The 115,343-nt window shown below is 63.9% G+C and carries 91 protein-coding genes and 4 pseudogenes (2 of these 95 only partly in view); 50 read left to right on the forward strand and 45 right to left on the reverse strand.

Annotated features, from left to right (window positions below; all coding sequences use genetic code 11):
- The 3 genes in view from H3H55_RS23980 to H3H55_RS23990 are tightly spaced (each overlapping or abutting the next) and all read left to right on the forward strand, a layout consistent with a single transcriptional unit that may run on beyond the window.
- Positions 1-2,025: the 3' portion of a xanthine dehydrogenase family protein molybdopterin-binding subunit gene (locus tag H3H55_RS23980; protein ID WP_193100487.1), read on the forward strand. Its footprint begins 855 nt before the window's first position; 2,025 of the gene's 2,880 nt are visible here — the last part of the coding sequence; the start codon falls outside the window, past its left edge; it ends in the stop codon at positions 2,023-2,025.
- Positions 2,022-2,708 carry a (2Fe-2S)-binding protein gene (locus H3H55_RS23985; protein ID WP_193100488.1) on the forward strand — a complete coding sequence of 229 codons (687 nt, stop codon included), beginning with the start codon at positions 2,022-2,024 and terminating at the stop codon, positions 2,706-2,708. Before H3H55_RS23980 ends, H3H55_RS23985 begins: the two co-directional genes overlap by 4 nt.
- Positions 2,705-3,964, forward strand: coding sequence for a cytochrome c (locus H3H55_RS23990; protein ID WP_193100489.1), 1,260 nt, complete (start codon positions 2,705-2,707; stop codon positions 3,962-3,964). Before H3H55_RS23985 ends, H3H55_RS23990 begins: the two co-directional genes overlap by 4 nt.
- A gap of 89 nt (positions 3,965-4,053) precedes the next feature.
- Here H3H55_RS23990 and H3H55_RS23995 read toward each other — a convergent pair whose 3' ends face one another.
- Positions 4,054-4,218 carry a hypothetical protein gene (locus H3H55_RS23995; protein WP_193100490.1) on the reverse strand — a complete coding sequence of 55 codons (165 nt, stop codon included), beginning with the start codon at positions 4,216-4,218 and terminating at the stop codon, positions 4,054-4,056.
- Positions 4,219-4,339: 121 nt separating this feature from the next.
- On the opposite strand from H3H55_RS23995, the gene H3H55_RS24000 reads away from it, so the two are divergent.
- On the forward strand, positions 4,340-4,924 hold the full coding sequence (locus tag H3H55_RS24000) for a hypothetical protein (RefSeq protein ID WP_319022321.1): 585 nt from the start codon (positions 4,340-4,342) through the stop codon (positions 4,922-4,924).
- 110 nt (positions 4,925-5,034) lie between these two features.
- On the opposite strand, the gene pal is transcribed toward H3H55_RS24000, so the two are convergent.
- The 3 genes from pal to H3H55_RS24015 form a co-directional block, all read right to left on the reverse strand.
- Positions 5,035-5,526, reverse strand: a complete 492-nt coding sequence (gene pal, locus H3H55_RS24005; RefSeq protein ID WP_193100491.1) for a peptidoglycan-associated lipoprotein Pal — start codon at positions 5,524-5,526, stop codon at positions 5,035-5,037.
- Between the two features lie 295 nt (positions 5,527-5,821).
- Entirely contained in the window at positions 5,822-7,033 is a 1,212-nt protein-coding gene (locus tag H3H55_RS24010) for a porin (RefSeq protein ID WP_193100492.1), read from the reverse strand.
- Positions 7,034-7,311: 278 nt separating this feature from the next.
- Complete coding sequence (locus H3H55_RS24015; RefSeq protein ID WP_193100493.1) at positions 7,312-7,890, reverse strand: hypothetical protein; 579 nt, start codon at positions 7,888-7,890, stop codon at positions 7,312-7,314.
- Between the two features lie 17 nt (positions 7,891-7,907).
- Here H3H55_RS24015 and H3H55_RS37370 point away from each other — a divergent pair, with 17 nt between their 5' ends.
- Positions 7,908-8,390: an alpha/beta fold hydrolase gene (locus tag H3H55_RS37370; protein ID WP_226800561.1), complete on the forward strand. Its 483-nt coding sequence runs from the start codon at positions 7,908-7,910 to the stop codon at positions 8,388-8,390.
- A gap of 154 nt (positions 8,391-8,544) precedes the next feature.
- Positions 8,545-9,420, forward strand: a complete 876-nt coding sequence (locus H3H55_RS24025) for a patatin-like phospholipase family protein (protein ID WP_193102119.1) — start codon at positions 8,545-8,547, stop codon at positions 9,418-9,420.
- 241 nt (positions 9,421-9,661) lie between these two features.
- Here H3H55_RS24025 and H3H55_RS24030 read toward each other — a convergent pair.
- Positions 9,662-10,903 (reverse strand): annotated as a pseudogene (locus H3H55_RS24030) (class II fumarate hydratase); the annotation flags it as partial.
- A gap of 70 nt (positions 10,904-10,973) precedes the next feature.
- On the opposite strand from H3H55_RS24030, the gene H3H55_RS37375 reads away from it, so the two are divergent.
- Positions 10,974-11,231 carry a hypothetical protein gene (locus H3H55_RS37375; RefSeq protein WP_226800353.1) on the forward strand — a complete coding sequence of 86 codons (258 nt, stop codon included), beginning with the start codon at positions 10,974-10,976 and terminating at the stop codon, positions 11,229-11,231.
- Positions 11,232-11,234: 3 nt separating this feature from the next.
- The gene (locus H3H55_RS37380; protein WP_413463990.1) at positions 11,235-11,414 is read left to right on the forward strand and encodes an LWXIA domain-containing protein; all 180 of its coding nucleotides are present in this window, start codon (positions 11,235-11,237) and stop codon (positions 11,412-11,414) included.
- A gap of 544 nt (positions 11,415-11,958) precedes the next feature.
- Here H3H55_RS37380 and H3H55_RS37765 read toward each other — a convergent pair.
- Positions 11,959-12,324, reverse strand: coding sequence for a response regulator (locus tag H3H55_RS37765; protein ID WP_193102120.1), 366 nt, complete (start codon positions 12,322-12,324; stop codon positions 11,959-11,961).
- Between the two features lie 387 nt (positions 12,325-12,711).
- Here H3H55_RS37765 and H3H55_RS24045 point away from each other — a divergent pair, with 387 nt between their 5' ends.
- The 26 genes from H3H55_RS24045 (at position 12,712) to H3H55_RS24170 (ending at position 43,431) form a co-directional block, all read left to right on the forward strand.
- On the forward strand, positions 12,712-13,260 hold the full coding sequence (locus H3H55_RS24045) for a recombinase family protein (protein ID WP_193100495.1): 549 nt from the start codon (positions 12,712-12,714) through the stop codon (positions 13,258-13,260).
- Between the two features lie 124 nt (positions 13,261-13,384).
- Positions 13,385-13,570, forward strand: a complete 186-nt coding sequence (locus tag H3H55_RS24050; RefSeq protein WP_193100496.1) for a hypothetical protein — start codon at positions 13,385-13,387, stop codon at positions 13,568-13,570.
- Positions 13,571-14,151: 581 nt separating this feature from the next.
- Complete coding sequence (locus H3H55_RS24055) at positions 14,152-14,547, forward strand: hypothetical protein (protein WP_193100497.1); 396 nt, start codon at positions 14,152-14,154, stop codon at positions 14,545-14,547.
- A 404-nt stretch (positions 14,548-14,951) separates the two neighbouring features.
- Complete coding sequence (locus H3H55_RS24060) at positions 14,952-15,263, forward strand: hypothetical protein (protein ID WP_193100498.1); 312 nt, start codon at positions 14,952-14,954, stop codon at positions 15,261-15,263.
- A complete protein-coding gene (locus H3H55_RS24065) occupies positions 15,260-15,736 on the forward strand; it encodes a DUF2827 family protein (protein ID WP_193100499.1) in 477 nt (158 codons plus the stop codon). Before H3H55_RS24060 ends, H3H55_RS24065 begins: the two co-directional genes overlap by 4 nt.
- A 697-nt stretch (positions 15,737-16,433) precedes the next feature.
- Entirely contained in the window at positions 16,434-17,330 is an 897-nt protein-coding gene (locus tag H3H55_RS24070) for a type VI secretion system ImpA family N-terminal domain-containing protein (protein ID WP_193100500.1), read from the forward strand.
- 29 nt (positions 17,331-17,359) lie between these two features.
- The gene (gene tssB, locus H3H55_RS24075; RefSeq protein ID WP_193100501.1) at positions 17,360-17,911 is read left to right on the forward strand and encodes a type VI secretion system contractile sheath small subunit; all 552 of its coding nucleotides are present in this window, start codon (positions 17,360-17,362) and stop codon (positions 17,909-17,911) included.
- Positions 17,908-19,416 carry a type VI secretion system contractile sheath large subunit gene (tssC, locus tag H3H55_RS24080; protein ID WP_193100502.1) on the forward strand — a complete coding sequence of 503 codons (1,509 nt, stop codon included), beginning with the start codon at positions 17,908-17,910 and terminating at the stop codon, positions 19,414-19,416. Before tssB (H3H55_RS24075) ends, tssC (H3H55_RS24080) begins: the two co-directional genes overlap by 4 nt.
- A gap of 151 nt (positions 19,417-19,567) precedes the next feature.
- Positions 19,568-20,095, forward strand: coding sequence for an Hcp family type VI secretion system effector (locus tag H3H55_RS24085; RefSeq protein WP_193100503.1), 528 nt, complete (start codon positions 19,568-19,570; stop codon positions 20,093-20,095).
- Between the two features lie 74 nt (positions 20,096-20,169).
- On the forward strand, positions 20,170-20,598 hold the full coding sequence (locus tag H3H55_RS24090) for a GPW/gp25 family protein (protein WP_193100504.1): 429 nt from the start codon (positions 20,170-20,172) through the stop codon (positions 20,596-20,598).
- A gap of 16 nt (positions 20,599-20,614) precedes the next feature.
- A complete protein-coding gene (tssF, locus tag H3H55_RS24095) occupies positions 20,615-22,477 on the forward strand; it encodes a type VI secretion system baseplate subunit TssF (protein ID WP_193100505.1) in 1,863 nt (620 codons plus the stop codon).
- A complete protein-coding gene (locus H3H55_RS24100; protein ID WP_319022323.1) occupies positions 22,474-23,445 on the forward strand; it encodes a type VI secretion system baseplate subunit TssG in 972 nt (323 codons plus the stop codon). Before tssF (H3H55_RS24095) ends, H3H55_RS24100 begins: the two co-directional genes overlap by 4 nt.
- A 2-nt stretch (positions 23,446-23,447) precedes the next feature.
- Positions 23,448-26,144 (forward strand): type VI secretion system ATPase TssH, encoded by a 2,697-nt coding sequence (gene tssH / locus H3H55_RS24105; protein WP_193100506.1) that lies wholly within the window; start codon positions 23,448-23,450, stop codon positions 26,142-26,144.
- Positions 26,135-28,426, forward strand: coding sequence for a type VI secretion system Vgr family protein (locus tag H3H55_RS24110; RefSeq protein ID WP_193100507.1), 2,292 nt, complete (start codon positions 26,135-26,137; stop codon positions 28,424-28,426). Before tssH (H3H55_RS24105) ends, H3H55_RS24110 begins: the two co-directional genes overlap by 10 nt.
- Before the next feature lie 13 nt (positions 28,427-28,439).
- On the forward strand, positions 28,440-30,761 hold the full coding sequence (locus H3H55_RS24115; RefSeq protein ID WP_193100508.1) for a type VI secretion system Vgr family protein: 2,322 nt from the start codon (positions 28,440-28,442) through the stop codon (positions 30,759-30,761).
- A gap of 5 nt (positions 30,762-30,766) precedes the next feature.
- On the forward strand, positions 30,767-32,986 hold the full coding sequence (locus tag H3H55_RS24120; RefSeq protein ID WP_193102127.1) for a pentapeptide repeat-containing protein: 2,220 nt from the start codon (positions 30,767-30,769) through the stop codon (positions 32,984-32,986).
- On the forward strand, positions 32,983-34,053 hold the full coding sequence (locus H3H55_RS24125) for a pentapeptide repeat-containing protein (protein WP_193100509.1): 1,071 nt from the start codon (positions 32,983-32,985) through the stop codon (positions 34,051-34,053). The genes H3H55_RS24120 and H3H55_RS24125 overlap by 4 nt, the downstream gene beginning before the upstream one ends.
- Before the next feature lie 8 nt (positions 34,054-34,061).
- Complete coding sequence (locus H3H55_RS37385) at positions 34,062-34,655, forward strand: DUF3540 domain-containing protein (RefSeq protein WP_264299678.1); 594 nt, start codon at positions 34,062-34,064, stop codon at positions 34,653-34,655.
- 15 nt (positions 34,656-34,670) lie between these two features.
- On the forward strand, positions 34,671-35,057 hold the full coding sequence (locus tag H3H55_RS24135; protein WP_193100511.1) for a DUF4150 domain-containing protein: 387 nt from the start codon (positions 34,671-34,673) through the stop codon (positions 35,055-35,057).
- Positions 35,057-35,626, forward strand: a complete 570-nt coding sequence (locus tag H3H55_RS24140) for a type VI secretion lipoprotein TssJ (RefSeq protein ID WP_193100512.1) — start codon at positions 35,057-35,059, stop codon at positions 35,624-35,626. The genes H3H55_RS24135 and H3H55_RS24140 overlap by 1 nt, the downstream gene beginning before the upstream one ends.
- The gene (gene tssK / locus H3H55_RS24145; protein WP_193100513.1) at positions 35,623-36,984 is read left to right on the forward strand and encodes a type VI secretion system baseplate subunit TssK; all 1,362 of its coding nucleotides are present in this window, start codon (positions 35,623-35,625) and stop codon (positions 36,982-36,984) included. The genes H3H55_RS24140 and tssK (H3H55_RS24145) overlap by 4 nt, the downstream gene beginning before the upstream one ends.
- Before the next feature lie 82 nt (positions 36,985-37,066).
- Positions 37,067-38,611: a type IVB secretion system protein IcmH/DotU gene (icmH, locus tag H3H55_RS24150; protein WP_193102128.1), complete on the forward strand. Its 1,545-nt coding sequence runs from the start codon at positions 37,067-37,069 to the stop codon at positions 38,609-38,611.
- A complete protein-coding gene (gene tssM, locus H3H55_RS24155) occupies positions 38,608-42,093 on the forward strand; it encodes a type VI secretion system membrane subunit TssM (RefSeq protein WP_193100514.1) in 3,486 nt (1,161 codons plus the stop codon). The genes icmH and tssM (H3H55_RS24155) overlap by 4 nt, the downstream gene beginning before the upstream one ends.
- A gap of 55 nt (positions 42,094-42,148) precedes the next feature.
- Entirely contained in the window at positions 42,149-42,508 is a 360-nt protein-coding gene (locus tag H3H55_RS24160; protein ID WP_193100515.1) for a DUF6277 family protein, read from the forward strand.
- Positions 42,509-42,675: 167 nt separating this feature from the next.
- On the forward strand, positions 42,676-42,885 hold the full coding sequence (locus tag H3H55_RS24165) for a hypothetical protein (RefSeq protein WP_319022324.1): 210 nt from the start codon (positions 42,676-42,678) through the stop codon (positions 42,883-42,885).
- A 174-nt stretch (positions 42,886-43,059) separates the two neighbouring features.
- Positions 43,060-43,431: a hypothetical protein gene (locus H3H55_RS24170; RefSeq protein WP_226800354.1), complete on the forward strand. Its 372-nt coding sequence runs from the start codon at positions 43,060-43,062 to the stop codon at positions 43,429-43,431.
- A 34-nt stretch (positions 43,432-43,465) separates the two neighbouring features.
- On the opposite strand, the pseudogene H3H55_RS24175 reads toward H3H55_RS24170, so the two are convergent.
- A pseudogene (locus H3H55_RS24175) lies at positions 43,466-44,283 on the reverse strand (transposase).
- 288 nt (positions 44,284-44,571) lie between these two features.
- On the opposite strand from H3H55_RS24175, the gene H3H55_RS24180 reads away from it, so the two are divergent.
- From H3H55_RS24180 to H3H55_RS24210, 7 genes are all read left to right on the forward strand, one after another.
- Positions 44,572-46,050, forward strand: a complete 1,479-nt coding sequence (locus tag H3H55_RS24180) for a TolC family protein (RefSeq protein ID WP_226800355.1) — start codon at positions 44,572-44,574, stop codon at positions 46,048-46,050.
- 389 nt (positions 46,051-46,439) lie between these two features.
- Positions 46,440-48,725, forward strand: coding sequence for a type VI secretion system tip protein TssI/VgrG (tssI, locus tag H3H55_RS24185; protein WP_193100516.1), 2,286 nt, complete (start codon positions 46,440-46,442; stop codon positions 48,723-48,725).
- Between the two features lie 107 nt (positions 48,726-48,832).
- A complete protein-coding gene (locus H3H55_RS24190) occupies positions 48,833-51,022 on the forward strand; it encodes a type I secretion system permease/ATPase (RefSeq protein ID WP_226800356.1) in 2,190 nt (729 codons plus the stop codon).
- Positions 51,019-52,527 (forward strand): HlyD family type I secretion periplasmic adaptor subunit, encoded by a 1,509-nt coding sequence (locus H3H55_RS24195; protein ID WP_193100517.1) that lies wholly within the window; start codon positions 51,019-51,021, stop codon positions 52,525-52,527. The genes H3H55_RS24190 and H3H55_RS24195 overlap by 4 nt, the downstream gene beginning before the upstream one ends.
- A 517-nt stretch (positions 52,528-53,044) precedes the next feature.
- Positions 53,045-54,466 (forward strand): hypothetical protein, encoded by a 1,422-nt coding sequence (locus H3H55_RS24200; protein WP_193100518.1) that lies wholly within the window; start codon positions 53,045-53,047, stop codon positions 54,464-54,466.
- 210 nt (positions 54,467-54,676) lie between these two features.
- Positions 54,677-55,327 (forward strand): carbonic anhydrase, encoded by a 651-nt coding sequence (locus H3H55_RS24205; RefSeq protein ID WP_193100519.1) that lies wholly within the window; start codon positions 54,677-54,679, stop codon positions 55,325-55,327.
- Between the two features lie 45 nt (positions 55,328-55,372).
- A complete protein-coding gene (locus H3H55_RS24210) occupies positions 55,373-56,923 on the forward strand; it encodes a SulP family inorganic anion transporter (RefSeq protein WP_193100520.1) in 1,551 nt (516 codons plus the stop codon).
- A 275-nt stretch (positions 56,924-57,198) separates the two neighbouring features.
- On the opposite strand, the pseudogene H3H55_RS24215 reads toward H3H55_RS24210, so the two are convergent.
- Positions 57,199-57,530 (reverse strand): annotated as a pseudogene (locus H3H55_RS24215) (transposase); the annotation flags it as partial.
- Between the two features lie 233 nt (positions 57,531-57,763).
- Here H3H55_RS24215 and H3H55_RS24220 point away from each other — a divergent pair.
- Positions 57,764-58,579: a DUF1835 domain-containing protein gene (locus H3H55_RS24220; protein WP_193100521.1), complete on the forward strand. Its 816-nt coding sequence runs from the start codon at positions 57,764-57,766 to the stop codon at positions 58,577-58,579.
- 89 nt (positions 58,580-58,668) lie between these two features.
- On the opposite strand, the gene H3H55_RS24225 is transcribed toward H3H55_RS24220, so the two are convergent.
- Positions 58,669-58,893 carry an IS66 family transposase gene (locus tag H3H55_RS24225; RefSeq protein ID WP_193100522.1) on the reverse strand — a complete coding sequence of 75 codons (225 nt, stop codon included), beginning with the start codon at positions 58,891-58,893 and terminating at the stop codon, positions 58,669-58,671.
- A gap of 2 nt (positions 58,894-58,895) precedes the next feature.
- On the opposite strand from H3H55_RS24225, the pseudogene H3H55_RS24230 reads away from it, so the two are divergent.
- Positions 58,896-59,195, forward strand: a pseudogene (locus tag H3H55_RS24230) (IS3 family transposase); the annotation flags it as partial.
- Between the two features lie 154 nt (positions 59,196-59,349).
- Here the strand turns inward: H3H55_RS24230 and H3H55_RS24235 are convergent.
- From H3H55_RS24235 to tssJ, 21 genes are all read right to left on the reverse strand, one after another.
- Positions 59,350-60,840, reverse strand: a complete 1,491-nt coding sequence (locus H3H55_RS24235; RefSeq protein WP_193098422.1) for an ISNCY family transposase — start codon at positions 60,838-60,840, stop codon at positions 59,350-59,352.
- 215 nt (positions 60,841-61,055) lie between these two features.
- Positions 61,056-61,808: a hypothetical protein gene (locus tag H3H55_RS24240; protein WP_193100523.1), complete on the reverse strand. Its 753-nt coding sequence runs from the start codon at positions 61,806-61,808 to the stop codon at positions 61,056-61,058.
- Positions 61,809-61,862: 54 nt separating this feature from the next.
- Positions 61,863-62,744 (reverse strand): DUF2491 family protein, encoded by an 882-nt coding sequence (locus tag H3H55_RS24245; protein ID WP_319022325.1) that lies wholly within the window; start codon positions 62,742-62,744, stop codon positions 61,863-61,865.
- A complete protein-coding gene (locus tag H3H55_RS24250; protein WP_193100524.1) occupies positions 62,693-63,727 on the reverse strand; it encodes a hypothetical protein in 1,035 nt (344 codons plus the stop codon). The genes H3H55_RS24245 and H3H55_RS24250 overlap by 52 nt, the downstream gene beginning before the upstream one ends.
- Positions 63,728-64,145: 418 nt before the next feature.
- Positions 64,146-68,780: an RHS repeat-associated core domain-containing protein gene (locus tag H3H55_RS24255; RefSeq protein ID WP_193100525.1), complete on the reverse strand. Its 4,635-nt coding sequence runs from the start codon at positions 68,778-68,780 to the stop codon at positions 64,146-64,148.
- A 15-nt stretch (positions 68,781-68,795) separates the two neighbouring features.
- On the reverse strand, positions 68,796-70,061 hold the full coding sequence (locus H3H55_RS24260) for a hypothetical protein (RefSeq protein ID WP_193100526.1): 1,266 nt from the start codon (positions 70,059-70,061) through the stop codon (positions 68,796-68,798).
- A gap of 15 nt (positions 70,062-70,076) precedes the next feature.
- A complete protein-coding gene (tssI, locus tag H3H55_RS24265) occupies positions 70,077-72,281 on the reverse strand; it encodes a type VI secretion system tip protein TssI/VgrG (protein ID WP_193100527.1) in 2,205 nt (734 codons plus the stop codon).
- Entirely contained in the window at positions 72,278-74,935 is a 2,658-nt protein-coding gene (gene tssH, locus H3H55_RS24270; RefSeq protein WP_193100528.1) for a type VI secretion system ATPase TssH, read from the reverse strand. The genes tssI (H3H55_RS24265) and tssH (H3H55_RS24270) overlap by 4 nt, the downstream gene beginning before the upstream one ends.
- A 12-nt stretch (positions 74,936-74,947) precedes the next feature.
- Positions 74,948-76,120, reverse strand: a complete 1,173-nt coding sequence (gene tssG / locus H3H55_RS24275; protein WP_413463971.1) for a type VI secretion system baseplate subunit TssG — start codon at positions 76,118-76,120, stop codon at positions 74,948-74,950.
- A complete protein-coding gene (tssF, locus tag H3H55_RS24280; RefSeq protein ID WP_193100530.1) occupies positions 76,045-77,916 on the reverse strand; it encodes a type VI secretion system baseplate subunit TssF in 1,872 nt (623 codons plus the stop codon). Before tssF (H3H55_RS24280) ends, tssG begins: the two co-directional genes overlap by 76 nt.
- A 4-nt stretch (positions 77,917-77,920) precedes the next feature.
- A complete protein-coding gene (gene tssE / locus H3H55_RS24285; protein WP_193100531.1) occupies positions 77,921-78,469 on the reverse strand; it encodes a type VI secretion system baseplate subunit TssE in 549 nt (182 codons plus the stop codon).
- A 26-nt stretch (positions 78,470-78,495) separates the two neighbouring features.
- The gene (locus H3H55_RS24290; RefSeq protein WP_027791618.1) at positions 78,496-78,987 is read right to left on the reverse strand and encodes an Hcp family type VI secretion system effector; all 492 of its coding nucleotides are present in this window, start codon (positions 78,985-78,987) and stop codon (positions 78,496-78,498) included.
- A 47-nt stretch (positions 78,988-79,034) separates the two neighbouring features.
- Entirely contained in the window at positions 79,035-80,543 is a 1,509-nt protein-coding gene (tssC, locus tag H3H55_RS24295) for a type VI secretion system contractile sheath large subunit (RefSeq protein ID WP_193100532.1), read from the reverse strand.
- Positions 80,536-81,090, reverse strand: coding sequence for a type VI secretion system contractile sheath small subunit (gene tssB / locus H3H55_RS24300; RefSeq protein ID WP_193100533.1), 555 nt, complete (start codon positions 81,088-81,090; stop codon positions 80,536-80,538). The genes tssC (H3H55_RS24295) and tssB (H3H55_RS24300) overlap by 8 nt, the downstream gene beginning before the upstream one ends.
- An 82-nt stretch (positions 81,091-81,172) precedes the next feature.
- The gene (tssA, locus tag H3H55_RS24305) at positions 81,173-82,303 is read right to left on the reverse strand and encodes a type VI secretion system protein TssA (protein WP_193100534.1); all 1,131 of its coding nucleotides are present in this window, start codon (positions 82,301-82,303) and stop codon (positions 81,173-81,175) included.
- On the reverse strand, positions 82,290-84,539 hold the full coding sequence (locus tag H3H55_RS24310; RefSeq protein ID WP_193100535.1) for a serine/threonine-protein kinase: 2,250 nt from the start codon (positions 84,537-84,539) through the stop codon (positions 82,290-82,292). Before H3H55_RS24310 ends, tssA begins: the two co-directional genes overlap by 14 nt.
- 62 nt (positions 84,540-84,601) lie before the next feature.
- Complete coding sequence (gene tagF / locus H3H55_RS24315) at positions 84,602-85,297, reverse strand: type VI secretion system-associated protein TagF (protein WP_193100536.1); 696 nt, start codon at positions 85,295-85,297, stop codon at positions 84,602-84,604.
- Positions 85,279-88,905 carry a type VI secretion system membrane subunit TssM gene (gene tssM / locus H3H55_RS24320; protein WP_193100537.1) on the reverse strand — a complete coding sequence of 1,209 codons (3,627 nt, stop codon included), beginning with the start codon at positions 88,903-88,905 and terminating at the stop codon, positions 85,279-85,281. The genes tagF and tssM (H3H55_RS24320) overlap by 19 nt, the downstream gene beginning before the upstream one ends.
- Position 88,906: 1 nt before the next feature.
- Positions 88,907-90,235 carry a DotU family type VI secretion system protein gene (locus H3H55_RS24325; RefSeq protein ID WP_193100538.1) on the reverse strand — a complete coding sequence of 443 codons (1,329 nt, stop codon included), beginning with the start codon at positions 90,233-90,235 and terminating at the stop codon, positions 88,907-88,909.
- Positions 90,236-90,249: 14 nt separating this feature from the next.
- Positions 90,250-91,665, reverse strand: coding sequence for a type VI secretion system baseplate subunit TssK (gene tssK / locus H3H55_RS24330; protein WP_193100539.1), 1,416 nt, complete (start codon positions 91,663-91,665; stop codon positions 90,250-90,252).
- Complete coding sequence (gene tssJ / locus H3H55_RS24335; RefSeq protein ID WP_129514904.1) at positions 91,662-92,177, reverse strand: type VI secretion system lipoprotein TssJ; 516 nt, start codon at positions 92,175-92,177, stop codon at positions 91,662-91,664. The genes tssK (H3H55_RS24330) and tssJ overlap by 4 nt, the downstream gene beginning before the upstream one ends.
- 629 nt (positions 92,178-92,806) lie before the next feature.
- Between tssJ and H3H55_RS24340 the strand changes: the two genes are divergently transcribed.
- Together H3H55_RS24340 and tagH are read left to right on the forward strand one after the other, a co-directional pair.
- Complete coding sequence (locus H3H55_RS24340) at positions 92,807-93,193, forward strand: TssQ family T6SS-associated lipoprotein (RefSeq protein ID WP_129517284.1); 387 nt, start codon at positions 92,807-92,809, stop codon at positions 93,191-93,193.
- Between the two features lie 48 nt (positions 93,194-93,241).
- Positions 93,242-94,702 carry a type VI secretion system-associated FHA domain protein TagH gene (gene tagH, locus H3H55_RS24345; RefSeq protein ID WP_193100540.1) on the forward strand — a complete coding sequence of 487 codons (1,461 nt, stop codon included), beginning with the start codon at positions 93,242-93,244 and terminating at the stop codon, positions 94,700-94,702.
- A 43-nt stretch (positions 94,703-94,745) separates the two neighbouring features.
- Here the strand turns inward: tagH and H3H55_RS24350 are convergent, their stop codons facing one another.
- Positions 94,746-95,117: a DUF4430 domain-containing protein gene (locus H3H55_RS24350; protein ID WP_193100541.1), complete on the reverse strand. Its 372-nt coding sequence runs from the start codon at positions 95,115-95,117 to the stop codon at positions 94,746-94,748.
- Between the two features lie 753 nt (positions 95,118-95,870).
- On the opposite strand from H3H55_RS24350, the gene H3H55_RS24355 reads away from it, so the two are divergent.
- Positions 95,871-96,920, forward strand: coding sequence for a hypothetical protein (locus H3H55_RS24355; protein WP_193100542.1), 1,050 nt, complete (start codon positions 95,871-95,873; stop codon positions 96,918-96,920).
- 81 nt (positions 96,921-97,001) lie between these two features.
- Here the strand turns inward: H3H55_RS24355 and H3H55_RS24360 are convergent, their stop codons facing one another.
- The 7 genes from H3H55_RS24360 to H3H55_RS24390 all read right to left on the reverse strand — a co-directional run bounded on the left by H3H55_RS24360 (position 97,002) and on the right by H3H55_RS24390 (position 105,038).
- A complete protein-coding gene (locus H3H55_RS24360) occupies positions 97,002-98,447 on the reverse strand; it encodes an NAD-dependent succinate-semialdehyde dehydrogenase (RefSeq protein WP_129514900.1) in 1,446 nt (481 codons plus the stop codon).
- 153 nt (positions 98,448-98,600) lie between these two features.
- Positions 98,601-99,899, reverse strand: a complete 1,299-nt coding sequence (locus H3H55_RS24365) for a c-type cytochrome (protein ID WP_193100543.1) — start codon at positions 99,897-99,899, stop codon at positions 98,601-98,603.
- Positions 99,900-99,913: 14 nt separating this feature from the next.
- Positions 99,914-102,133, reverse strand: a complete 2,220-nt coding sequence (locus H3H55_RS24370; RefSeq protein ID WP_193100544.1) for a xanthine dehydrogenase family protein molybdopterin-binding subunit — start codon at positions 102,131-102,133, stop codon at positions 99,914-99,916.
- A gap of 1 nt (position 102,134) precedes the next feature.
- Positions 102,135-102,590, reverse strand: coding sequence for a (2Fe-2S)-binding protein (locus H3H55_RS24375; protein ID WP_193100545.1), 456 nt, complete (start codon positions 102,588-102,590; stop codon positions 102,135-102,137).
- Between the two features lie 141 nt (positions 102,591-102,731).
- Positions 102,732-103,031, reverse strand: coding sequence for a putative quinol monooxygenase (locus H3H55_RS24380; RefSeq protein WP_193100546.1), 300 nt, complete (start codon positions 103,029-103,031; stop codon positions 102,732-102,734).
- A 93-nt stretch (positions 103,032-103,124) separates the two neighbouring features.
- Positions 103,125-104,183, reverse strand: coding sequence for an NADP-dependent oxidoreductase (locus H3H55_RS24385; RefSeq protein WP_193100547.1), 1,059 nt, complete (start codon positions 104,181-104,183; stop codon positions 103,125-103,127).
- Positions 104,184-104,417: 234 nt separating this feature from the next.
- Positions 104,418-105,038, reverse strand: a complete 621-nt coding sequence (locus H3H55_RS24390; protein ID WP_193100548.1) for a TetR/AcrR family transcriptional regulator — start codon at positions 105,036-105,038, stop codon at positions 104,418-104,420.
- A 307-nt stretch (positions 105,039-105,345) separates the two neighbouring features.
- On the opposite strand from H3H55_RS24390, the gene H3H55_RS24395 reads away from it, so the two are divergent.
- Complete coding sequence (locus H3H55_RS24395) at positions 105,346-106,917, forward strand: hypothetical protein (RefSeq protein WP_193100549.1); 1,572 nt, start codon at positions 105,346-105,348, stop codon at positions 106,915-106,917.
- 109 nt (positions 106,918-107,026) lie between these two features.
- Here H3H55_RS24395 and H3H55_RS24400 read toward each other — a convergent pair whose 3' ends face one another.
- From H3H55_RS24400 to H3H55_RS24425, 6 genes are all read right to left on the reverse strand, one after another.
- Positions 107,027-108,046, reverse strand: a complete 1,020-nt coding sequence (locus tag H3H55_RS24400; RefSeq protein WP_193102134.1) for a DNA-binding protein — start codon at positions 108,044-108,046, stop codon at positions 107,027-107,029.
- Positions 108,047-108,647: 601 nt separating this feature from the next.
- Positions 108,648-109,199 (reverse strand): methylated-DNA--[protein]-cysteine S-methyltransferase, encoded by a 552-nt coding sequence (locus tag H3H55_RS24405; protein ID WP_193100550.1) that lies wholly within the window; start codon positions 109,197-109,199, stop codon positions 108,648-108,650.
- 113 nt (positions 109,200-109,312) lie between these two features.
- Positions 109,313-110,086, reverse strand: a complete 774-nt coding sequence (locus H3H55_RS24410) for a 2OG-Fe(II) oxygenase (protein ID WP_193100551.1) — start codon at positions 110,084-110,086, stop codon at positions 109,313-109,315.
- Positions 110,083-110,388 carry an Ada metal-binding domain-containing protein gene (locus H3H55_RS24415; RefSeq protein ID WP_193100552.1) on the reverse strand — a complete coding sequence of 102 codons (306 nt, stop codon included), beginning with the start codon at positions 110,386-110,388 and terminating at the stop codon, positions 110,083-110,085. The genes H3H55_RS24410 and H3H55_RS24415 overlap by 4 nt, the downstream gene beginning before the upstream one ends.
- Before the next feature lie 20 nt (positions 110,389-110,408).
- The gene (locus H3H55_RS24420; RefSeq protein WP_226800358.1) at positions 110,409-111,128 is read right to left on the reverse strand and encodes a 2OG-Fe(II) oxygenase; all 720 of its coding nucleotides are present in this window, start codon (positions 111,126-111,128) and stop codon (positions 110,409-110,411) included.
- 190 nt (positions 111,129-111,318) lie between these two features.
- Complete coding sequence (locus H3H55_RS24425; RefSeq protein WP_193100553.1) at positions 111,319-111,894, reverse strand: hypothetical protein; 576 nt, start codon at positions 111,892-111,894, stop codon at positions 111,319-111,321.
- Positions 111,895-112,163: 269 nt separating this feature from the next.
- On the opposite strand from H3H55_RS24425, the gene H3H55_RS24430 reads away from it, so the two are divergent.
- Positions 112,164-112,613, forward strand: coding sequence for an ester cyclase (locus H3H55_RS24430; protein WP_193100554.1), 450 nt, complete (start codon positions 112,164-112,166; stop codon positions 112,611-112,613).
- 377 nt (positions 112,614-112,990) lie between these two features.
- Positions 112,991-113,656, forward strand: coding sequence for a cation diffusion facilitator family transporter (locus H3H55_RS24435; protein WP_193100555.1), 666 nt, complete (start codon positions 112,991-112,993; stop codon positions 113,654-113,656).
- Between the two features lie 196 nt (positions 113,657-113,852).
- Here H3H55_RS24435 and H3H55_RS24440 read toward each other — a convergent pair whose 3' ends face one another.
- On the reverse strand, positions 113,853-115,043 hold the full coding sequence (locus tag H3H55_RS24440) for a helix-turn-helix transcriptional regulator (RefSeq protein WP_129514887.1): 1,191 nt from the start codon (positions 115,041-115,043) through the stop codon (positions 113,853-113,855).
- A gap of 282 nt (positions 115,044-115,325) precedes the next feature.
- Here H3H55_RS24440 and H3H55_RS24445 point away from each other — a divergent pair, with 282 nt between their 5' ends.
- Positions 115,326-115,343, forward strand: partial view of an alpha/beta hydrolase gene (locus tag H3H55_RS24445; RefSeq protein WP_193100556.1) — the 5' end (the start) only. Its footprint extends 921 nt past the window's final position; 18 of the gene's 939 nt are visible here — the first part of the coding sequence; it begins with the start codon at positions 115,326-115,328; its stop codon lies beyond the right edge, outside the window.

Genomic DNA, 115,343 nt, shown 5'->3' on the forward strand with positions numbered 1-115,343 from the left:
TGCTGGTACGACGCCGCGACGCAGTCGCTGCACCTCGTCGTGCCGACCCAGTCGCCGCTCGAAGTGTCGGAGAACGCGGCCGCGATGGTCGCGAAATGCCGCTTCCCGGTGAAGAAGCTGTTCGTGCATCCGTGCTACACGGTCGGCTACGGTTCCAAGGATCACTTCAACGTGCCGTTCTACGGCCTCGTCTGCGCGCTGTACGCGGACGGCCGCCCGGTGCGTTTCGCGAACGACCGCTACGAGCAGTTCCAGACGTCGCTGAAGCGTCACGCGTTCAAGATGCACTACCGGATCGCGGTCGACCGCAACACGGGGCTGCTGCAGTCGTTCAAGGGCGACTTCGAGGCGAACGGCGGCGGGCGCATGAACTTCTCGCCGTCGGTCGCGATGGTCGGCGCGACGGCCGCGCAGTCGATCTACTACTTCCCGAAGAGCGACCTGGCCGCGGTCGCGATCGCGTCGCGCGCGATCGACGCCGGTTCCGCACGCGGCTACGGCACGCTGCAGAGCATGGCCGCGACCGAGATGGCGGTCGACGAGATCGCCGCGCAGCTGAACATCGACCCGATCGACTTCCGCCTGCGTAACGCGCTGCGCTCGGGGATGAAGAACACGCAGGGCGCGATTCCCGCCGGCGCGCTGCGCGTCGACGAAGTGCTGGAACGCGCGAAGCAGCATCCGCTGTGGACGCACCGCGTCGCGCGCAAGGCCGAATTCGAGGCCGCGAACCCGGGCAAGCGCTACGGCGTCGGCTTCGCCTGCGTGCAGAAGGATTTCGGCACGGGCGCGGAAGCATCGTTCGCGAAGGTCGAGTTCGACGAGCACGGCAAGGTGTCGCTGCAGCACACGGCTGCCGAGATCGGCACCGGGATGTCGACGTCGCAGGCCGTCGCGGTCGCCAAATGGCTCGGCCGTCCGGCGACGGACGTGCGCGTCGCCGTGACCGAGTGGCCGGACCTGCCGGTCGAGACGAGCGGCGATCCGTACCTCATGTCGCAGGCCGACCAGGATCGGCTGAGTGCGAACCCGCGCTGGTCGCCGAACTATGCGTCGCCGTCGAGCGCGACCAACTCGGCGTACTACTTCACGCACAGCACGCGCGAAGCCGCGCGCGCGGTGTTCCGCTACGGGCTGTGGCCGGCCGCGATGTCGATCTGGACGCGCGGCCTCGGCGGCGGCCAGGCGGCGCCGTACGCGATCCGCATCGAGGACGCGCGCTGGGTCGACGGCAAGCTGACCGCCGACGGCCTCGAGCCGCTGACGTTCGAACAGCTCGCGAAGCAGGCGCATGCGCTCGGCCTGCCGACCGGCGCCGTCGTGCACGTGTTCAACCGCTGGCAATGGACCGACGCCGAGTTCGAAGTGGGCGGCATGGTCGATCGCCTGCCGATCGACGGGCTGTCGCTGCGCGTCGGCGCGCCGAAGACGGGCGACGACAACGGCCCGGTGCCGGGTACCGCCGCGCCGGCCGGCGCGACGACGATGCGCGGCACGCTCGCGCCGACCGCGAACGGCTATCGCGTGCTGGACCGCAAGCGCGTGTTCATCCCGCCGACGAGCCGCAACAACGCGGCCGTCACGTACTACACGGCCGTCGGCACGCTCGTCGAGCTGGCCGTGCACGAAGCGACCGGCAAGGTCGAACTGATCACGCACCACTCGATCATGGAGTGCGGCAACCAGATCTCGCCGCAGCTCGTGTCGGGCCAGCTGCAGGGCGGCCTCGCGATGGGTATCGGCCATGCGCTGCATGAATACCTGCCGCTCTACGAGGACGGCCCCGGCAACGGTACGTGGAACTTCAACCGCTACCAGCTGCCGCGCGCATCCGACGTTGCCGTGTGGTCGCAGACGGGCGACATCCTGCCGCCGCTGTCCGAGACCGATCCGCCGAAGGGCGTCGCCGAAGTGGTGATGATCCCCGTCGTCGGCGCGATCGTGAACGGCATCGCGCACGCGATCGGCCATCGTTTCACCGACCTGCCGGTGACCCCGCAAAAGATTCAGGAGGTGCTCGCATGACGACCGCCCAAACCGCGGCTTCGGCCGCGAGCGCCAGCGCGGCTGCGACCGGCGCTTCCGCACCGGCGGCGGCTTCGGCCGCACCGGCATCCGCCCCGGCCGCTGCGCCGGCAGCCATCGAGCGTCCGCTCGTCCGGTTCCAGCAGAAGCCGCTGTCGATCAATATCAACGGCAAGTCCGTCGGCCCGATGCAGGTGCCCGAAGGGCTGATGATGATCGAGTTCCTGCACGAGTACGCAGGCCTCACCGGTTCGAGGCTCGGCTGCGGGCAGGGCATCTGCCATGCCTGCGTCGTGATCGTCGACAAGCCGGACGGCACGAGCGAGGAAATGCGCACCTGCATTACCGGCGCGCACTTCTTCCACGGCCGTTCGATCCGCACGATCGAGGGCCATGCGAAGCGTAACGACGCGGGCGAAGTGGTCGAACTGTCGCCGATCCAGCAGAAGTTCCTCGAGCACTTCAGCTTCCAGTGCGGCTACTGCACGCCGGGCTTCGTCAACGCGGCGACCGTGCTGATCGAGCGCCTGAAGCGCGAGCCGGTCGCGAAGGCCGACGTCGAACGCACGATTACCGAGGCGCTCGACGCGCACATCTGCCGCTGCACGGGCTATGTCCGCTACTACGAAGCCGTGAAGGACGTGGTGCTGACGACGCCGGGACTCGTGAAGGACGCCGCATGAAACGCACATTCGCCCATCGTGTCGCGCGGGCCGCGGGCCTGCCCGTGCTTGCGGCGGCCTGCGCGCTGCTGCTCGCCGCCTGCGGCGGCCATGACGCGCCTGCGTCGAACGCGGCGTCCGGCGCACCCGGTGCCGACCAAGTCGCGCGCGGTCGTTATCTCGTCAAGGCCGCCGACTGCGCGGCGTGCCACACCGCGAAGGACGGCGCGCCGTTCGCCGGCGGCGCGAAGCTCGATTCGCCGTACGGCACGTTCTACGGCTCGAACATCACGCCCGACAAGGATCACGGGATCGGCAGCTGGAGCGCGGACGATTTCTACGCCGCGCTGCACGACGGCAAGGCGCCGGCCAAGCGCCTGTATCCGTCGATGCCGTACACGTCGTATCGACAGCTCACGCGCGCCGACACCGACGCGATGTACGCGTACCTGATGACGGTCAAGCCGGTCGCGCAGGAAAACCGCGCGCACGACCTGAAGTTCCCGTACAACATGCGCTTCGGGATGGCCGTGTGGGATCTGTTCTTCCTGAAGGACAGCCTGCCGGACGCGTCGGCCGGGCAATCCGCCGACTGGCAGCGCGGCCGTTATCTGGCGAACGCGCTCGGCCACTGCGCGGAATGCCACACGCCGCGCACGTTCACGGGCCAGCTCGACAGTGCGAAGCCACTCGCGGGCGCCGCGCTCGGCCGCGTGGCCGCGCCGGACATCACACCGGCCGGCCTCGCCGCACGCGGCTGGACGGGCACCGACCTGCAGACGTTCTTCGGCGTCGGCATCGCGCCGCAAGGCTCGGCGTTCGGCGAGATGTATCCGGTCGTGCACCTGAGCACGCAATACATGACGAAGGACGACCTGCGCGCGTTGTCCGTGTATCTGCTCGGCGACACGCCGCCCGCGCCGCAACCGGTGAAGCCGGTGTCGGCCGACGCCGCGCAGCTCGCGGCCGGCCGCTCGGTGTATCTGGCGGTCTGCGCGGGTTGTCACGGCTTCAACGGCGAAGGCAAGCCGCACGTCGCGGTGCCGATGAACGGAAATTCGACGGTGCGCCAGGGCGACCCGCGCAACCTGCTGGTCGCGATGCTCGACGGCATCGACGAGCAGAAGTTTGCCGGCCTCGAAAACCTGCAGCCGATGCCGGGTTTCGCGCACACGCTGAGCGACGACGAACTCGCGCAGCTCGCGAACTACCTGCGCGCGACGTGGGGCGGCCAGCCCGCGAGCGTCACGCCGGCCGACGTGAAGGCCATGCGTTAAGTCGTGCCGCAGGGCGGGGCGTCGCGCGCGATGCGGCCGGTTTCCGGCGCTCGCGCGCGATGCGTCGCCCGACTTTTTGCGGCGGCGCTTCAGTAGCCGCTGCCGCCTCCGCCACCCCCTCCGCTGCCTCCCGACCCGCCGCCGTACCGGCTCATGCCGGGCCCTTGCGAAGTGCCGCTGCCCGACGTGCATCCCGCCGACAGCACAAGCACCAGCGCCGCGATCAGCGCCGCGGCCAACGTTGCCGATTTCATTGCAATCTCCTTGCAGCGCGCAGGCCGCAGGACAGGCCGGTTCGCGTGAACCGCGCGACTGCGCGATGACGAAACGTTTCGGACGGGCCGTTTATTCCATGCTTTTTGCGTATCGTCGCGCGTGAAAGTGCCGGATCGGACGCGCCGCGCGGTGCCTTGGTACACTCCGGCACGCCGCCATTCCGATTCCGATTACAAAAACATGAGTGCCACCATCGATCGTCCACCGCGCAAACCGCTGCGTGCGTCCAGTCCCGTTGTGTTCGGCTGCCTGTCGTTTGCCGTCGGCGGCCCGCTCGTTGCGGCGATTGTGTGGCCGTCCGTGATGCTGGTTGCGTGGTCCGTGATTCACGGTCCGCAGTGGGATACGCTGAAACTCTGCGCGGGCATGGTGCTGATGGTTTTTGTCGCGTCGTTCGTATTCGGCTATTTTCTGCCCGCAGCGGTTGCGGGCGGCATCATGGGCGCGATCGGCACGCGCATCCGGCGGCGCTGGTTCGTGCTGCTGGGGATCGTCGTGGGCACCGGTTCGATGATCGGATACGTGCTGCTGCAGACCTATCTGTTGAAGTTGGATGAAATCGGTGGCATCGACGGGATCGCCATACTCGATTCGTTCGTGACGTCGGGCGTGATGTCGCACTGGCTGCATCGGCGTCTCGAACGCTTGCGCGGCACGCAAAGCGGTACGTCATCGGGCGCCTGACCGATGCGCTCATGAACCCGGCCAACTGAACAGCGTCGCTCGGCCGCGACTGCGGCCAGCGGCCCGCCATGCGTTCCTTTACGCGATGCCGCCGTCGCGGCGGCGTCCGGTCAACGATAAACGAGATCGGCGCGGCGGTTCTGCGCCCACGAATCCTCGTCGTGCCCCAGCGCGACCGGCTTTTCCTTGCCGAGGCTGACGGCCTCGAGTTGCGTGGCCGGCACGCCGAGCGTTTCGAGCACGCTCATCACGGCCTGCGAACGGCGCTCGCCGAGCGCGAGGTTGTATTCGGACGTGCCGCGTTCGTCGGTATTGCCCTGGATCAGCACGTGCCGCGCCGGATGGCTGCGCAGGTAGTCGGCATGCGCCTGCAGCAGCGACTGGTATTCGGGTTTCACGGAGTACTGGTCGAAATCGAAATAGATGCTGCGCTTCGCGAGCGGGCCGTTCGGATTGTTGAGCTCGTCGGCCGTCACCGTTGCGACGGCTTCGCTCGACGGCGTCGGCGCCATGCCGGCATTCTCGGGTGTTTTCGCCGCGTGGTGGCAACCGGCCAGTAGTGCGAAGGCTGCCAGGACCGCAAATCGGTTCGTTTTGCTCATCGTTCGTCTCCAGCGGTTGACTGCGTTGAAAGCGTGGTGCGTGCGATTCGCAACGTCACGTATCCGGCCGCAACGGCGCGAAAGTGCCGGCTCCGTCACGCGATGCGTTTCGTAAGCCGGCGGGACGCCATATGAAAGAGTGTTGTGGCCGGAGCACCGAAACACGATGCCGCTGCAACTAGATTAGGAAAAATGTCACAGCGTGACCAGTTTCTCCGCATTTTTTGCGCAGACGCGACAGTCCGGGAGACGTTCCTGCTTCAGCAGGCGAGCAAGCGAGCAGGGCGCCGCGTCGTCAGAACTTGTGACGCAAACCCAGTGCGACGACGACCTGGTTGCTGTTCGCCGACGGCGTCAGTGTCCAGACGGTCGCGTTGAACGCGGGATTGCCCTTGCCGCCGCTCACGCTCTGGTAGGTGCCTTCGAGATACGCATCCGTGCGCTTCGACAGCGCATAGTCGGCCTGCGCGACGACCTGGTTCCATTTCGGGCGCGTCTGGCCGGTGCGCGTGTCGAAGCGGCCCATCGTGTAGGTGTATGCGGCGGCGAGGCTCAATGCGCGCGTGACGAAGAAGCGCCCGTCGACCGAGAAATTGTCGAACACCAATGATTCGCCCTTCAGCGGCGCGATGCTGGCGCCCTGGAGCACGCCCGTCACGCCGTCGGTGGTCGAGTGCGACCACGCGGCGCCGACCGAATGTGGCCCGAACGCATAGCGGCCTGCCGCGGCCCAGATCTGCTGGTTGCCGCCCGTGATCGTCGCGGAACCGTCGACCGTGCTCAGCGCGCCGTCCGGGTTCGGCGCATTGCGGTCGCGGCTGATCTTCAGGTAGCCGGCGCCGAGCTTCAGCGGCCCGTTCGCATACGACAGCCCCGCGCTCCACGCCGCGTTGTTGCTGAACTGGCCGGCGGTGTTCGAGAAGCCGAACATCGCGCCGAACGTCAGCCCGCGATACGTCGGGCTCGTGTACTTCACAGCATTGTTGATGCGCAGGTTGCGGTTCGAATCGTCGTTGTCGTACGGATGGACCGCGAGGTTGCCGCCCCAGCCGGGCCCAGACGCGCCGAGCGGCGTCACGAAATCGAGGATCAGGTCGTACTGGCGGCCGAACGTGAGCGTGCCGGCCGTCTTCGAGCTCACGCCGATCCAAGCCTGGCGGCCGAACAGGTCGACGCCTTTCTGCGACAGCTTGCCGGTGGTGCCCGAGAAGCCGTTTTCGAGCGTGAAGACCGCGGCCATCCCGCCGCCGAGATCCTCGCGGCCGCGCAGCCCCCAGCGCGCCGCGTTCAGTGCGCCGCTCGTCATCGCGACGGCACCGCTGCCGGGCGAGCCGGCGCCTTGCGTGCGCTGGTTCGTTGCGTACGTAATCGACGTATCGATCAGGCCGTACAACGTCACGCTGCTCTGTGCGTGCGCGACGCCCGGCACGAAGCCGGTGATGCATGCGGCAAAAACGGTCCCCGCGACGCGCGCGCCGGCGTGCTTGTTCATTTGGTAGGAATGCATAGGAGTTTTTATCGTTGGCCCGGCCCGGTGGCCGGCAGGTCGCGTCGGCGTGCGGGCCGACGGATCGAGCGGCCATTATTGGAGATCGAGCGACGGTCGATTAAGGCGCTGCACAGGAAAGGTCCTCTGCGAAACCGAGCGGAATCGCGGCGTGTCGGCGCCGGCGTCGGGTAGTGTGTGGCGCGGGAGGGGGCGTGTCGAGGTGTCGGCGGCGCGTTTCGGTTTCAGTGCGACATCAGGCCGGTCGAGCCGTCGGTACGGAATCGAATGTCGAACGGTTAACGGCGGGCAATCGGCAGCGCGGCGTCGACGCCACCGCTTCGATACGCGGCACGCACGGCGATCGCCCTGGCTTCGAACGCTTCCGGCGACGGGCACGGTCTCAGTCGAACGACGACGCGCGGCAACACGGCAAGCTGATTGCGCAGGCGCACGATCGACTGGCAACCACGAAACGCCGACGACGACGCATCCGGATGCGATGCGGCTTCGGCAAGCCCGACGGTCCACTCGACACCGCGATGGTGCCTGACGTCGTCGAGGTGCGGCAGGTAGCGTGCGTCGCCCGATAGCGCAATCAGCAGCGCGGCCCAGTGTGCGCCGCGCCATCCGTGATTCACGTCGCGCGTCAGGTCGGCCAGCAGCGCGTCGTCCAGCACGGACAGGCTTTGCTGGCAAAGGTAGTGGAAATCGAGCGGTTGATAGCGGACCTGCGGGTATTCGCGCAGGACATGCCCGAGTTCGACGCCGGTATCGACGGCGGCAGCGAGAAACCGTTCGGCCGGCGCAGGGCGGTTCAGCAGCAGCGTCGGGACGTTTGAATAAAGCCGGCTGATGTCGTCAGGGTGGTAGTGCATTGCGAAGGTCGTTGTCGATGGAGTTTTGCCGTCCGTCGTTCAAGCCGCCCGGAGCCGGCGATCAACGTCAAGGCAGTGCCGCGATCGTGATCACGAGTTTTCATCGAGTTCGACCGCTTCGATCGTATGCCCCATCAGCCGATCCTAACCGAACGGATCGCAAATCTTGCCGGTATCCGCCGGGACGGTGGCTGAGGGTCATGTGTTTGACCGTGTCGAAAACGGCGAACAGGCCGATTCTACAAACGAATCGCTTGGGTGCAACGCGGGCACCGACGAACGTGAAGTCGCTCAGCGGCGCTATCGGCCAGCCCGCCTGGCGAAACAAACCGTCCTGGTACATCGTTGCTGCCGACGATCGTGCCATTTCACCCAAGCTCGAAGCGACCATGGCGCAAACGATCCATGCCACAACGGAGACGATCAAAGCCAGTCATGTGGCCATGTTGTCCCATCCGAGGGAGGTTGCTGACGTGATTGAACGTGCGGCTGGACATTGAGCCATCGCAGACGAAGAAATGGTGTCCGGGCGGCTCCGCGTGCGGTTGACCGGAGCCGGCAAGATGTACATTGAGCGGCCTGCCAATTTGTGCGAATCTGTATCGCAGACTTCGGCGTTCATTCTTCTCTACTGGCCCGGTACGGGAGACAACCATGGCCCTCGATCGAAGCGCGAGTCCGGAACGGACCGCTTTCGTGTTTGCCGGCGGGGGCAGCCTCGGTGCGATCGAGGTGGGCATGCTGCGCGAACTGCTCAATCACGGTGAACGTCCTGACTTCGTGGTCGGCGCGTCCGCCGGTGCGATCAACGCCGCGTATTTCGCCGGGCAACCCGACGGCGACGGCGTCGCGAAGCTCGAAGCGCTGTGGTGCAGCATCCGCCGGCGCGACATCATGCCGTTTTCGATGCTCGGCCTGTTAAGGACGGTTCTGCAGAACCGCGCACACCTCGTCGAGGCGACCGCACTGCGCATGCTGCTGGAACGGCATCTGCGGTATCGATACGTGGAGCGCGCATCGCTGCCGTTGCACGTCGTCGCGACCGACATGCTCAGCGGCAACGAAATCGTGCTGTCGTCGGGCTCCGTCGTCGACGCCGTGCTCGCCAGCGCGGCGATCCCGGGCGTGTTTCCGCCGGTGCGGATCGACGATCGACTGATGGTCGATGGCGGCGTCGCGAACAATACGCCGATCTCGATCGCCGTCGCGCGGGGCGCGACGCGCATCGTCGTGCTGCCGGCCGGCTTTGCGTGCGCGTTGCGCAAGCCACCGGGAAGCGCAATCGCGCAGGCGATGCATGCGCTGACGCTCGTGATCGCGCGCCAGCTCGTGCGCGATCTGGAGTTCTACGAAAGTCGCGCCACGATCTGCGTCGTGCCGCCCCTATGTCCGCTCGACGTCTCGCCGTACGACTACACCCGGTGCAAGGCGTTGATCGAACTCGCGGCCGAGCGGACCCGCGCGTGGCTCGGCGATGGCGGCCTCGAACAGCGGTTCATTCCGGGGGCGTTGCACGAGCACACGCACTAGGCGGAGCGTCCGACCAATGATGTCGGTGCGTAGCGCCTGCTCAATGCGTTCCCTGGCACCGGCAGACGCGTTGCGCGCCGGTCGATAGAAATCCGGCGGCCTATGGAGCACGATCGCGATTGGTTCAGTGTGCGAGGTGGCCCACCATGAATGTCGGCGCGGATTTGGTGAGGGCTTGCGGACGGCGGGACTCGGCGCCAGTGCAGTGCGGTCAAAAAGTCTGCCTGCCCTCGACTCGGCGTCATTTCCCCGCCATGCGCCGGAGATCCACCAGCCTGTCGAATGCCTCTCCGTCCAGCAGGCCAAGCTCGATCGCTGCCTCGCGCGGAGCGATTCTGCGTCCGGCGGCATGGCGGGTAATGGAGGCTGCCTTGTCGTATCCCAGCACCGGATTCAGGGCGGTTACGGCGAGCAAGGGGCTCTGCAGATCGCGCGCGAGTCGTTCCGTGGCCGGCCGGAGGCCGGGAATGAGGCGAGTGGCCGCAACGGTGGCACAGTCCGCCAGCAGCCGGATCTACTGCAGGACGTTATAGATCAGCACCGGCTTTGCCACATTCAGCTCGAAGCTGCCGGACGCCGCGGCCATCGTCGCCGTCACATGGTTGCCTGCCACCTGCATGGCGGCCTGCACCATGACCTCGGCGATGGTCGGATTGCGTTTGCCGGGCATGATGGAGGAAGTGAGCCCATCGTCCGGCAGCAGCAATTCTCCAAGGCCGGCGTTCGGACCGGAACCCATCCAGCGCAGGTCATTGGCGATCTTGGTGAGCGACGCGGCGATCACGTTAAGCACACCGGACAGTTCGAGCAATGCGTCGTGTGCAGCCATGCCCTCGACTTTGCAAGGATTCGGACGGAACGCCAGGCCGCTCAGGCGGCTCGCTTCCTCACAGAACGCCTGGTCGAAGCCGGGCGGGGCGTTCAGGCCGGTTCCTGCCGCCGTACCGCCCTGCGGCAGGACGAGCAGGCGGGGCATCGTGCCGCTCAGACGCGCCAGCGCATTGTCGATCTGCGCGGTGAAGCCGTCGAAGGCGCGGCCGAGCGTGGTGGGGACCGCGTCCATCAGGTGGGTGCGGGCGATCTTCAGTACGTCGGCAAAGGCGCCGGCGCGTTCGTGCAGGCTATCGCGTAGCCGGCTGAGCGCCGGGACCAGTCGGTCTTCCAGTTCAATGGCAGCGGTGATGTGCATGACCGACGGAAAACTGTCGTTTGACGATTGCGACGCGTTCACGTGGTCGTTCGGGTGGACCGGCGACTTGGTGCCCAGAGGCTGCCCCAGCCGTTCGTTGGCGCGGTTCGCGATCACCTCGTTGGCGTTCATGTTGGTCTGCGTGCCCGAGCCGGTCTGCCAGATGGAAAGGGGGAAGTGCTCATCGAATCGGCCGCCGCGCAGTTCCGCCGCCGCCGCGATGATGGCTTCGCCGAGCGACGCGTCAAGCACACCGCACCGCATGTTGGCGTGGGCGGCGGGACGTCGCTGAAGCTGCTGCACCACGGCAGCCCGCGGCACTCGGTCGGCCGGATCGGCCGCGTCGGTGGCGATCTTCGGCATCATGCAAGGGATCAGCCTGATTACGTCGGTGACGGCGTCGGACGACAAGCACAAGGCGCCCGGTTCTTCGACGATTCATCTGGGCCCCAGCAACGGGATGCCGACGCCGGGCGCGTTGCTTGCGCCGTCGCCTGGCGCGACGACGGTGCCGGTTCAGCCGAGCGCATCCGCGACGCCGTCGCAACCGGCGCAGCCGCCGTCGAGTTCACCCAGCGCGACGCCGCTGACCGTGAATGTGGTCGCGGGCGATTCGTTGTGAACGATCGCCGAACGTCACGAAGGATCGCTGCTTGCCGCGGCCCACGTGCCGGCCGATCAACAGCAGCAGATGTCGGACGGCCAGCGGATCAACGTCGCGCTCAACGAAATCCTGCAGCTCAACCGGAATCTGGCGAGCAATCCGGGCGACATCGCTCCCGGGCAGCAGGTCGTGGTCGGGTGAGGGTGGGCGTGCGGGGCCCGCGGTTCGGCGGTGGCCGGGCGTGCGGGTCGTCGCCGTGCCGTGGCGCGCTCAGGCCTTGCGCGCGACGACGCCTTGCTGGTGGCGCCGCGCTCGCGCTGCAGCGCATGGATCGGGCGACCGAGCAGGTCGACCAGCTCGATCTGCTCGCAGCCGAGGTATGGCGTACGACTCGATCTGATCACGAGCAAGGGGGAATTCTGTCCCGTTCCGCATATGACAGGCGCGGATCCCATGGACGGGCTGGAGCGGGCATTCGACTTTGCCGAGCGGCAACTCGCCGGGACCGCGCCCACGGGAACCCGCGAGAACCCGCGCTGACACGTCCCGCGCATCGAGCGCGATTCACCATCGCCAGATGGGTATCGAATCGACGAAGGACGGATTGGAGCGGTGGTCATCGCGCGGTGTCCGGCAAATAGTCCGATTCAGTCTATGCGTGGTCCCGAGCAGGCGATTGACGCAGGTCGCGTATTCAAAAATGTTCACAAATAAACCGCCTAGAAATGCGATCCTATTACGCGAACTATGCCATTTCCATGATTCCAGAAGCCTTGTCTGATCGACCTGGCGTCAAGTTTTTAGCTCTTTCACGCGGACAGAGCGTCACGAGTGAAAACCGTCTCTCGAGAATTTGTGCAACACGAAGGAGAATGGTGTCCATGAAAACCCGGTCTCTCGACGGTGAGCCAGTACAGGCAGATCTTGCTCTTGCGATCAGTTCCCGGTGACGGACACGCTTGACCATATAGTCGTCGGCGCCTGCCTCAAGTGCTGCGACAAGTTGATCTTCGCCCACTCGGTTTGTCACAAACAATACGGGAAGTTCTCTACCGAATCGTGCGCGAATCCAGACGAGAACTTCCAGTCCGGAATGTCCGAAATCTTCCAGTCAAGCACAACCCGATCGACGACGTCGGCTTCGACGAAGCGTATAGCTTGGGCATCGGCCTATGGACATCGAATCCTTCGCTGCTCAGTATCGCGGATACGGCAAAGCGATGCTGAAACTGTGCGCTCGAACCGAATTTTGTCCTTGCAGGGCGATGTCGACAAGCGATCGATACGACCCGAAAGGGGCCGGAGGCAGGCGGTATTTCCCGCGCGTCGTCGAAGCTGTGCCGTTGAATCAAGGTCCTATGCCTCTCGCGAACCGAATGCAGGTCAGGGGCCAGCGACGAGGTGAAACCCGCGCCTGCGAATCGAGATTTCAGACCATCGAAAATCTCGAAGAAATCGAATGTGTTAATTAGTATGAACCCACTGCAGGAGCACACCGGTGATCATCGGGTACGCAAGAGTCTTTAAGGGCGATGAAAATCTCCAACTTCAGATCGACTCTCTGATCAGGGCTGGATGCGAAAGCGTATTCACCGATCAAGGTATATGCAATGCGAATCGTAGCCATCCGGGCCTTGACTCTGCGCTAGCGCTCCTTCAGTCGGGCGATACCCTTGTCGCCTGGAGGCTTGATCGTCTGGGAAAGTCGCCGATGAAATTAATCGATTTAATAATTAAAATCGATAAAATTGGCGCTACATTTTTATCGATAAATGAATCCATTAATACAGATTGTTCCGGCGGATTGCTGGTACCTCATTTGATGAATTCGTTGGCAAACTTCAAACATAGCTTCATCAGTGGGCGAACCCGGGCGGGCATAAGTGCCGCACGCGCTCAAGGTAAGAAAATTGGGCGAAAACCAGCGCTCGACGCAGCACAGCGAGCACAAGCGATTAAATTACTGAATAATCACACGGTCAACGAAGTAGCGGCTCGCTTTAAAGTACATCCGAGAACAGTTAAAAGATTGACAGAGCAAAAATAATCAACTCGGTTCGAGTGCCCTGCCGATCTACACGGCGCGTTCCTCAAACCTGGTTGCTGCCCGATGACGATGACGTTTGGCTCGGACACGACAACCGTATTGTCGACTATCGGAAGCGCAGACGATGGCCGAATCCCGCGACGTGCTTGCCGTACAGTTTCGGGAGCGACTACGTGTTTGCAACATCGAAATGATCAGATCCGGCCGCAACGACTGGTGGTCCAATTCGCGTCGCGTCCAGTTCGATGAGATCTGGACCACGCCGCAGCACGCCCGCGCTGCTTATTTTTTACTGACCATTACTTCGTAAGAACCCAATTGCGAAGGAACTGGGCAGACAGTAGCAGCTCGCCTTGAACGACGTGACCGGTCATTGCGGCACTGTCTGCGGCCGACAATGTGATCGGCGTCTATGTACCGTGACAGTCCTCAGCCCCGTATTGACGATTCGAACACGTTGAAATGGGTTGTCCAGTGCGGAATTTGAATCGCAATCGGTCAGACGTGTCAATCGTTCATAATTTGCCAAAAATAGCAAATTATCATATATGGAAATCTCTTGTTGGATACCATTAACGATGCAGAGCGTGGATTGATCAGAAAGGAATTTTTCTGATTTTTAAGCCGAAACTCAGAATCGAGGCGTGGTTATTGTCTGGCTTTGAATTTTTATTGCTCTGGCTTTGCGGTGACCAAATTGGCGGCTTGTTGTGTTTGCGCGCAGATCAAGGGGAATGGAGGAGGGTGACGAATATGGAAAGAGGTGTTGATGTGAGGTAGGGGGCAGCTGAATGTTCGGTGGGAACGTGGATGATTTGTTTGATAATGGTTTCGATGGCTTTGGCTTTAATGAAGGCGTCGCGCCCAGCGGGCAATTAAATTCAGGAATATATGGCGAATTTGAGTCACTATTGCCGCGCAACACTTTTCCGGTGTCAGTGTATTGTGTTTGGGCGAAAGTTTTTTGCATACGTTCACGCAAATTCGCGCGATGATGCCCGGGAAGTCTTGCTCGGTATTTTGGCTGGGATGGTTGATCGAAGCGCAGGGGAAGTTCGCATCTCCGATCCCGTTTCATATCAAGACATGGTGACGAGTGGGCAGCAATCAGATGTCGATTTTCGAATTTTTGAGATTTTTGATGATGAGACGAAGGCTTCGGGCTGGGTTGATAGCCCACTGTTTTTTAGTTTCGACAAGTCATTGATTGTCGAGTGGATGTTATTTTTGGTTGAAATGTCGTCAAATCTATTGATTTCCTGCCAGGATGATGGGGGTGATTTTTGAATATCCGGGATATTGGTTTGGTGGATTAGATTCTCTGGATCCGAAATATTTTAGATTTTCATCTTGAGTGGCAGCCCTGGAGCTGGTGCTCGATTGTCTCGGTGCGCTCGATAGTAATGTCGGTTTTTCTGGTGTGGTGCGATGTTATTGACGATACTTGTTGTGTTGTATGTCCTGCCGATTATTGCGTGCTTCGTGTTTTGCATGCTTGCACTTGTGCGATTAGGATTTTTTGATTAATTGTGATCTCACCACAAAACACATGGACGTCGATAATAATGGTTGGTAGTGTGAGGGCAATGTGCAAATGGCTATAAATCACTGAAATTAAGGGGTGGATTATTGTTGGCACATTGCCGGCTCAGTCAGCCCGAGAAGGCAATCAAATTACAAAAGAGCCAAACATGATTGCCGACCACTACTACAAGCTTCAATCGGCGTTGCTCAGTGGTCACATCGACGCATCCAGCACCTTCCTCGCGGCGCGTCATGAGTTGGACAAGAGAAGCGCCGAGCACTGGTATTGGCTGACCCGGATGTATTACCGGTCAGGTCGCCCCCTTGATGCGCTCGATATCCGCTTCAAACTAACGCGCGAGGCGGGCGCATTGGGCATGCACTTCCATTGCCTCGCAGGCATTTGCGCGCATTCGGGCATCAAAGACGTTGCCATCTCCGGTCAAAGACAGATGCGCAGCGCATCAAGGATCTCTTGAGAGCGTGGGAATCCTGCTTCTTCGAGGCGAGGCAAAATAGTCAACTGGCTCGACATTTTCTACTGGACCTCCTGCGCATCGTTATCACGATCCGACTGCGCGCTCACGACGAAAGCCAGTGGATCAACGGCATCAGGCGAAACGCGCTGTTTCTCGCGAAGCTGCGGATGGCGTCACCGCAGGGTACGCGTGACGCTTGTCAACACCACCGACGTGACGCTGACCAACGCGTTGCCGTGGATCTCGACGTGTGCCACACACGTTCGCTCGCGGAAGCGAAGGATTTGCTCGATATCCTGATCGAACTCGGTGAGCGGATCGGTGCAACGCAAACGGCCTACTTGAAGGCGCGCGGCGCGAAGTTCGTCAGCTGTCGCTGTCGCGTCGAATGCATTAACACAACGGAGTCGATTCCGTTCGGCCGCAGGCTGTGGGATTCGCTCTTCATCGATCGCGCCTATAACGACGGATGAGCGATTCCGCGGATCGCGTCGCTGCGCAGCATGTGATCAGTTTGCGCACGGCACCGCCGTGTCGAATTTTCCAACGTCGCCACCGCGCGCCTACACTTCGAGTTGCCTTGTGTCCGAAGGTTTCGACGACACCCAGGTGCTCAGTGCCCCTCGCTTTCGGCGCGAGCGCATTGTGCTGTCATCTGACGGATTGACAGCACGCCGTATGGCGGGCGATTCGACTATCGGCTCCGCATTCAAATCACCAGCTCAGATGCGACTGACTTTATAGACGCCCCTGCGGGACGTCAGCGAGTGCCGGCCGTGCGGAGTCGCGCTACCGTTCCCGCCGAGCGCTCGCGACCTATGCCGCAAAAATCAAATAAAGTCAATTGAAAAAATGCCTGTCAGATGGAGCGCTTGCCGCCATGCAGCGCCAAGGTTCAATTTGGATAAGTCAGTAATTTAATTAAGACAAAATAGATATTTGTGTCCATATTTGGCGAAATTTTCAAATGTCATGGAAATATATTCTCGGATTTAACAAAATATGAAGATTTTTGCTTGAGCCTGTAATGTGTTGAAATTATAGTTCTCCCGTGAGTGTGAATTTGGATGTCGGCATCGAGGATGTGCGGCTTCCTCATATGAGATTGGATTTCAAGGTGTTGTTGAAATTCAATTGAGACGATATGATTTCCAATCTGCGCGGGATGCCATGAGTTTGTCTGAAGGAGTGAGTTCAATTGAGCTGGACGATGACTATATTTTTGTCGATTCGACGGTTCATGAACTCGACTCGTATGGAGAGTATTCCAAGGACGACGGGGGGCATGGGTCCAGTTGGGGGGCAATCGAGAAGGCATGCATCCGGCTCTTGGAGAAACAGGGCGATGTCAGGGTTGCGGTCTGGTATATCAGAGCCGGTTTGGAGCGCAAGGAGTTTCATTCCTTTCGTTTGGGGATGGCGGCTTTGTCGAGGATTTTGGCAGATTTCCAGCGAGGAACTCAGGATTTTGCCCATTCCGATGAGCTCGAGTTGGAGATTTATTCGGCTCAGCTGGCCTGGCTTTCCACTCCTCAGTTTGCGCGTAAACTAAGTCTTCTGAATTTCTCTGAGATCGATGCATCGATTTTCGATATTCGCCAAAACAAGTTTAAGTCCTTGGTGTTCGGCGAATCGATAGACGCGTTGTGCAGTGAAATTGAGGAGGTTGTGGGTTTTTTTGAGAGCGTGAAGATTTGGGTTGAGAGTAATTTGGATCAAGGGCTGAATTTTGATGATTCGATTTTATTGTTGACCGATGTTACTGGAGCGTTGCGCAGGGCGACGGAGAAAAATACCAGAGAAGATGTGGGGATTGTTTCTCGTGACTCGAAGGAAGTTCGGAGCGGAAGTTTCTCGTCGATATCGAGTCGTGTTGATGTCGATATCGCCATCGACGAAATAATAAGATATTTTAAAGTTCATGAGCCAAGTCATCCTGCGCCGATTCTATTGATGCGCGTAAAGAAGATAGTCGGAGCTGATTTTTCGGATTTGATGCAAGAGCTTTACGCGGAAGGTGTGAATCTTGTGGCGCAACTAGGTCGGCCTGGCGGCGTCGATAAATAGTTCTGGGTTTTGGGTTTTGGGGATATTTCATGGCACGTCAGAAAGATGGGCAGAAGTTCATTGGTGAGAGTCGCGCCCCCCGGGTGCAGATCGAATACGACGTCGAGATCTACGGGTCGCAAAAAAAGGTTGAATTGCCGTTTGTGGCAGGCGTGATGGCGGATCTGTCCGGTGACAACGTGGAGCCGCTGGGTCCGGTCGAGGATCGCCGGTTCTTGGAAATCGACATCGAGAACTTCGACGAACGCATGGCGCAGATTGCGCCTTCGCTGAGTTATCACGTCCAGAACGTGCTGAGCGACGACGGGACGCTGATCCCAATTGACCTGGCCTTCATGTCGATGGATTCGTTTGAACCGGCCGAGGTCGTGAAGCGCATTCCGGAATTGTCAACGCTGCTTGAGGCGCGCAATCGCTTGAAGGAATTGCTGACCTACATGGACGGGAAGGTGGCGGCCGAGGATCTGATCCACGAACTGCTCAAGAATCCGGAATGGGCGAACGAACGGCCCGCCGTTTCCGAGCAACCGCCCGCCGCTGCGCCGTCTGGTGATCCGGCGTCGAGCCAGGAGGAGAAATGAGCATGCTCAGCCAGCGTGAGCCGTCGGCCGAACGCGTCGTCGAAGAGCGTGTCGACGACGACCTGAAGGACATTCTCCGCCGGTCGTTCCGGCCCCGGACAAATGAAGCCGCCGAGGCGGTCCAGAGCGCTGTCGGAACGCTGTTGGCGTATGCGCGCCGCGGCAGGGTCGTGGTACGGGAGGACGTCGCACAGACGATCGAGCAATTGGTCGCGGAACTGGACAAGAAGATTTCCAGCCAGTTGACGCTGGTTCTGCACAACAAGCGCTTCCAGGCGCTCGAGGGCGCATGGCGGGGCCTGCACTACCTGGTGTCGAACACCGACACCAGCGAGAACCTCAAGATTCGCTATCTGAACATCTCGAAGGCCGATCTCGGCAAGACGCTGCGGCGCTTCAAGGGCGTCGTGTGGGACCAGAGCCCGATCTTCAAGATGATCTACGAGCAGGAGTACGGGCAGTTCGGCGGCGAGCCGTTCGGTTGCCTGATCGGGGATTACCAGTTCGACCACAGCATGCAGGACGTGTCGATCCTGACCGAGATGTCGAAGATCGCGGCGGCTGCACACGCGCCGTTCATCGCTGCTGCGGCGCCCGGATTGTTGCAGATGGATGGCTGGAACGAGCTGTCGAACCCCCGCGACATCTCCAAGATCTTCACGTCCACCGAATACGCCTTCTGGCGTCGCCTGAGAGAAAGCAACGATTCCCGCTATCTGGCGCTGACCATGCCGCGCTTTCTGGCGCGCGTGCCCTATGGGCCGACGACGCAACCCGTCGAGGAATTCGGTTTCGAGGAGAAGGTCGATCCGAACACCTCGGAAGACTTCTGCTGGGCGAACTCTGCCTATGCAATGGGTGCGAACATCACCCGTGCGTTCAAGACTTACGGCTGGTGCACGAAGATTCGTGGCATCGAGTCGGGTGGGGCGGTCGAAGTGCTGCCGAAATATTCACTGCCGTCTCAGTACAGCGAGATCGAGTTGCATTGCCCGACGGAAATCGCGATCTCGGACCGTCGCGAGCACGAACTGTCGGAATCCGGCCTGATGCCGCTCGTGTATCGGAAAAATTCCGACACCGCCGCGTTTATCGGCGCGAAGACCGTACATCGTCCGGCGACCTACGAGGATGGCGATGCAACGGCGAATGCCAACCTGTCGTCGCGACTGCCGTACATCCTTGCTACCTGCCGGTTCGCGCACTACCTGAAGTGCATCGTCCGCGACAAGATCGGCTCGTTCAAGTCGCGCGAGGACACTCAGCGCTGGCTGAACGACTGGCTGATGAATTATGTCGACGGAGATCCGTCGATTTCGAGCGAAACCACCAAATCGCAGCGCCCGCTGTCTGCTGCCGAGGTCGTCGTCGACGAGATCCCGGACAACCCCGGGTACTATCGCGCGCAGTTTTTCCTGCGCCCTCATTTCCAACTGGAGGGATTGACCGTGTCCCTCCGGCTGGTTTCGAAGCTGCCGTCGGCCAAGCAGGAATCGGGAAGCTGACCGCCGAAAACCGGTTGGGCGTCCCGTTCGCGCGACGGACGACTGACTTCGAAAAGTCGCGGAGCGGCATCGTAACGGATGGCGTTGCCCGATAAGGTTGTATGCACGGTGGGTGAGTTGGATTTCTTAATATGATTTAGGAGTTCTTAGAATGGCAAATGCGTTGGTAGACTATTTTCTGGAGATCGACGGCGTTGCAGGCGAGTCGACCGATGAGCATTATCCGGGCCTGATCCAGATTCAGAGCTGGCAATGGGCGGAACAGAATTCGGGCCGATGGGGTTTCGGCAGCGGCGGTGGCGCGGGCAAGGTCGAGATGAAGGACTTCGAGTTCCGGATGGTGACGAACAAGGCCTCGCCCAAGTTGTTCCTGATGTGTGCAACCGGCGATCACATCGCCAAAGCCAAATTGATTTGCCGCAAGTCGGGCAAGGGGCAGAAGGAATTCCTCACGATCTCGTTCGCGAGCGGCCTGGTCTCGTCGTTCCGCACGCTTGGCAACATGCCGTTCGCGCAGCTCGGTCATGGTAGCGGCGAAGTCGATAACGTGCTGCCGACGGACGAGATCAAGATCAATTTTGCCCAGATCGAGTTCGAGTACCGGGAGCAGGGCAACGACGGCACGATGGGGGCGGTGATCAAGGCCGGCTACGACCTCAAGCTGAACGCGCCGATCTGATTCGGCACGCGTTCTCTTTTCGAGCAAACCGTGGGCGTGTTGCGGCCTAGGACGCAACACGCAGGAATACGCATGTGAGCGCGCAATCACTCTACAACAAGCTGTCGAGGCGGACTCGTTACGACTCTCTCCAGGAGGTCGTCGGGCTTCACCTGGTCGAATTGATGAACTGCGCATCACGCGGGGGGCGAGTTGGCGTGTCGGACAACAGTCCTGCCGCGTCTTCGGTGCTGAACTACGGCTGCCCGCCATTGCAAACTTCGGGTGCCACACGGATCGATCCGATACGTACGGCCTGGCACATCTGCGAAGTGATACGCCGTTTCGAGCCGCGCGTGGACAGCGCACGGACCCAGGTGCGCCCGAGAGGCCGCGGTGACCGGCATGCGCCCCATACGTTGTACTTTGACATCCTGACGACGGCTCGCTACGACGGAGCCGAAATCAGGGTGAGCCTCGCGCTCGACTATCTGAACGGCTTCTTCAGTTTGGTCGGTGAATGATCAACGGCAAACGATTATGAGCTTCCTGGACCACTACAACGACGAACTTCGTCAGTTGCGCGACGCGGGCGCCCGCTTTTCGAAGGAGCATCCGCAGGTTGCATCGGCGCTCGGCCTGCATCCGGATGCGGTTACCGATCCGTTCGTCGAGCGGTTGCTTGAAGGTGTTGCCTATCTGTCTGCACGGGTGCAGTCACGCCTTGACCGCGAATGCGCAGAGTTTGCGCAGCAGGCGCTCGGACGTGTTTGCCCATTGTTCATGGCGGTCACGCCAGCGATTACGAGTTTTGCGTTTCACCCGGATCTCACTTCGCCGGAATCGTTCCGGGGCAGCACTTTGCCGCGTGGTTCGTTGGTCTCAGCCCGCTTACCCGGCCGCAAGCTTCCCGTCACGTTCGCTACGGCACGAGACGTCACATTGCTGCCGTTGCGCATCGCGAAGGTCGAATGCAGCCGGAGTCTGAATGGACTGCCGTCGCAGCTCGCACAGCGGCTTGCGTCGTCGCAGGCAGTGCTGCGTTTTCGTTTCGAGCTGGAAGGCATGTCGACGATCGGTGAACTGCGGCGCGACAAAGGCGACTTTGTGCCGCTGCAGCTGAGCCTCGCCGGCGACCTGCCGCGGGCGTACGCGCTGCATCAGGCGCTGCTTGCATCAAGCAGCGCCTGGTATGCCGTCGTACCGACCCGGCGCGGCGACGAGGTTCTGACGCTACCGGCGTCGGGCGTCCGCCTGTCCGGCGTCGACGAAACTGAAGCGCTGCTGCCGCAGGAGCTCGGCGGGCTGCCCGGTTTGCGGCTGCTTCGCGAGTACTTCGCGCAGCCAACCCGACTGCTCGGCGTCGACCTTGATGCGCTCGCCCCGGTCGCCGCGGTCGATCCGTCCGCGCGGTCGTTCGAATTGTTCTTCGCACTGCGTCAGATACCAAACGGGCTCATCGGCGATGTCGACGTGAATCAGTTCCGCCTGTTCGCGACGCCGGCGATCAACCTGTACGAGAAGCGCTTCGACCCGGTACCGTACGACCCCAACCTCACGGAGCAATGGATTCCGGTCGACCGGATGGCGCCGGCGGCGCATCATCTGTGGGGGCTGACGGAAGTGCGCCTGTGCGAAAAGAACGGCAAGTCGCATGTGGCACGCTCGGTGCTGGAGACGAGTGGCTACGAGGGGCGCGACGAGGCGATTCGCTACAGCTTGCGGAGGGAGAGTGCATCGTTCGCAGACGGCGCGCGGCGCGACCGCTTCGATCCGCTTGAAAGCCACGACCTGATCGCCGTCTCGACGCTCGGCGACACAGTCGAACTGGACGACATCGCGTCGATTGCCGGCAAGGCGCTGGTGGTCGATCGCGACTGGCGGCCATCGGCGCTGCTCGACGCCGAGCTGAGCCTGCTCGATCCGGTCGCGGTACGGCGCATCGAATGCCTGTGGCCGGCCAGCACGCCGCGAGGCATCCCGCCTGTCGACGCATGCTGGGATGCGACGTCTTACCTTGGCCAGAATCCCCTCGCGCTGCACGCCGGAAAGGCACAGAACATCACTGCGCGCATCGTCGAGCAGTTGCTGCTCGCCGCCGACCGCGAGGACGCACTCGATCGGCAGAGGATCGACAGTCTGCGTTCGGTTCATCTCGGCGCAAAGTTCATCGCGGCTGGCCGGTCGACGCCGCTCGCGCTGGTGCGGGCGACTCGCGTCGAGATCGACGTCGCAGCGTCGGCACACTCGGACCGCGGTGGCTGGCTGTTCGGTCGCGTGCTGGCGCAAGCCCTTGCCGAGGCGGCGACGCTTAACGACGGCATCGAGGTTGTCGTGCAGCTCGACGGCGAAACGGTCAGCACCCACGTGAACACGGCCGCCGGCGAAGGGAGTTTGCAGTGAGGCTCGAGCGCATCCGGCGGGCGTTGACTCCACACCGCACCTTCTTCGAGCTGATGCGCCGCGTCGAGGTGCTGGAGCGCGAACAGGGCGGGCCGGCGCGGCGCGCGCGGCGCAGCCCGCCGTGGTTACGCATCGAACAACCGGCCGAAATGCAGTTTGCGAGCACGGAGGTCTCGATCGTGCGGGTCGAGCAAGCCAGTTTCATCGATGAGGGTGACCACCCGGAGGTCAACGTCGTCCAGCGGTATTTCGGCCTGTTCGCGCCGTATGGTCCGCTGCCGCTGCACGTAACCGAGCATGCGATGCAGGAAAAGCGCTTCGAGCGCAATGCCGCGTTCGAGCGGTTCGTCAACGTCGCCTGCGGTGATCTGGCGTGGCTGCATTACGTCGCCTGGTCGTCGATGCACCCGGTGCTCGGTTACGAACGCGCGCGCAATCCGTTTGTCGAGCGGGTCACCGCGCTGGCGAATGCCAACGCCCAGCCCGCCGGGGATCGGGATGTGCAGGCCTGCCGGCGCGCCTTTCCGGGCCTGTACTGCGCATCCCGCCGATCGCTCGCCGACCTGACGCGGATGATGGTCCGCTACTTTCGCGTGCCGCTCCGGATCGTGCCGCGCTACGGACGCTGGATTCCGGTGTCGCCTGAGCCCCGCGGCGGCCGGCGGCTCGGCGCTTGGCGGCTCGGCGCGCGCATCTGGGACGTCCAACATTCAATGGAGATCTTGATTGGTCCGATAGAGGCCGATGAGTTTCACCGTTGGCAACACCGTTCCGCGGCTGCGATGGCGGTATGCACAGTCGCGACGGATTTCGTCGACGGAAGGATTGACCCTGTCATCAAGGTTCAGGTTCGGACGCGCCCTGAACTCGCGGGGAAAGTCGGAAGTATGCGGGTCGGCGTCGATGCGTGGTGCCGGCCGAATTATGCGCTGCGCACCCTGACCATCTACGAATCTTTTCGGAACTAGACGTGAATCGCGAACGTATATTTAACTGTCTCGGCCGCACGACCTATGCGGCTCTTGTCGACGCCACGGCGCTGGGGCGGTCGCGGCGGCACACCTTCATCGACCTCGATCACTGGGCGCTCTGCCTGCTGCAGCGCGAGCAGAGCGATTTCTCGAAGCTGTTGGCCGAGTGGGGGCACGACATCGGCGATGTAAAACGCCGGTTGGAGAAGGCGCTCGATACGTTCGACGTCGGCGGCGATTCAGTGCGGGACATTTCCGCTTCGCTCGAGCGCAGCGTCGGTCGGGCCGTGATATGGAGCCAGGTCGTTGCTCCGTCGGGCAAGGTTCGCTCGGGCCATTTGCTGCTATCGTGGCTGGACGACGATCTCACGCGCCGATGGCTCCAGCAACGGATTTCGCACGGCATCGTGGCGATCGCGATCGACGAGATCGCGATGCGCTACGAGGCACTGGCCGCGAGTTGGCCTGAGGCGGTCGAGAGTCCTTCACAACGTGATGACGACCTGCCCGCCGATGGGGCGGCACCGGACAACGCGCTCGCGAAGTGGGCAACCTGCCTGACCGATCAGGCGGCGCGCGGCGAGCTGGATCCGGTGGTCGGCCGCGATGACGAACTGCGGACCGTGATCGACATTTTGTCGCGGCGTCGCCAGAACAACCCAATCCTGGTCGGTGAGGCCGGTGTGGGCAAGACGGCCGTGGTCGAGGCGCTCGCGCAGAAGATCCACGCGGGCGCGGTCCCGCCCGGGCTGCTGGGCGCACAGGTATGGGCGCTGGATCTGGCGCGGCTGCAGGCCGGCGCAGGCGTGCGCGGAGAGTTCGAGCAGCGCCTGAAGGCGGTGATGGATGCGGTGCTGGCTGCACCGAACCCCGTGATTCTCTTTTGCGACGAGACGCATACGCTCGTCGGTGCCGGCGGTGCCGCCGGCACGGGCGACGCCGCAAACCTCATCAAGCCGATGCTCGCCCGCGGCCAGTTGCGAATGGTCGCGGCGACCACCTGGTCCGAATACAAGCAGTACATCGAACCGGACGCCGCGCTTGTCCGGCGCTTTCAGGCGGTGCCGGTCGAGGAGCCGGGCGACGCCGCTGCCGTCGATATGTTGCGCACCATCGCGCCGCGCTTCGCCGAGCACCACGGAGTGCACATCGTCGATGCGGCGCTGTGCAGCGCGGTCGCGCTGTCGCGTCGCTACCTGCCGGCACGGCAACTGCCAGATAAAGCGATCAGTCTGCTGGATACGGCGTGCGCGCGGGTGGCGATGAGCCAGAGCTGCGCACCTGCTGAGCTGGAACGGCTCGGGCAGCAGGCATTGGCGATCGAACAGACCCTCAGTTGGCGAGCGAACGACCGCCGGATGGGCGTGTCGACACCGGGCGACGAAGCCGACCTGGAGGCGCAGCGGGCTGGTCTCGCGTTACAAGCGCGCTCGCTCACGAGCGTGGTCGAGACGCAGCGGCAGGAAGTAAACGACTGGCTTGCACGGATGCGCGCGACGCCCGACTCGTCGGCAGACAACAGCGATGCTGCGACAACGGCCCCATGCGTTGACGCCGACACCTGGGTGCGGCCGTGGGTCGACGAGCATGTGATCGCCGAGGTCCTCGCGGAATGGACCGGTGTACCGGTCGCACAGCTTGCGCAGGACGAAGCGCAACGGATCGTCGATCTGGAGTGCTCACTTGGCGCGTGCATCCATGGGCAGGCAGGTGGTGTGCGCTCGATCGCGCAGGCGCTGCACGTGTCGCACTCCGGTCTCGGCGATCCACAGCGGCCACTTGGCGTGATGTTGCTCGCCGGGCCGACCGGTACGGGCAAAAGCCAGGCGGCGGCGAAGCTCGCCGAACTGTTGTTCGGCGGCGAGCGCAATCTCGTGCAGTTCAACATGAATGAATTCCAGGAAGCGCATACGGCGTCGACGCTGAAGGGCGCACCGCCCGGCTACGTTGGGTACGGCAAGGGCGGGCGGCTGACCGAAGCGATTCGCAAGAAGCCATACAGCGTGCTTCTGCTCGACGAATTCGATCGCGCGCATCCGGACATCCATGAAGTGTTCTATCAGGTGTTCGACCAGGGCTGGATGGAAGATGGAGAGGGGCGACGGATCAGCTTCCGTAACAGCCTGATTCTGTTGACCACCAATCTCGGCGATGCGGAGATCGAAGCATCGTGCAAGGCTGATCCGCAGGTGTCGCAGGCGAAACTTGAGGCGCTGGTGCGCGAGCGACTGCAGGCGCGCTTTTCCGCAGCGCTGCTGGCGCGCATCCAGATCGTCGTGTTCCGGCCGCTCGATCTCGACGCGTTGACGGGCATCGCACGCCAGGCACTGGATGAGTTCGGCGAGCGGCTTGCGCAGAATGGACTCGGCTGGCGCGCCGACGACGATGTCGCAGGCTGGATCGCGCGGGCCGTTGCGCAGCATCCGGCCAACGGGCGTGCGGTGCGCGATCTGCTGCGACAGCACGTGATGCCCGCCGTGGCGCGCGGCGTACTCGCAGCGCGCGCGGAAAGCCGGACGCTGCGGACGGTGAGACTCTCGGCCGCCGACAAGTTGTCGCTCGCGTTCGACGACGAGCCGAACTCGGCCGACGCATGGCCGTCTGGCGATGCCGTCGCGGCAGACGACGAGGTGGCGTCACGTGAACAGGATGCGTCGAACAATGACGGGTCGAGAGGAGAGCCGGCATGCGTCTGATCGAATTGCGCAGTGACGTACTGGACCCGGGCACGGTGGCGCTCGCGTTGACGGTTCACGAGAACTTTTCGCGGGAGCCGTCATATCAGCTGGACCTGTTGAGCAGCGACCCGGGGTTGGACCTGGACGCCCTGCTGGGCACGCTGCTGTCAGCTGACATCGAACTGGGCAACGGTGCGGTACGGACTTTCAGTACCTACGTGTTCGGCGGCTACGACACCGGTCAGATGAGTGGCCAGTACACCTACACGCTGGAACTGGGGAGCTGGCTGTCGTTCCTGGAAGAGAACCAGAACAGCCGGATCTTCCAGAACCTGACGGTGCCGCAGATCGTCGAGCAGGTGTTCCAGGCGCATCGACGTACCGACTACCGCCTCGAGCTGGAAGGCGCGTATGACTTGCGCGAATACTGCGTGCAATTTCAGGAAACCGATCTGAGTTTCGTCAAACGTCTTCTGGAAGACGAAGGAATCTACTTCTGGGTCGAGCACGAGACAGACCGTCACGTGGTGGTGCTGTCCGACACACAGCGTTTTGCCGACCAGCCGTCTCCGTATGGGCAGCTCCAGTACTTGCCGGACGGCGAGGAAGCACGGGCAATCCAGGGTCGCGAAGGGGTGCAGCGCCTGCAACAGATTCGACGTGTGCGGCCGAACAACGTCGCGCTGCGTGACTTCAACTACCTGGCGCCGTCGAATCGTCTGGACAGCGATGCGCAGATGCCGCCGGAGCCGGCGCTGTCGGGCGTCCAGCTGGAGTACTACGACTATGCGGCGGGTTACCAGGACGAGCAGACCGGGGAGCGTCTGGCGCGCCTGAGGCTGGAGGCGTTCCAGGCGGAAGCGCATGTGTTGGTCGGCGAGGCCAACGCGAGCGGCCTCACGACGGGACAGGCATTCACTTTGATGGGCTATCCGGCCGCTGCGCGCAACCGGCGCTACTACGTGATCGGCAGCGAACTGTCGTTCATCCAGGACGGGCCGGACAGCACGTCCCAGGGGCGCAACGTGGCGGTGAAGTTTCGCGCGCTGGCCGATGACCAGCCGTATCGGCCGCTGCTCGTGACGAAGCGGCCGGAAGTGTCGGGCATCCAGAGTGCGACGGTGGTGGGGCCGCAGGTGTCGGAGGTGTATACCGACAGCCTCGGGCGGATCAAGGTGCATTTCCACTGGGACCGCTACAAGACGGTGGAGGCGGACGCGTCGTGCTGGATCCGCGTGTCGCAGGCGTGGGCGGGCAAGGGCTGGGGCGTGCTGGCGATGCCACGGGTCGGGCAGGAAGTGCTGGTGACGTATGTGGATGGCGACCTTGACCGTCCGGTGGTGACGGGGGTTGTCTACAACGGTGAGAACCCGACGCCCTACGACTTGCCGAAGGATGCCCGCTACACGGGGCTGGTGTCGCGCTCGATCAAACAGGCGGGACAGTATCCGAATGCAAGCCAACTCACGTTCGACGATCAGTGCGGCGCGGAGCGTCTGATGCTCCACGCCGAGCGGGACATGCAGCAGACCGTGGAGCGCAACAGCTCGACGGCGATTGGTCAGGACTCGAACGAGGTCGTGAAAGGTACGTCGACAAAGGTGACGGGGATCTCGGTCAGCTATACGGGTATCTCGGTGTCGTACACGGGATTGTCGGTGAGCTTCACCGGGGTATCGGCGTCGTTCACCGGGCTTAGCACGTCGTTCACCGGTGTCAGCACGAGTTTCACGGGCGTGTCGACATCGTTTACCGGCGTGTCGACCGGTTTCACCGGCGTCAGCACGTCGTTCACGGGTGTCAGTACGGGTTTCACCGGTGTGTCGACGTCGTTCACGGGAATGTCGACCGGCATCACCGGATTGAGCAATTCGGTGACGGGCGTTTCGAACAGCATGACGGGGATTTCATCGTCGATGACGGGCGTCAGCACGTCCGTGACCGGGCAGTCACAGAGCATGACGGGTGTCTCGCTGTCATTCACGGGCACGTCGACAAGCATGACCGGCGCGAGCACGTCGGTGACCGGCACGTCGACGAGCGTGACCGGTACATCGATTTCGAATACCGGTACTTCGACTAGCGTGACAGGAGCGTCGACGTCGATGACCGGGAGCTCGGTGAGCATGACCGGATCGAGCATGTCGTCGACCGGCACTTCGGTGAGTATGACAGGAACGAGCATTTCGGCGACGGGTATTGATATGTCGCTCACGGGTGTCAGTTTTTCGTACACGGATGCTGCCTGGTCGGATAAGGGTATTGACCTGAATAAGGTCCTCATGTCGAACACCAACTGAAGGGAGGGCCGGCATGCGTCTGATCGAATTGCGCAGTGACGTACTGGACCCGGGCACGGTGGCGCTCGCGTTGACGGTTCACGAGAACTTTTCGCGGGAGCCGTCATATCAGCTGGACCTGTTGAGCAGCGACCCGGGGTTGGACCTGGACGCCCTGCTGGGCACGCTGCTGTCAGCTGACATCGAACTGGGCAACGGTGCGGTACGGACTTTCAGTACCTACGTGTTCGGCGGCTACGACACCGGTCAGATGAGTGGCCAGTACACCTACACGCTGGAACTGGGGAGCTGGCTGTCGTTCCTGGAAGAGAACCAGAACAGCCGGATCTTCCAGAACCTGACGGTGCCGCAGATCGTCGAGCAGGTGTTCCAGGCGCATCGACGTACCGACTACCGCCTCGAGCTGGAAGGCGCGTATGACTTGCGCGAATACTGCGTGCAATTTCAGGAAACCGATCTGAGTTTCGTCAAACGTCTTCTGGAAGACGAAGGAATCTACTTCTGGGTCGAGCACGAGACAGACCGTCACGTGGTGGTGCTGTCCGACACACAGCGTTTTGCCGACCAGCCGTCTCCGTATGGGCAGCTCCAGTACTTGCCGGACGGCGAGGAAGCACGGGCAATCCAGGGTCGCGAAGGGGTGCAGCGCCTGCAACAGATTCGACGTGTGCGGCCGAACAACGTCGCGCTGCGTGACTTCAACTACCTGGCGCCGTCGAATCGTCTGGACAGCGATGCGCAGATGCCGCCGGAGCCGGCGCTGTCGGGCGTCCAGCTGGAGTACTACGACTATGCGGCGGGTTACCAGGACGAGCAGACCGGGGAGCGTCTGGCGCGCCTGAGGCTGGAGGCGTTCCAGGCGGAAGCGCATGTGTTGGTCGGCGAGGCCAACGCGAGCGGCCTCACGACGGGACAGGCATTCACTTTGATGGGCTATCCGGCCGCTGCGCGCAACCGGCGCTACTACGTGATCGGCAGCGAACTGTCGTTCATCCAGGACGGGCCGGACAGCACGTCCCAGGGGCGCAACGTGGCGGTGAAGTTTCGCGCGCTGGCCGATGACCAGCCGTATCGGCCGCTGCTCGTGACGAAGTGGCCGAAGGTGCCGGGCATCCAGAGTGCGACGGTGGTGGGGCCGCAGGTGTCGGAGGTGTATACCGACAGCCTCGGTCGGATCAAGGTGCATTTCCACTGGGATCGCTACAAGACGGTGGAGGCGGACGCGTCGTGCTGGATCCGTGTGTCGCAGGCGTGGGCAGGCAAGGGCTGGGGTGTGCTGGCGATGCCGCGGGTCGGGCAGGAAGTGCTGGTGACGTATGTGGATGGCGACCTTGACCGTCCGGTCGTGACGGGGATCGTCTACAACGGCGAGAACCCGACGCCCTACGACTTGCCGAAGGATGCCCGCTATACGGGGTTGGTATCGCGATCGATCAAGCAGGCGGGGCAGGCTCAGAACGGGAGCCAACTCACGTTCGACGATCAGTGCGGCGCGGAGCGTCTGATGCTCCACGCCGAGCGGGACATGCAGCAGACCGTGGAGCGCAATAGCTCGACGGCGATTGGTCAGGACTCGAACAAGGTCGTGAAAGGTACGTCGACAACGGTGACCGGGATTTCGGTCAGCTATAAGGGTGTGACCGGTATCCCGATCGGTAAGCCGGGTAACTCGGTGTCGTACACCGGACTGTCGGCGAAGTTCACCGGGGTGTCGACATCATTCACCGGGCTCAGTACGTCGTTCACCGGTGTCAGCACGAGTTTCACGGGCGTGTCGACATCGTTTACCGGCGTGTCGACCGGTTTCACCGGCGTCAGCACGTCGTTCACGGGTGTCAGCACGGGTTTCACCGGTGTGTCGACGTCGTTCACGGGAATGTCGACCAGCATCACCGGATTGAGCAATTCGGTGACGGGCGTATCGAACAGCATGAAAGGCATTTCATCGTCGATGACGGGCGTCAGCACGTCAGTGACCGGGCAGTCACAGAGCATGACGGGCGTCTCGCTGTCATTCAAGGGCACGTCGGCGAGCGTGACCGGTACGGATATGTCGGTGACCGGCACGTCCGTGAGCGTTACCGGTACGAAGGTGTCGGAAACCGGGGCGTCGACTGACATAAAGGGAGTATCGACGTCGCTGACCGGTTCCTCGGCGAGCGTGACCGCATCAAAAGTGTCAACGACCGGTACCGACATAAGCGTGACGGCCTCAAAGTCTTCGGTAACAGCCAGCAAGTTCTCAAGAAAGGCGTTGGGGTTCTCATACAACGGAATTGAATCTTCGAATAAACGGATTGACCTCAATAAGGTTGGTCAAAAGGTGTTCTACTGATGTCGATGCGCCATGTCAAACCTCAAGCGGCGCTCGTTGCGACGACGCGCACCCAGATCGGCCGAACACCGATGCTCGGCATCAGCATCGGTATCGGCTTCCGGCTTAGCGATCCGACGATCCTCGTGCACGAAACTGCAGTCTGGGTAGCGCTGAAGGCGGCGGCGCCGTCGGTGCCGCTGGCCGAAGCCGCAATGCCGAAACGCTGCGCGGAATGGCTGCTCGTCGGCCATTCCGTGCAGCGCGTGTCGACCGGCGAGCGCGGACGCGCGGTCGACTGGGCTGCCTGGGTCGAGCTGGACGGCGTGCGCAAGACGGTGTCATGCCGTGCGAAGGCGGACGAGCAGACGGAGCATGACGCGTTCGTGCGGCTCGCGATCGATCCCGCACAAGCTGTCGCGGGCGGCGCGCGCGAAAACCCGTTCGGCATCGCGTCGGGCGTCGCACCGCTGCAGGGCGTGGGTGCATTCGGCGTCGGACCGGAACCGCTGGCCGCGATGGGGGCGATCACGAGCGACTGGCCAGAGCGCCGCCAATGGATGCCGAGCCGCCCGGGCACGCTCGAGGCGATGGCGCGCGACGGCACGCACATGGGCTGGCCCGAGAGTGTCGATCTGCGCTACTTCCAGCAGGCCGCGCCCGATCAATGGGCGCGGCGCGCCAGCTGGACGCCGGGCGCCCGCTTCGAGCTCGGCGGGTTCGGCGCGCGAGGCGAAGGCTTTGTGGGCACGCTGCCGCGTGTCGCAGCCGTCGCGCTGGTCACGCGCACTGACCAGCCGGGGGGTGAGCAGGTGTTGCTCCGGCAGCAGACCGTCTGGCTGTTGCCCGACCACGACATCGGCGTGTTGTGGTGGAACGGCGCCATCGTAACCGACTACCTGCTCGACGACAGCCCGGCGATGCTCGTTACGGCCTTCAAGGATGCGGAGGAGCAGATCGACGTCGGTGCACTGATGGCGTTTGCCGCGCAGCGCACCGACATGACCTGCACCGATCCGACCCAGCACGCGGACGACGCGCTGATGCCGTCGGTCGAGCGTGGCTGGGCCTGGGAACTGATCCTCGCCACTGACGACCATCCTCGCTTTTCGCCTCCGCCGCGTAATCGTGCGGAGATCGGCGCACGTCTAAAGCGTCACCAGTCGAGTCTGGAGGAGGCGCGGGACGGACTCGTGCGTTTGCGCGAGTTTCAGGACACCGCGAAGGGGACCGCGTTGCCCGATGCACCATCCGACGAACGCGACTGGCGGAAGCATTTGAGCGAGACCGGCAATGCGGAACTGACGGAGATGACGATTCGTAATGCAGATCTGTCCGGGCTGAACTTCGATGGCTGGCGACTGGAGGCGGTGCGTTTCGAGCGTTGCCGATTCGATCGCAGCGCATGGAAGAACTGCCAGCTGAGCCACGTGCACGCGGTCGATTGTACGTTCGCCGGTGCGGTGTTCGACGACGTCGTGTGGAAAGGCGGTGCGATTGTCCGCGGTGAACTGACGCACAGCGTATGGCGCGGCACGGTGTTGGAGCGGCTCACGTTCGAGGATTGCGACCTCGACGATCTGTCGGTGTCGGGCGGGTCGTGGTCGATGGTGGTGGTGCAGGGGCGCGGCGGCGCACGCGGCACGGTGCAGGACGTCGCGTGGGACGGCGTGTTGTGGAACGGTGTCGACGCACGCCATTGGACCTGGCGCCGCGTACACGCCGACAACCTCGGCCTGATTGAATGCAAGCTGGCGAATCTGACGCTCACGCAATGTACGCTTCTGAAGCTGAGCGCGCTACAAAGTGACCTGTCAGATAGCGCATGGCAACACAGCACCTTGTCGTCTGCAGTCCTGTCGAATGGAACGTCGATCGATCGTGCTCGCCTCGGTGATTGCGTGTTTCGGTCGACGTGCTTCCAGGATCTGTGTGCGGAAGCGCTGCAGGTTGATCATTGCACGTTCGTGCAGCTCAATGCGCAGCATCTGAAGGCGGAGCGCTCAAACTGGACATGTGCTCTGCTCGATGGTGCGAATGCGATGTACGCCTGTCTGGCCGGTGCATCGTTCGATCGCTGTTCGCTGAAGGAAGCGGTGCTGTACGGCGCAGACATGCGCGAGACCCAGATGCGTGATTGCAATCTGATCCGCGCTCGCATGTCGTGGATCCACTTGCCTGAGTCGGGCGCGTGGCGCGGCAACCTGAACGCCGGCATGCTCGACGTTCCGAGGAGGGAAAAATGAGCGGACTCGAACTACCGGTGGACGCACCCGCGCTGCCGCAGGTGATCAAAGGGCGGCACTACACATCGTCGCATCGAGGGCTCGAGCTGGTCGATGCGATATACCAGGATTGCCATTTCGACCAGCTGACCTGGTCGGAATGCCGGCTGTCCAACCTGCGTTTCGTGAACTGTCGCTTCGACGCAAACCGGTTCGAATGCTGTGAGCTGACAAGCCTGATTTACGAGGACTGTCACCTTGCCTCGACGAAATGGACGGACTGCATGCTTCGAGGCCTATCGTTCATCGGTGGCGAGATCGGTGGCGCGATGTGGGCGGGCGGCCTGATCAAGGACACAACCTTTTCGAAAACGAATGCTTCTGACTGGAGATTCGACAGCGTGCGTACGGCACACCTGTCGGTCGTCACGAGCGAACTCACTGACATTGTGATTAGCGGCGGACGCTGGTCAGACGCGTCGTGGGTCGCCCTGCAACTCGTCGGCGTCAACATGCACTCGGTGGAACTCGAGAATTTCGTCGTTGGGCACAGCGGTTGCCACAGGTTCACGCTCGAGGCTTGTCAAGGTATCAACGTACGCTGGATCGATTCGAAAATCGATCGGATGACCGTGACTGACTGTGAGCTGCAGCAGGCCGCTTGGTCGCGCTGTACGTGGTCAGACGGTCAAATCAACTCCAGTCGCTTACCCATTGCGAGTTTTGATCAGTCGACCGTAAGTAACCTGTCAATACGGAATAGTGAGTTACCGCAGGCGATCTTCGATCACGCAAGCGTATTTGACAGCGATCTGCACGGATTGAAGGCGCCACGCGTCGGATTCCGCCATACGCGACTTGTGCGCGTGCAACTGGCAGGTGCGCAATTGCACGGGCTGGACGCGCGTGGCGCGACATTGGAGCAGGTCGGCCTGAACGGCTGCGACTGTCGCAACGGTTGTCTGATCGGACAGCCACGACGCGCGTGGCTTGCCGCGGATACACGACAGGCAACATTCGACGAAGCGGCCGCGGAGGACGATGGTCCATGGCGGCACCGTACTCAACCTGGAGCAAGAGGAGTTTGACAATGACGATGCTTCAATCGCCCGACGTGTGCGAGACGAGGTCTCGCGACAGTGAATTGCAGGAACCGATTCCCGCACCGCTCAAGCGGCAGGTTGCCGCGGGTTCGGTCGGATACGTGACGATCGGCCGAGTCCGCGAGGCGGCATTGGATCGCGCGTGGTGGGTTGTGACGGAGCCCGGTGGCGCTCCGCGGCTGGCGCGCGCGGCGATCAGTTGCGTTATCAAGCCGCAGCCGGACGACTTGGTCCAGCTGTACCAGGCGGCGGGCGGGTGCTGGGTGCTCGCGATCCTCGAGCGGCGCGGCGACGCGGCGTCCGTCGCGCTCGATTTCGGCGCGGCCAGCGTATCGCTGCACGCGCGTGACGTGCACGTGCAGGCGCGCGACCGCCTGGATCTCGAAGCGGCCCATCTCGCGAGTCGTGCGGAGGTGGTCACGCTGGCGGCCGCGGAGCGCCAGGCGCACGTTAGCGGCACCGACGCCACGCATGCCGGCAGCACGTTAGTCCATACCGAGCGTCACATGGGGCTTCACGCGCAAAGTGCGGCCGTGACGGCCGAGGCGCTGCTCAAGATGGACGCCGGCCAGATCCACATGGGTTGAAGCAAGGAGGTTGTCATGTTTGCCAATTGCTCCGCAGGCGGGATGGCGCAGTCCGGCACGGACGTCTGCAAGACGCCGCCGCTCGCGATCCCGATACCGTATCTGAACATTGCACTCCTGTTCTGTGCCGTGCCGAACATCCTGAACATCCTAATTTGCGGTGGGCCGGCCCATAACCTGTGCACGATAATTTCTTTCACGCTCGGCGATGAGCCGGGAGCGATGGGGGGCGTTGGGTCGGGCACGGTGAGCGGGCCGTCTTGCAACATAGAGGGTTCCGGAAAGGTGATGTTGCATGGCGCGCCGCAGACCCGGATGACCGATTGCACCATGCCCAACAACCACAACACGGTCGGAGTTGGCGTATGTCCGTCCCAAACCATCGTCTTGATACTCTGCTGATGCAGCTCATTCGAACACTGATCGCGTGGCTCGCGCTGGGCGTACTGTCGGGCTGCTCGTTTGGCTCGAAGAACGTCGAGCCGCGCCAGTTGCACGTCACGCTGGTGGGCGGCAGTCACCTGAACGTCAGCATGAGCGGCGAGCCGCGTCCGATCCAGACGTGCTTGTACATCGTGCGAGCAGCCGACTGGGTGCCCATGGCGAGCGGTGATTCGTCGTGCGCCGGCCGGGACCAGGACGGAACGGTGGTTACCGTGTCGCGCCACGTGATCGCACCGCACCAGGTTCTGCAGTTCTGGATCGACGTGCCGCGTAGCGGCGAGATCTGGCTCGTCGCGGACGCCGATTACGCGCAGCGTTCGGCCCAGTATGCGCCGTTGCGCGTACGCATCGAAGGCAGCGGCGAGATCCATCTCGCGGTGTGGCTCGATCGCAGCGGCATCTACAACGCGTCGCTGCCAGGGCCCGTCGCGCTCAACACGCCCTCCGCCGGCGCAGCAAGCGTTGACGGTGCGGCAGGAAAACCCGCCCGGCGTAGTGACTCGGGCACAAGGAGAATCAAGCAATGAGCAGTTTGCCGGTGGGACCAGTCGCGTGGAGCGACGGCATGCTGATCGAGACGCAGCATTTCCAGCAGCTGGAACGCCATCTTTCGCACCAGGTCGCATCGCGGCTCGGGCAGACCGTGAATCACGGCTGGGGCTTCACGCTGCTGGACGTCGATCAGGACGGGCTCGGGCTCGGCCGGCTCGGGCTGCGCGGTGCGCGCGGCGTGTTCCAGGACGGCACTGCATTCTCGGTGCCGTCCCACGACCCGCTGCCCGCGCCGCTCGAGACCGAGCAGGCGCAGGCGGGTGACGTCGCGTGCTTCGCGATTCAGGCAGCGCGAAGCGGTGGCCCCGAGATGGCGTTCGGCGAAGTGGCGTCCGCGTCGCGCTATCGCGCCGCGGCCACCGACGTCCCCGATCTGGCCGTTGGCCTCGATGCGCCTGGCACGCCACGTAACCTGACGATCGAGACTGGCCAATTGGTGACACGGCTGTGCTGGAAATCGCAGTTGCGCTCGGACGAGGTCGCGCTGCCGATCGCGCGCGTGTCGGGGCGTAGTGCGAGCCGCGCAGTGCTGCTTGACCCGCGCTTCATCCCGCCGCTGCTCGACACGCGGGCGCACGTGGTGCTGAATTCGCTGATCGAAGAACTGCAAAGCACGCTGCGGGTGCGTCTCGCGAATACGTCCGGGCAGCGGGTGCTGTCGACGGGCGGCGGTATCGCGGATCTGATCGAGCTGTTGCTGCGGCAGGCGATTGCCGAATACCGGATGCGGTTGGCCAACCTCGACGCGTTCGATCCGCTGCCGCCCGTGCTGCTGTATCGCGAGCTGATCGGCCTGCTCGGGCGTCTTAGCGTGTTGCCTGGCGTCGACGAGGAATTGGCCGACCGCGAGTTCGGCTACCGCCACGAGGATCTGCAAAGCAGCTTCGAGCCGCTCGCGGCAACGTTGCGGCATGCGCTCGCGCGGGTGATCGAGACTCCGGTGTTACCGCTTCGCTTCGAGGACCGCGGCGACCAGGTTTATATCTGTGTGGTCGACAAGCAGTGGAACCTCAAGAAGCTCGTATTCGCAATCTCGGCCGCGATGCCCGCCGACAAGCTGCGCCAGTTGCTGCCTCAGCAGACCAAGCTCGGCGCAGTCGAACAAATCCAGAAGCTGGTGGACCTGCAGTTGCCGGGGGCCCGCCTGATCCCGTTGCCCAACCCGCCGCGTCAAGTTCCTTACTACGCCCAAAGCACCTACTTCGAAGTCGAATCGACCGATCCATTCTGGGCGCAAACGCTGGCCGGTTCGGCGATGGCGCTGCGCATCGTCGGCGATTTTCCGGACCTGCGCTTCGAAGCATGGGGACTGAGAGACGGCAAGGTGGCGTAAGCCACGGCATGAACCGCTATCCACTATGAATCTGCTCAGAAATGTTTCCTCTGCCATCCGGCGCGCGTCATCGAGCCCCGATCTGCTCGATCGGGCGATGGCGAATCTTGATCTGGCGACCCGAATGCCGACGCTGTCGTCGCTGAACAATGCGGCATCGGCCGCCGACGCTGCACCGGGGAGCGAAGCCGGTCCTTCGGTGCCGCCGGCGCGGGACCACGCGGTGTTGCAGTTCCCGGCGCCGGCGGACAACGCCCGCGCGCCGCGCGACGGCGCGGACTTGTCGCCCGTGGTTTACAGCCAGAAAGGTGAACAGGTCGCGATCCTGAAGGCCGGCCAGCAGTCGGCGAGCTGGAGCAATCCGTTCGTGTCGCACGCGCTGCCTGCGGTCCTGCAATTGCGGCGCTATCTCGCGAGCGGGCCGCTCAATCAGTCGGCGGTACGCACGCAGCTCGGCCTCGAGGCGAGACTCTATCGGGAACGGCTCGCCAGTTCCGGTTGTGAATGGGAGCAGATCCGCGACGCGTCGTACCTGCTGTGCACGTATCTGGACGAGAGCGTCAGCGATGCTGCGCGCGCCGCGTCGCAGGTGTCTTACGACGGCGAGCGCAGTCTGCTGGTGGAGTTCCACGACGACGCGTGGGGCGGCGAGGACGCGTTCGCCGATCTCGGGCGCTGGATGAAGGCGGACGATCCGCCCGTCGGCTTGCTGGCGTTCTACGAGCTGATCCTGTCGCTAGGCTGGCAGGGCCGCTATCGTGTGCTGGACCGCGGTGACGTGCTGCTGCAGGACCTGCGCTCGCAGTTGCACGCGCTCATCTGGCGTCACGTGCCACCTGAGCCGCTCGGCACCGGGTTGATAACGCCGGCGCGCCCGCGTCGCCGGTGGTGGACGCCGGCGCGCGCAGGCGCGGTCGCGCTGGGCGTCGTGCTGCTGACCTACGGTATCGCGAGTGCGGTGCTCGACTCGCAGGGTCGACCGATGCGCAACGCGCTTGCCGCATGGATGCCGCCGACCCGCACGATCAATCTCGCGGAAACGCTGCCGCCGCCGCTGCCGCAACTGTTGTCCGAGGGCTGGCTCACGGCGTACAAGCATCCGCAGGGCTGGCTGCTTGTGTTCCGTAGCGACGGCGCGTTCGATGTGGGCAAGGCGCAGGTGCGCGCCGATTTCGAGCGCAACATCGAGCGGCTCGGATCGGCGTTCGCGCCGTGGCCCGGGGATCTGGAGGTGATCGGCCATACCGACCGACAGCCGATCCGCACGAGCGAGTTCGCGAACAACCTGACGCTGTCGGAAGCGCGGGCGCGCACCGTTGCCGACGAGCTGCACAAGACCGCGGTGCCGGGTGGCGCACAGGCGCCCGAGAACGCCGTGCAGCGGAACATCGAATATTCGGGGCGCGGCGACACGCAGCCGATCGATCCGGCGCAGACGCCGGCTGCCTACGAGCGAAACCGGCGGGTGGACGTGCTTTGGAAGGTGATCCCGGCAGGCGGCCGGCGCACGCCGAGCGCTTCCGACTCGCCGGGCGTCAGCCCGGCCGAGCGGCCCGCGATTCCGGACGGCGTAGTGATGGCACCCGACGGCCAGTCGCCGTATGAAACCGAGGACAAAAAGCGATGATACGAAACAGTCTGCGGGTCATTGTCGCGGTTCTGATCGCGCTCGTGATTTGGTGGGTGGGTCCCTTGTTCGCGCTGGGAATCTACCGTCCGTTCGCACCGGTCTGGGTGCGCGAAATCCTGGTCGCAGCCGTGCTCGTGTGGGGGCTGTGGCCGGCGCTTGCGAGGCTCTGGGCGCGGCTTGCGATGAGTCCGCGCCGGGTACGCACGTCACAGCCGGCGGTGCGGGCCGATTTCATCGACGAGCGGCTGCGTGACCTGGACCGCCAGTTGAAGGCCCGCTGGCAGCGCGAGCCGCGCAGTCGCTGGAAGCACTGGGTCGGCGTGCTGCGCCGGCAGCATCGGGCAACGCTGCCGTGGTACCTCGTCCTGGGCGCGGAAGGAAGCGGCAAGACGAGCTTGGTGGCGAGGGCGGTCAACGCGGCCGGCTCCGACATGGAGCGGAGCCTCGCGATCGAGTCGCTCAACAGCCGCGGAGACGATTTCAATTTCCGCATCGCCAGTGACGCGGTGTGGTTCGATATCGGCGGCCGCTGGAACTTGCGCGACGGCATCGACGACACGTCGCTCGACGCGTGGAAAAAGCTGCTGCACGGACTACGCCGTCTGCGCGGCGGCGCACCGGTCAGCGGCGTGGTGCTGTGCGTTGACAGCGAGTCGATGGTCGATGCGCCGCTGGACGTCCGCAAGCGTCTCGCCGACGTCGTGTATCGCCGGCTCACGGACATGCGTGAGGTATTCGGGCAGCAGGCGCAAGTCTATGTGGCGTTGAACGGGATTGACCGGCTCGATGGCGCGGTCTCCATGTTGTCGCTGCTGGACGCCAGCCGCTGGGCTAGCGGCGTGGGCTTTTGCCTGCCCGAGCAGGTGTGCGACGAAGGCGCGGAGGCTGCCGGCGCAAGCTGGCAAGGCGCGTTGCAGCACCTGCAGCAGCGCGTCCAGCAGCAGGTGCTGTTCTCTGCACCAGCGGCAACCGAGGTCGACGCGAATTACGCGCAATTGCGCTTCGTGGAGACGCTTAGCCAGCTGCACAAGGCGCTGCTCGTCTGGCTGCAGATCGCGATCGTGCCCGGCGAACTCCATGCGGCCGCGCGGTTGCGCGGCGTGTGGATGGGATCGATGGCGGAATTGGCCGTCGCGCAGTCGGGCGGCACGACGGCTGGGCTACCGGCGCAAACCCGGTCGATGGGCGAGCTATGGACGCCTCTTTTCCGGCAAGTCGCGCTCGAACGGGACGCCGTGCGGCCGAGCGGCACGCAATCGTGGCGCAACCGGGTTGGCCGCGCACTACGCTGGACGGCGCTACCGGTCCTCGCGATCGGTCTGGTGCTTTGGTTCGGCTGGAGCTATTTCGCCGAGCGCAACTATCTCGACGACGTGTGGGCGCAGTTCAGCGAAGCGAAGCGCGTTGCGCAGGCCCAGGTGTCGTACGGCCCTGACGGCGGCTCGCCGTTGCTCGATGTCGCGAGCCAGATGCACTACGCGCAGGCGCAGGCGCAAGACGCCGGGCGGCGGATGGCGACGCCGTACTTCGAGCACGGGCTCGTCGCCGACGCGACGCGCGACACCTACCACCGCCAGTTGCAGAAGATGTTGATGCCGGAGCTGTACAACGAGGTCCGGCGCGTGCTGGTCGCGCAGGCGGACGGCGCTCCCGGCGACGTGTACCAGACGCTCAAGGTTTACCTGATGCTGTGTCGGCCCGATCGGCGCAACGCGACCGATGTCGAGCGCTGGCTGAGCAGCCGCTGGGACAGCCTGTCCGGCGGGCAGTATGGCGATGACGACCGGCGCGCGCTGCTGGCGCACGTGCGCGCGCTGATCGAGTTGCCGAAGCTTGCAGGCACGCCGGAGGACGCGAACCTGGTGCGCTCGGCGCGCGCGCGGGCCGCCCAGATTCCGATCGTGACGCGTGTGCTGCAGGACATTCACGCGCAGGGGCTGCCGGCTCAGGTCAACGACATCTCGCTGTCGCGCGCGGCAGGCTTCGAATCGGCGATGAGCCTGCGGATGCGAAGCGGCATCCCGGCGACTGATGTAGCGGTGTCCGGCTGGTTCACGCGGGCCGGCTACACGGACGTGTTCCTGCCGCGTTTGGAGAAGAGTGCACGCGGGATGCTCGAGGAGGAGAGCTGGGTGCTGCGTGACGAGTCGCTGCGCGGCAACAGCTTCCAGATCGACGGGCTGGTGCAAAAGCTCGCGGATTCCACCCGTGCTCAGTATCTGCAGGACTATATCGCGGGCTGGCAGAACTTCCTCAACGACGTGACAGTGCGCAGCGTCACGGGCCTCGACGACGCGTCACAGCTGGCAGCGGCGATCATGGATTCGCAGTCGCCGCTCGCGAGCCTGCTGCGCTTCGCAGCGCGCGAGACGACGCTTACCGGCGCGAGTGACGAAGGTAATATCGACAGCTGGATCGATCGTCAGAAATATCGTCTCGAAAAGGGGCGGCGCCAGATCGTCGGCGAGCTGAGTGGCCAGCACTATCGCACCGTGCTGCTGCCGGAGTATGTCGTCGAGGATCACTTCCAGGCCATCCGGCAACTGGCCGCGCAGCTGAACAATCGCGGCGCGGAGACGAGCAACCCGCTCGCCAGGCTGTTCGAGCCGTTGTACCGCCAATTGGGGCTTGTCAATGGCGCGTTGCAGGCGGGGCAGGTGCTGCCCGCGCAATACGACGCGTTTTCGCGACTCAAGGAAACCGCCGCGCGTCAGCCTGAGCCGGTTCGGGGAATCATGCTTGACCTGATCGGTAACGGCAGCACGATGACGACCCGCGAGTCGGGCGCGCTGCTCAATCGCGGCGCGGCGGGGGCGACATCGACCGTGTGCAGCACCGGATTCACGAGTCGCTACCCGTTCCGCCGCGGTTCGCGGGTCGACGCGGGCGTGGAGGATTTTGAGCGCCTGTTCAGCGCCCAAGGGCTGATGGCGACGTACTTCCGCGATCACCTTTTGCCCTACGTTGATACTTCGAGCACGCCGTGGAAGGCACTGCGCTCGAACGGCGGGGATCTCGGCCTGGTCAGCCCGAGCGTGCTGTCGTCGTACGAGACGGCCGACCGCATCCGTGGCGCGACGCTCGACGAATCCGGGCGTCTACGAGTGTCTACCGTCCTGCGCTTCCTCGACATGGATTCTCAGATCTCGGAAGCGCAGCTGATCGTCGGCGGACAGACGCTGCGCTATGCGCACGGGATGACGTCGCCGCAGCGAATCGACTGGAACGGGCAGAACGCCAGGCTCGCGGTCCAGTTGCAACTGAAATCGGTCGACGGTCGGCTGAACACGCTTCAGTTCGACGGACCGTGGGCAATGTTCCGCTTCTTCGACGCGGGGCAGGCGGCGGGCGGGACGGCCGATCGCCGCGAAAGGCTGTATCAGACGAGCATCGGGAGGGTCCGTTTGGAGTGGCAGGCGCTGACGACGCCATCGCCAATCTGGTCGGGCATCCTTCAGTCGTTCAGATGTCCGTCGTGATATCCGCCATGTATCGGAATGCGCCAACCGGCGTGAACTTGAAAAGGAGCAGCAGATGATTGATCCAAAGGAAATCCTGTCCGCGTGCACCAATGCACATGAATATGGACAGAACGCCAGCAGCTCGATGGCACAGCCGTTCATGAGCGGGGTCCCGGATATGTCGGTGGCGTCGTCCCAGAACGCGAGCAACGTGATCGGCAACGTTCAGCAGATCGGTGGCAAGATGCTGGAGCACATGACGAACATCAAGGCGTCGGTCGACAAGCAGGTTGCCGCGCACCAGGACGCGCAGCAGCGACAGAAGACGTACGACTTCAACGTCAATATGAACGATCTGCGGTCCACCAACGCGGCCGGCTTTCCGCAGGAAATGCCGTCCAATTTCTTTGCGCCGTTCAAGACCGGCAAGTAACCGGCCGGACGGGGCCGCCCTGCAGTTCCCGGGAGCTGGCGGGGCAGCCCCTCCGTTCCATGTCTTCCAGGCGCGATTGGCGGAAATTGCCGGTGCGCCGCATCATTAGAAAGGATCATGTAATTGTGAAGAAGATTTTATTTGGATTCCTAATCGGAGCGTTGTCGGTGAGCGCATATGCACAATTCGGTGAGCTTATCCAGTCGGTCAAGGACCAGGTGACCAACGCTGCGCAGACACAGGTCAGCCAGGGTGTGCGCTCGGCGACAAACGACGTGGTGCAGTCGGCGACGACGCATACGCACAAGATGGTCGACTCGGTGCGCTCGTCCGACAGCAGCGCGCCCAAGGAAGGCCAGGACGCGAAGTCGCAGTAACGCGAACCGGGGTGGTGCCAATGCGAGCGCCGCCCCCGAGCGGACTGCGCCGGAGCGGATCGACAGACGGGGAATCAGAATGGATAAACCAAGCAGGCGGTCGCACGATCGCTCGGATGGATACTGTCCGGACGCACGCGCAAAGCGTGTCGGACCGTTGAACGGGGCGCGGGAATGATGGCGTTTTCGATAATGTCGGCCGTGGGTGTGTCTATCGCGATCGCGCTCATTTCACTGATCTTTTCAATATCGGTCGTGCTGCCCCGGATCATCTCGACAACACGGGCCGACACAACGATCGAGGACGGCTATCCGGCCATTGCCGATGTCGTCGAGATTGCACAGACGGGAGTGACGCTCAACCAGGTACCGCAGATGCGCATTGTCCTGCGTTTCTACGTCAACGGCGCGCCCAGGGAAATCGCGATCCGGCAATTCGTCGATCTGGGGAACATGCCGCGCGCGGGGGAGCGGGTGAGGGTCATCGTCAGCAAGACTGATCCGAATCGGGTGAAGTACCTGAACGTCGCGCTCGATGGGAATTGATTGCAGTTGACCTGCGGCGGAATTTTGAAGCCAATCAGGCAGTGAGTCTCGCATCGGTATTATCGGGATCCAACCAGGCTCGACGGACCGCGGCCAGAGGTTGATCGCGATGCGCGCTTGAGGCCGGCGCTCGTTGTAGAACCGCCGCGAGCGTTCGACGAGCACCTCGGCCTCAGCATGGCTGCGGAACCATTCCCGGTTCGGCAATTCGTCACGCAGTTTGCCGCATCAGTCGTGTTAGCGGCAGGATTACACCCTGCGACCGCAAGCTGGCGCCGATTTTGATCGCCAGGCACTCGCGAGTGTGTCCATTGATCGCGCAACGTATATTCAGCGCCGCTCCATCCACCAACCGGTCGTGCACAAAGTGGTAGCTCCAGCCAGCCAAGCCGACACACGGCGGCAGCCAAAGCGTGGCACTTCCTGAGCGGCCGCTATCAGCCGCTCGCCCAGGCTCCGATCCTTGTCCGGTTGCTTGAGCGTATAGATTGCCACCCGGCGACTCGGCCCCAGGTAGCAACATGCCTTGCGCTGCGAGAACCCCGCCGAGTCAGGACTTCCAGCGCTTCGTATCGGCCCGTTGGGGTGCCCATTTTTTCGGCTGAATTACTCCAGACCGTCGATGACCTGCAGTTGCTCCGCGCTCAAACGCTTGAGCCGCTCGTTCTCTGATTCCAGATCCTTGAGCCGGCGGGCGTCGGCCACATCCATGCCTCCGAACGTGTAGCGCCAACGATAGAACGTCTGCTTCGAGATGTTGCGGCGCTTGCAGAGATCCTTCACCGGCTCGCCACGGCTCCCGTCCTAGTGAAAAATCCGGATGACTTGCTCGTCGGCAAATCGCTTTTTCATCGAGATCTCCTTGCCCCAGGACGAGGGAAAGCTCACTTGCCAAATGGCTGCAAGAAACGTCTCAGGTCAATCCTTCACAACTTTATCCATTCAAATTTTTATGACACTAAAAAATATTAAGAGTGCTAAGGAATCAATTGGACAAATGGAAATTCAATTGATTCTTGCTGTGATGTAAGCGTCCAGTGATGTCTAATAAATTCTCAAAACGTGACAAAAGTTGACAAACGGGATATTTATTTAACGCATATAGTAGTTACCCTAATGGCTTGTAATTTTCTGCAACATATGAATATCCAGGTGGGTCCTGCTTTGTCGAACGTTGCCCGAGGTATAAGCCGTGTATGGCTGGTTGTGATGGCGTATGGTGCGTCGACCTCATCCTGGGCGCTCGATCCACTGTGGGCCGATCAGTCCGTGCGGACAACAACAGCGATAGGCATCTTCGGCGCAAACCACACAGCGGCGTGCGTGTTTGACGCGTTGCCGCGCCCACTGCGACTGCAAGACGCGATCGAGCGATCGCTATGCTTCAATCCGAGGACCCGCGAGGCGTGGGCGAATGTGAAGATACAAACATCAGCGGTCGGGGTTGCGCGCGCGGCGTTCCTGCCCATACTCTCGGCGAGCTGGCAAGGCACGCGCAACAACGACGCTAACCATGTCATCGGCTACTCCCAGTACGATTCGAGCTATCGGACCAACTTGCAGAACGCAAGCGTGTCGCTGAGCTGGGTTCTATACGACTTCGGCAGTCGCGCCGCGGCGCTCCGTAATGAAGCGAATCTGTTAGCTGCTGCGCAAGCGAACCAGAACGAAACGCTCGAAGCAGTCTTCGCGAAGGTCGCCAAGGACTATTACGCCGCGCAAGCGGCATGGGGCGCGCTCGTGGCAGCACGGGAAGTCGAGCAGACGGCACACAATAGCGTCGAGGTCGCCACGGCGCTGTTCAATGCCGGCCGAGCTGCGATAAGCGATCAATTGCAGGCAGAGACGACATACACGGACTCGATATTGAGTCGCGTCAAGTCTGAGGAAGAATGGCGGGTCGCGGAGGGAACGCTGGCAGTCGACATGAACTTGTCTCCCGGCGTCGAGATATTGCTACTTGAGGTTGGAGACGGTGTAGCACCGACCCATGAGTTCGCCGATTCTGTCGCTGAACTGATGGAAGAGGCGCAACGTGTGCATCCCAGCATCGCCGCGGCCCGGGCACGGGTTGCTGCCGCGCGCGCGAAGGCTGAGCAAACCCGCGCGGATGGTTTGCCAAAGCTCAATTTAGTCGCGCAATATTCCTATAACAATCAGCCGACAAGCTTGCAGCTCGGCTACCCCGTGTACCCAGCCAGACATAGTGCATGGTATCTGGGCCTCCAGGTGACGATCCCACTTTTCGAGGGTTTCAGGCGTACCTATCTGACGCGCCAGGCCGAGGCGCAGACTGATCTGCAGGCCGCGCTCCTTGATGAGACTCGTCAACAGGTTGGTCTGGATGTTTGGACCAGCTATCAGGCGGTACAGAGCGCAACGTCCAATCTCGGCAATAGCGCGACGCTGCTTTCGCTCGCGCAACGCTCATACGAAGCCGCGAAGCGACGCTACCAGATGGGTGCGGGCAACATCCAGGAGCTGCTCAACACGCAGTCATCGCTAGCCAACGCGAAACAGAGGCGGATTCGGGCGTTGACTGATTGGCGCTCAGGGCGGCTGCAATTGGCTGCAAAGCTCGGCAAGCTTGGCATGTGGAGTTTGGGTAGCGCCCAATAGTCCGCCAGGTCCTTATTGCAGGCGATGGCGCAATCATGATGCTGCCGACCGAAACTCGACGCGAACGCACTGGCATTTGAAAATTTTATAAAAATTGGCGCCGTTGAATTTTAACTGCGAATATATTTTCAGAAAATGTGGCCTGTATTTTTAATAAAGAAATGGTGAAATGAGATTTGTTTTGTAAAATATTTCGTCAATCTAATTAATTGAGTGTTGGATCGAGTTTCATTTATCGCGATTCAGAATATGACTTTATGTTATATCAAATGTTTAGGTATGAAATGACCTGCTTGGTTGCGTTCCTAGAGCGATGATTCCGCTCAATTTGGACCGGCGTTCAGGCGCAGTGCGTCTGAACGAAAATTTGCCGTGAACGAGGACTTCTGATGAGCCTGATTGAATTGCAAAGTAAGTTGCTGGACGAGGATTGTATTGCGCTGGGTTTCACGGTGAAGGAGCGTCTTTCGGTGGAGCCGGTCTACCAGCTCGAACTGGTATCGCCAAATCCGGCGCTGGATCTTGATGGGTTGCTAGGCACGCCGCTCTCGGTCGACATTGATCTCGGAGGGGACGTCGTACGCAAGTTCAGCACAAACGTGTTCGCTGGTTACGATACGGGACAACTTGGTGACCAGTACACGTACAGGCTGGAACTTGGCAGTTGGCTGTCCTTTCTGGCTCAGACCCGCAACTGCCGCATCTTCCAAGGCCTGACAGTACGGGAGATTGTGGAGCAGGTGTTTGACGCACATCAGTTCTCCGATTACAGCTTTGATTTGGAGAAAGATTATGAGGTGCGCGAGTACTGCGTTCAGTTTCAGGAAAGTGATCTGAACTTCGTCAAGCGGTTGCTGGAGGACGAGGGGCTTTATTTTTGGGTGGAACATTTTCGAGGATATCACGTGATCAATATCTCGGACACGCAACGTTTCTCGGACCTCGGTATGTCATATGGAGAGATGCTTTTTATGCCAGATGGTGAGGAGTCCAGATCAATTGCCGGTCGCGAGGGAATCCAGCGGCTGCAGCGCACGCGACGAGTTTCTCCGAACAATGTGGCGCTACGGGATTTCGACTATCTTGCGCCGAGCAAGCGGCTGGACAGCGATGCGCACGTGAAACAGGAAAATCCGTCCGGGAGGACACTGGAGTACTACGACTACGGGGCCGGCTACTACGATCTTGAGAGGGGCGAACGGCTAGCCCGCCTCAGGTTGCGGGCACTGCAAGCGAAGTCGCATCTTCTGGAAGGACGGAGCAATGCCCGGGGGCTGGCTGCGGGATATGCATTCACGCTTTACGGTCACCCAGACAAGCAGCGCAATAGGCGCTACGTTGTGGTCGACACTGAACTTTCGTTCGTGCAGGGCGAGCCCGACAGCGGGTCATTGGGTAGCAACGTCGAAGCGAAGTTTACGGTGCTGGCGGATGACCAGGCGTTCGTGCCGCTAAGGGTCACACCGCGCCCGGCGGTGCCGGGCATCCAAAGTGCGACGGTGGTGGGAATGGCGGGCCTCGATCCGTATACGGACGAATATGGTCGCATCCGAGTGCACTTTCATTGGGACCGCTACAAGACAGTGGAGGCGGATGCGTCGTGCTGGATTCGGGTGTCGCAGGCGTGGGCTGGCAAGGGCTGGGGGATGCTTGCGCTGCCGCGCGTGGGACAGGAGGTGCTGGTTACGTATGTGGACGGTGATCTTGACCGGCCGATGGTGACGGGTACGGTGTATAACGGCGAGAATCCGACGCCGTATGAGTTGCCCGAAGACACTCGCTATACGGGGCTGGTTTCGCGCTCACTTGGAGACGGCGGCTACCAGAACGCCAGCCAGATCACGCTCGATGACTTGAATGGCGCCGAACGGATGATTCTTCACGCGGAGCGCGACTTTCAACAGACAGTGGAGCGTAACAGCTCGAAGGCCGTCGGTCAGGATATGCACATCAAGGTGGAGGGCACCTCGACATCGGTGACGGGTAGCTCATGCGACTACAAGGGCGCTTCCGTGTCGTACACAGGGGTGAGTGCGGGCTTTACGGGTGTGTCCACAAACTTTACCGGCATATCAGCGAACTTCACCGGTGTTGACACGTCGTTCACGGGCGTGAGCACATCATTCACCGGTGTGAGCACCGGTTTCACCGGCGTGTCCACTAACGGTACGGGTGTATCCACGAGTTTCACCGGCAGGTCCACGGACTTCACCGGCGTATCCACCAGCCTGACAGGTTCGAGCACGTCTGTTACCGGGACATCGACCAATATGACGGGCACCAGTTCATCGATGACCGGTACCAGCACTGACGTGACGGGTGAGACGCAAAGCGTAACGGGCACATCGTTCTCTTACACCGGAGCCTCCACAAGTGTGACAGGCACGGAGATTTCGCTCGTTGGCGCGTCGAGCAGCGTGACAGGCAGCTCAGTTTCCGAGGTCGGCACGTCAATTTCAAGGACGGGTAGTTCGGTTAGCGTAACAGGTACCGATGTTTCAACGGTAGGTACGAGTACGTCAACCACGGCGAATTCGACAAGCTTCGTTGGCACGCAAATCTCCGTCACCGGTGTCGCCATCTCGAGTACGGGCCAGCAGATTAATGTTGGGGAAACTGAGACGTCTAATATCAGCTTCGACCTTATGACCCGGGGAATGCAAATCATAAACTAGTGCTATGGGTCGAAATTTTCCTATTTCCCCTTGACGGCATGCATTCTGTAGGCGCATCAACGGTATTTTCGGCGCCAGCGGTTCCTAATAGATAAGGTATCCGAATTTTGTCCCATATTGAATCCCTGTCAGCGCTATGCGCTCTGGCAAGACTCCATAACATCGCGGCCGATCCTGACATCCTGTTGCATGAACTCGGGCTGTCGCGTAATGCTCCTGTCTCGGATGAGCAGTTGTTGCTCGCATCCCGGCGACTGGGCTTAAAAGCGAAGATCAAGGTCACGCAGGCCCAGCGCTTGTCACTTGCACCGCTGCCTGCACTGGCCCGGATCGGAGATGCTGACCGTTCTATCGATGCCAGCGGCGACGAGGCGCAATATCGATGGGTGGTGCTATCTCAGTGTGATGACCAACGCGTCGTGTTCCTGGATCCTGACGCGGAAGGGCGTCCAGTCGCCGAACACCTTGGCATCTTCATTGAGCGGTGGGCGCCGTCAGGCTCGGGTGAATTGCTCCTTGCCACCAGCCCGGCCAGTCAGGCCACGACTTTGGGTCGGTTTGACTTTACCTGGTTCATCCCCAGCATCGTCAAATACCGCAGGTTTCTGGCCGAGGTGCTGACTGTGTCGGTTTTTTTGCAGCTTTTTGCGCTAGTCAGCCCCTTGTTTTTCCAGATGGTGACGGACAAGGTAATCGCGCACCACGGCCTCACTACGCTGGATGTGCTGGTGACAGGCCTTGTCATGGTGGTTGTGTTCGAGAGCCTGCTGAGCGGTTTGTGTGCTTACGTATTCAGTCACACGACCAGCCGCATTGATGTGGAATTAGGTGCTCGCCTGTTTCGCCACCTTTTGCAACTGCCATTGGCCTACTTCCAGGCTCGCCGGGTCGGCGATTCGGTTGCTCGTGTTCGCGAACTGGAGAACATCCGCAGCTTTTTGACGGGGCGGTCCCTTACGCTCGTACTGGATGTTGCCTTTTCGGTGCTTTTCATCGGCGTGATGCTGCTCTACAGCGTGCCGCTCACGCTTATCGTGCTCATCAGCCTGCCTCTGTATGCGGTCCTGGTCCTTGGTGTGGTGCCCGTGCTTCGCCGGCGCCTGGACGAGAAGTTTTCCCGTGGCGCGGAAAGCCAGTCCATGGTGGTCGAAACCATCACGGGAATACAGACCGTGAAAGCGAACGCCCTGGAGCCGGCCATCGCCCTGCGCTGGGAGAATCAACTGGCCGGTTACGTAGCGGCCAGCTTCAAAACCCAGAATCTCTCCGCGTGGGCTCACGAAGGTATCAACCTGATCGGCAAGCTCGTCAACGCTGCGACCATGTGGTTTGGGGCCCGGCTGGTCATGGAGCACGAACTCAGCATAGGTCAATTCGTGGCATTCAACATGTTTGCCGGTCATGTGGCTCAACCGATCATGAGGCTGTCGCAAGTGTGGACAGATTTCCAGCAAACCGGCATCTCGATGCAACGCCTGGGCGACATTCTCAATTCACCGACCGAAGTGCCGCCGAGCACGCCTGCTCCGTTGCCCCCGATCAAAGGGCATGTCACGCTGGACAACGTCACCTTCCGCTACCGGCGCGAAGCGGCTCCCGTTTTAAATGGCGTGAGTCTCGACATCAGCCCGGGCGCAGTCCTCGGCATTGTCGGCCGTTCGGGATCGGGCAAGAGCACACTGACCAAACTTGTGCAGCGTCTCTACCTTCCCGAGCAGGGGCGTGTATTGATTGACGGGATTGATATCAGCCTGGTCGATGCCGGCCAGCTGCGGCGCCAGATTGGCGTCGTGCTGCAAGACAATTTTCTGTTTAACCGGAGCGTTCGGGAAAACATCGCCATTGCCGATCCGGGCGCCCCTATCGAATGGGTAATACATGTGGCCCGGATGGCCGGCGCGCACGATTTCATTTGCGAATTGCCTGAAGGCTATAACACCGTGGTGGGCGAGCAGGGCATGTCGCTGAGCGGCGGACAGCGGCAGCGTCTGGCGATCGCGCGGGCCCTGTTCACCGACCCTCGCGTGTTGATTTTTGATGAGGCCACCAGCGCACTGGACTATGAAAGCGAGGCCGTCATCCAGCGCAATATGGCCGCTATTGCCCAGGACCGTACAGTCATCATCATCGCGCACCGATTGAGTGCGGTGCGCCATGCGGACTACATCATAGCCATGGAAAAAGGCCAGATTGTGGAAGGCGGTTCTCACGACGAACTGGTTCGGGTTCCCGATGGCCTGTATGCCTACCTGTGGAGCATGCAGCAAAATAGTCATCCGCTGGAGCTGCGGGCATGAGTGATACGGCAAACCGCACAGCTGCCCAACGCCATCCACTGTACGTGCTGCTCGTCCGCTACCGCTCCGCATTTCAGGCTGCGTGGGGACAACGGCACGAGTTGGCGGGTCCCGCCCGGATGACAGATGAGGCCGCTTTCCTGCCCGCTGCGTTGAGCTTGCAAGTCACGCCGCCGCATCCAGCCCCAAGGCGGGCCATGTGGGTTATCGTCACCCTGTTTGCGCTGGCCTTGCTATGGGCCTGTGTTGGTCAGGTTGACATCGTTGCCGAGGCCTCAGGGCGCATCGTGGTAATCGATGGCACCAAGCTTATCCAGCCACTGGAAACCAATGTGGTCAAAGCCATTAAGGTGAAAGATGGTGACCGGGTCAAAGCGGGCCAACCCCTGATCGAACTGGATCCCGTCAGCCCGCAGGCTGACCACAGCCGTATCAGCCAGGAGCGCGACAGTGCGTTGTCTGAGCTGTGGCGGACTCAAGCCTTGATACAAGCGGTGAGCGAGGGGCTGGCGCAGCCGGTTTTGCCCAGGCAAGACGAACTGACGGCGGGCGGTCAGGCGCAAAATCTGGCCACCACGCAGGCCCAACTCCAATCGGAATGGCAAGACCTGAGAGCCCAGCGAGCCAAGCTCGATGCCGACATGCGCGCCAGGCAAGCCGAGCTGGTCATCATGCGCGAACAGATTGCCAAAATCCGGGCCACCCTGCCGATCGTCAAACAACGCGAGGCGGACTTTAACAGTCTGGCCAAGCAAGGCTACGTCAGCCGGCATGACGATCAAGATCGCACCCAGGCCCGCATTGAAATGGAGCACGATCTGGCCACGTTGCGGGCCCGGCAGGACGAAGTCAAGGCCACGATTGAACAAAGCAGGCAGGCCGTTGCGGCTTGGCGGGCTGACACCCTCAAGACCCTGAACGAGCGCCACGCCAAGGCTGATCTGCAACAACGCCAACTGCAAGCCGAAGGTGTCAAAGCTGGCCAGCGCGTACGACTGACCACGCTCACGTCTCCGGTAGATGGCACCGTGCAGCAGTTGGCCGTCCATACATCCGGTGGCGTGGTGACCCCCGCTCAGGTGCTCCTGGTGGTCGTGCCGGAGAAAGGCCGGGTCATGGCCGACGTGACGCTGGAGAACAAGGATGTGGGTTTTGTGAACGTGGGGCAGCCCGCCGAGATCAAGCTGGAGACCTTTCCCGCCACCCGCTACGGCACGGTGCCGGCCACGGTGACCACCATCACGGCGGATGCCGTCATGCGGGATTCCAAAGAGCAAGCATCGGGAGCCAGCCTGGAGGACAAGTTGGCCAATCCTGTCGGCGGGGCGGTGTTTCCGGCCACGCTGACGCTTGCGAAGAACTTCATCGATGTGGGCGGCAAGCGAATCAGGCTCGTGCCCGGCATGAACCTGACTGCGGAGATCAAGACGGGCAGACGCCGAATCATTGAATATTTGTTCAGTCCGGTCCAGACCTATGCGCGGGAAAGCTTGAGGGAACGGTAACGATCCCGCTGGAATGAACGCTCGCGCCGCATATGCCTGACTGATCGGATCAGCAGGCTGGCGCAAGAACCCGGAATATTTGATTTGTTAAGGAATCCTACTGTGATGTGATGGCATCAGGCTGGTTCCCATAAGTCAAGTACTCCTGTTGTGGTCAGCACTTCACCGTGCTGGCATTTCCCTGAAACTGTCTTGAGGAAAAAGACATATGTCAAATAGTCATAATTCGAGCTCTAGTCATCACGTTCAGAGCTCCAGTCATAACGTTTCATTCTCCAGTCATAACGTTTCGCACCCCACGTTCACGACGCACCATTTCGATTCGCCGCCTCCAATCCATAGCACTCCGCCGAAAGGGCATACCGCACCCCCAGCTCATGCGGTCCAAACAGGGACTCCACCCCAGGCCCATTTCCCTGATCAGTTGCCTTCCAGACATACTGGAGGGCACGAGCCTTCAGCGTTGGTATCGCATACAAGCGAGGAATCACGCAAAAATGGCGGACACGAAAGCCACATGGCCCATCACGGCATTCAAAATGAGAGCGGCAATAATCGTGCCGGCAGGAGCGTCGATACACAGACGATCCGTGGTGTATCGAGAGCGGAGGCGGAAGCTCTCGCAGAATCGCACGGAGTCGAATTATCGGTGAAGAAAGGTAATCAGAGCCATCCTTTTCCAGCGAATGGGAATAAATCAGTATCTTTCCATACGGAAAAGGTATCGGATGGACCTTTTTTTTCAAAATATGAGAGCGATGAGGTTCATTCTGGACTGAATCGAGAAGAGGCAAATGCATTTATTAAAAAAAGGAGGGAGGATGAGAAAAATAAAGGATTAGTTAGTCTCGCGGTGAACACTGCGCTTCTTGTGGCGACGGACGGGCTTAGTGAAGCTGGAGAAGCTATTGCAGGATCCGAATCTGGAGAAGTTATTGCAGGATCCAAAGCTGGTGAAACCACAGCTGCCACAGGAGCCAAGGATCTTGAAAATTCGGCATTTTCGTTTAAACAACCCGTAAAGGCCAACGGTAAAACCGGTTACTTCGCCAGCCCGGAACGACCATTCAAATTTCCAAGGCTCGACACCTATGAAGACACATCGGCCACTGGCGGATCTGCCGTCTGGAATAACGAAGTGACGAGTCAGGGCATTCCGAATGGTGGACTTGGTGGGAAAGTTTACGGGTTTGAAAATAAAAGTCTGCCAAAGTACGATTTGAGAATTACTCCGTCAAATAACCAACTTCAGGCGGAGACCCAGAAAACGTTGGATGGAATTTATGGGGAGGGGAATATGGAGATTGTCGGGTACCATCTGAGTCCCCATGAAAATCAGAATTCTCTTATATCGGAAGGATTTTCTTTCACAAAAAATCAGGGGGCGGGAGAGGGGGTCGCGGGGCATAACAAGAACGGACCGGGCTTGTATGTAAGCGAGAATCTCACAAGCGATCACCTATCAAAGGACGGGGTGTATGATATCTATGCGGTGTTCCGCCCGAAAGGGGGGCGGTGGGTGCAAGGGACAGTGAAATCTGAAAGTTGGAGTTTAAATAATAACCTCAATCTAGATGGCGACTTCATTCGTCCTGCACCTAACGAAATCAAGATCAATCCGAGCGCAATTTCCAAGGTAGGTTTGCGTCCGATCGGGCAGACTAAGCTTAGGGAAGCACCATCAAACTACCTCGGACTTTCCGTGCCAAAATCAAGGATGTCCTTTGATGAGGTCGCGGCGTGGGGCGAAGAAAAACTGAAGGATCCTGCATTTTCAAAAGCCATCAAAGAAATTAATAACGAAAATAATCCTGATGTGAAATTTGAATCGATCAAGAAACTCTCCAATGATATGCGGTTTAATTATTCCGGCCCTGAAATCAGAGATGCGGAGTTGCGGAGATGGTTGAAGGGGAAGCTTAATTTTTCATTTCAGTAAATCCATAATTGACCGTTTCCGGTAACGATATTTCCGGGCAGATTCGGTATCGGCTCCGGGGTGCGGTAGCTGTCGCCTTCGAAGACGAGCCGTAGGCGCCGTGACGTTGCCGGTCGAGTGTGGCGGCGCCGAGGATCTGGTTGTCTCGGAACCCGGCGCCCTATTTATGAGTATCTGATTTGAATTTATGCAAATTAAAATGGAGTCTTAATGAATCGTCCTAAGAGCATGCTGGTCGCCAACATCGCCTGGGCCCGCGAAGTGCGCGAACGCACACCCGGCTTCTTCGACGCGCTCGCGCGCGGCCAGAATCCGCGCGTGCTGTGGATCGGCTGCTCGGACAGCCGCGTGCCGGCCGAGACCATCACGCATAGCGCGCCCGGCGACCTGTTCGTCCACCGCAACATCGCGAACTTGTTCCAGCCCGACGATGACAACAGCGCCAGCGTGCTCGAATACGCGGTGCGCGTGCTCGAGGTCGATCACGTGATCGTTTGCGGGCACTACGGCTGCGGCGGCGTGCGCGCGTCGCTGCTGCCGCCGCCCGCCGACCTGCCGCACGTCGCGCGGCGCATCGCGCCGCTGTGTGCGCTCGCGCACCGCCATCGCGACGCGCTCGCCGGGCTCGACGACACGGCCACCGCCGATCACCTTGCCGAGCTGAACGTGCTCGAGCAGGTCCGTCAGTTGCGCGCATCGCCGATCGTGCGCGACCGCGAACGACCGCCGCTCGTGCACGGCTGGATCTTTTCGCTCGCCGACGGCCGCCTCAAGGAGCTCGACTCCGGCTATGCGACGCCGCCGGCCGACGCGCCTGCCAGGCCTGCCATGGCCGCCGCCCTCGCGCCGGCGCTCGGCTGATCGCGCCGCGCCTTCGCCACGCTCCAACGGAACCTCACCCCCATCATGAACCTGACCGAACGTCTGTCCTCCCTGCCGCGCGACATTGTCGCCGGCGTCGTCGTTTTCCTGGTCGCGCTGCCGCTGTGTCTCGGCATCGCCAATGCGTCCGGCGTCGAGCCATTCGCCGGGCTCGTGTCCGGCATCATCGGCGGCCTCGTCGTCGCGCTCCTGAGCGGCTCGTCGCTGTCCGTCAGCGGCCCCGCCGCAGGCCTCGTCGTGATCGTCGTCGAAGGCATCGCGCAACTCGGCAGCTTTTCGGCATTCCTGCTCGCCGTGCTGCTGTCCGGCGTCCTGCAGGTTGGCTTTGGCATGCTGCGCGCCGGCCGTTTCGCCGCCTATGTGCCGTCGCCCGTCATCAAGGGCATGCTCGCCGCGATCGGGCTGCTGCTGATTGTCAAGCAGGTGCCGTTCGCGCTCGGCATCGGCGGCAGCGCCGCGCAGCCGCTCTCCGCGTTGCCGGGCCTGAGCGCTGCGCGGATCGCGGCCGCGATCGCGCTGGCGTCGCTCGCGCTGCTGGTCGCATGGGAGACGCCCGCGCTGCGCCGCTTCGCGCTGGTGCGCGCGGTGCCGGCGCCGCTCGCGGTCGTCGTGCTCGGCATCGGCGCGACGCTCGCGCTCGACTTGCTGGCGCCCGCATTCGCGCCGGGCGCCGCGCACCGGGTCGCGTTGCCCGAGCTCGCGTCGTTTGCCGCGTTCGCCGCGTCGCTCAAGCATGCGGAACTGGGCCCCAACTTCGCGCAACTGCTGAATCCGGCGGTCTGGCAGGTCGCGATCACACTCGCCATCGTCGCCAGCCTCGAAACGCTGCTGAGCCTCGAAGCGGTCGAGCAGATCGACCCGAAGCGCCGGCCGACCCAGCCGGATCGCGAACTGAAGGCGCAGGGCGTCGGCAACCTCGTCGCGGGCGCAATGGGCGGGCTGCCGATCACGTCGGTGATCGTGCGCAGCTCGGCCAACGTCAACGCGGGCGCGCAAAGCCGGCTGTCGGCGATCGTGCACGGCGTGCTGCTGCTCGTCAGCGTGTTCGCGCTCACCGGTCTCATCAACCTGATCCCGCTCGCGAGCCTCGCGGCGATCCTGATCCATACCGGCTTCAAGCTCGCCAAGCCGGCGCTATTCCGCTCCGTCGCGAAACAGGGCCCGGCCGCGTTCGCGACGTTCGTCGCGACGATCGCCGGCGTGCTCGCCGTCGACCTGCTGTTTGGCATCGCGCTCGGTCTCGCGTGCAGCGTCCTCACGGTCGCCGTCGCGAACCTGAAGAGCCCGGTCACGCTCGCGCAGCATGACGACCACTTCCTTCTGTCGTTCCGCAAGGACGTGTCGTTTCTCGGCAAGGTGCAGGTCAAGCATCACCTGCAGCACATTCCCGACCGTGCGGCGGTGATCATCGACGCGACTCGCGCCGACTACATCGACCACGACGTGCTCGAACTGCTCGACGCGTTCATCGCCGACGCGCCGCGGCGCGGGATCGCGGTCGAATTCCGCCGACCGTGCCCGCCGCCCCGGCCGGCCGCACGGCGCTGGCAGTTCCGCGCGCCGGCCGCAGAATGAGTGCGCCATGAAAATCTATTGTCAGCCCGATTTTTGCAAGCGGGACGGTGTTGGCATAGAAGAGTGGACTTGCTCGAATCTATCCGGGTCGTGGATGGGAAAGATCCCCCCATGATGAGAGCCGCGCCGGGCAGACCTCGAAAGCGCCGCAGCATCCAGGTGCTGTTTTTCATGTCAGGTTGCTTGCCCGGCCGTTGAGCCGTCTATGTCTTCACGTATCTCGTGTCGCAAAACCAGGAAGCGACTCGGTGGAACTGAAGCAGTAAGAGGTCAGTTCAAAAAGGTTGCTCGATATGCCTGAAGATGTTCCAACAGACAAGCGAGCAACCGAGTTTCAGAAATGCTTCGTGAATGTCAGCACGTCGCTCGAAGCGAGTGCGTAGACGTCGAAAATTGTGGAGCCAGGAGTGCGTGCGTTCGATCACCCAAAACGATACTTGCCGAGTCCGCTGCCGTGTTCGGTCCGGCGCTTGGCGATCACTGGCTGGATACAGCGATTTTGCAGGGCTCGCCGATGTCGCTCGGAGTCGTAGCCGCGATCGGCGTAGACCACGTGAGGCCGTCGAATCGATGGAATTGCGTCGATCAGCGGCAGCAACTGCGTAACAGCGTGACATTCGCACCGGACGCACGCGCAAAGCGTGTCGGACAGTTTGCAGCACACTCCGACCCTGATTGGGCGATCGACTCATACCGTGACGACAAGTGTTGACGGACGGAGATTTGCGGTTCAGTGAACCTGCGTGATGCTAACGGTGTCTATCGTTTCACTTACCACTTTCCTTTCGGCCCCGACTTCCCGCGAACCCGTGAAGCGCATTTTTATTTGGAGAGAGGTCTATGAAGACGATCCACATTGTGCCCAACAACTCTGCCGCGGGCTGCATGGTCCGTGCGCTTGGCAAGCCGGGACGCGAATCCCTCGTATTCACGCTATGGGATGACCTTACGATCGGTCCGCTGCGAGACATCGATGACACATCGGGACTTCGCTCGGAGGCCGCGCTCGACTGCGAGCTTTTGGGACACATCTACAAGGCAGCTCGTACGGACTTCGATCTCATTCAGTGCATTACCCTGACCGACGTGCCTATCGTCATCTGGCATGGACCGTGCGCCGACGATCAATTAAAGCTGCGCCGCGTCACCTACCGCCTGCGCGACACGCCGCAGCGTCTTTTCGAGGTGGGCCTGTCGAGCGACGACATTGGCCCACTCGAACGTTACCATATGGGGACCGACGATCCGATTCGTACCCGCGACGGCCTCTCTGTCGCGTACTTCTCGCCCGAGACGCTGCGCACCAAGCTCGCCTCGGTCGCACCGATTTCGGCACCGCGCATCGACCAGCTCGCGCTCGAATGGCAGAAGATCAAGGAAGTCGATGCGCCGTGGCGAAGGTGGCGCAGCAGCGTACTCGAAAATGCCGACTTCGAGGAACTCGACGCACGTGCTGTCGAGCTCGCGACCGCCGAGTGGCAATTGGCTCGCTTCGTCGTGGGCAATCTCATGGGCACATTTTTCGTGAGCGACGCGATCGCGTTATGGCGCGTTAGCGAAGCAGGTGCGGCGGGACGCATCGAATTGCGTGGCAACAGTAGCGACTTGGGTAGCCTGGAATTGCGCACCGTGCGTGCCCCCAGTTCACGCCAATAACAACGGGCATAGGGCGATTGACCCTGTGTGGAGCATTGAGCCGTTACTTCGTGTGAGTGGCCGGGCCGGCGTCACTGATTGAACTCTTGTCAGCGGTTCAGGGCGTATTGAATCGCTTTAACGGTATCGGATTTCCCTGACGGCGACAGGGGCGTCGCTTCGAACCACTGCTTCAGGCTGTTGAGCAACGGAACCGCATGGGTTTGTCGGATACGTCGACGCTCTTCAGGTGGTTTGCCGCGGATCTGCGCCTCGACCTGGTACAGCGCGCCGATACGCTCGAGCGCTTCAGTCGTGATCGGTGACTTCCTCACGACATGCAGATCGCGGTGTGCACGATCGCTGGCCAGGCTGGCTTACCCGGATACGGGAGGCCAATCTGATCCGTTCAATGTCGCGCAAGGGCTGCTCGCCCGATAACGCAGCGTGCGAAGGCTTCTTTGGGCGGCTGAAAACGGAACTGTTTTACTCTCGGGACTGGCAGGCGATCAGCACCGACCAGTTCATTGACGTCGTTGACTCGTACATTCGCTGGTACAACGAGAAACGGATCAAGATCTCGCTTGGCGCACGCAGTCCGATCGAATGCCGAGAGAGTCTCGGGCTGACGACATAACCCAGTCCAAGAATTCCGCCGCACCCCCAAACGCGACATCTGAACTTGGGACCTACACGCATGTCATACCCGGATTCAGATGTCCACCTTCCAGCTATTTAAAAATGTCCGGTTTTAGGGTTGGTTTTGCTGCGTTTTTCCCTCGTTTTGAGCGTTACGCAGTGTCGAAGGTCGGCGCCTGAACGGGCAGGGCGCTCACGTTTGTTTCCCCAGCCTTTGCAGACCGACGGCCAGGTTTGTCTGATGGCTTTGCGGTCTGTTTACGTTGCGCCAGATCCACGATCACATGCTCGACGTCGGCCTGCGTGATCTTGCGTTGCTTCTTCTTGCCCACTTGGGGTTCGTTTCGGTCGGTCCGGGTCGAGTCGCCGCGATGTGTGCGTGACGGCGCTTTACCGATTCGACTGTTATCGCGTTGTGCCTGAAGGGCTTGCGCAACCAGCAGCACATGACTCAAGCGCTTGTGCTCGACGATGGCACCCTGATCGATTTCAGCCAAACGGTCGTACTGCCTGCAGCGCAACACGCGATCGTCAGACCGGATTTCGATCCGCCCATCCGGGTACTCCCACACCTCGATCTGTCGGTCGATCAGCTTCCGGTTCTCCGGCGTGTCCTCCAACAAGTACATCACCCGGTCGTACTGCACCGTGAGCGACTTCGTCACTTTCCGCGGCTCGCGCCACGTCAACACCAGATCCAAGCTCTCGTCGGGCCGCAGCGGCCGGTGCGCGTTGAAGTCGCTCTTCGGCGGTTTCGCGAAGCGCGCGTTGTAGACGGCCATGAAGGAGGGCGCGTAAGCGTTAGCGTCGGCCACCGTGTTGATTTCGCGCAATCGCATCTCCTTGACCAATCGGTCCTGCAACGTCAGATGTGCGCGCTCGACTCGTCCCTTGGCTGAACTGCTGTTCGCGCAGAACGTGTCGATGTTCAACTCGTACATCGCGCGGCCGAACGGTGTCACGCGGTTACCGGTCTTGCCTGGCTTCACGTTGCGGAACACGCTGGCCTTGTCGCTGTAGAACGCCCCAGGTTTGCCGTGCCGTTCGATGTACGCGCGCGTCGCTTCGAAGTAGCTGAAGGTCGATTCGGTTTGCGTGAAGTGCAGCATCATCAATCGGCTCGTCGCGTCGTCGACGTACACCAACAGCGTGCAGGCCGGCGCCCGTTCCTCGAACCACCGATGGTCGCTGCCATCGATCTGGATCAATTCACCCAGGCAGGCCCGGCGCGCTCGCGGCTGATAAACCTTCGGCGGACGCTGCCGACGCGGAATCCAGAGCCCAGCCTCCGTCATCAGCGTCCTGACCGTTTCCTTGGCCAGCCGGATACCGTGGCATTCCCACAGCTTCTCGCAGGCCAGTGTCGGTCCGAAATCGGCGTAGCGATCTCGGATGATCGACAGCGCCCGGTCGGCGTCTCCTGGGTCCAGACGGCGGTTGCCGGGCTTCGCGCGGTGTCCCGACACCAAACCCGCCGGACCGTGCTCACGCAGCCGGGCGACCAGTCGGCGAATCTGTCGTGTCGTCAATTCCAGCCGTTCCGCTGCACGCCATGGCTTGAGCTTGCCGTCCGCCACGTCTTGAATGACCTTGAACCTGTCCAGCTCGCGCATCGTCATCGTGATCCGCTCCGTTGCAGCCATCGCAGCCTCCGGCGCCGGACACCCGGCGGCCGGACAGCTTACGTGGCACGAAAGCGGACATTTCTATGTAGCCAAAAGCGGACATTTCAATCTAGCCACTACAACGCAAACTATCGATAATTCACCTTATGTAAAATCACAAACATCCCGCATGAACTTGATCGAGTCGATTCCGTGTGCCGCGCGCCATCCCCTCTGACGCGCGGCCTGCCCGATTACGACTGGGAGATCCGGCGCAAGCGATCGATGGCCGATTCCGAGCCAGCGGATGCCGCGCCCGAAGCGATGCGGCGTGCCTCTTCGACCGCAGCTTGCTGGTCGAGCGGCTTTTGCCCGATGGAAGCCACCGTTTGCGCGGCGTCAGCGGCGACACGTGCCTGGGTGGCAGCAGCCTGCAATGCGCCGATCCCGGTTGAAGCGGAGCCGACGCTCGAGCGCAATCGATTCAGTTCGTTCTGTTGCTGTTGCATCAGTTCGGCACGCTCTTGATCGGCCCGTGCCTGCGCGAGATCGGCCATTGCCGCGCGTGCTTTCGCATCGAACGCATTCAGCTGGGTCTCGACGGTTCCCAGGATTTCCTGCAGCGTGTCGACCAGTTGCTGGGTGCTATCCGCCTCGGCCTGACGCTGCGGAAGATCCCGCTTGCGTCGCTCGAGATCGTCGGTGAACTGCGTCAGCGTCGCTTCGTTGATCTCCTGCTTTTCGAACTTGTCGATCAGCACGGCCGACGCCTTCACGTCCCCGTCGATGCTGGCCTTCAGGTCCGAAGCCGCGCTCTGTGCGGCGTTGTTCTTTTGTTTGGCCTCGGCAAGCTTTACCGCCACCTCGTGCAGCTTCGCCTGCAGATTGTCGCGGTCGACTTGCGTCGCCGTTTCGGGATCGAATGCGGCGATCTGCTGCGCAAGACGATCGCCGATGGTGCCAACGTGTTTCGCAAGAAGCGACGAAACGAGTTTCCAGCCAGACATGGTGCTCTCCTTGGTGAACCGTGTTTTGTGGATGAATCGAGGCGGCTTCGCGCCTCAGAAAATCTTGACGTGAAGCGGGTCGATGGCGAGGCCGGCGAAGTAGTCGACCCAGACGGCCGCTGCCGGGCGCCCGTCCATGGTCTCGACGTGTTCGAAATCGATCCACAGGCGCTCGACCGGACCACTTTCCTGGGCCGGGCCGGCAGGCAGGTGTCGCACGTATTGCATGAACGAATGCGTCTTCTCGACGCCCTTCTCCCCGATGCTGTCGTCCAGACGACGCTCCCGAGCATGCCACGGCCTGATGTAGTCACCGCCCGGCGCGTCGCGCTCGAAGCCGATGGCATCGTTGCCGGCGAGCAGCGCGTCGACGCGCCCCGGATTCCTTGCGAAATGTGCGATCTGGTCGAGCTCGTCGCGATCCATGTCGTAGTGATCCTGGCCGAGGCCGTAACCCTTGCCGAGGAAGGCATCCTGCTCCTCGGCCGTCACCGGATATTCGCGGTACAGGAACTGGTAGTAAGCGATTTCGCGAATATCCTGGGGATCGTCCGTGCCCGTCATGACCTGCAGGAACGCGCCCTGCCCGTTCCGATCAATACCCGTGTCCGTGTACATCCGGAAGATCGACAGATCTGTGTCGGCATGGATATGCAGGCGGCTGACCGCCACGATCGGCATCTGGGCAGCAGGCGGTACGACGAGAAGCGTCCCCTCGAGCAGCGCGAAGTCGGCCAGCATCAGCTGGATCATGCCGCCGATGCGTGCGCCGAGCGGCAGTCCGGTGTCGACGCGCTCCGGTTGATCGGTATACGTCCGTGCGAGATCGTCGATGCGCTTTTCGCCGATGCGTCGGACCAGTTCAAGGATTCCCATAGTTGTTCTCAGAGGCGGTAATTGGTGTGAGATGTATAGCGCGCCTTCCTGACCAGCCACGCGCGACGCATGCGCTTGAGCAGCGCAACGACGAGACAACCCGAGAGAAAGAGCATCCCGATCAACAGGAACGCGTCCAGGATCGGGTGCTTGCTTCCCCCCGCCGGTGGTTTTGCCGCCGTCGCCGGCGACTGATCGCCGGTCTCCGTCCCGGGATCGGAAGCGGCGATGCCGGTATCCGGTGCCTCATCGTCGCCGGGTGCACGGTGATAGCTCGGTGCTGCGGATGATTCGACCGCACGCGCCGTCGGCTGCTGGACGATGACCGTTTCGCGCGGCGAACTGCTGCGTCCGAGCATGTAACCCAGCAGGAGCCCGTCATTGCCGCTGGATTGCCGTGCCGCCACCGGTGGCGGTGCGTTGTACGACGGAGGGGGGGACGCGTAGCCGCGTGTCCCGTACGACGACGCATTGTCGGACGTGCCGTGGCTGGACGAGTTGTCGCTGCTGGCGTGGTCACTGCTGCTGTCGCTGCCATGCGACGACTGGCTCGAATTCAGCGTTGCAGCCGCGTCACGGCTCGACTGAGCGGCATACAGTGCGCCGCCGAGCGCAGTCGCCGCGATCACTTTTTTTGAGCCCGAACTGCTGAACCCCGACTTCCGGGACGTGTCGGACGGACTCTCCGATGAACGAGCGGACGAGTCATTGGAAGGGCTTTTGTAACTCGACGAACTGTATGAGCGGCCGTAACTCGGGGCGGACGGCGAACTGTATGAGCGGCTGTAATTCGGGGCGGACGGCGAACTGTAAGAGCGGCCGTAACCCGAGGCAGACGACGAACTGCTGGAGCTCGAACCGGATGAATAGCGGCTGGAACTCGAACTGGATGATGAGCTGGATGACGAACGGCTCGAACTGAAGCCGGAACTCTTGGCAAAGGCGACCGGCGCCGCGCTACCCGTAGCGAGTGCGAAAGCGACCAGCGTCGCAGCGACCTGGAGGCGTATGGCCTTCATGTTGTTGACGTCCTTGTTATTCAAAATATTGTGTGCTCAGGCCAGACCATCGGCCTCTCAGTAGCCGTTCCAGCCCGTTTTCATGCGTTGATTTCCGTGTGGTCTCCGCGCGGCATGCGAGCCGTGAAATTTCCCCTTTTTCACCGCGCGCACAATCCTAACAAGTCTTACGAAAGCTTGCCCAGGCAATTTTGACGAAATTGACTTGCATGATTTATTCCGTCGGCTTCTTTGCCGGCTATCGGTGGCTCTTGCGCTGACCTGCGATATCAATTCTGCGATGCCGCGTGCATAAAATGAAAAACCCGGCTTTAGCCGGGTTTTCTTCAACTGGCGCTCGGCATGCTGTCGATGCCGCCTGGCCTGTCGCGCGTCGCTGATATCGGCGCGACGGAACTTTAGCCCGGTGCCGGCCGCGATCGCCGGCATTTTCCAGCCAACGCTAGTCACACAACTCGCACGGGCTCCCCTTGAACACGAATCCTCGTTCGAATCCCGTCCCGCCGCCATGAAAATGACCGTATCTGTCGGCATATCTGACGTAGAGAATCTTGCCATCCGGCAGAAACAGCGGTGTCGCGCGTTGGCAGTTCGGGCACGGCCCATCCTTGTTGTTCATGTAAAGCACGCCCACCTTCGACGCATGCGCGGCAAGCTCCATGGCGGCCTTTGGCTCGACATGAGTCCATGCGCCACGTGCTTGCGCGCCCAGACGGTTTGCTGTTTGCTGATACAGCCGTCCTTCGGCCGTCTGCCCTGATTTGTCCCGCTCCGTGCCGCTGACTAACGCGATGCCGTTACCAGGCACGGGACGCGTAAAGTACAGCAGCCCCGTCGTCCACTCGTCCTCACGGTCCGGCAATATGAAAAACGGATCAAACGATTTCGCCAGCCCCAAAGGATCGGACCATCGGCTGGTTTCGGGCGCATACCGGTACAGGTTCGGTCCACCTGCGAGACCAACCGGATCCTGCGTAATGAAGGAGCCGAACGCCGGATCGTAGTATCGGTACCTGTTGTAGTCGAATCCGGTTTCCTCGTCGTGATATTGACCTTGAAATCGGATCGGAATATCCAGGTTATCAGCACGTTCTGCGTGGTCGATTCGCGTGCCCCAAGGTTCAAAGCGCGCGTCCCAGACAAGCAGCCCTTTCGCGTCGGTCACTCGGACAGGCGCGCCATTTGTGTCGTTATGAAAAAAATAAACCTCTGACGCATCACAAACCATTGCCAGTGGCCGAGCCGTCTCCGGGTAGTAAATAAACTGCCGGGCGATATCCGCGATCAAATCCGGTGTACGGAAGTATTGCCATGCCTTTTCGTCGTCACTCGACACGCTTGCTGCGTCGACGGTCGAAAGTTCCACGGTCAGCACATTGTCATCCCAGAAGAAACTGCTTCCGCGGCACGCTTGCGCGTCGTCAAACGCTGGTGCTGCCAGCCCTTCCGAATACGCACTCCGCCACGTCCGTTTACCCGTCCGCCGATGAAATACGTCGTACGCATACCGTGTGCGGACCGCGACTCGGTCGTTGTGGGAACCGCACGGCGCCGGGTGCAGATTGACCGTTTCGATCAACAACCCATCACCATCCCAACGCAGCGACAGGTCTTGTTGCGCACTCACTTTACGCACCAAATTGCCGGCGCGGTCGAACGTATAGTGGCAGCCGCCATATTCGCCTTCCCGGCTCCACGTGTCGGTTTGCTCGCCCGCAAGACGAACATCGGCTTGCTTGTCCTGACCGACTCGCGTCTTCAGAAGATCGCCGGCCGCGTCATACAGGAAGCGGTGCAGATTGCCGACCGGATCGAGATGCTGCGTCAGATTGCCAACCGGGTCATGTTGATAGCGGCCTATACCAAAGCGGGAATCGCGCTTCTCGAACACATGGCCGTTCGCGTCGTATGCGTATTCGTTGACAAACAGCGGGCCCGCACCCGCAAACAGCGCTTGCTTCGCCAGCAGCCCGTCCGACGTGTATGACAAGTCGCGCCGCAGATCGCACCCGAGGTGCTCGACGCAGATCTGCCCGAGTGCATCCCGTTCAAAAGTCATCGCCTCTGCATCGTCGATCCGGATCGATCTGATGCCACCGAGCCGGTCATATTCGTGGCGAACCACGTGGGAAACGACATCCCTCCCCGTGTCGAGCCGCGTTCCGCAACTTACACGATGACCCACTTCGTCGTACGTGTTGACAATGACGAAGCGCCCGCCCTGCTTCTCTTCGACCACGTGACCGGCCGGGTCATATGTCAGCTCGACGCGACTATCCGGATTCTCCGCGACCACCATGTTTCCGGCGCCGTCATATACGAATGTCTCGGTACGGGTGCCGTCGGGTTGTCGCGGATCAGGCACACGCTTTTGCACGACGCGGCCGAGCGGGTCCGTTTCATAGTCGATTGCACGACCGAGCGGATCGATGCTTCGACGCAAGTCGTTCGTCGCCGTGTATTCGTAACGTCGCGATTGGCCCCAGTAGTCGAGTTCCTCGACGATACGGCCCAGGGCATCGCGTTTCAGTCGATACCATTCGCCGCGCTCGTTGATCACATCGGTCAGCTGTTCCTCGGTGTCATACCTGAACTCGATGACGCTTCCGTCCGGTTTCAAGCGCTTCGCGACCTGCCCGAGCGCTGTGTATTCGAGTTGCGTCACCTCGCCGTTCGGATCGCGATAGCGCGTCAGGTTGCCAGCGGTGTCGTAACAACAAGTCGTTTCCCGCTCGCCCGGCTCGACGGCGCGCGTCAGATTGCCGTTGCGATCGTATTCATAGCGGCTCGCCTGACCGAACGCATTGACGATTCCGGTCATGTTGGCACGCGCATCATGCGTGTATCGGGTCCGGTTGCCGAGCGCGTCGAGCACTTCCGCCAGATTGCCGCCGCGATCGTAGTCGAAGCGCGTCTCCGTACCGCCGGAGCCCCGATGTGCGATGAGCTGGCCGTATCGGTCATATTCGCAGCGAAATCCGGCACGAGCAGGCGCATCGTGCTGTAGCAGATTGCCGCGTTCGTCCCAGACGTAACGCCATTGACGGTTCCCGGGCGCGCTCACACACATGAGTTGCCGGTTCTCGTCGTATGTTGCCCGGACGGTGCTGCCGTCGGCCTGTGTCTGCTCAAGGGGACTGCCGTCCGTGTCGAAACGCCACGTGGTCGCGCAACCGGCGGGATCGGTTTCCGCGAGGGTTCGTCCGTACGCGTCGTACCTGTAGCTCGTCACGCCGCCAAGCGGATCGATACGGTCCACGGGCAAGCCGCGCTCATTCGCCTGAAGCGTCGTCGTGTATCCCAGCGAATCGGTAATTCGCGTTTCGTGATGCTCGGTGTCGTAAACAAAGCGGTAATCGAATAGGCCGTTGTCGCCCCATGCGTGATCGACCCGCCACACGCCGTCGTCGTGTCGCCGATGACGGTAATGAAAGGACAGGCCGGCCGCGCTCGTGTGACGCACCATCCGGTGACCGTCTGCATACGAGAACCGGTGCGGCTGGCTCATCGCGTCCAGCGCGGCAATCAAATTCCCGTCGTGATCGTGCTCGTATCGGACGAGCGGATGTGCCCGACCATCCGCATCGATCAGCGTCAGCGCTGCGAGCAGACGTGCGCCGTTCCCGGTCGAACTGTTCGTGCATGCATCACACAGGATCATGCGCCCGGTTGGCCCGTCTACCTTCCATTCCATCAGGCGTGCCACGCTGCCGTCGTGTGCGCGCTCGAACACCCACGCATTGCCGTTCAGGTCCGAGATCCGCTCGACAGCCAACGTCAACGCGGGCGCTGCCGCCACCAGGCCACTCATGTATTGCCAAGGCTCTGGCAACACAAATTCATACTCGATCGCGGCGCGTGTGCGCAGAACCAGCCGGTTGTCGCGCCGATACAGCGCATGTCCGTACTGCCTGTCGTACATCCGTTCCGGCCACCCGGCAGCATCAGATACTGAATCGAACGTTGTCGCGCAATCGTGGAAATCCGCCACGACACGCATCGCGCCTTCGTATCGCATCAGTTCGAGGTGAATATCGGCCGGCGTCCGCCAGCCTGCACCGATCGCGCCCAGGCGCTCGTCGTGGCTCGCATAGTAACGGTTCCATTCGAGCGGCAGGCGGCCCGCAACCGTGAAATCGTGCTGCTGCAAAATCACCTCGCCCGTGATCGCGTCTACCGGCTCCGCATGCAGCACCTTGCACCTCAGAAATCCGGGCTTTAAATGCAGCTTGTCCGCCAGCGCCTTCGCCCACTTCGATCCGCGAAACGCCTTGAACAACCTCTTCGCCGCCGCAGCCATGTTCATGATCGGCGGCCCACCCACCAACACCGGGCGCCCTGTCGGAATCGGCAACATCACCGAACTCGGCATTGATGGATAGGTGCGATCCGTGTGTGCGCTATTGTGCGGAGGCGGTTCCATCCCAACCGACCAGCAACTCAACGCCTCCAACGCCATATACGACATCGGATCGTTGTTGGCGAGCACCGTCTTGCTGCCCATGAACGATTCCCCGTCGTTCGACGGTTCAACCTCCTCAGGCGGAGGCGCAAAAGATTCCCCGAGCGGAAAATGCAACCCTGGCACGTGATACGCATGCGTCCCTGCCGTGGCTCGCATCATCCCATTCGCAAAAATCGGCCTGCCGCTGCCTCCCCCCGATCCGACGTTCGAGCCAAGGTCATCACTTATGCGGTTCTTGATCTTGTTGGCCTCGTTCGCAAGCTTCATCCCCTCCGCAACAGTCGGATCGTCCTTGAAGTTCGGCAGCTTTCCGCCGCCCATCAAGTCATTGAGCTGTTTATTGACCTGCTGGTTTGCCTCATCGGCCAGGTGTTCCAGCTTCTTCACATCCTCGGGATGATCTTCGATGTATTCGGTCACCTTCTCCTGCACGATCATCGTTGCAATGCAGCCGACCACCGCTTTTGCGGCCTGGATGTACTCGCGCTTATCGAGCATGAACCCGACATGAGGGTGCGGCAGGAACACCGGCGGTGTACCAGGCGTAACCAGTACCGAATGAACGTCCACGCCAACAACGGGATCGAGATGCTTGACGGCTGGAAGTGCCACGGTGTTTGCCCCCGCTCAGCGCCCACTACGCAACGCCGCGACCTTCTCGCTGAGCGCGTTGCGTCGCCGGTCCTGCACACCCAGCTGCGACACCATCCAATCGACAACCATCGGCAGATTGCTGTTCGCGCGCATCGGTTCGTCGATCATCAAACCCGCATCGAGCGCGTTGAACCCGGCCTCCAGCGCATGCTCGCGCTCCCCTGCCCGCTCCCAGCACACCGCGCTCATCCGCCACGCCTCGACCGTCATCAACCCGTCCTTGGCCGCCGCTGTCGACGCCGCCGCCCGCTCGTAGCAATACGCCGAGTGCGCATAATCCTTGTGCGTCAAATGCACACTAGCCTCGCCGAACAACCCGTTCGCGACGAGCTTGTGCCCCGCCGGATGCCCGGCCTCGACCGCGCGCATGCCGCTGCTGGCCGCGCTTCGATATGCTTCGATTGCCCGCTCCCGATCGCGCCACTTCAGATACGCCGCACCTGCGATCAAATGCACGACAACACACTGGTCGAACCACTTCTCGTGCTCCGCTACCTTTAGCGCCGCTGCTCGCAATTCTTCGAGCCGCGTTGGGTTACCGCCTTCAATCATCTCGGTCAGCAACACGAAATGCCGTCGAAACTCACCGCTCGGCCCGCGCTCGCCCGATTCCGCCAGTAACTCGCGAGGCACGCTCGCCATCGAATACTTGCCGTGCACGACGCGCACCGCGGCGCGATGCCGTTGCATCAACGCAGCGAACGGCGCGATATCGATACGCGGTACGACAAAGCGCACACGCTCGGCAAGCTGCGGTGCGACCGCAATGATTGACAGCAAACCATCCATCCATTGAACCCACGCCGCGTCATCCCGCATTTTCGCCGGCTCCAGCACGAATACCATCGCCGGAAAAATATCCGGATGGTGCTGCATCAGGCTGTCGGCAACCGCGAACAGATGCAGCAAGGGATTCTTGCCATCGTCGTACGGCGCCTGCCAGTCCGCCCGCACGCCTTGCGCATTGGACGCCTCGCGTCGGCTTTCGTAGAACGCGATCAGTTCGTCCGTCAACGCCTTCGCATAGCTCGATTCATTGACGAACGGCGCCCGCATCGTCCTCACCGCACACGACGTTTCGTCCTGGACCTGGAAATACAGCCGGACGAGTTCGGCATCCGTCTCGTCGGTCTGCCAGATCATCAATCGTACATCCTGCTCTTTCGCGAAACTCATCCAGTCCGAATGCGCATCCATGAACCTGCGTTCTATCGGATTGGTCGGCTGCCAGTTCTGCATGCGTGCGGGCCTCCGTCACGGATTCAGTTTCAGGATCGCGCCTTCGACCGTGTGCTCGGCGGTCGCCGACGACGTCACTGTCTTGCCGTTTACGCTGTGGCTGTTCGTGCCGGTCGATGTGACGTTGACACCCTGGATCGCGATCGTGCCGTCGCTCTTCATCACGATGCTCGAATTCCCGCAGACGAGCGAAAGCTGATCGCCGGCGTTGACGGTCACCTGATGCTGCACGTTCGTCGTATGGTTCGCCCCGACATTGACGGTGTGTTCGCCGCCGACCGTGTGCGTATGCGCATTCGCGATCGTCGACGTGCGCGTGCCGATCTCTTCAGTATGTGCAGACGCAACCAGCGTCTTCATGTCCTGCGACGTCGTCTGATACATCTGTCCGACGTTCAGCGTCTTGCCTTCCCCGATCGTTTCGGTCTTGCCATGCGTGACCGATTCCGTGTGGCTGCCGCCGATCGTCGCGGTACGATCCGACGCGATCGTCACGGTCTCCTTCTTTCCGACCGTTCGCGTCCGGTTCCCCCCCACCCCATGTGTTTCATCCACCCCGATTTGCGCAACTCTGTTCTGCCCGATATTCACCGTCTCGTTCTGCCCCACACTCCGTTGTCGATTGTTCTTCACCTGCATCGTTTCGTCGTTCCCGACCGTATGCGTGTGGTTGTTCCCAACCGACAGCGAATGATCGGCCTCCGTCTCTGCATCGAAATTCTTTTCCGCATGCATCCACAACTGCTCTGCACCCTTCTTGTCCTCGAACCGGAACGCATTTGCATGCTCGATCGTCCCACCCGGTGATGATCTCGACAGCATCCCGCTCTGCGTCGCACTCCCGGGCAAGCCCCAAGGCGGCATCTTCTCGCCGTTATAAACACGCCCCGTCACGATCGGCTCATCCGGATCTCCATTCAGGAAATCGACCACGACCTCGTCACCCACCCGCGGAATCTGCACACCACCGAACCCGCCCCCCGCCCAAGGACTCGACACCCGCACCCAGCACGATGAATCCTGATTGCTCTGCCCGTACCTGTCCCAGCGAAACTGCAGCTTCACGCGCCCGTATTGATCGGTCCAGATTTCCTCACCGGGCGGCCCGACGACGGTGGCCGTCTGCGGTCCGTTGGTCCGTGGCCTCGGCGTCTCACGCGGCGACCGATAAGGCAAACTTGAAGGCTGCACGAGCATCATCGTCTGATGCACCACAGCCTCCGCGCCTTGATCGCTCGCATACGCGTTCTCCTGAAACCGGTACTGGCACCGCACGATCAGGTACTCGCGGTTCTGGTCGGCACGCGGGCAATGCGCAAGCGTGAACAGATAACCAGGCGCCGCCCCGCGCACATCGGTGTCGGCGCTCGCGCGCTCATGTTCAGCCTGCTGTTCCTCGAGCCGCACGCGGCTGTAGTGCGCACCAGGCGCGTCGTCGCGATAGCCGCCCGGCCATTCGAACGACGCGAAGCTGTCGTGATCATGACCACGCGGATCGACCTTCTGCGACGACAGATCGGCGCGCGGCTTCGTATAGTCGTAGTCGGTGGTCTGGTGCTTGCCGACACTCACCGCCTGCGCGGGCAGCCAGCCGTCGATGTGTTCCTCGTCGGCGATCGCCGTACGGTCGCGCGCGATATACGGAATCGTCTCGTAACCGGGCAGCGCGGTGTGCGACGACATCGCGTCGCTCAGCATCAGCGTATGCGTGTCCTCGGCGTGCCGGAACCAGTAATAGATGCCCTCGAATTCCATCAGCCGAGACACGAACGCGGCATCGGTCTCGTTGTACTGCACGCAAAACTCGCGCGGCACATACGATTCGACGAGGTGGTTTTCAATCGGAAAGCCGTACGTCGACAGCACCTCCTGCACGATCTCGGGCACGGTCTTGTTCTGGAAAATCCGGCAATCGGAGCGGCGCGTCGCGAGCCACAGCCACGGGCGCACGGCCAGTTCGTAGCCGTAGTACCGCTCGGCACGCCGGCCGGCAAGCGATGCGCGCGCAACGATTCCGTTAAGGTAGCGCGTCGACTGGTCCTGCTGTTCGATCCGCACCGTCACGGGTTTGCCGAGCATGTCCTTCAACGACAGGCTGTGGCTGTCGGCGAGCGCCTCGATCCGGAATTCGAACAGCCGGCCGAGTTCGTCGCTGCCGTCGAGCGTGTGGAATTTCAGGTCGTCGCCGTGCGGGCTGTCGAGTGTGAAGACGCGATTCACGCCGCTCCCTCCTCGTCGAACCGGTAAGCGAATTCGCCGTTGGCCGCGCTGACCTCGATCGACGACAACGTGCGCCCTTCGAGCGTGGCCTGCAGGATCGCGCGGCTGATGCGCGGCATCACGGTATGCGTGAGGATCGCATCGACCATCCGGCCGCCGGATTCGATGGTCCGGCAGCGCTCAACGATCAGCGCGGTCGCCGCGTCGGTGCAGCGCAGCCGGATGCCGTGATGCGCGTCGATCCGCTTCTCGATCCGCCGCAACTGCAGCGCGACGATGCGCGCGAGCGTCGCGTCGGTGAGCGGGTAATACGGCACGACGGTCAGCCGGCCGAGCAGCGCGGCCGGAAACACGTCGAGCAGCGGCGCGCGCAGCGCATCGGCAAGTGTCTGCACGCCGGGCAGACGGTCGGGGTCGCGGCACAGCTGCATCACGCGATCGGCGCCGACGTTCGATGTCAGCAGGATCACCGTGTGCCGGAAATCGATGTCGCGACCCTCGCCGTCCTCCATCCAGCCCTTGTCGAACACCTGGAAGAAAATCTCGTGCACGTCGCGGTGCGCCTTCTCGATCTCGTCGAGCAGCACGACGCTGTACGGCCGGCGGCGCACGGCCTCGGTGAGTACACCGCCCTGGCCGTAGCCGACATAACCGGGCGGCGCGCCCTTCAGCGTCGACACGGTATGCGCCTCCTGGAACTCGCTCATGTTGATCGTGATCGCGTTGTGCTCGCCGCCGTACAGCGTGTCGGCCAGCGCGAGCGCGGTCTCGGTCTTGCCGACGCCGGACGGACCGCACAGCAGGAACACGCCATGCGGTTTGGTCGGATCGTCGAGCTTCGCGCGCGCGGTCTGGATCCGCTCGGCGATCAGTTCGACCGCATGCCGCTGGCCGACGACGCGTTCGCCGAGCGTATCGGCGAGCTTCAGCACCGCCTGCGTTTCGTCGCGCACCATCCGGCCGAGCGGAATACCGGTCCAGTCGGCGACGACGGCCGCCACCGCATGCGTGTCGACGGCGGGCAGCACGAGCGGCGCATCGCCCTGCACGTCGGCCAGCGCTTGCTGCGCGGCCGCGAGGTGCGCCTGGATATCGGCGCGCGTGGCGGCGTCGAGTTCGCGCGACGGATCGTCGTCGAGTAACGAGGCGCGTGATTCGACGATCGCCTCCAATGCATTGCGTTCGGTTTGCCAGCGCGCGTCGAGCTGGTCGAGCGCGGCCTGCGCGGCGGCAATGTCCGACTCGATCGCGTCGCGTCGCGCGACATCACCGGTGCCGAGCGCGCACTCGCGGCCGATCCGCTCCTGCTCGACGCGCAGGCTGTCGATGCGGCGGCGCGCATCCTCGATCGGCGCGGGCACCGCGTGCTGGCTGACGGCGACGCGCGCACAGGCCGTATCGAGGAGGCTGATCGCCTTGTCCGGCAACTGCCGGGCGGGGATGTACCGATGCGACAGCGTGACGGCGGCCTGCAGCGCATCGTCGAGCACGAGCACGCGGTGATGGGCTTCGAGCTTCGCGGCGAGGCCGCGCAACATCGTCAACGCAGCGGTCTCTTCGGGTTCGTGCACGTGGACCAGTTGAAAGCGCCGCGTCAGTGCCGGGTCTTTCTCGATGTACTGCTTGTACTCGGACCACGTGGTCGCGCCGATCGTGCGCAGCAGGCCGCGCGCGAGCGCGGGCTTCAGCAGGTTCGCGGCGTCGCCGGTGCCGGCCGCCCCGCCCGCGCCGACGAGCGTATGCACTTCGTCGATGAACAGGATCGCCGGCCGTTCGGACGACATCGCTTCGTCGATGACGCCGCGCAGCCGGGTTTCGAATTCGCCCTTCACGCTCGCGCCGGCCTGCAGCAGCCCGATGTCGAGCAGGTACAACGCGACGTCGCGCAGCGACGGCGGCACGTCGCCGGCCGCGATCCGCAGCGCGAAACCTTCCGCGACAGCCGTCTTGCCAACGCCGGCCTCGCCGACCAGCAGCGGGTTGTTCTGCCGGCGCCGCAGCAGGATGTCGACGATCTGGCGGATCTCGGCGTCGCGCCCGACGACCGGGTCGATCTCGCCGGCCCGCGCGCGGGCGGTCAGGTCGACGGCAAAGCGCGCGAGCGCCGAACCGTCGGCGGCCGCTGCTCCGCGCACGGCCGCGTCACCTCCCGTGATGGCAGATCCGGCCGGTTGCGCCTCCGGCGAACCGTCGACGATCGATTCGAGTTGATCTGCGAGCACATCCGGCACGATGCGCTCGAATTCGCGCGTGATCGCCACCAGCACGTTGCGCAACTGCGGCGTCTTCAGGATCGCGAGCAGCAGCACCGCACCGCGGATGCGCGTCGCGTCGTATTTCAGCGTTGCATAGACCCACGCGCGTTCGACCGAGTCGTCGATGTGCACGGACAGGTCCGACACCGATCCCGCGCCGCGCGGCAGCCGGTCGAGCGCCGCGACGAGCCCGCGGTCGATGGCCGCCGCATCGATCTCGAAGCGGCGCAGCACGCGCTGCAGGTCGCCGTCGGGCCGCTGCAACATCTGCTTGAACCAGTGCGCGAGTTCGACATACGGATTGCCGCGCAGCCGGCAGAATCCGGTCGCCTGCTCGAGCGTCTCGTAGAGGAACGGATTCAGTTTTCCGAACAGGTTGACGCGGCCGATATCGGACATGACGGTTCCCGGTTAGGCGGTTTCGCGATGAAGGGCCGTGGCGCCGCCCCGCACGTCGTAGCGGACGACGAGGTCGCGCGCGGGGCCCGGTTCGAGCCGCTGCCCGAGCCACGCGGTGCGACCGATACCCTGCGGCTTGCCGAGCGCGATGGCGGGCACCGCGTCGGCCGCCAGTTCGAGCTGCACATCCCAGTCGAACTCGATGCCGACGTATTCGCGCACCCATGACGCAAGCTGCCGCGCGTGCGGCCCGCCCGGCAGGAAACGACGGTACGCGTCGAGCGAGAGCGGGCCAAGCACGATCCGGAAGCGCGACTGCGCATCGCGCACCGCGACGCCGAGCGCGACGGCGCCGACGCGCAACGTCGGCCGCGTCGCGCGGATCGTGCAGCGCTGCGAGCGCTCGATCGCGACCCATTGCGGCACGTGCTCGACGATGCGCGCATCGACGCCGAAATGCCGGCGCAGGATCTGCACGAGCCCTTCCGGGTTGCGCGTGTGCCGCACGAGATGGCCCGCATGGAAATAACGCGCATGCGGCGCGAGCGTGTCGGTTCCGGCATCAGTACCGGCTTGCGCGGCCGGCCTGTCGCCGTTCGCCGCGCGCCCGATCAGGCTTGCGACATAACCGTCGAACCGTGCGCGCTCCGGACGATCGAGACTCACCGTCGGCTGCGCGTCGGCCCATGCGCGGTAGAACAGCAGGATCAGCCGGTGATGGAACAGGTCCGCGAACGCGGCGAACGTCGGGTCGTCGTGCTGGGCCGCGCGCTCGTGCGCGTATTCGGTCAGATGTGTCGGCAGCGGCCCGTTCGGCCCGAACAGCCCGAAACCGTGGATCGCGATGCGCGGCGGCGCGGCGCCGTTCTCGTACACGCCGGCCAGCATCGAAGCCGCGAACGCGAGCGACGGCTGCTGCCCGAGCCGCACCGCTTCGTCACGCGGTCGCGCGGCATGGCCGAGCGGTGCGCGGCCGGGCGACAGCGCGTCGAGCCAGCGCAGCGCCTGGAACAGGTCATAACCGTGCGGCGCGGCCCGCAACCGCGCCCACCACGCGTCGCGGCGGGCGGTTTCGGTGGCCGGCGGCGCGCCGGGAGACGTGTCGCGCTTCATATCGCGGGCCGCCTGCCGATGCGCGCCGGCCAGTGCGCGAGCGTGCCGCGCTGCACGCTGGTCAGCACGCATTCGGCGAACGCGTTGATCGATACGTGACGCGCGAAGAACTGTTCGAGCACGGCGCCGAGCAGGAACGGACTGTCGCCGGAGAATGCATGGTCGTCGACGGTCACGTTGACCTGCACGCCGCGCCCGAACATCAGCGGCCCGGACGCCGGCAGCCGGCGGAACACGGGCGAGAACGCGACGCGCTGCACGCCGTCGATCTGCCGGCGCATCGCGGCGTCGGCCGAATCGGCGTGCAGGCCGAGCAGTTCGCGCAGCGCATGCGCGCCCTCGTCGTCGTCGAGATCGGTCAGCGTATGCCGCGCGAGCCCGAGATGGCGGATCAGCCGCCACGCGGTTTGCGCATCGGCGATCGGCGGGCGTGGCCGCGACGGGCCGCGAATCGCGACGATGCGCTCGACGGGCGCCGATACGCGCAGCGTGAACGTGTTCGCGTCGCCGGGCGGCTGCAGCAGCACGAGATCGCGATTGGTGCACAGCGTGTCGGCGGACAGATAGCGCATCGTCTCGTCGTACGGCGCGCACTGGCTGTCGACGAGCGACACGTAGGTCTCGCTGCCGACATAACCGGTACGCGTGCCGTTCGCACGCGCCTGCGCGGACACCAGCCGCGGCTCGCGTCGCACTGTGTAGTACGCGCCGTGATTGCCGTTATCGCCGGCGAACGACGCGTGAAACGGCCTGAATTCACGCGACTGGCCGTCGTCGCGCTGCTCGCTCGCAAGCCGCTGCACCGCATAGACTTCATGGTCGAGTGGCCGGCTGCGATCGACGACGACATGATGTTCGCGTGCGCCCGGCTGCAGCGGAATGCGGTCGGCGCGGCGCGCGAACAGATTCACGGCCGGCGTGCAGTTCAGCGCGAGATGGCGTGCATCGACGGTCGCTTCGAGTGCCGCATCGTGGCGGTTGAACAGCACGGTCAGCTCGCACTCGTCGCCGGTCGCACGCGCCAGCGCGGCGCGCAGCCCGCCGATGCTGAAGAACAGGAAGCGCGCCGGAAACGCGAAATACTCGCGCAGCAGCCGGTAGCCGTGGAAGCTGCGGCCGTCATCGGGCAGGATCGCCTGCGCCGGATCGAAACCCTCGTGGACGATCTCGTCGGCGTCGAGCGTATGCAGCCAGCGCGGCGGCTGCCCCGGGTCGTGGCACACGGCGCCGAGCGCATGCGCGGCGATCAGTTCGAGCAGATGCAGCGCGTCGCGCTCGGGACCCGCGAGATGGAACGTCAGCCGGTCGAGCGGCAGTTGCGAGAGCCTGGCGCCGCCGCGCGCCTTCAGCCGGATGCGCAGTGCGCCGCGGACGTCCTGGCGCGCCGCGACGGCGCCGCGCGGCAGCCACGACGGCGCGCCGGTGACGGTCGCATCGGTCAGTTCGAGCGGCCACAGCGCCAGGTCGTGCGCGGTGCGGAATTCGCACGCGGTCTGCTCGGACGCGGCCGGCCGCGCGCGCAGCGCGGTGCCCGCTGGCAGCCGCCAGCCCTGCGCGAGGCTGCCTTCGTTCATCATCGGCGCGAACCGCACGATCGCCATCGACGGCAACGGCGCGATATAGCCGGGATACACGGCGTCGAGCAGCGCCTGCGTAAAGCGCGGAAACTCGGCGTCCATCTTCAGCTGCACGCGCGCGGTGAGGAAGCTGAACCCTTCGAGCAGTCGTTCGACGTAGGGGTCGGGCGGCCCCGACTCGTGCAGCCGCAGCCGCGCGGCGACCTTCGGGAACTGCTGCGCGAATTCGCCGCCGAGCTCACGCAGGTACGCGAGTTCGCGGTTGTAGTAGTCGAGCAGGCGCGTATCCATCGCGTCAGGCTCCCGCCACGGATTGCAGCGACATCGCGCCCGTCTCGAGATCGAGGTCGGAGCGCAGCACGAATTCGAGCGGATGCGGGATCGACCACAGCGTGCCGCGGATTTCGAACAGCAGCACGTTGTGGCGCCGCTCGCCGGCCCGGCCGCCCGGCGCGTCGAGCACGCTGCGGACCTCGACGCTGTCGGGTGCGATGCGCGGCTCGAAACGGACGATCGCGTCGCGGATCGACGCCTCGACCGACATCCGCTCGACGCCCGACATCGGCTTGCCGACGAGCGGCCGCATGCCGTAGTTGAGTACCGACGCCTGCGCATGCGCGAACGCCGACCAGTCGACGAAGCCGTCCTCGGCGTTGCGCGTGTTGAGCAGCCACGCGAGATCGCGCAGCACCGCCGCGCGCAGCCGCTCGGTACCGATCCATTGCGCGCCGGGTGCTTCGGTCGTGCGCTGCGGTGCATCGTCGGTGAGGCGGTCGAGCAGCGCGGGCTGCAGCCGGTCGCGCAGGCTGCCCTCCCGGCCGTCGCGGGTTCGCGGGTCGTCCATGGTCGTCTCCGTGCGGGTTCGACCCGTCACATCTCGGTGTTTTCCTTGATGTTCCAGCCGACCGTCACCTCGGCGCCCTTGCCGCCGTTGTCGTTCTGCTGCCAGTACTGCTTCTTCACCTTCGCGGCCTGGAAGCCGTAGTGCATCATCAGCCGGTCGGCGACGTCGCCCGGGTCGATACCCGCGACTTGCGCGGACGTGACGAGCACTTCCTGCAGCGTCACGCGCATGAATTCGACCTGCGTGCCGCCCGTCTTGCACGCCGAAATCTCGACCGAAGAAAGATGCTTGCCGTTCGCGCAGTTCTTGATGATCGCGGGCGCGCCCTTGTCCATGTACGCGGCGACGACGAGGTCGTTGAAGCTCGCCTTGCCCGCGTTGCCGCCGCTGCCGCTCGCCATCGCGCCCGGCTGGCTCGCGCCCCACGTGAACGACTGGATGTCGGTCCAGCCCTTGTGCTGTGCGTCGGCCGATTCGCCGGTCACGCCGTCCACCTTCATAAACATTGCCACGCCCATTGCCGTCTCCGTTTCGGTGCGATGTCAGGTTGAATGCCGGTTGCCGTTCACTCGTTTGCCGCCTTCGCGGTCGGCAGCCGCGAGATGAGCCGCAGCGACACGGTGAGCCCTTCGAGCTGGTAGTGCGGTCTCAGGAAGAATTTCGACGTGTAGTAGCCGGGGTTGTCCTCGACCTCGTCGACGACCACCTGCGCGGCCGCGAGCGGCTTGCGCGCCTTGGTTTCCTGCGACGAGTTCACGGGGTCGCCGTCGACGTAGTTCATGATCCAGTCGTTCAGCCAGCGCTCCATGTCGTCGCGTTCGCGGAACGAGCCGATCTTGTCGCGCACGATGCACTTCAGGTAATGCGCGAAGCGGCAGCACGCGAACAGGTACGGCAGGCGGCCGGACAGCCGCGCGTTCGCGGTCGCGTCGGGGTCGTGATACTCGGCCGGCTGGTACAGCGACTGCGCGCCGATGAACGCCGCGAAATCCGAGTTCTTCCGGTGCACGAACGGCATGAAGCCGTTCTTCGCGAGCTCGGCCTCGCGGCGGTCACTGATCGCGATCTCGGTCGGGCATTTCTGGTCGATGCCGCCGTCGTCGGTCGGGAACATATGGCTCGGCAGCCCTTCGACCGCCCCGCCCGATTCGACGCCGCGGATCGACGAACACCAGCCGTACTGCTTGAACGAGCGGTTGATGTTCGCGGCCATCGCGTAGGCCGAATTCGCCCACGTATAACGATCGTGGTTCGCGGCGTCGGTGTCTTCCTCGAAGTCGAATTCGTCGACCGGGTTGGTGCGCGCGCCATACGGCAGCCGCGCGAGAAAGCGCGGCATCGCGAGGCCGACGTAGCGCGAATCCTCCGACTGCCGCAGGCTGCGCCACGCCGCGTATTCGGTGTTCTGGAAGATCTTCGTCAGGTCGCGCGGGTTCGACAGCTCCTGCCACGAATCCATCTGCATCAGCTCCGGCGACGCGCCGGCGATGAACGGCGCGTGCGCGGCCGCCGCGATCTTCGACAGCTCGCCGAGCATCTCGACGTCGGGCGGGCTGTGGTTGAAATGGAAATCGCCGACGAGGCAGCCGAACGGTTCGCCGCCGAACTGCCCGTACTCTTCCTCGTAGATCTTGCGGAACAGCGGGCTCTGGTCCCACGCGACGCCCTTGTAGCGCTTCAGCATCCGCGCGACCTCGTTGCGCGACGCGGGCAGCGCCTTGATCTTCAGCAGCTCGTCGGTCTCGGTGTGCGTGACGAGGTAATGCAGGCCGCGCCAGGCGCCCTCGAGCGTCTGGAACTCGTCGTGATGGAGGATCTGGTTGATCTGCTCGGACAGCTTCCGGTCGATCTCCGCGATGATCTGCTTGACGCTGCCGTACGCGTCGGTCGTCATGCCGACCGTATGTTCGAGCGCCTGCTGCGCAAGCGTGCGCACCGCGCGCTCGACCGACTCGCGCGCCTCGGCGGTCTTCGGCTTGAATTCCTTTTGCAGCAGCGCGGCGAATTCGTCGCGCGCGACGGCCGGCTGCGCGGCGTCGCGCGCGTCGGCACGGGATTGGACGGGGTCATTCATCGCGGGCCTCCGGTTGGGTCGAGTCGCGACGCTGCGCGGGCTCGGGCGGTTCGCGCACGAGCGTCTTCAGCAGGTCGGGATCGTTGATCGCACGCTCGATCAGCTGTTCGGCGCCGTGCTTGCCGTCCATGTACGACAGCAGGTTCGACAGCTCGGTGCGCGCTTCCAGCAGCCGGCGCAGCGCGTCGACGTTCCGTGCGATCGCGGCCGGCGAGAAATCGTCGATCTGCTCGAACGTCATGTCGACGTTGAGCATTCCTTCGCCCGTCAGCGTGTTCGGCACCTGGAACGCGACGCGCGGCGCGACCGACTTCATCCGCTCGTCGAAGTTGTCGACGTCGATCTCGAGAAACTTGCGCTCGGGCAGGTCCGGCAGCGGCTCGGCACGCTTGCCCGCCAGGTCCGAAATCACGCCCATCACGAACGGCAGTTGCACCTTGCGCTCGGCGCCGTAGGTCTCGACGTCGTACTCGATCTGCACGCGCGGCGCCCGATTGCGCGCGATGAACTTCTGTCCGCTGCCTGCCGCCTTGGTTCTGTCCGTCATCGTCTACTCCTTCGCATCGATCAGGTTGCGCAGTCCGTGGTCGCCGCCGGTGTGGCGGCCCCTTTCGTTCGTTTCGTCCGTTTCATTCGCTTCGCTCGCCGCTCAGCAGGTCCAGCTTCGGCAAACTCTCCGGCGCGAGATCGCGGATGATTTCGTAGAAGTCGAGCGCGAGCAGCCGCTGCGCGCGCCGCAGCAGCAGCGGCGCCGGATGGCTCGGCTCGTGCAGCTCGAAATAGCGGCACATCTTGTCGAGGCCGAGCCGCACGTCGTCGCGGCTCGTAACGTCGGCATCGCGCCACGCATGGCCGTTCGGCATCGCCGCCGGCGCGGGTTGTGCGCCACTCGCCTGCAACGTGTCGCCGGATGCCGCCTGCAGCGCGGCCACCGTGCCGTCGGGCGCGCCTGGTCGCGGCTCGGGCAGCGGCACTTCGCGCACGATCCGCTGCAACGCCTTCTCCGCATCGCCTTCATCGGGCGCCCATTCACGGCCGAGCTTGTCCGTCACGCACACGCGGATCGCATCCAGCGCATGCAACGCGGCGTGCGCCGCGTCGAGCGGTGTCGTACCGTCGTCGCGCGCGGCCGACAGCGCGGCGACCAGGCTGTCGCGGCTGCCTGCCACGGCGCTGCCCGCTTCGTCGCGGCCGTCGAGCAGCCGCTCGGCGTCGCGTACGCTCGGGCCGCCGTCGAACAGCGGCTGGCGGCGCGCCGCACGCGCGCAGTCGTGCGCGCCGGCCACGTCGGCGAGCGCGTTCATCCGGGGCGTCGGGTCGGATTCGCCGTCCGCGTCGAGCCGCGGATGCAGGTCGTCCCACCGGCGCTCGAGCAGGTTCGCGACGACCGCGAGCGCGTCCGCATAGCCGGGAATGCCGTGCTGCTCGGTCCAGCTGCGCGCGAGATACGCGACGACGCGCAGGTCCTTCGTGCGCGCGGACAGCGCAAGCGCGAGCCGCTCGACCGTGCGCCAGTCGGGCGCTTCGGCCGGGATCACGGTGTCGCCGTACTGCTGCTCGGCGCGCGGCGTCGCACGTTCCTGCAGTTGCAGGAACTCGGCGTCGTATTCGAGGTTCGCGCCGCACGGCGCATCGGGCGCGACGTCCGCGAGCAGCCCGCCGATCAGGTCGGCGCGCGGCGTTGCCCACGGTACGCCGCGCGACCCGGGAACAAACGCGGCGGCGGCCAGCGCCGCCTGGCTGATGTCATTCGAATGCATAGTCGATGTTGATCGGTTTGCTGCCGAAATCGACCGCCAGCGTGCGACGCATCGGCGGCAGCGAGCCGTTGCGGATCTCGATCTGGTACACGCCCGGCGTCAGCGACACCGAGCGCAGCGGCGGGCTCGCGCCGCGCCGCGCACCGTTCACGTAGACGTCGCCCCACGGCCGCACGTTGAAGCGCACCTGGACGGTTTCCTGCGTCTTCGGCGGACGTGGCTCGGCAGGCAGCACGTTCACGGCAGCGATGGTCGTGTCGGTTTCCGGCGGCGGCGCCGGAGTTGGCGTCGTGGTTGGCCGCGCTGCGACTTCCGACGGCGGCACATTGACGACGCGCTCCGACGCGTCGAGGCTACCGGCCGGCGCGATGGTCGAACGGGAGCCGGCTTGCGACGGGGCCGGGTTCGTGACGGTCGTCGCGACCTGCGGCGCGGCGGCAGCGGCCTCGACGGCTGGCGTGCTGGCCGGTGCGGTGGCGACGGGCGGCGGCGGAACCTGTTCCGACGATCCGGCCGGCAGGCTCGACGGCGGCACGACGGTCGGCGTCGGTCCGCGCTGGGCCAGCGCGGCGTCCGGCGCGCTCGCGGGCGACGACGTGCCGGCCAGCGGCTGGCTCGCGCCGGGTGACGCCTCGTCGGCGACGCGGGCGGGACGCGACAGATAGGTCGCGGCGAGGCCGATGGCGATCAGCGCGACGAGTGCGCCACCGACGTAGACGGGGATGCGGCGGTTGCGTGCGGGGCCGGGTCGAATGCCGGACGGTGTGGATGCGCCACCCGACGATGATGCCGATGCGGCGGCATGCGGCGCGGTCGTGCTGGCAACACCGGCATTCGGGCTCGTATTCCCGGCATCCGCTGCACCACGCTTTCCGGAGTCGGCGTCGGCGCTTGCCGGTCGCGTACCGGCCGCGGGTGGTTCCTTTGCGTGCTCGCTTTCACTGCTGCCGGGTCCATCGGACCCGACCGGCTGCGCCGCGCGCACTGCCGACGCTGCTATCGTTCCCGCAGCCGCGAGCGCGGCGCCTTGCGCGGCCGCCGTCGACGCCGATGGCGCACCGGACATCGCAGACGAAGCAGATGCGGTCTCCGCCGGCACCGCCACATCATCCGTCCGCCCGGGCCGCGACGACTGCGTGCCCGACGCGGTCCTGCCCTCGCCGATAGCCGCGGCAGCACCCGCCGATGCGGTGCCGGCCGCGGCGGAAGCATCACCCTTCCCCTCCCCGCCGTTGCCCGCATCGCCCGCCGGCGGCACGACCGCCGCGCCATATCCCCCACCCGTCCGGTCGAAATCCCGCAATCCGAGTTCCGCCGCGAACGCCGCGACCGATTCCGGCCGATCCGGAATCCGCAACTGCAGCGCATGATCGACCGCCGCGAGGAACGCCGGGCTGTACACCTCGCCGGCCGGCAACTCGCGCGATGCGAGCGGCCGGTACGTATCCTTGATGCTGCGCACGACGGCCGCGGGCGGCAGTTCGCCGGTAATCATCGCGTGCATCACCGCGCCGAGTGCATAGAGATCGGTCCACGGCCCCTGGCTGAACGCGGGGTCGTCGGTGTACTGCTCGATCGGCGCGTAGCCGGGCTTGATCATCATCGCGCCGTCGTCGACGAGATCGCCGATCCGTTTGCGCGCCGCGCCGAAGTCGAGCAGGATCGCGCTGCCGTTCGGGCGGATCAGCACGTTATCGAGCGCGACGTCGCGATGGAAGCATTGCGCGCGATGCAGCGTGTCGAGCGCGCCCAGCAGCGCGGCGACGATGTTGCGCAACTGCGTCTCGCTGATCCGCATGCCGCCGTCGAGCAGTTGCTTGAGCGTGCGCCCTTCGTAGAACGGCATCACCATGTACGCGGTGCCGTGGCTTTCCCAGAAGTGCAGGACCTTGACGAGCCCCGGATGGTCGAATTGCGCGAGCAGGCGCGCCTCGTTGAGGAACGCGCCGCGCCCCGCGTCGAACGCCTGCGCGAACCGCTCGGAACGCAGCGACACCGTGTAGTCGCCGCCGCGCGTGGCGAGCATCGACGGCATGTACTCCTTGATCGCGACCGCGCGCCGCAACGTGCGGTCGAACGCGCGATAGACGATCCCGAAACCGCCGATCCCCAGCACCTCGTCGAGCTGCAGTTCGCCCAGTCGATGGCCGAGCGGCAGCGGCCGCACCGTGAATTCGGATGCGTCGCCGCGTGTCGCGGTGTCGTGCTCGTTGTCTCTCGATCCTGGGTCCTTCATCTCCACCACCTCTCGAAACCGCGTCCTTTCTGTTCGTCGCTCATTCCGCGTCCGGCAGCCCGCTAACCTCCGCCGAACAGCGTCAGGAACAGCGCGTTGTCGGGCGTGCCCGTATGCGCATGCGTGCGCAGCGGCGATCCGTCGGCGCGGTTGGTCCACCAGAAGCTGGTGCCGCCGTGCGGATCGAAGTAACCGGACAGCCCTGGCCACGCGGCCGGCGCCGGCCGCTCCGGCAGCGCCGCCGGCAAACCGTCGACGATGTCCGCGAGCGTGCCGTCGCCCGGCGCGAGCCGCACGCGTTCGAGCGTCTGCTCGAGATGGCCCGGCGCGCGCGCATGGCGGATCGCGTCGAGCAGCGCATGGCCGACCTGCCAGTAGAACGCGTCGGCGGCGTCGGGCAGCCCGTTCCAGTAATCGGCCGCGCGCATCGGCAGCGTGACGATCACCGGGTAGTAGCGCCCCACGCGGTCGCAGCTCGGTGCGAGGCAGCCCGGCTGCACGCACGACGCGCCGGCGCCAGCCGGGATCAGGAAATTCCAGACCGGCGCGACCGTGTAGTGGCGCTCGATCTCGTCCGCGCCGCGCTGGCGCATCGCGGCCATCCCTTGCAGGAGCCAGCGTTCCCACCAGAGCGCGAGCGCATGCGGCAGCCGGCTGTTCACGAAGTCGCCGGCGCCGGGAATCTTCCCGTACCAGGCCGGCGCGTCGCCATCGGCGCGCGCGAGCGGCGGTGTCGGGCTCATGGCTTCGGAGGGCATGTAAAGGACTCCATCTGGGGCAGCCTGAACGGATTGCGGACACTGCCCGCATTCACCTGCAGCACGATTGGTTTGCCGTCGACCGTGAAGCGCGCAATCATCTGGTCCGAGCCGCGCCCGGCCGACACGCCCGCGCGGTCGAACAGCCGGTGCAGCGCCCACGGCCCGTCGGTCGTGAAGCCGTCGGTCGTACCGGCCTGCCCCGACACCTGCAGCCGCACCTGGTTGCTGCCGCGCGGGCCCGGCCAGTCCACCGCGCTCTGCACGAGCGGGCCGTGCGCGTAACGAACGATCTGCCCGTCGACGTCGAGCACCATCTCCGTGATCGACGGGTCCATTTCGAGCGGCTGGATCTGCACCTTCAACTGCGCGGTGCGCGCCGCGCCGCCGAAATAGACGTCGCGGATCACCGCGGCCTTCTCGAACGACGCAAGCATTTCGGTCGCTGACGGATCGGCATCGGCATTCCGGTTCGCGAAGCGCCACGGGTGCGACGTCGTATCGACGATCGACTGCAGGTTCTTCTGAAAGAAATCGTCCATCAGCCCGCCCGGCGCGAACATCTGCGCGAAGTCCGCCGGCGCGACGTCGCGCGACGATCCGCGCGCGAACGGATAACGGCCCGCGATCGCCTGCCGGCAGAAGTCGCCGACGTTCGCGCCGGCGCGCTGCATGACGCTGCGCTGCTCGACGGTCGCGACGCTGCCGTTCGCGACGTTCGACAGGTCGTCGAGTACTTCGCGGAATGGCGTCGGCAGGCGGCCGGCCTGCGCACGCAGCCGCGCGGGTGCATCGGACGGCGGCGGTTGCGCGCCGCTGCGCAGCGCGTCGTCGGTGGCCGTCAGGTACGTGTACAGCGCGTCGATCGACTTCAGCACCGCGTCGAACGCCTGCGCCTGGTCGCCGCTGCCGGGCGCGAACGCGCGCAGCCCGGCGAAGTGGCTGTCGACCACCTGCTCGGCGCTCGCGGGCGCCGCCGCGGACGGATTCGCGTCGCTGGCCTGGCCCGCGAAGATCTGCGACAGCGAGCTGCGTGCCTCATCGACCTTGTCCTGCGCACGCGACGCGAGATTGCGCGCGCCGCCCGGCGCATCGCCGAGCGCCGTGTCGCGCGCGAGCGCGACCATCAGCCGCGTAAGCGGCGAATCGGCCGACGACAGCGCGCGCGCGACCTGGATGCTCTGTGCGAGCGTCGCGGTGCGCTGCAGCTTGATGTCCGCGAGATAGTCGTCCCAGATCTTCAGGTAGTCGTTCAGGTAAAGCTGGCGGATGTCGCGCGCCCAGGCGGACGCGTCGTTCGGCCCGGGGATCTCGGACAATCCAAGGTTCAGCACCCACACTTCCTCGCGCCCGTACGCGTCGACCTCGCCGGCCAGGCGCGGTGCGAACACGTTGCGATAACCGTTGCGCGTGTAGAGGCCCGGCACGCCTTCCGACAGCGGTTTACTGCTCTGTCGCCGGAACACCAGCGACGCGTCGGGGCCGACCGCGCGCGCGACGCTGAAGTCGAACGCGGACGTCGCCGGGCGCAGCGTGCGCGTGAGCTGCCGGTACAGCCGCTGCGAGAACGGCACCTGCCGCAGCCGGTCGCGCACGTCGGCCACGAGCCGCTCGTTCATCGGATACGGCGACACCGCGACGCGGCTGCCGAACAGCGCGGCGAGATGCGCGCGCAGCGCGGAACGTTCGGCCGGCGAGAAATCGGGCGGCAGCGCGCGTTCCATTTCCAGATCGACGACGGCCTGCACGAACGCCGGATCGTAGTGCGCGCTGTCGTACAGCATCAGGTACGCCTTCAGCGCCGCATACGCGTATTCGGTCTCGTCGGGCCGCGCGTCGCGCAGCGCGGCTTCCATCCGGCTCGCGGCGATCGGCAGCAGCACGTCGTCGAGCGCGCGCCGGTACACGGCGTCGACGGCTTCGTCGATCTTCTCGCCCTGGAACAGCCCCCACCGATACGCGAGCGGCGGATGCGACAGGTCGACACCGCCCGCATTCGCGAGGCTGCCGAGCGCGTCGAGCACGGGCAGCAGCCGGGCGATGTCGGCCGCGTCGGAGAACTTCGCACCGGCGATCTGCGCATCGACGGCCGGCACGCGCGCGGCGATCTGGTCGAGGTACGCGCGGTTGTTCGAATAGCTGCGCAGCCACGCGACCAGCACGGCCACGCATACCAGCGCGAGCAGCGCGTAGCCGGCGATCTGCAGCACGCGCCGCTTCTGATGCCAGCGCAGGTCGCTGCCGGCCAGCGCCGCTTCGCGGAAGATATGTTCCTGCAGCAGCGACTTCAGGAAGAAGCTGCGCCCGGTCGAGCCGACCTGCGCGACCGGCGGCACGCCTTCGATCTTCAGGAAGCGCTTGATGCCGCTCATCACGCGATCGAACGCGGTGCCTTCCTGCGTGCCGCTCGTCAGGTAGACGCCGCGCAGCATCGGCATCGGCTCGAAGCTCGAGACGGAAAACACTTCGGCGACGAACTGGCCGAGCATCTCCTGCAGGTCGGCGATCTGCTGCGGCAGCAGGTACGTCATCTCGCGCTGGCGCGCATCGGTCTGCGCGGCCAGCAGTTCGGGCAGCCCGTCGTTCAGCCGCTGGTGCAGCAGCCGGTATTCGCGGTCGAAGGCCGCGCGCAGGTCGAAGCCGGGCGCCTCGCTCTGCGCGAGCGGGAACGTGAAGCCCCACACCTGCGCGCATTCCGCGCGGCCGTAGTTGCCGAAATACTCGGCGAAGCCCGCGAACAGGTCGGCCTTCGTCACGAGCAGGTACACGGGAAAGCGGATGCCGAGCTGCGCGCGCAGCTCGAGCAGCCGCTTGCGCAGCACCATCGCGTGCTGCGTGCGTTCGATTTCCGATGCGCCGAGCAGGTCGGCCACGCTGATCGTCAGCATCGCGCCGTTCAGCGGCTGGCGCGTGCGGTACTTCTTCAGCAAATCGACGAAGCCCTTCCACTCGGCTTCATCGAGCGCACGGTTGCCCTCGTGCGTCGTATAACGACCGGCCGTGTCGATCAGCACCGCGTCGTTCGTGAACCACCAGTCGCAGTGGCGCGTGCCGCCCACGCCGCGAATCGCCGCGCGGCCGAACTGCTCGGCGAGCGGAAAGCTGAGCCCGGAATTCACGAGCGCGGTCGTCTTGCCCGAGCCCGGCGCGCCGATGAACACGTACCACGGCAACTGATACAGATACTGGCGCGACATCCGGTCGAACCAGCGCGGCAGGCCCTTGCGCACCGTGTCGGCCTGCCCGAAGCGGACTTTCTTCAGCAGCGTCGCGGCTTCGTCGAAGCGGCTGCGCAGTTCGTCGAGCTGCGCCTTCGCCGGATCGTCGGCGGTGGCCGGCCCCGGCACGGCCTCGCGAAGCTGGTTCAGCAGTTGCGCGTTGAGGCGGCCGGCGCGCCAGCTGCGCCATGCGACGCGCGCCCCCCACGCGGCGAACAGCACCGCGATCGTCAGCCCGCGCGCCCAACCGCTTTCGAGCGGCCGGACTTCGGCGAACGCGAACAGCGGGCCCGCGAGCCACACGAAGCACGCGAGCACGACGAGACCGGCGAAGGTCCAGATCTCCCGCGACGGCAACGGCCGGACGAAACGCGCGACAGCCTGGTTCATGTCAGTTCGCCCCCTGCGTCGCGCCGACGGCGGCGCTGCCGGGCGCCGGCAGCAGCGTGATCTCGACGCGCCGGTTCAGCGCGCGGTTCGCGGGCGTATCGTTCGGCGCGACCGGATCGAGCGTGCCGCGCCCTTCCGCCGCGAGCCGCTCCGGATGGTCGAGCCGCGCGGCGATCATGCTGCGCACGGCTTCCGCGCGTTCGCGCGACAGGTCCCAGTTCGACGCGAAACGCGCCGTATGCACGGGCGTGTCGTCGGTATAGCCGGTCACGCGCACATTGCCGGGCACCTTGTTCAGCGCGTCGGCGACCCGCGCCAGCACCGGCGCGTAACGGTCGATCACCGACGTCGAACCGGACTTGAACAGCCCGTCGCCGCGCAGCACGATCACGCTGCGATCGGCGTCGTCGCGTACCGACACGAGGCCCGCCGCGATCTCGGGTTCCAGGAACCTGGCGATGCGCGGCGCGGGCGCCGGGCGCGGCGGCGCCTGCGCCGGCTGCAGCTTCGGCACATGCAGCGCGTCGATCGACGCGAACAGTCGATCCGAATGCCCGGCGAGCGCGATGCGCAGCCCGACAAACACGCCGAAGCCGATCAGCAGCGCGAGCGCCACGCACACCCACAGCGGCACGACGAAACGGCGCGCGACGTCGCGCGTGACGACGTCGCGCCAGTGCGGCGACAGCGCGGGTTCGAATTCGCCGCGCACCGAGCGGATCGTCAGCGCGAGCTGGTGGCGCAGCGCATCGAGTTGCGCGTGGCCGTTGTCCAGCACGCGATAACGACCCTCGAAGCCGAGCGCGAGACAGAAGTACAGCAGCTCGAGCAGGTCGAGATGCTGGCGCGGCTGCTGCGACAGGCGTTCGAGCAGGTGGAAGAACTTCTCGCCGCCCCAGGTCTCGTTGTGGAACGACACGAGCAGGCTGTGCGACGACCACACGCTGCCGCCCCACGGCGTCAGCGCGGCCGCCTCGTCGAGCGCCGTGCACAGGCAGTAGCGCGCGCCGATGATCGCCTCGGACGGCACGCCGGCTTCCTGCGCACGCGCCTCGAACTGGCGGATCTCGACGACGAGATGCTCGCGCAGCCACGCCGGATTCGGATGATGGACGGTCGAGCGGATCTGCGGCACCAGATTGAGCAGCGGGTTCGCGGCCGCGACGAGCGGGTTCGTGCCGCTCGCGGCCCAGCGCCCGGGCCGCGGCTGCGTGGCGGTCGGCCCGGCCGGACCCGCCGCGCCCGCCGTGGCGGCCGGATGCATGCCGCCCGGATTCGGCGGCACGAATCCGCCGGCGCCGGCGGAGATCGAATCGGAGGAAGAATTCATCGCGATGCCCGCCCTCACCCGCGTATCGCCCAGAACTCCATCGAGAGCCCCGGGAATTCGCCGGCGAAATGAAAAGCGAGACCGCCCGAGCGCGCCAGTTGCTTCCACAGGTCGCTGCCCTTGTCGATCTCGAAGTACGTATGACCCGCGTGATACGGGATCTGCCGCGGCGCGACCGGCAACTGGCGCATCGTGATGCCCGGCAGCTGCAGCTGCACGAGATCGCGGATCCGCTCGACGGGCCCGAGCTTCGCCTGCGCGGGAAAGCGGGTGCGCAGGCTGTCGGCCGGCACGTCCGCGCGCACCGCGAGCACGAAGCCGGCCGTGTCGCGCAGCGCCGGGTCGGCGAGCGTCGCGACGCGGATACCGTTGCCCGCATCGCGCAGTTCGATCTGGATCGCGTTCTGTTCGAGCACCGTCGACAGCGATCGGCGCAGTTCCGTCATCAGTTCCGCGAAGCTCGTACGCAGGTCGTCGTGCACGTAGACCGCGAGCGACTGCGGGCGCCGGCCGGCCGCCGTGAACGTGCTCAGGTCGCACGCGAGCTTCAGCCAGTCGCAGAACAGCGCTTCCGGATGCGTCGAAACGTGCTGCTGCGCATGCCAGGTCAGCGCGAGATAGCGGTTCACGAGCTGCAGCAGCAGGAAATCCGCGACTTCCGACACGCCGCCGCGCCCGGGTTCCGACAGCCGTTCCGCGAGCGCCTCGCTGCGTTGCGTGAGCAGCCCGTGCAGTTCGCGCGCATACGCCAGCAACACGGCATCGCGCTGCGCGACGAGCCGCGGCGGGATGTAGCCGTCGTCGACGAGCAGCCGCGCGTCGGTGCGCCGCTCGACGATCCGCGCGACGCCGAGCGCGTGCCAGTCGCCGGTCAGCTCGGCTTCGAGCATCAGGCGCACGTTCAGGCGCCCCGTCTGCAGCAGCGCGGGGCCGAGCGCGACGGCGTTCGCGTCGGCCACTTCGTATTCGCGCACGACGTAGCGCGCGACGTCCGCGTTGCCGTTTGCGCCATTTCCACCGTTTCTACCGTTTCCGCCGTTAGCGGCGCCCGCGCCGAACGACACTTCCTCGCCGCCGCCGCGCCACAACGGCAGCGCGAGCACGACGAGCTGGTCCTTCGCGTCGGCAGGCACGTCGAGCGGCTCGGGGAGATCGTCCGGATGCGCCAGGTCGAACGGCGTGCCGTCGCGCATCACGCCCGATGCGGCGCGCAGCGCGACCTTGCCGAGCGCGAGCTGCTCGCGATCGATTTCCAGCAAGTCGAAGCCCCAGTAGAAGCCTTGCAGCGGCAGGCAGCGCAGCGCGACGTAGCGTTCCCAGTGCCGTTCGAGCTGCTGGAAATGCTGCGGCCGCAGGAACATCCCCTCGGTCCACACCACGCGCTGGCGGAGTGCCGCGACCGGCGTCGCGGACATCGTCGGTTCGGTCATGGGCGCCCCCGCGCGTCGTTCAGCGCGATGCCGCCGTTCCTGACCGCGATCGACAGCTTCAGTTCGCCCGGCGACGTCTGCCAGAACTTGTAGAGATTGAGCTGCTTCGCGCGCGGCAGCGGCACCGTCAGCCGCCAGCGGTTCTTTTCGAGCACGCGGTATTCGGCGACGACGCCGATCGCGCCGGCCTCGACGTTGCCGCGATAGTGCAGCGTGCGCGAGTCGCCCGGCCGCAGGATCACGCGGTCGGTGCCGAGCAGGTCCGCGCCGAGCACGTTCTCGGGCTTGTCCTGCAGCGAGAAGAAATCCGCGCTGTCGAACGCCGATGCCGCGCGGAGCTGGAACACCTTCAGCACGATCGGCGACGGTTTGCGGTTCATGTCAGGGTTGACGTCGGGCGCCACGTCGACCGTGATCGCATACGGCACCGCCGCGGCGTGCTCCGTCGCGCCGCACCCCGGAAGCAGCAACACGCATCCCCATACGATGAGACTGCTCGACCGCCATTGCATATTCCACCCTCGCCACCCAATAGCCATTCGCCGATCCTGGACTACGGAACCGGATGGTCTGATCAAAAAAGGGACAATTAATTGACCGGTAATTGTGTAACTCGAATATCCTTCCATTGCAATTTGTGCCGGCAAATCGTTTTTGTAAAAAGCCGGGTCAAATCATCCGTGGTTTGTAAAAGTGAATTTGGCGAGATGACAGGTAATTTGATTGAGTTCGTTCATTTAACGGAAAAAGTTAATCCGACCGGTTCGCCATGGCGGCCCGGTTCTATTGCATGGACACCTGTCGGATGGGCTCGGGGCGCAAGCCGGCCGGCCGCCGGGCAAGGGACGCCCGCGACGTTCATGGTGTGCCAGGCTATTCGTGTCGCGCGAACGGACGATCCGTTTTTCGTGCATTGACGAGCGCCGACAAAACAACTGACGAATCCGAAAAACACAGCGAACTATAGGTTCGTTTTTTTGGATTCACAAGCACTGAAATTCGTAGTGATTTTCTATTTAATTGGAATCGGATCGCTTAAATGAAACAAAACGTAACAGCAACGGCGATGCCGATGAATGGCACTAGAATCCAACAGCGCTTGTGTGCCACCTTCCAATTACGCGAATTCTTAATTTCAATAATGACAGGCCGTTCATTGCTCGTTGTTTTGCTCGGCGCGTTGTGGCTGGGGGCCGGCGGGTGCAGCACGTCCCCGCCGCAGTCGGCCGCGCGCACGACGGTCGACAGCGCGCGCGCCGCGTACGACAGCGGCGACTACGGGCGTACGATCGCGTTGCTGAGCCATGCGAAGGAAATCGACGGCGCCGACATCAACACGCAGGTCGCCGCGCACAAGCTCCTCGCATTCAGCTATTGCGTGACGAACCGCGTCGCGCAGTGCCGCGCCGAGTTCTCGAGGATTCTCGACCTCAACCCGCGCTTCGACTTGTCCGCTGCCGAGAAGGGCCATCCGATCTGGGGGCCCGCGTTCGAATACGCGCGCCGCAGACATGCGTCGTCATCCTGAACGAACCGGTCGACACGCGCGCGCTTCATCTACAGAGCGACGTATGACATGCAACTGATCGTGATCGAACATGCCGGCGAACCGGTCGAAAACGACTCCTACGACGCCGTCGTGTTTCATCCGCCGGGCGGCACCATCGGCCGCGCCAGCGACAACCATCTGGTGCTGCGCGACGACACCCGGCAGATATCGCGGCTGCAGGCACTGCTGCAGGTCGGCGACGACGCGTGCCTGCTGAAGAACCTGAGCAGCGTCTCGACGATCGAGGTGAATCGCGAGCCGGTCGGTTACGCGCAGGAGCGCCCGCTCAATACCGGCGACATCATCCGTATCGGGCCTTACGTGCTGCGGGCGGAGCGCGACGATGGCAGCGACGCGCCGGTGATCGACATGGCGCCCGATGCCGGTGTGCACGTCGACAGGCGGGGCGCGCCGGAAGCCGCCGCCCCGCAACCGTCACGCGCGCCCTCGCCTTCGCCTTCGCGCGACGATGCGAAAGGCGCCGGCAACCGGCTGTGGGGGCTGCTCCAGGATCGTCTCGCGCCGCGTGGCAAGGTGGCGGATGCCGGTACACGGCCGGGCGGTCCCGCACGCGCGGATGCCGCGCAGCCTGCACACCGCGCCGCGTCGGCCGAATCACCCGCGCCGTCGCAGCGCGACCTGAATCAGTTGTCGACCGATCCGCTCGACCTGTTCGCGCAGTCGTCGGGCGATATCGGCGGCACGTCGGGCACTGCGTCGTCGGCTGCTCGCGACCATGCAGAGCGCGACACGCCGTCCGCGACGCAGGCCGATCACGCGCCCGAGTGGACGCAGCACGTGCGCGTGCAGCCGGCGGCCGCACATGCCGATACGCGGCCGGCTGACGAACCGGCACCGCATGCGGCGCGCGCACCGGCACCGCCGACGCCCGACGAGCTGCTGAATGCGTTTTTCGAAGGCGCCGGGCTCGATACGGCCGCCGAATCGCACCAGTGGTCGGCCGAGCAGCTCTATATCGCGGGCCAGTTGCTGGCACTGTTCGCGAACGGCACGGTCGAGCTGCTGTCGTCGCGCAGCATCCTGAAGCGCGAGGTGAAGGCGCACATGACGATGCTGCTCGATCGCGAGAACAACCCGCTGAAGCTGCTGCCCGACGGCAGCGCCGTGCTGCGGCAGATGTTCGGGCTGCCGCTGCCGGGCTTCATGTCGCCGCAGAGTGCGGTCAGCGATGCGTTCCAGGATCTGCACGCGCACCAGATCGGCATGGTCGCCGGCATGCGCGCTGCGCTGATGGACCTGCTGACGCGCTTTTCGCCGCAACGGCTGCGCGAACGCGACGATGCGATGCGCTGGTACGAGAAGCGCGTACCCGCGCTATACAAGGCGCGGATGTGGGATCGCTACGCGGCGACCCATCGCGATACGGTGTTCGCGATCGAAGACGATTTCGCGTCGGTGTTCGGCAAGGCGTTTCTGGCGGCGTACGACGCGGAGGTGGAGAGTTATCGGGGGAGCGGCCGGCATTGAAGGGGCCGATGCCGGCCGCGTCGCATGGATCGCGCGACGAACGTCAGACCAGCGGCGGATGAACCGCCTGCTTCAAGCCGCTCGAGTAGTGCTTGTAGTCCCAGGCCACGCTATCGCCGGGTTGCAGCGTGTAGACCGCACACGAGACGTCGGGCATCTGACCGTTGACGAAATACACCCACCAGTAGCCGTTGCCGCCCTGGTTGGCCTCAACGCCACCCAAGGCAGTAACGAACAGGCTCGCGCCTGAACCCTGCCATTGCGGGCTGAGAGCGGGCGACACGCCGTCGGCCGTCAGCAGATCGAATACGGTTGTCACGCCGGGGGCAATCGCGATGCGGTCGTTCGCTTGCCACGGCGGATTGTGAAATTCTGAACCCCAATCGACGAATTGATTCGCTACCGAGCTGGCCATGGAGATATCTCCGTAGTGGTGGTTAATGCCTGAACTGCGCCCCTTTGCTCTTTTTCGTGGTTTGTTGAAAGCGCCAGGTTCTGACCTGGGTGCCGGAAAGCTGTATCGATCGTTTGCTGATCGCTCAATTCAAGCCGATCGCCGAATCACAGGCAGACTGTTTCAATTAAATGGCGTCGCTCGGTGATTGTTGCAAATTCTGTCAGCATGATTTCCGTTTCGAATGGCGCATTTTCCGTTTTTCTATTACAAGCGCCTTTGCGATCCGTGAAATCCTGATATTCGTATTGGTCAGAGAATAGGCGATGGACCGCCCCCTCGCAATGCCAGTCACTCGACTGGTCCGGGTTCGCTTCACCGCGGACGTCGATCGTCACGACAAACAAGGGAAAACTGAGCCGGTTTTCGAAAACCTGTTTGCATTTTGGTGGGCGACGCAATTGAAGAGATTATGACGCAATCGTCATTTCTCCATTACGTGCGCGTTGCCGTCCGTGAAATCCCGATATTCGTATCGATCAGAAAATAACCGGCGGCCCGTCATACCGCTCGCGCGTGACTAACGTACAGCGCCACTCCGCTCCCCGGGCAAGTCACAACAGCTCGCCCCGCACGTCCCTTCCTCCTGTGTCCTTCACCCCATGACGTCGGGCAGCGCTTTCGGCCCATAGGCCGTCTGCGTGCGCCTGCTTGTCGTTGACGCATGCCCGCTCGTGGGCCCTCTCCCATCCACGAAATCACTGGAGCCCGTTCATGGATATCGATCGTAACCTTATCGGCGGCACCCTGCGGATCGCCGCATGTTCGTTTGCCGCCGCACTTTCTTTCGCCACGCAGGCGCAGGGGGCGACCGCCTGTTATGCCGTCGACATGCGCGGATCGCCGCTCTACGTGACGTCGGATGTGTTGCGCGACGCCGCGCTCAAGGTCGCGAACGCGCGAGTCGACGCCGCCGGGAATACGGCGTTGACGCCGGTAACGCCCCCGCCCGACCCGAAACGTTGCGACGGGGCGAACGATCGCCTTCCTGCGGACGGTCCCGGCGCCGGCAACTACTTCGGCAATGTCGTGAGCCCGTTGAAGTTCCTGCGTCTCGCGGCGTATCAATGCTCAGGAGCAGGAAGCCAGAGTCAGTTCTTCTCGATGAACCAGGCCATTTATTATCGTCAGTGTGGAGGCGGGCAATACTCGAACTACATTCACTTCTGGGGACGCGCGAACGGGAACGCGAGCACGTGTTTCGCCAGCGACTACCCGACGATGTTTGCCAAGGCCACCAAAGACAGGACGCAGGCGGACCTGCTCAACGCGATGAAGACGGTGTATTCGGGCGGCCTGAGCGGAGCCGCCGCGAACGATCAGGCGCTCGGCAACGCGATGGCGGCGATCCTGATCGCCGAAAGCAATCGCGACTACCTGGTCAACCTCGAGAACTACATGCTGATGGACCTGGCCGGCGTGAAGAAGGCCACGCCGGAGCAAATCATCGGGGGCCACTGCGTGCCGAATGCCGGGTCCTGCCAGAACCGCGGCCAGTCACAGAACGGCAAGCACCCGATCGCGTGGGGCGGAGCGCAGGAAACCATGATGGTGAACGGCTGGGGCCAGGGGGCAGGTGCCAATAGCGCCTTCGGCAGGACATTCGAAGGCAATCTGTCGGCCGAGTGGGCAGTCGCGAAAGGAAAGGCCGCTAGCGCGAAGGTCGCCGAATGCGGCAAGGTTCCGCGAACCTACGGAGATCTGAACCCCGACCAGCAGAAGGCAGTGAAAGGCGTCTTTGAAGGCATTCTGCCGGCCCGCTGAGGTTCGCCGTCGGTCAATGCCCCAGGAAAACGCCGCCGCCCCCATCGCGGAAGCGGCGGCCTCACTACGCTCGACCTGTTGTCAAACCGCCATCACCGTCACCGACTTCGTGACGAGGTACGGCTCGAGCGCTTCCGGCCCGCCCTCAGACCCGTAGCCCGAATCCTTCACGCCGCCGAACGGCATTTCCGGCCACGGCGTTGCCGGCTGGTTGATCCACAGCATCCCCACTTCCAGGCGCTGCGTGAGCAGGTGCACGTTCGCGAACGAACGCGTGAACGCATAACCGGCCAGACCGAACGGCAAACGATTTGCTTCCGCGATCGCATCCTCGAGCTTGTCGAAGCCGCGAATCGCCGCAACCGGGCCGAACGGTTCGTTGTTGAACACGTCAGCCTCGAGCGGCACGTTCGCGATCACGGTCGGCGCGAAGAAGTTGCCTTCCGAGCCGATCCGCTCGCCGCCGGTTTCGATGCTCGCACCGACCTTGCGCGCGTTGTCGACGACCGATGCCATCGCGGTGAGGCGACGCGGGTTCGCGAGCGCGCCGAGCGACGTGCCTTCCTCCAGGCCGTTGCCGACCTTCAGCCCTTCCGCGTGCTTGACCAGCGCGCGCGTGAATTCGTCGCGGATGCTGTTGTGCACGAGGAAGCGCGTCGGCGAAATGCAGACCTGCCCCGCGTTGCGGAACTTCGCGCCGCCGGCGGCTTTCACCGCGAGCGCGACATCGGCGTCCTCGGCGACGATCACCGGCGCGTGCCCGCCCAGCTCCATCGTTGCGCGCTTCATGTGCTGGCCCGCGAGCGCGGCGAGCTGCTTGCCGACCGGCGTCGAACCCGTGAACGTGACCTTGCGGATCACCGGATGCGGGATCAGGTACGACGAGATTTCAGCCGGATCGCCGTACACAAGGCCGATCACGCCGGCCGGCACGCCCGCGTCGACGAACGCGCGCAGCAGCGCGGCCGGCGATGCGGGGGTTTCTTCCGGCGCCTTCACGAGGAACGAGCAACCGGTCGCGAGCGCGGCGCTCAGCTTGCGCACGACCTGGTTGACCGGAAAATTCCACGGCGTGAACGCCGCGACCGGGCCGACCGGCTCCTTCACGACGGTCTGCTGCGCGCCGAGGTTGCGCGGCGGCACGATCCGGCCGTACACGCGGCGGCCTTCGTCCGCGAACCATTCGATGATGTCGGCCGCCGACAGCATTTCGACGCGCGCTTCGGAGAGCGGCTTGCCCTGTTCCTGCGTCATCAGCTGCGCGATCGCGTCGGCGCGTTCGCGCACCAGCGCGGCCGCCTTGCGCATCGTCGCCGCGCGCTCGTGCGCGGGCACCTTGCGCCACGCCTCGAAGCCGCGTTGCGCGGCGGCGAGCGCACGGTCGAGATCGGCGATGCCCGCGTGGGCCACCTTGCCGATTACCTTGCCGGTCGCCGGGTTCACGACGTCGATCGTCTTGCCGCTCGCGGCGTCGACCCACTCGCCGTCGATCAGCAGTTGCGTATCCGTATAAGTCACGTTAGCCATCCAGACACCCCTACATTGCGTCGATAAAACGCGCGCTGCCGCTCATGGCCGCGCGCCGGTTGACAGAAAGAGCAAAGCCGCCGGGGCAGACAGGCACCCGGTGACACCGACGGCAGGCACGCCGGCCTACCGCCGTTCCGCATGGGGCCGCGCTCAGCGCGCGGCCGCCGTCGCCTTGCGGAGTTTCGCGACGTCCGCCGCCTGCACGGGCGGCGCGCCGTTGTTCCAGCCAGCGCGCATGAATGTCAGCACGTCGGCGATCTGCCGGTCGTTCAACTGGTTCGAGAACGCCGGCATCGGATACGCGGACGGCACGCCATCGATCACGAGCGTGTCGCTGCCGTTCAGCGTCACGTTGATCAGCGACGATGCATCGGTCTCGAGCACGTTCGGATTGCCGGCGAGCGGCGCGAGCAGCGGCGCGTAACCGCGTCCGTCCACGCCGTGGCAATGCAGGCAGTAAGCGTTATACACCTTCGCGCCCGGATCGGTCGCCGGCCGGCCCAGCACCACCTGCGTCGCCTTCGGATCATAGCTGTACGGCGGCGCGCCCGTGCCGCCCGCGGCCGGCAGCGATTTCAGGTAGCGGGAAATCGCCGCCAGATCGTCGTCGTTCAGCGCCTGCGTGCTGTGGTTGATCACGCTCACCATCGAGCCGAACGCCGTGGCGTGCCGGTTCGCGCCGGTCTTCAGGAACTGCGCGACATCGGCCTCGTTCCAGCGGCCGAGCCCCGTGTTGGGCTCGCCGGTCAGGTTCGACGCGAACCAGTTGTCGATCGGCGCACCCGACAGGAACGCTGCGCCGCCTTCGTCGAGCGCCTTCTCCTGGAAGCCGACGCCGCGCGGCGTGTGGCACGACCCGCAGTGCCCGAGCCCCTGCACGAGATACGCGCCGCGGTTCCACATCGCGTCCTTGGCCGGCTTGTCGGCGTACGGCGTCGTGTCGAGGAACACCGCGTTCCACAGCGCGAGCGGCCAGCGCATGTTGAGCGGCCACGGGATGTCGGACGGCCGGTTCGCCTGCTTCACCGGTTCGACGCCGTGCATGAAGTACGCGTACAGCGCCTTCACGTCGTCGTCCTTCAGCTTCGCGTACGACGGATACGGCATCGCCGGATACAGGTGATGGCCGTCTTTCGCGACGCCCGCGCGCAGCGCGCCCGCGAACTCGGCCTCCGTGTAGCCGCCGATGCCCGTGTCCGGATCGGGCGTGATGTTGGTCGTGTAGATCGCGCCCATCGGCGTGACCATCTTCAGGCCGCCGGCGAACGGCGTGCCGTGCGGCGCGGTGTGGCACGCGACGCAGTCGCCGGCTTTCGCGAGATACGCGCCGCGCGCGACGAGCGCGCTGTCGGCCGGCGCCGTCGACGCGGCGTGCGCGGCCGTGCCGGCCAGCAGTGCGGACAGCGCGAGCAGCGAGGCGCCGAGCGTGTTTAGGGTGAGGTTTCGCATGATCGTGCCTCCCCTCAAGCCGTCTTCAACTGGTTGCCGACCGGCAGCTTGCGCAGCCGCGTGCCGGTTGCCGCGAAGATCGCGTTCGACAGCGCCGCCGCGGTCGCGGCCGTGCCCGGTTCGCCGATCCCGCCTGGCGCTTCGCCGCTCTTCACGAGATGGACCTCGATCGGCGGCGTCTCGTTGATCCGCAGCATCCGATAATCGGTGAAGTTGTTCTGCACGACGCGGCCGTCCTCGATCGTGATCTCGCCATACAGCGCGCCCGTGATCCCGAAGATGATGCCGCCCTGCACCTGCGCCTCGATCGTGTTCGGATTGACGACCATCCCGCAGTCGACCGCGCACACGACGCGCTTGACCTGCACCTCGCCGTCGTCCACCGCGACGTCGATGACGATCGAGAAGAAGCTGCCGAACGCGTGCATCACCGACACGCCGCGCCCTTGCCCCTTCGGCAGCGACGGGCCCCAGCCGGCCGCCTTGGTCGCGACGTCGAGCACGTTGAGCGCGCGCGGCGTCTTGCCGAGCAATGAACGGCGGTACTGCACGGGGTCGGTCTTGGTCTGCGCGGCCAGCTCGTCGATGAAACTCTCGACGACGAAGGTGCTGCGCGTCGGCCCGACGCCGCGCCAGAACGCGGTCGGTACGTGGCGCGGCTCCTGCCGCACGTAATCGATCAACTGGTTCGGCAGGTCGTACGGCAGGTCGGTGGCGACCTCGACCGCGTCGGGATCGACGCCGTCCTTGAACGCGGGCGGCGCGAAGCGCGCGAGGATCGACGAGCCGACGATCCGGTGCTGCCATGCGACCGGCTTGCCGTTCGCGTCGAGGCCGGCCGAGATCCTGTCGTAGTAGTAAGGCCGGTACATGTCGTGCTGGATGTCTTCCTCGCGCGTCCAGATGACCTTCACGGGCGCGTTGACCTGTTTGGCGATCTTCACGGCCTGGCCGATCATGTCCGTTTCGAGCCGCCGGCCGAAGCCGCCGCCGAGCAGGTGGTTGTGCACGACGATCTTGTCCGGCGGAAAGCTCGTGAGCCGCTGCACGGTGTCCACCGCCCGCGTCGGCACCTGCGTGCCGACCCAGATCTCGCAGCCGTCGCTGCGCACGTGCACCGTGCAGTTCACGGGTTCCATCGTTGCGTGTGCAAGGAACGGCTGTTCGTAGACGGCGTCGATGCGGGTCTTGGCACCCGCGAACGCCTTGCCGACGTCGCCGTCCTTGCGTGCGACCGCGCCCTTGCCGTTCGCCGCGGCCTGCGCGAGATCGGCGACGATGTCCTTCATCGACACCTTCGCGCCCGCGCCTTCGTTCCACTTCACGACGAGCGCCGACGCGCCGCGCTTCGCGGCCCACGTGTGATCGCCGACCACCGCAACCGCGTTGTCGACGCGCACGACCTGGCGCACGCCGGGGATCTTCTTCGCGGCGGTGTCGTCGACGCTTGCGACCGTGCCGCCGAACACCGGGCTGTTCACGATCACCGCGTACAGCATGCCGGGCACGCGCACGTCGAGGCCGAACTGCGCGGTGCCGTCGACCTTCTCCGGCGAGTCGAGTCGCTTCGCGGGCGTGCCGATCAGCTTGAAATCTTCCGGCTTCTTCAGCGCGACGTCCTTCGGCACCGGCAGCTTCGCGGCCGCATCGGCGAGCTGGCCGTACGACGCGCGCCGGCCGCTCGGCGGATGCTGCACCTCGCCGTTCGCGGCGCGGCAGGTTGCCGGATCGACGTTCCATTGCTTCGCGGCCGCCGCGACCAGCAGCGTGCGCGCGGTCGCGCCCGCGCGGCGCAGCGGCTCCCACGCGTAACGCACCGATGTCGAGCCGCCGGTGAGCTGGCCACCCAGCAGCGGATCGAGGAACAGCTTTTCGTTCGGCGGCGCGTGATCGAGCGTCACGCTCGACAGCGGCACTTCGAGTTCCTCGGCGATCAGCATCGGCAGTGCCGTATAGACACCCTGCCCCATCTCGACCTTCGGCATCACCAGCGTGACCTTGCCGGCGCGGTCGATCTGCACGAACGCGTTCGGCGCGAACACGCCCGCGCGCGCGGTTTCATCGCCGTCGCCGCCGATCACCGAACGGCGCGTGTCGTCGCCCGCGGCCGGCAGGCTGAAGCCGAGCAACAAGCCGCCGCCCGCCGCCGCGCCGAGCGACACGCCGAACTTGAGAAACGAACGGCGCGACACGCCCGCGCCGGCCCGACCTGCTTCGATCAGTCCTCGAGACATGTCAGGCTCCCTTCGCGGCTTGTTTGACCGCCGCGCGAATCCGGTTGTACGTGCCGCAGCGGCAGATGTTGCCGGCCATGGCCGCATCGATGTCGGCGTCGCTCGGGTTCGGGTTCGACGCGATCAGCGCGGTGGCGGCCATCACCTGCCCCGACTGGCAGTAGCCGCACTGGACGACGTCGAGCTCGCGCCACGCCTGCTGGACCTTGTGGCCGGCCGGCGTCGCGCCGACGGCTTCGATCGTCGTGATCTTGCGGCCCGCGACGGCCGCGACCGGCAGCACGCACGCGCGCGCGGCGACGCCGTCGAGATGCACGGTGCACGCGCCGCATTGCGCGATCCCGCAGCCGAACTTCGTGCCGGTGAGGCCGACGACGTCGCGCAGCACCCAGAGCAAGGGCATGTCGTCGGGGGCGTCGACCATGCGGGTTTCGCCGTTGATGTTGAGGGTGACCATACAGCCTCCGGGGCCGGTGTATTGGGGAAACGGCGCGAACGGCACGCCGTGCGGGGCCGTCATTGTCATCGCCGTCGCGCGGTGCGCCACGGGTGCCGCGCGGCCCGGGTGGGGCGAGCCGCGGCGGTGGTCCTGCGGTTGTTACTCGGCCACGTCGAGGCCCGACAGCACCTTGATGACCGGCGGGGCCGTGAACCAGTCAGCCGACTTCGCGCGGAATTCGCCGAAATACGGGCTGGCAAGGTGCGCGTCGAATGCGGCCTGATCGTCGTAGATCTCGTACAGGTGCAGGTTCGGCGAGCCGTCCTGCTCGCGGAACAGGTCGTAGCGCCGGTTGCCTGGTTCGGTGCGCGTCTTGACGACCATGCTGCGCAGTTCGGCTTCGGCTGCCTGCGCGTGTTCGGGTTTCACGAACAGCGAAGCAATCACGTGAAGCGCCATCTTGTTACTCCTTTCGAAACGAGATCGAGCATGCCACAAGCCGGCGTCACGTGACGCCAGCGTGCAGCCGCATGCAGTTGCCGTGCGGTGGTATCAGGCCAGTTCGTCCGGACCCACGCGCACGACGACCTTGCCGAAGTTCTTGCCGGCGAGCAGGCCGATCAGCGCGTCCGGCGCGTCGGCCAGGTCGGGGACGACATCTTCCAGCGTCTTCACCTTGCCCTGCGCGACCCACTCGCTCATCTCCTTCATGAACGGCGCATAGCCGGTCGCATAGTGATCGAGGATGATGAAACCCTGGATCCGGATGCGTTTGCGCAGGATCGTACCCATCAGTGCCGGCACGCGGTCACGACCGCTCGCCACGGCCGTGTCGTCGTATGCCGAGTCGTTGTAATGCGCGATGATCCCGCACACGGGCACGCGCGCGTGCTCGTTGAGCAGCGGCCAGACCGCGTCGAACACGGCCCCGCCGACGTTCTCGAAATAGACGTCGATGCCGTTCGGGCACGCGTCCTTCAGCTTGGCGGCAAAGGCCGGATCGCGGTGGTCGACGCAGGCGTCGAAGCCGAACGTTTCAGTGACGTACGCGCACTTGTCGGCGCCGCCCGCGATACCGATCACGCGGCAGCCCTTCAGCTTCGCGATCTGGCCGACCACCGCGCCGACCGCGCCGCTCGCCCCCGCGACGACCACGGTTTCGCCGGCCTTCGGCTCGCCGATCTTCAGCAGCCCCGTATAGGCGGTGAAGCCCGGCATGCCGAGCACGCCGAGCGCGTACGACGGATGCGCGAAGTCGCGGCCGAGCGGAATCAGGTCGCGGCCGTCGGACAGCGCATAGTCCTGCCAGCCGGCGCCCGCGACGACGAGGTCGCCTTCGCGGAACGCGGGCAGGTTCGACGACACGACGCGGCTGATCGTGCCGCCCACCATCACGCCGCCGAGCTCGACCGGCGGCGCATAGGACGGCGCGTCGCTCATCCGGCCGCGCATGTACGGGTCGAGCGACAACCAGACCGTGCGCAGCAGCACCTGGCCGGCACCGGGTGTCGGCACGTCGCCGGACTCGGAGCGGAAATCATTCGGCGTCGGCGCGCCGACCGGGCGCGAATTCAGGATGATCTGGCGATTTGCGGTCTTGCTTTGCGGCATGTGAGCCTCCGTCAACAGGAATAAACGTGCTTCGTGGGCACGATCGGATCAGGGGTGGACCAGCAGAAGTTGCGCGCACGCGGCAGCGTTGGCGGTCAGGCCGTCGCGGCCGCATGCGTGCGGTTGGAATGATCGGGACAGCGTAACGCGGAGCAAGGCGTTCGTCATGCGTGATTGAGTAGACCAGTCGTCTAGAATCAGGGTAAAAACAAGGCGCGCTGATGCGCGCCCGGCTTACGACTGCGCTCCGTCATGCGCGGCCGGCGGCAGGTTCAGCATGCGCCGCGTTTCGGCCATCGCTCTTTCGAGCGGCTTGCGATTGCGGTGAATTTTTTCCAGCAGCGTCGCGCCGAGCCACAGCTCGTAAAGGATTGCGGCCGTGTACGACGGATCGTCGACCGCGCTCAGCGAGCCGTCGGCCAGCCCGGCCTCGATGCCGCCCGCGAGCCGCTCGATGATCTGGCTCGTACCGTTCCGCAGCACCGCGCGCATCGCTTCCGACAGGTCCGACACTTCCGCGCCGAGCTTCACCGCCAGGCACTTGCCCTCCGGATCGTCCGCGCACTGCGTGTGCAGCCAGTTGCCCCAGTACGTCATCAGGCGCTCGGCGCCCGTGCCGGCCTGATGCTTGAGCAGGTTGTCGAGATGCGCGAGATAACCTTCGAAATACGATTCGAGCAGCGCTTCGCCGAATGCCTCTTTCGAGCCGAAGTAATGGTAGAACGAGCCCTTCGGGATGCCCGCCGCAGCGAGAATCTCGTTCAGACCGACCCCCGAAAACCCCTTGTGGAGCATGATCGGCTTCGCGATATTCAGGATGTGCTGGCGAACTTCCGCGCCTGAAGATGCATTCATGATGGCGTATGGTAGCAACGATTAGACCGGTCGTCTAGTAACGTCCAACCGGCATGTTTAGCGGCACTTTACCCGATCCCTGCCGCGCGCCCAATGCCCGGCCGGCTTTCTCCGTCACCTGCTCCCGCATGACCGCGTGCCGGCGTCACACGAACGACTCGGTTTCGTCGCGGGCGTTTCATCGATCTCCCGCATAAATACGCGCGGCGCATCTGCCGGCGAGCGTGAAACCGCGGCCGGCATTGCACACGTGTGCAATGCGCCGGACTGTCGTTGCCTCCTCCCGAACCCGTGACCAGGAACGCCCATGACCGCTTCGAAACCCGAACGCCCGTCCGCGCCGAACCGCCGGCGCTTCATCCAGCGCGGCGCCGCGCTGACCCTGTCGCCGCTCGTCGGCACGCTGGCCGCCTGCGGCGGCGACGGCAGCACGACGTCCGCATCGTCGTTCGCCGCCGCCGGCGCGGCGGATGCGTCCGCGCGCAGCTACGGCATCGCCGATCGCTCGATCACGATCAACGTCGTCAATGCGATCCCGTCGACGACGCTCGCGTTCGGCAACGCGGCGAGCCAGAGCGGCTCGTTGCCGCAGGCGTCGCAAGCGCTGGTTGCAACCGGGCAATCGACCGCCGTCAGCGCGTCGAACAGCTGGGGCGATTGCACGGGATCGTTCAACCTCGGCGGCGGTGATGCATCGTTCGCGATCTCGTACACGCATCCGTTCGGATCGCAACCGACCACCGTCAGCGTGACGCCGTCGGCCGGCTACGTGTCGGGCGCGGACGCCGCCACGTTTCCCGGCCATGACTCGATCGCGAATCTCAACCTGTATCGCGGCGTCGCGACCGCGAACGGCGCCTGGGTCGTCCCGCTCGCGCAGCTCGCGACGCCGCCGGCCAACAACTGCCAGGATTTCGCGAACAGCATGTTCGGCAGCAACGTGCGCACGGCCGCGGCGATCCAGTCCGCCTACCAGAGCACCGGCCCGCTCGGCTACGTGCCGCCCGCCGACTTCACCGGCGGCCAGCTTGCGGGTTTCGTTGCGCAATGGGTGCAGCGCTGGCAGAACGGCGCGTCGTATGGCGTGCTGCCCGGCGCCGATGCGCAGCTCGTCGACGCGCTGAAGCAGTATGTGTCCACGGCATCGAGCGCCGGCCCGCTGACGATGTGGGTGCCGCAGATCGCGTGGCAGGCCGGCTCCGATCCGGCCGTGTTCGCGCTGACGGGCTATCGCGCGTTTCCGTTCGTCGATGCGCAAGGCAACTGGATCGCGGACACGCTGACCGCGTTCCTGACGCTGCTGGCGGCCGGTTCGCACCTCGTCGCGATCAGCGCGACGAGCGACCTGCCGGCGGGCGTCACGATGCAGGCATTCGACAGTTTCATGGGCGCGAGCGGACTGACGACGTCGACGGATATCGGCAATTCGCACTACGCGTCGGTCGTGAATACGACGGGCCGTTATTACCTGAGTGTCGGCAGCGATTTCGCGCCGACGAACTGCGGGCTGATCCTGTCGTTCCTGTACGGACGCACGGTGAACAACCTGCTCGCGGGCGCCGGCACGTACAACACGTTCATCCAGCTCGAAGGCTGGCAAGCCGGCGGTTCGCGCCACAACGCCGACTACGCGACGTATCAGCAGACGCTGTGGAATATCTCGACGTACGGCGCGTCCGCGTACAGCGAGAAGCGCGCGACGTCGATCTTCCTCGCGCCGGCCGGCTGGACGCCGCAGGTCTATCAGACGACGCGGATGATGCCGTACGTCGGCGCCTACGCGCAGTCGAACGGCACGCCGCAGGGCTGGCTGAACACGTCGCTTGTGACGATACCGGCGGATGCGCCGCCGCTGCCGTCGAAGTATGTGCTGAGCTGAGCTGAATGGGCAGGCAGGCGTTTCGGGTGCGGGGCCTCTCGCCTGTTTCGCTGCTTGCCTGCCTCGGTGTGCGTCGGGCGTGCGCCGTCGTCGGCTGTTGGTTTCGCCGTCAGCGCGCCGCGTCGTCGGCACGCTTTCGCGTGCGCGTTCTTCGCTCGTCTCGCTGCGCGGCCGGCGCCGTCTTGGCGCCGCGCAGCGGGGCCCGGCGCGCGAGCACCGTCATCTCCCGCCTCAGCGCATCGAGCTCCTTGCCGCGCGCCGCATCGGTCGCCTGCGCGCCGTCGAGCTGCCCCTGAAGGACGCCGCATCGATGCAGCGCGTCGCCGAGTTGCGCCTGCAGCGTGGCGATGTCTTTGCGGTGCTGCGCATCGCGTTGTTCGGCGCGCGATGCCGTGGCATCCAGTTCCTTTTGCAGCCGCGCGGCCGCGAGCCGCTCGCGATCGATCTCCTGAAGCGCCCGCTTCTCCGATGCGCGCAAGCGTTCCTCGGCCCGGCCCGCGTCGTCACGCAGCCGGTCGAGCTGGGTGGTGAAGTCCGCGCGAGCTTGCACGAGTGCGCGATCGCCTTCCGCGTTGTCGGCCTTCAGGCGTTCGATATCCGATTGCAGCGCGCGCCGCGACGCGTCGTCCGCCGCCCTCGCCTGCTCCAGCTCCTGAATGCGCACCTGCGCGGCCAGCAGCGCGGCCGTGCGTTGTTCCAGCGCGGTTTCGGTGCGGCCGAGTTCGGCCTGCAGCGCGGCGACTTCCGCGTTCGCCGCCGCCCGCTCGGCTTCGACTTCCGCGCGCAGTGCGTCGAGCGCGGTGGCCGCTTCGGTGCTCGACCGATTCCACAACGCCGCGACCAGCTCGCCGGCTGCCGCCTGCAGATCGGCCGGCAGATCGGGATGCTCGATGCGGACGCGGCTCTTTTCCCGCAGTTCGGCCCAGAACTCGCCGAGGACGGCCGTCGGCGTGCTCATGCTGCCCTTGCGAACGAGTTGGTACAGGCGGTTCGCGGTGGGCGTGATGCCGAAACGGAAGAACAGCAGCGCGCAGGCTTCTCGATACAGCTCGCGGGTTTTCGGGAAGTCGGCCTTGAGGCGCTCGATTTCGGCGGTCAGGCGGGGTTCGTCGGCAGCGAGATCGGACATGGCGGGTTTCGTCGGTGATTTCGTCAATAATATAACGTAAACCGCTAAATATCCAATCATCGTGGTCTAATAATTTGACATTATTTCTATAATGTTGAAATGGAAGGATGCCGGCGCGGCGCGCGGAATCTCGGCTGTTCGTGTGCACGACCTTGTAACTGCCTTCCCTCGCGAGGGATCGGGCGGCATGACCCAAGCGTTACCCAGTCGGGCTCGGCGGCTTCACGCCGCGCATCTTGGATGTGGATTGGGAGGAGGATCGGTGGTTTGAAAACGGTAGCGCCTGCGGGATAACTGGCGACTACGGCATTCACATCCGCGCCGACGGAACGGCGGCGAGGGTCGTTGGATCGCTGCAGGCGCAGCATTTGCGCACGCTGGACGGCGGCCAAACACCGCCGGCAAGCGGAATGGCATATCCATCACCGCCGAGCCATCCCCCGCTCAATGTCGCTCGCGGCAGGATCGTTCGAGACGCGATCCCGGAGAGCGTGCAAGGTCGGAAGTGCCCGAGACGATTACGGGCAGCGGAGAAAGTGACGTGACTGGAGACACACCCACGGCGGCCACATGTCCGCCGTGGTACTCGATCCGGGAATAGTCAGAACCCCGGGAGCGACATCGAATGCGGAACCTGGCCGGAGAATGCCGGTACCTTCTCGTGCGCGAGGAGCCAGCGCTTCCGGTCCAGGCCCCACGCATACCCCTTCAGATCGCCGTTGCTTGCGATCACCCGGTGGCACGGCACCACGATCGCGACAGGATTGGCGCCATTGGCTGCGCCAATGTCGATCGCGGCACGGGGGTCTTCAAAGCCCAGTTCCTTCGCGAGCTTTCCGTACGTCGTCGTCGTGCCCGGCGGAATGCGCCTCAAGGCGCTCCACACGCGCTGCTGCAGATCGGTGCCGACCGTTGCGGTCGGCAACGTGTCGATAGCGGTCAACTCACCCGCAAAATATCGGTCGATCGCACGCTTGATCGCTTCCGGCACCGGGCGGCTCGTGACTTCGGTCGCCCCATATCGTTCGCGCAGACCACGATTCAGACGCGTGGCGTGGCTGGCAAACTCGAGTGCGCGAATCGCATCCTGGGTATCGGTGACAAGCAACATGTCACCCATCGGGGTTTCAAGACGACTCTGAAAAAGCTGCATGATTCGCTCCCGATCGAAAGCACGTTACGGTGCACCTACTTTATCTGTATGAAGCCGCAGCCGAACTCCGGCTCTTGCGCTCTCATTCGTGTTCTTCCGCGTGCGTTCCGATGCTACTTCGCGTCGTGGAAAATGACGCCGAGCGTACGCCGCTCGCCGCGGCGCAAGCGGCTCACGCCGTGCCGGAGCACGGCTCGATAGAATCCCCGCGGCGACTTTACCGGCCGATGGTTCACCGCGAGAACGACCGCGTCGCCTTGCCGAAGCGGCACCACCTCGGCCCGGCCCGGCTTCTTCGGATCGCTTTCGGTCAACAGGAGCTCGCCGCCGTCGAAATCCCGCCCGGGCTCGTCGAGCAGGAAGATCGCCTGCAACGGGAACACGAACTCGCCGTACAGATCCTGGTGCAGGCAGCAATAGTCGTTCTCTCGGTAGCGCAAAAGCAGTGGCGTCGGCCGGGTCTGTCCTGCGTTACGGCACACGGTCTGGAATTCCGAAAGCGTCGCAGGAAACCGGGTGTCGATCCGCATCAAGCCATGCCAGCGGTTCGCAATGGGCGCCAGACGTGAATAAAGCGATTCACGCAGTTGACCGACGATATCGGGCAGCGGTCGCGCGAAATACTTGTATTCGCCCCGACCGAACGCGTATCGCTCCATCACGATGCGGCTGCGAAAGCGCGCTTCCTGAGGATAGTAGCCGGCTACCTCGCTGCAGAGCGACGGCGCGAGCAGTTTGGGAAGTACCGCGTACCCGTCGTGCGTCAGGTCTCGCTCGAATGCCGCCCAATCGATCGCTGCGATCCTGGCGTCGACCGACGTGTCGGCTGATTCCCCGTCGACATCCACAGGATCGGCGTCGAGCAACAGCGTTGCCTGTCTGGTCATGAGTGCGGCTCCTTGATGCGTGTTTTATTTGAATGCGATGCCGTGGCCGCCTTCCACGCCGTGTACTTTTCCGGCAGGCAGATTGCGCAGGGACGATAGCCGGCCGCCACAGCGGTCGCTTCGTCTTGAAAGAACACGCGGTGTTTGACGTATTCGCCACGCGCGATTGCCCGCAGCGCGGACCGGCAATCGAGCCGGCCGTAGATACGGTTGCGTCGATGCCCGCCGAGTGTGCCCGGCACGTCGCTGTCGTACGGCTTGCCGTCTCGGCCGATCAGTTTGAATCGCGTGGATGGCGTCACGTTCGCTGTCTTCCAGCCCGTCAACGGGCATTGTGAAACGACAGCTCGACGCCAAGCCGCTCACCGCCGCGAACGCGGCTGATTGCATGCTTGAGATTCACGCGGTAGTAGCCCTTGGTCCCCTTGAAGGGGCGCTGTGCCGTGCTGATGATCGCGGCATCTCCCAGCGTGAGCGGCACAACCATCGGGCGCGACTGCATGCGCGGGCGCTGTTCGGTGAGCACAAATTCCCCACCCGTGAAGTCCTTGCCGGCTTCACTCAGCAGCACGACGACCTGCATCGGAAAGACGTGCTCGCCATCGCTGCTCTGATGCAGCGCCAGATGATCGCCGGCGCCGAGTCGGTTCAGATGAGACAAGGGTTGGCTTTGCCCGTCGTCGCTGTTACGCCGCAGGAAAGCGTTCAATTCCAATGGATATCGATACTCGACACCCAGGATCTCGTTCCAGCGATTGGCGATGGGGGCAAGATCTCGATACAGCGCGGCACGCCAGGACGCCAGCGGCTCCGGCAGTTGCGCACCGAAGCGCAAGATTTCCCCGCGCCCCAACTCGAGCGAATCGAGCGACACGCGGCGCCCCGCCCCGTCCTCGCTGATCTGGCGTGCGAGTGCACGCACCTCGTCGCGATCGAATGCACCGGGCAGCAGCGCGTATCCGTCGGAATCGAGTTGCGCGCCGATGTCGATCCAGTCCGGCGCGGCGCAGCTGATGGCAGTTTCGGTCATGTTGAAAGTCATGTTGGGATTTGAGTTCGGCGCGCTCAAGATTGGGCTTCGCGTCGCGTCGCGTCGCGTCGCGTCGCATCGCAGGCGCTCGCGTTTGCGGTCGACGCCTCGTCGACATGGAAAGGAATACCTCGAATTTACATGCGACAGCCCCGAGCCGAACTCCATTTCTTGCGGTAATACTCGCGTACCGCGATGCGATTCACCAACCGGGAAATCGTGCGATCAACCTGATCCAGATCGTCAGGCACCCGGCATCGTGCATGTAGCGCAATGCCTCGCTCGCGCGCCACGTGCACGGTACCCGTCGTAACCAAATGGAATCGGCTCCGGACCGGTACATCCACACGATCGTCGCCGCCATCATTTGTTGCTCCGGGGCCATCGCGCGAAAACCGGCCCGCCACGCGGCCATTTCTGCCGGATGATGTTCCCCGGATCGCTCGTCGTAGGCGGCGGGACAGATACCCCGATGGAATTCCCCCTGGCTGCTGGAACAGAACAGCCGCGACAGTCTCAGTTCCGTGATCGCCTGCTTCAGGACGGTGAGGAAGTGGGCCGGTGTTCTCATCACGCGGACGTGCGTTTCGCCGGCCAACGCCTCCAGCGAGAGCGCAGCGTGCTCGTCGAGATCCAGCGATCGAGCAACCAGCCGGTCCAATCGCGTTTCGTCCATCGGCGTCGGAATTTGAGCCTGTGCGTGCAGCACGTGCAGGATCGCCTCTACGTCGCTGTCAGTCTTTTCGCACTCGGTGATGAATTGAGAATCGATGTTCAACACTTCCGGTCTTTGACTTTGTGAACGGGTAATCGCATCCGCTACGTGTGCGATTCGCTTTCTCGTCGAGAACGATATCGGTTGGAGAAGAATGATTCGATCCGTTTCTTGCTGCCTAATTTTCCCGAATCGACGCCGTGAACGCTGACGACGATTCGTTGAATGGAACGACAAGAAACGAATAGAAGTGCGCATGCTCGATCGCTATCGTTCGTTCCGAGCGGAGCCACTCCGTCTCTCTATCAACCGAGATCACCAAGGAGTCGAACATGTCGAAGGAAGACGATAACAAGGCAGTCGTCGGTCGCTGGTTCACGAATTTCTGGGGCGAGAAATGCGACCTCCGCATCGTCGACGAAATTGCGGCGCCGGACATGCTGCTGAAGTACTCGCTTCACGAGCCGCGCCGTGGCCGTGAGGATATCAAGGCATTCATGACCGACTTCCGCGCGGCGTTCCCGGACCTCAACTTCTGGGGCGTCACCGATCTGATCGCCGAAGGCGACTACGTGGTCGGTCAGTGGGAAGGTGGCGGCACGCACACGGGCCCGGCGTTCAGCGACTTTCTGATCGGGTCGCTGCCTGCCTCGACCGGCCGGCGGATGCACTTTACCGGGACCACGGTCCTTCGCGTGAAGGACGGTCTGATCGTCGAAGAGCTCGGCCTCGATGACGGTGTGACGGCACTCACGCAACTCGAGCTGATCAAGAAAGCCTGAGCGCGGACACGGTCGGTTCACCGGTCGGATATTGGCCGCAGCAAAAACCACGAGCACGGATCGGCTCAAGCCGATTCGTGCATTTTTAATGCGCGAATGGTAACGGGAGTGCGCTGACCCATCCGTCATCTCCGCCCCGACCCGCCCTCTCGGCAAACGCCGCTGCAAACGCCGCTGCAATCGCCGTAAAGGCCGTGACCATTGAGCGCTCATGCCGGGCATGCTTGCCGCCGCCGCCCGGGATGTCGTGCGCCGCGTTGCAGGACGGTGCACCGGAATCGGGCCCGTCCGAGCCGCGTCCGCCGCTTGTCATTTACCTGCCACCGTCGACCGGTAGCGTTCGGGGCTGACCCACGCTATCGACAGACGAATCCGCCATGCAGCGCACGTCGCGCGCCTCGCCCCACGTTTATGCGGCCACGTCCCGCGCCCTCGCCGTCAGCCTCGCGATCAACCTGCTGCTGCTCGCCGTCGAGACGGTCGCGGCGTGGTCCGCGCATTCGTCGGGGTTGCTTGCGGACGTCGCGCACGCGGCGATCGATCTCGCGGCCGATGCGCTGATCCTCGTCGCGTGCCGGCTCGACGCGCGCCTGCCGCCGGAGCGGCGCCCGACCTACGAACCGCTCGCACTCGCCGGCCTCGGCGCATTGCTCGCCGCGACGGGCGCGCAGATGATCTGGCACGCGATGACCCGGTTCGATACGCCGCCGGTCGTGCAGCCGGTCGCGACGACGCTCGCGCTGGTCGCCGTGACGCTCGCCGGCAAGGCCGCGCTGTCGTACTGGATGCTGCGCAAGGCGCGCGAAACGGGTTCGGCGCTGCTCGAGGCGAGCGGCTGGCATGTTCGTACCGATGCGTTGTCGTCGTTGCTGGCGGCGCTTGCGATGAGCGCGGCGCTGGTCGGTTTCGGCCGTCTCGACGACGTGGCCGCGCTTGCGATCGGCGCACTCGTGATCCGCACGGGCGTTGGGTTCATCCGGCGCGGCTGCGCGCAGTGGCCGGCGCTGGCGGAGTGGGCGAACCGTTCGACGCGCGGGTCGTAAGCGCGGGCGGCATCGTCGGGCATTGCGACGAGGTGTGCACCCTTCCAATACCCGCTATCGGGGATCGGCCGGGCGGAATGACAAAGAGGCTCGCGTTGTGCGAGCCTCTTTTGCGTGATGTCGTCATCGGCCCCCATGCCGATGTATCGCAAGACGAATGCGGCCGGTTCCGATGGTGTTCGGTATCGGCCGCCGCTTACCCGAGCGGCACCACGCTCCCGAGCAGGATCCGCACGAGCGTCGCCTGGCGCGTGACGCCTGTCTTCGAGAAGATCGCACGCAGGTGCGTGCGCGCCGTGTTCTTGCTGATCCCCGATTCGTCCGCGGCTTCCTCGAGCGTCAGCCCGTTCGTCAGCAGCAGCGCGAGCGACGTCTCGGCGGGCGTCAGGTCGAACAGCTTGCGGATGATTTCCTGCGCGCCCTGCGGCTTGCGGTCGGGGTCGCGCAGGAACAGCGTGACGGCCGGCCGCCGCTTGTTGTCCTCCGACCAGTCGGACAGCAGCACCGTGCGCACCAGCAGCCCGAGGCGCGGCTTGTCGAAACTACGCGTGATCGGCATCGCCTCGACCGTTGCCGCGGCCGTGCCGTGGTGCCCCATCACCGCGTGGCGGATCAGCCGCTTCAACGTGCGGTTCTCCTGCGCGTCGGTAGCCTCGATCGTGCCGCGCGCAATCGTCAGACCATTGTTCTGCTTGAGGATCTCGTCGGCGACGCTGTTCATGTCGATGATCGTGCCGTTCTCGTCGAGCGCGATCGTGCCGACCTGCATCCGGTCGATCGCGTTCGCATAGATCGACCGTTCGACCTCGGCCGAGTCGAGCCGCGAATGCAGTTCGATCGCACGCTTCAGGTGCGGCAGCAGCAGCGCGCAGATCGCCTTGTCGCGCGCCGAGAACTGCTTCGACGCATGGTTGCGGCACACGCGGAACCGGCACTCGACGCCCGACGGCGTGCGCAGGTCCGCGCCGAGGATATAGCGCACGTCCTGCGGCTTCAGGAACTGCTTGTACAGCTCGCTCGACAGCCAGCCCGTGTCGCCGAACACGTCGTCGACCGTCACCACGCGATCGGCCGGCAGGCCGACGAACGGGTCGAGGGAATAGTAGTAATCGTTGTAGGCCGCCTGGCCGTCGCCCGGGACGACCGGGCCGAATTCCGATGCGTGCACGGACAGCGGCGCGCGGCGGTCGCTCGCGGCCGCGCGCAGGATCAGCGTCACGTAGTTCGCCTGCAGCCAGCGGCGGACGAGTTCGAGCGCACCGGCCCACGGCGGCGTTTCCAGCGGCCCCTGGTAGATGCGTGCCATCAGCTCGCTGAAATCCGCGACGCCGACATCGGCCTCGTCACTTGTTGCCTGGCTCTCTTGCGGAGCCCATCTCGTCTCCATCAGCACGCTCCATCCTCCATACGACATGTTTCCAGTGCGACTTGATCTCGCAACCATGATTAGGACGCGTCTAAATTCCGGCGTCATCGGGGGGATTCACTGAATAGTGAGAATTGGCCATCCGGGCGGGCGAACCATCGTCCAATCGGATGATGTGGCGCCCTGCCCGCTGCGCTGGAATGCCCGTCAGGCCGTGCCGGCAAGCGTCCGGCCCGGACTCAGGGAAAACCGCGACACGGGTTTACCTGATTCAGACCGTATCCGATTCAGACAGGAGTTCCCATGCCGCTCGACCCTCAG

Source organism: Burkholderia sp. Z1, assembly GCF_014893795.1.
Taxonomy (GTDB): Bacteria; Pseudomonadota; Gammaproteobacteria; order Burkholderiales; family Burkholderiaceae; genus Burkholderia; species Burkholderia theae.

Bases quoted from the DNA above. Each gene is read 5' to 3' on its own strand.
- H3H55_RS23985 (WP_193100488.1), top strand. From the start codon at position 2,022: ATGACGACCGCCCAAACCGCGGCTTCGGCCGCGAGCGCCAGCGCGGCT.
- H3H55_RS23990 (WP_193100489.1), top strand. From the start codon at position 2,705: ATGAAACGCACATTCGCCCATCGTGTCGCGCGGGCCGCGGGCCTGCCC.
- H3H55_RS23995 (WP_193100490.1), bottom strand. From the start codon at position 4,218: ATGAAATCGGCAACGTTGGCCGCGGCGCTGATCGCGGCGCTGGTGCTT.
- pal (WP_193100491.1), bottom strand. From the start codon at position 5,526: ATGAGCAAAACGAACCGATTTGCGGTCCTGGCAGCCTTCGCACTACTG.
- H3H55_RS24010 (WP_193100492.1), bottom strand. From the start codon at position 7,033: ATGCATTCCTACCAAATGAACAAGCACGCCGGCGCGCGCGTCGCGGGG.
- H3H55_RS24015 (WP_193100493.1), bottom strand. From the start codon at position 7,890: ATGCACTACCACCCTGACGACATCAGCCGGCTTTATTCAAACGTCCCG.
- H3H55_RS37370 (WP_226800561.1), top strand. From the start codon at position 7,908: ATGGAGTTTTGCCGTCCGTCGTTCAAGCCGCCCGGAGCCGGCGATCAA.
- H3H55_RS24025 (WP_193102119.1), top strand. From the start codon at position 8,545: ATGGCCCTCGATCGAAGCGCGAGTCCGGAACGGACCGCTTTCGTGTTT.
- H3H55_RS37375 (WP_226800353.1), top strand. From the start codon at position 10,974: ATGCAAGGGATCAGCCTGATTACGTCGGTGACGGCGTCGGACGACAAG.
- H3H55_RS24050 (WP_193100496.1), top strand. From the start codon at position 13,385: ATGGCCGAATCCCGCGACGTGCTTGCCGTACAGTTTCGGGAGCGACTA.
- H3H55_RS24055 (WP_193100497.1), top strand. From the start codon at position 14,152: ATGGCGAATTTGAGTCACTATTGCCGCGCAACACTTTTCCGGTGTCAG.
- H3H55_RS24060 (WP_193100498.1), top strand. From the start codon at position 14,952: ATGATTGCCGACCACTACTACAAGCTTCAATCGGCGTTGCTCAGTGGT.
- H3H55_RS24070 (WP_193100500.1), top strand. From the start codon at position 16,434: ATGAGTTTGTCTGAAGGAGTGAGTTCAATTGAGCTGGACGATGACTAT.
- tssB (WP_193100501.1), top strand. From the start codon at position 17,360: ATGGCACGTCAGAAAGATGGGCAGAAGTTCATTGGTGAGAGTCGCGCC.
- tssC (WP_193100502.1), top strand. From the start codon at position 17,908: ATGAGCATGCTCAGCCAGCGTGAGCCGTCGGCCGAACGCGTCGTCGAA.
- H3H55_RS24085 (WP_193100503.1), top strand. From the start codon at position 19,568: ATGGCAAATGCGTTGGTAGACTATTTTCTGGAGATCGACGGCGTTGCA.
- tssF (WP_193100505.1), top strand. From the start codon at position 20,615: ATGAGCTTCCTGGACCACTACAACGACGAACTTCGTCAGTTGCGCGAC.
- H3H55_RS24110 (WP_193100507.1), top strand. From the start codon at position 26,135: ATGCGTCTGATCGAATTGCGCAGTGACGTACTGGACCCGGGCACGGTG.
- H3H55_RS24115 (WP_193100508.1), top strand. From the start codon at position 28,440: ATGCGTCTGATCGAATTGCGCAGTGACGTACTGGACCCGGGCACGGTG.
- H3H55_RS24120 (WP_193102127.1), top strand. From the start codon at position 30,767: ATGCGCCATGTCAAACCTCAAGCGGCGCTCGTTGCGACGACGCGCACC.
- H3H55_RS24125 (WP_193100509.1), top strand. From the start codon at position 32,983: ATGAGCGGACTCGAACTACCGGTGGACGCACCCGCGCTGCCGCAGGTG.
- H3H55_RS37385 (WP_264299678.1), top strand. From the start codon at position 34,062: ATGCTTCAATCGCCCGACGTGTGCGAGACGAGGTCTCGCGACAGTGAA.
- H3H55_RS24135 (WP_193100511.1), top strand. From the start codon at position 34,671: ATGTTTGCCAATTGCTCCGCAGGCGGGATGGCGCAGTCCGGCACGGAC.
- H3H55_RS24140 (WP_193100512.1), top strand. From the start codon at position 35,057: ATGCAGCTCATTCGAACACTGATCGCGTGGCTCGCGCTGGGCGTACTG.
- tssK (WP_193100513.1), top strand. From the start codon at position 35,623: ATGAGCAGTTTGCCGGTGGGACCAGTCGCGTGGAGCGACGGCATGCTG.
- tssM (WP_193100514.1), top strand. From the start codon at position 38,608: ATGATACGAAACAGTCTGCGGGTCATTGTCGCGGTTCTGATCGCGCTC.
- H3H55_RS24160 (WP_193100515.1), top strand. From the start codon at position 42,149: ATGATTGATCCAAAGGAAATCCTGTCCGCGTGCACCAATGCACATGAA.
- H3H55_RS24170 (WP_226800354.1), top strand. From the start codon at position 43,060: ATGATGGCGTTTTCGATAATGTCGGCCGTGGGTGTGTCTATCGCGATC.
- H3H55_RS24180 (WP_226800355.1), top strand. From the start codon at position 44,572: ATGAATATCCAGGTGGGTCCTGCTTTGTCGAACGTTGCCCGAGGTATA.
- tssI (WP_193100516.1), top strand. From the start codon at position 46,440: ATGAGCCTGATTGAATTGCAAAGTAAGTTGCTGGACGAGGATTGTATT.
- H3H55_RS24195 (WP_193100517.1), top strand. From the start codon at position 51,019: ATGAGTGATACGGCAAACCGCACAGCTGCCCAACGCCATCCACTGTAC.
- H3H55_RS24200 (WP_193100518.1), top strand. From the start codon at position 53,045: ATGGCCCATCACGGCATTCAAAATGAGAGCGGCAATAATCGTGCCGGC.
- H3H55_RS24205 (WP_193100519.1), top strand. From the start codon at position 54,677: ATGAATCGTCCTAAGAGCATGCTGGTCGCCAACATCGCCTGGGCCCGC.
- H3H55_RS24210 (WP_193100520.1), top strand. From the start codon at position 55,373: ATGAACCTGACCGAACGTCTGTCCTCCCTGCCGCGCGACATTGTCGCC.
- H3H55_RS24220 (WP_193100521.1), top strand. From the start codon at position 57,764: ATGAAGACGATCCACATTGTGCCCAACAACTCTGCCGCGGGCTGCATG.
- H3H55_RS24235 (WP_193098422.1), bottom strand. From the start codon at position 60,840: ATGGCTGCAACGGAGCGGATCACGATGACGATGCGCGAGCTGGACAGG.
- H3H55_RS24240 (WP_193100523.1), bottom strand. From the start codon at position 61,808: ATGTCTGGCTGGAAACTCGTTTCGTCGCTTCTTGCGAAACACGTTGGC.
- H3H55_RS24260 (WP_193100526.1), bottom strand. From the start codon at position 70,061: ATGCAGAACTGGCAGCCGACCAATCCGATAGAACGCAGGTTCATGGAT.
- tssH (WP_193100528.1), bottom strand. From the start codon at position 74,935: ATGTCCGATATCGGCCGCGTCAACCTGTTCGGAAAACTGAATCCGTTC.
- tssG (WP_413463971.1), bottom strand. From the start codon at position 76,120: ATGCGTGCTGACCAGCGTGCAGCGCGGCACGCTCGCGCACTGGCCGGC.
- tssF (WP_193100530.1), bottom strand. From the start codon at position 77,916: ATGGATACGCGCCTGCTCGACTACTACAACCGCGAACTCGCGTACCTG.
- tssE (WP_193100531.1), bottom strand. From the start codon at position 78,469: ATGGACGACCCGCGAACCCGCGACGGCCGGGAGGGCAGCCTGCGCGAC.
- H3H55_RS24290 (WP_027791618.1), bottom strand. From the start codon at position 78,987: ATGGGCGTGGCAATGTTTATGAAGGTGGACGGCGTGACCGGCGAATCG.
- tssC (WP_193100532.1), bottom strand. From the start codon at position 80,543: ATGAATGACCCCGTCCAATCCCGTGCCGACGCGCGCGACGCCGCGCAG.
- tssB (WP_193100533.1), bottom strand. From the start codon at position 81,090: ATGACGGACAGAACCAAGGCGGCAGGCAGCGGACAGAAGTTCATCGCG.
- tssA (WP_193100534.1), bottom strand. From the start codon at position 82,303: ATGCATTCGAATGACATCAGCCAGGCGGCGCTGGCCGCCGCCGCGTTT.
- H3H55_RS24310 (WP_193100535.1), bottom strand. From the start codon at position 84,539: ATGAAGGACCCAGGATCGAGAGACAACGAGCACGACACCGCGACACGC.
- tagF (WP_193100536.1), bottom strand. From the start codon at position 85,297: ATGCCCTCCGAAGCCATGAGCCCGACACCGCCGCTCGCGCGCGCCGAT.
- tssM (WP_193100537.1), bottom strand. From the start codon at position 88,905: ATGAACCAGGCTGTCGCGCGTTTCGTCCGGCCGTTGCCGTCGCGGGAG.
- H3H55_RS24325 (WP_193100538.1), bottom strand. From the start codon at position 90,235: ATGAATTCTTCCTCCGATTCGATCTCCGCCGGCGCCGGCGGATTCGTG.
- tssK (WP_193100539.1), bottom strand. From the start codon at position 91,665: ATGACCGAACCGACGATGTCCGCGACGCCGGTCGCGGCACTCCGCCAG.
- tssJ (WP_129514904.1), bottom strand. From the start codon at position 92,177: ATGCAATGGCGGTCGAGCAGTCTCATCGTATGGGGATGCGTGTTGCTG.
- H3H55_RS24340 (WP_129517284.1), top strand. From the start codon at position 92,807: ATGACAGGCCGTTCATTGCTCGTTGTTTTGCTCGGCGCGTTGTGGCTG.
- tagH (WP_193100540.1), top strand. From the start codon at position 93,242: ATGCAACTGATCGTGATCGAACATGCCGGCGAACCGGTCGAAAACGAC.
- H3H55_RS24350 (WP_193100541.1), bottom strand. From the start codon at position 95,117: ATGGCCAGCTCGGTAGCGAATCAATTCGTCGATTGGGGTTCAGAATTT.
- H3H55_RS24355 (WP_193100542.1), top strand. From the start codon at position 95,871: ATGGATATCGATCGTAACCTTATCGGCGGCACCCTGCGGATCGCCGCA.
- H3H55_RS24360 (WP_129514900.1), bottom strand. From the start codon at position 98,447: ATGGCTAACGTGACTTATACGGATACGCAACTGCTGATCGACGGCGAG.
- H3H55_RS24365 (WP_193100543.1), bottom strand. From the start codon at position 99,899: ATGCGAAACCTCACCCTAAACACGCTCGGCGCCTCGCTGCTCGCGCTG.
- H3H55_RS24370 (WP_193100544.1), bottom strand. From the start codon at position 102,133: ATGTCTCGAGGACTGATCGAAGCAGGTCGGGCCGGCGCGGGCGTGTCG.
- H3H55_RS24375 (WP_193100545.1), bottom strand. From the start codon at position 102,590: ATGGTCACCCTCAACATCAACGGCGAAACCCGCATGGTCGACGCCCCC.
- H3H55_RS24380 (WP_193100546.1), bottom strand. From the start codon at position 103,031: ATGGCGCTTCACGTGATTGCTTCGCTGTTCGTGAAACCCGAACACGCG.
- H3H55_RS24385 (WP_193100547.1), bottom strand. From the start codon at position 104,183: ATGCCGCAAAGCAAGACCGCAAATCGCCAGATCATCCTGAATTCGCGC.
- H3H55_RS24390 (WP_193100548.1), bottom strand. From the start codon at position 105,038: ATGAATGCATCTTCAGGCGCGGAAGTTCGCCAGCACATCCTGAATATC.
- H3H55_RS24395 (WP_193100549.1), top strand. From the start codon at position 105,346: ATGACCGCTTCGAAACCCGAACGCCCGTCCGCGCCGAACCGCCGGCGC.
- H3H55_RS24400 (WP_193102134.1), bottom strand. From the start codon at position 108,046: ATGTCCGATCTCGCTGCCGACGAACCCCGCCTGACCGCCGAAATCGAG.
- H3H55_RS24405 (WP_193100550.1), bottom strand. From the start codon at position 109,199: ATGCAGCTTTTTCAGAGTCGTCTTGAAACCCCGATGGGTGACATGTTG.
- H3H55_RS24410 (WP_193100551.1), bottom strand. From the start codon at position 110,086: ATGACCAGACAGGCAACGCTGTTGCTCGACGCCGATCCTGTGGATGTC.
- H3H55_RS24420 (WP_226800358.1), bottom strand. From the start codon at position 111,128: ATGACTTTCAACATGACCGAAACTGCCATCAGCTGCGCCGCGCCGGAC.
- H3H55_RS24430 (WP_193100554.1), top strand. From the start codon at position 112,164: ATGTCGAAGGAAGACGATAACAAGGCAGTCGTCGGTCGCTGGTTCACG.
- H3H55_RS24435 (WP_193100555.1), top strand. From the start codon at position 112,991: ATGCAGCGCACGTCGCGCGCCTCGCCCCACGTTTATGCGGCCACGTCC.
- H3H55_RS24440 (WP_129514887.1), bottom strand. From the start codon at position 115,043: ATGGAGACGAGATGGGCTCCGCAAGAGAGCCAGGCAACAAGTGACGAG.